Below are 114,223 nucleotides of genomic sequence, written 5' to 3' on the forward strand. Positions count from 1 at the left end.
CTCAGGTTCCGCGCACTGACCGCCCGGCCTCCAGCCCGGACTCCGGATCTGACCTTGACCTTGAGTTTGCGCGGATCCTCACCCAGGAACGGTCCCACGGCGTCGCCGATGTGAAGGAAGTCCAGGAGCAGTTGTCGCGTACGCAGTATGTACTGGCGGAACAGCAGCTACAGCTGAGCCGGGCCAATGTGGAACTGCAGGCAAGGTTGCGGGAGCAGCAAACCCTTGCCGAGCAGCAGGCCCGCACCGCTGAAGAGCTCGCTGCTCTCCGGAAGGAACTCAAGCGCGAGCGCAGGCAGCAGGAACGTATGGCGTTGCTGCTTCTCGAAGGCGCGGAGGCACGTGCGGACCACGGGAAGCACGCAGGCTGACACCACCTACCGATCCCGCCCTTGTTCGATACTCCCGGCGGAGTGCGCGGAGTGTGACGAACAAGGATGGGGCTGAAAGCGCCGGCTGGGAAACCAGCCGGCGTTTTGCTTCCCCCTCAACGGTCTGCCTCAGCGGGAGCACCGGCCGACACGGCAAATACTCCGCTGGGATGATCTTTTCCGTAGGTTGTTTCGCCCGGGCAACGGATTTCGTAGAGTAGGGAGGCTAATACTGTCAGCCCCGGCTGCCACACTTCTCTTACCTCATTCACGCACTCTTTCTAAGGACCCGTGGGCATGCTTGTCACCCTTATACGGCGCTATTCCAAGCCGTATTTGCCGCAGATCGTGGCCGTGCTGTTATTCCAGCTGGCGTCCACCATAGCCACGCTCTACCTCCCCAGCCTCAATGCCAGAATCATTGACGAAGGGGTTTCCCGCGGAGACACCGATTTCATCTGGCAGACCGGTGCGCTCATGCTCGCTGTTGCCCTTGGACAAGTGATCACTGCCATTGTGGCCGTGTACTTCGGCTCCCGTGTTGCCATGGCCATTGGCCGGGACCTGCGCCGCAGCGTTTTCAGGCAGGTCAGCAGTTTCTCCGCTCAGGACGTCAACACATTCGGCGCTCCCACCCTGATCACCCGCGGCACCAATGACGTCCAGCAGGTACAAATGCTGGTGCTCATGGGCCTGAACTTCATGGTTTCCACTCCCATCATGTGTGTGGGCGGCATCATCATGGCACTCCGTGAGGACCTCAGCCTGTCATGGTTGGTATGGGTTTCCGTTCCGGTCCTGGTGGCCGTAGTTGGTTACCTCGTCGTCCGTCTGATGCCCTTGTTCCGGTCCATGCAGACCAAAATCGATGCCATCAACGGTGTGCTGCGCGAGCAAATCATCGGTATCCGCGTGGTCCGGGCCTTTGTGCGCGAGCCTCATGAGGCCCGGCGTTTCGGGAATGCCAATGATGACCTCACTGCGGTCTCGGTCAAGATCGGCAACCTCTTTGTCCTGATGTTCCCTGCCATCGGCATGATCCTTCACCTGTCCACAGCAGCTGTGCTGTGGTTCGGTGGTCAGCGGGTGGACTCCGGTGAGATGCAGGTGGGTGCGCTGACGGCCTTCCTGCAGTACCTGCTGCAGATCCTGATGGCTGTCATGATGGGCACCTTCATGGCAATGATGATTCCCCGTGCGTCCGTGTGTGCTGACCGCATTGGCGAGGTGCTGGACGTGGAGCCTTCCATCCACAACCCCACCTCACCGGTGGTGCCCGCAGAGAAGAAGGGACGCGTGGAGTTCCGCGACGTCACTTTCAAGTACCCAGGAGCCGAGGCTCCCGTGCTGAGCAACATCTCCTTTACTGCTGAGCCGGGCAAGACCCTGGCCATCATCGGCTCCACGGGTGCCGGCAAAACCACCCTGGTCTCGCTGCTTCCACGGCTTTATGACGTCGCCTCAGGTGACGTCCTGCTCGACGGCGTGCCCGTCACCAAGATGGACGCCTCGGAGATCACCAGCAGGGTATCGGCCGTGCCTCAGAAACCGTACTTGTTCTCCGGGACAATCGAGCACAACCTGCGCTTCGGCAAGCCTGACGCCACGGATGAAGAACTGTGGGACGCATTGGAGACCGCGCAGGCCAAGGGCTTCGTTGAAGAGAAGTCATCCGGCTTGAACAGGCGAATTGCCCAGGGCGGTACCAACGTATCTGGTGGTCAACGCCAGAGGCTGTCCATTGCCAGGGCTTTGGTTACCAAACCCAACGTGTACTTGTTTGACGATTCGTTCTCTGCTTTGGACGTCGCCACCGACGCCAGGCTGAGGAAGGCCTTGAAGGCCAAGACCCGGGACGCCACCGTCATCATCGTGGCCCAGCGCGTCTCAACCATCGCGGACGCGGACGAGATCCTTGTGCTGGATAACGGCAGGATTGTTGATCGCGGAACGCACGATGAACTGCTGGAGACCTCACCCACGTACCAGGAAATTGTTGAGTCCCAGCTGAGCGTGGAGGAAGTGGCATGACCGAGCAGAACCAGCAAAAGAAGCGTGGCTGGGCTGCCAAGGCTCAGGCGGCGAAGGATGCCAAAGCAACAGCCGAGGCTGAGATAGCAACCGAAGCGCTCGATGACGATGACTTCGTCGAAGAGGAGTACGTCCCGTCCGAAGCTGACGGCGGCATGTTCGGTGATGTCCCGGCAAAGAAAGCCAAGGAGTTCTGGCCGTCCGCCAAACGGCTCATGGGCCTGTTGAAGCCTGAGGCTGTCGGCGTATACATCGTGATCGGCCTGGTCATCGTCTCGGTGGTCCTGAATGTGATTGCCCCCAAGGTCCTGGGTAATGCCATGGACGTTATTTTTGGCGGCGTCGTGGGCCGGCAGGTTCCTGAGGGTGTTTCCAAGGAACAGTTCGTGGAGCTCATGCGCCAGCAGGGTGAGGGCAACTTCGCGGACATGGTGTCCAAGATGGAGCTCACCAACGGCATTGACTTCCCCAAGCTGACCTTCCTGATCTCCATCGTGTTGCTCATGTACTTTGTGGCCAACATCTTCCTGTGGGCCCAGGGTTGGCTGCTCAACAGGATCGTCATGCGGGTCATCAAGAAGCTCCGCAACGATGTTCAGGCCAAGCTCAACCGGCTGCCGTTGAACTACTTTGACACCCGCCAGCGTGGCGACATCCTGTCCCGCGTGACCAACGACGTCGATAACGTCCAGCAGGGCCTCCAGCAGGCGTTCTCGCAGCTGGTCAGCTCAGTGCTGACCGTCCTGGGCATCACGGTGATGATGTTCATCGTGTCCTGGGAGTTGGCGTTGATTGCCCTGATCGCCCTGCCTCTGTCCGGCATCGTGGCAGGCGTCATTGGTGCCCGCAGCCAAAAGCTGTTCGCGGCGCAGTGGAAGAACACCGGTGCGTTGAACGGCCAGATCGAGGAATCGTTCTCCGGACACGACCTCGTGAAGGTCTTCGGGCGCGATGCTGACATGCTGGACCGTTTCGACGAGAAGAACGAGGAACTGTACAAAGCCTCGTTCGGTGCACAGTTTGTATCCGGGGTGATCTTCCCGGCCATGAACTTCGTGTCCTACCTTTCCTATGTGGGCATTGCCGTGGTGGGCGGCCTCCGCGTTGCCTCGGGTTCCATGAGCCTGGGCGACGCCACCGCGTTCATCCAGTACTCGCGTGAATTCACCCAGCCGCTGGGTCAGATTGCAGGCATGGCCAACATGCTCCAGTCCGGCGTCGCTTCGGCAGAGCGTGTGTTCGAGTTCCTGGATGCCGATGAAGAAGTTGAAGAGACCGGGACCCGTAACCTGCCCTCCAAGACCGATGGCCACGTTGAGTTTGAGCATGTTTCCTTCAGTTATGTGGAGGACAAGCCGCTGATCGAGGACCTGTCCTTTGCGGCCGAGCCTGGTCACACGGTGGCGATTGTTGGGCCCACGGGAGCCGGTAAGACCACCCTGGTGAACCTCGTGATGCGTTTCTACGAGCTCAACGCCGGCCGGATTACCTTGGACGGCGTGGACATCAAGGACCTCAGCCGTGCAGAACTGCGGTCCAAGGTGGGCATGGTGCTGCAGGATGCCTGGCTGTTTGGCGGGACCATCTACGACAACATCAAGTACGGCAACCTGGACGCCACCGAGGAGCAGATCATGGAGGCGGCCAAGGCCACCTACGTGGACCGCTTCGTGCGGGCCCTTCCTGACGGCTACCAGACCATCATCGACGAAGAAGGCAACAACGTCAGTGCCGGTGAAAAGCAGCTGATCACTATTGCCCGTGCCTTCGTCTCCGATCCTTCGCTGCTGATCCTGGATGAGGCCACCAGCTCCGTGGACACCCGAACCGAACTGCTGCTGCAAAAGGCCATGGCTGCCCTCCGCACTGACCGGACCAGCTTTGTGATCGCCCACCGACTGTCCACCATCCGGGACGCCGATACCATCCTGGTGATGGAGAACGGCAAGATCGTGGAGCAGGGCAACCACAACCACCTGCTGGCACTCCAGGGCGCGTACTACCGCTTGTACATGTCCCAGTTCGCCGGTGAAGAAGAGACGGCCGTGGACGATTCGACGGCGGTGCACAGCTGAGCGGGGAAACACTAAGCGAGACACCGAAGGAGTCTGTGGTACCCCGGCGGATGGAGGTGCTTGTGCCCATGCGCTGGGGTGACATGGACGCCTACGGCCACATCAATAACGTCCAGATTGTTCGCATGCTGGAGGAAGCCCGCATTGCAGCCTTCGGGCCGCCGCGCGGGGCCGGTCTTCCGGGCGTAGAGCCACCTGCCGCCCTGTTCAATGACGTTGAAGAGGGCATCATGACCCTGGTTGTGGAGCACAAAGTCCGCTACGTTCGGACCCTGGATTACCGCAACATCCCGGCCGTAGTGGAGATTTGGGTGGGAGCCATCAAGGGTGCCAGCTTTGATCTCCACTACGTCATCAAGGATCCGGTGACGCGGGAAGACTGCGTCAAAGCCACCACTCATTTGGCCTTTGTAGCCGAAGCCACCGGACGGGTCCTGAGGCTCACACCGGAGCAGAAGGAAAAGCTGGGGCACTTCCAACCCTGACGAGTTTTTGTACAGATGATGCCCTTAAGAAGCCTTCTTAGGGGCATTACCTGTACAAAAACTCCGCGTAGAGTTTCACCATGAAACTCGAAATTGCCGTGGTCAGCGCTGCCGGGGCCGGGGTAGCGGCATCCGAGGGAGCTGACCGGATTGAACTGTGCAGCAGCCTCGAACTTGGTGGTGTGACGCCGAGCCAGGGGCTCATGGAAGCGAGCATGGAACACGTCGATGGGCGTTTGGAGATCCATCCGTTGATCCGTTCCAGGCCGGGTGATTTCCAGTACTCCGCGTCGGACGTGGACACCATGGTGCATGAAATCCGGCATCTGCTGGCCCAGGGAGCGCGCGGAGTTGTGGTGGGGGCGCTCACTGCTTCAGGTGACGTGGATGTTCCGGCACTGCGGCGCCTGGTGGCCTCCGCCAAGGATGCCAACCCGGACGCCGAGCTCACCTTCCACAGAGCCATTGACCAGTCACGAGACCCCTTCGCAACCTTGGATGAATTGCTGGATCTGGGCTTCACCAGGGTCCTCACATCGGGGCATCAGGCAACGGCGGGCGCTGGCTTGGAAACGTTGACGGCCATGGTGGAACGGGCCGGGAATTCCCTGCAGATCATGGCCGGCGGCGGACTGACCTTGGACGACATTCCGGTGATGCACAGGGCAGGATTGTCCGCCGTTCATCTCTCGGCCAAGAAGACGGTCTCCACGCTCGGAGAGGGCGCCATCTCCCTGGGTGCCCAGGACGGCAGCGATCCCACGGCGTACACCGTCACCGATCGCGAAGTAGTTCGGGCGGCCAAGGCGCTGGCGAACGCACTTAATCTCGCAATGCCCCATTAGCCCCTGCCGTCCAGCTTATGGACGGGCAAATTCCAGTGATCGCGGATCGTAATGACCCTTTACGATTCCGCGGAACGCCGGGATGATGTAAGGATTCACCAACTCGGTGAAAAGCCCCGGAAGCTACCTTCAGGAGTCCCAGCGATGCCGCTGCCCTCGCCGGTTTCACCGGCCGTCATTTCCCGTCTAACGACAATCGCAAACAGCACCCCAGCCAAGGGCCACCCGGAGCTGGAATGTGGCGTCGGAACATGGGACAAACTGCTCTACGGAAATCACCGGTTCGTCATTGACGTCCAGGCGGACGAAGCAAGAGGCTGGCCCGCGGGAACAACCCAAGCCCACAGGGTAGTCCTTCCCTGGCGCCGGCAGGACACGGAGCCGGCAACCGTGGATGTCATCGTAGTCTCCCGGAGCACCGGAACCAGGGTTCGGAACGTGATCGTTGAAGAGGCCACGAGGGCGTCCGGATCCCTTGTCTTCGAGGCCATCGACGGCCCCGGCACCTACTTCGTCTACTACCTGACGTACGCCATGTTGGGGAAACCCCACTATCCGCAAGCGCAGTACCTCCCGCATCGTCCTGCCGCAGACCCGGCCTGGGCCGCCGTCGTGGTGCGTTCTGCCTGGGCAAGCGGGGCGCAGGCCGAGCTGCCCACCGCAAGAGTCCTCCGTTATGAGGCCGCAAGTGAACGCGACTCCTTCGCTCCAATGAACTTCACTGCCCGCGCGGAGGAGCTGGAACACTTTCGTTCGCTCCACGCAGGCGAGGCGTTCCTGGTGTTCCCCGAGGACCGGCTGAACCCTGTCTCGATGCATTCGGAGCTGCCGGCGCACTGGGTGATCGACGGGCCCTCGAACAGCTTCCACGGGACTGCACTGGCCGGCGAGGACTATGTGGTCCAGCTGGGGCTTTACGCGCAGAAGGAGCTCGAGGGTGTCTCAGTCGATGTGGTCTCCCCTGCCGGTCGCCATTGCGTCAATACTGATGGCGTGGATCGCCTGGGCAAGCCGTGGCGCAGAGCACTGAACGTCCCGGCCGGCACGGTGCGGGCTTTGTTCGTGGTCCTTCCCATTCCCGCGGAAGCTGCCGGAACCGCACACTCTGCGACCATCACGATCTGTGCAGCGGGGGAGTCGCCGCGGAAGATCGAGGTCACCCTGGAGGTGGCGACGGAAACAGATCCGGCAATCCTTGCCGGCGGTTTCGGAGATCCACGATTCCTTCGGCGCCTTGCATGGCTGGATTCTGACGTAGCCCAGGACGCGGAGCTGGTGAAGCCCTACACCGCCGTCTCACTGGATGAATCGAGCGCTACGTTGGGGATCCTGGGCAGGTCACTGCGGCTCGCGGAGTCGGGGCTTCCGGCGCAGGTGACGTCCACCTTCACCGCCGCTGTAACCGCCACTGATGGCCCCGCCGTCGAGCTTCTGGACGTCCCGGTGCGCCTGGACATTGACGGCATCCACTGGCATTACTCGTCGATTGTGTTCACAGTTCAAGGCCCGGCACGCGTCCAGTGGCGTTGTCAGTGGACGGGCACGAAGGACGGGAAAGCGGCGCTGGCCCTGGACCTGGAAGGTGTCCTCGACGCCGATGGAGCAGTGAGCTACCGGCTTCGGCTGAGTCCGGAGCAAAACCTGGACGTGCCCGACGTCGGCCTTCACCTTGGGTTCCGTAAGGCTGCGGTCCCGTTCGCCATGGGTTTGGGGGTTCCGGGTGGGCGGCGGCCGGAAACCGTCGACTGGACCTGGGACGTTGCCACCAAGAACCAGGATGCACTCTGGCTGGGTGGGGTGAACGCCGGGATGCAGCTGTCCTTGCGGGATGAGCGGTACGAGAGGCCACTGAATACAAACTTTTACCGGGAGAAGCCGCTGGTGGAACCGGAATCGTGGGCCAACCGTCAGGAGGACGGCGGCCAGCCCACAGTCCGGGGCGGTGTTGCGCTGCGGACAACGGAGAATAGGGTGACGCTGCATGCCTTCAGCGGTGCCCGTTCCCTCACCGCGGGCCAGCCGCTCGACTTTAATGTCCGTCTCCTGCTGACGCCTTTCAAAGCGATCGAACCCGGCAAGCACCTGTCCAAGCGCTACTTCCATGAGCCGGCCGACCCGGAAAGCATCGCCGCCGCGGGAGCCACCGTGGTCAACGTCCATCACGCAACAGCTCCTGCGCCGTACATCAACGACCCCCTTCTCACGGAAGACTCGTTGAGGGAGTATGTGGCAGGGTGCCATCGAAGCGGACTCAAAGCCAAGATCTACAACACTGTCCGGGAGCTTACTTTTCACAGTCCGGAGCTGCTGCCGCTACTGCAACTGGACCACGAGATTTTCAGTGACGGTCCCGGGGCGGGCCACATATGGTTGCAGGAACATGCCGGGAGCGGCTACGTGTCCGCATGGTTTGCCCCGAACGTCGAGGACATCGCAGTGGTGACCACAGGCGAGTCGCGGTGGGAGAACTTCTACGTCCGGAGCCTCCAGGAGCTGGCCAGAGGTGAGGACGGGATCGATGGCATCTATCTGGATGACATCGCCTATGACCGGCATGCCATGGTGCGGGTCCGCAAGGTCCTTGAGCGGGCTTGCGCGGCTCGCGGAGTGGACGGCCCTGAGATCGACCTTCACTCGGCAAACCAGTTCACTGCCCACGACGGGTACGCGTCATCGGCCAATTTGTACATGGAGCAATTGCCCTATGTGGACAGGCTGTGGTTGGGGGAGTACTTCGACTACGACACCACCGATCCCGACTATTGGTTGGTGGAGTTGTCCGGCATCCCCTTCGGACTGATGGGCGAAATGCTGGAAGGGGGAGGCAACCCATGGCGCGGCATGGTGTTCGGCATGACCGGCAGGGCGCCCGCCGTGGACAACCGCCCGCTCTGGGAATGCTGGGCAGAAACCGGCTTGGAGCACGCGCCGATGCAGGGGTTCTGGGACCCGCAGGCGCCCGTGTGGACCAGCCACCCGGAGGTCCTGGCAACCACGTGGCTCACAGAGTACGGACTGGTTGTAGCGCTGGCGTCATGGGCCGAGCACACTGAGGAAGTGACGCTGATATTCGACGACGCTGCCGTCACCGGCACCCCCAAGGACGCCTCAATAACTGCCCCCGCTATCCGTGGCTTCCAATCAGCTGCGGGCTACGCGCCGGGCGAGGCAATACCCATCGAGCCGCAGCGCGGCCTCCTTCTTGTGATCGGAAACTGACGTGGCAGACACAGCAACCTCCAACCTCACCGTCACCACCATCTCCTTGACCATGGCGGAGCTCGGCTCCTTGAACCCGCTGCCGGTAGTCGCGGCCGAGCTCGACCAGCCCTACACGGTGGGCGAAGGTGTCCCGGAGGAACTCCAGGCATCGGCCCGGTACGGGGTGGTTCCCAATGTGTACCCGTATCTGATGCAGGACGGCTACAGCCGCGAGGCGGCACCCCGGGAATTTCCCGCCGTCGTGCTGGAAAACAACAAACTCAGGGTGACGGTCATCCCGTCGTTGGGTGGGCGACTCTGGGAACTGTTCGACAAAGCGACCGGCAAGCAACTGCTCCACACCCACGATGCCCCGCAACTGGCCAACATTGCCCTGCGCAAGGCGTGGTTCGCGGGCGGGCTGGAGTGGAACATCGGGACCCGCGGGCACTCACCCACCAGCTGCGACCCGCTGCACACGGCAATCGTGCACACGCCGGACGGCAAGCACATCCTGCGTATGTGGGAATTCGAGCGGCTGCGCGAGGTGGTGTTCCAAGTAGACGTGTGGCTTCCTGAGGACTCGCCCGTGGTGTTCGCGGCTGTGCGGATCCGCAACCCGAATGACCACGACGTCCCCATGTACTGGTGGAGCAACGCGGCCATCCCCGAGACTGAGCGGACGCGGGTGATCGCCCCGGCAGAGGAGGCCTTTGGCAGCGACTACACAACGGACATCACCCGTGTCCGGCCCACCAGCCACGAAGGCTATGACGGCACCTGGCCGGTCAACAGCCCGCACGCGGCCGACTTCTTCTTTGACATCGACCCCTCCGAACGGCGCTGGGTTGTGGCAGCGGACGACGACGGCGACGGGCTGGCGATGCTGTCCACGGGACTCCTGCGGGGAAAGAAACTCTTCGTGTGGGGCCAGGGCCAGGGCGGTAAACGTTGGCAGGAATGGCTGAGTCCCGGAGCTGGCCCGTACGCCGAGATCCAGGCAGGCCTCGCCCAAACACAGTTTGAACACCTGGTGATGCCTGCTGGCGCAGAATGGGCGTGGGTTGAGGCCTACGGCAACGGGCACCTGGACCCGGACGCCTCGCACGGGACCGACTGGGATGCTGCTGTAGCCCACGCCGGTGAGCGCCTGGAACAGCTCCTGCCGCACGATGAACTCGAGTCCATGCTGTCCGCAGCCATCACCGATGCCGACGTCCCGCCGTCGAAAATGTTGGTGGACGGCAGCGGCTGGGGCGTTCTTGAGCGTGCCCGGCGGCAGAAAAACGGGAAGGCCTGGGTGGACGAGAGCGGAACCCCGTTTGTGGACGAGAGCGTCACCGCGGAACAGGAACCATGGCTCGCGCTGCTGCAGGGAAAAGCGTTCGACGGCGCGTCCAGCTTCGTAGCGGGGGTGGACTGGGAGGACGTGCTGGCGGGGCAGGAAAGCCCGGAGGCGCACTTCCATCTGGCCACCATGAAGCACGCCCGGCAGGACCTGGAGGGCGCGAAGTCCGGATATCGGCACGTGGTGGCCGATCCGGAAGCCACGCCTGGCATCAAGGCTTTGGCACATCGCGGGCTGGGCCTTGCCTTGCTCGCGGCCGGGCGCGATGCCGATGGCCTCGCGGAACTCCGGAACGGAGTGGAGGCTGACCCGGCCAACGCAGCCTTGCTCATGGAGGCCATCACACTCAGCATCCGGCACGGGGACCCGGCCATGGCGCTGGAACTGAACGGCGCGGCACCCAAGGCGGGGACCGGCGTCGGACGCTTGACGTTCCTTAAGGCGTTGGCGCTCGCAAGGACCGGGAACCCCGCTGCAGCGGCGGCGATCCTGCGCGAGGGCGTGGAAATTCCGGACCTCCGCGAAGGGGAGGACGCGATATCAGCGCTGTGGCAGGAAGTGTGCCCGGATGAGCCGGTTCCCTTCGGTTACCAGTTCGGGATGCACTGAGTTCGGGTGCACTGAGTTGGGGTGCACTAAGTTGGGGGGGTGCACTGGCAGTTGCCCCGGTGTGGCCTCCCGCACATCCAAGCCTAAGTCTGAAAGCGTGTTCTGAAACGAACAGCTGCAACGAACGGAGCACGGAATGACCCCCGAAATACCGGGATTGCCGGCCTTGGAATGGACCTCCTCCGAAGGCCATGTCAGCCATGACCCAGCGGAAGGCACGTTGACGCTGACTGCAGCCCCTGGAGTGGATTGGACCAACGATTCCCTGGGCGGGGAGCCTCAGCACCGCGCCACGGCGTTGGGCTTCCGGGCACCTGCCGCCTTCTCGCTCTCAGCCCGGGTGTTGGTGGCCTCGCCACGGACAACGTTCGACGCCGGTGTGTTGACTCTCTGGGCGGACAGCGAGCACTGGGCCAAGCTCTGTTTCGAATATTCTCCGCAGGGGGAAGCCATGGTGGTCAGCGTGGTGACCAACAACTATTCCGACGATTCCAACGGGCCGGTGGTCACGGCACCGTGGGTCTATTTGCGGGTGAGCCGGGTAGGGCCGGCGTGGGCTTTCCACTGGTCACCGGACGGCCGGGACTGGTCCTTTGTGCGGCTGTTCAGGTTGGATACGGAGAAGCCCGTGCACGTCGGATTCATGTCACAAGCCCCAATGGGTGAGAGCTGCGAAGCCCGTTTTGATGCGATCAACCTGAAGGACGAACCTCCGGCCGATCTCCGCAACGGGAGTTAGCGCGGGCCAAGCACTGCCCAGCGGGGGTGCATCGCAAGCCTGTGGATATCCAGATGCTTGGATAAGCCAAACAAGGTAAGTTGGCATGGTGATTCCCTCCGTAAAAACAGCCATTGACCGCGCCCCCGGAGTCTCCAAGGAGATCGAGGATGCGGCCTGGTATGTGCTGGGTCCGGCGCTCCAAGGCAGACCTTCGGCGTTGGACGGCAGGACGCTGACGTGGACCGCGGAAGCGGCGGGAGAGCTCCTGGAAAGGCTCGAACGTGGGGTGGAGGACTCCAAGGCCCCCATGATGACCAACCTGCGGCAGAACCTCGACGGCGCATCCCGGGAAGCGAAGCTGCTGGCCGTGGAACTGTTGTTCCTCCAATCACTTCCGCTGGCCCATGAGGTCAAATCGCTTCGGGTTAAGCGCGCCCGCGTCGCAGAAGCAGCGTCATGGGTTGAGCCGCCGATCGAGCTGCCTGAAGAGCTGTATGAGGGCATGACGGACCACGGCGTTATCCGCGACCGCACGGCCGAGTTCAACTGGACCATTTGGGACCACCTGAAATGGCTGTGCCGCTTTGTGGCCCACGTGGACAGCCAAAGCACCGCAACCATCAATGAAGCGCTCGCGGATCCGTTGAAGTTCCATGAACTGGCCGCCGCTACGCCCGAGGACCAGCCCGCCCTTCGCCGCAGCATCGAGTACTTGGTGTGGCCGAGCTACTTTGAGCCTGTTGTGGCGGACGTTGAACGCCAGGAAATCCGGGATGCCTTCGCCTCACTGGTAGGAGGAGCCGGGGGCGACACGGACGAGGACATCACCGCGGACATCCACCGCATCCGTCTGCATCTGGACGAGCAGGCCGGACAGCGCATCGACTGGTACGCCCGCCAACTGGTCAGCCAGTGGCGCAAGGTGGGAGATCCGGGGCGCCGTTCCTGGCTCCTTCGTACCCATCATGACAACGCTGATCTCCTGGCGGCCTGGGTTGCCGAAGAGAAAGCAACCCTGGATGTGGAACATCTGCGCACCCTCACGGCAGGGGTCACGGCAGGGGTGGTCCAGCATGCCGTGGATGAGGATTACAAGCATCTGGGCTACGTGGAACGCGAAGATACCAAGACTGCTGTTTTCGCTTTCCTGACAGTCATGAAACCGGGCGATCTTACGCTGTACCAGCACGCTGGCCGGGTCCGCGTTGGTGTGGTCCTGGGCGAACCCGAACATCACGAGGACAACCGGCGGATCCGCCGTAAGGTCCGTTGGTTCGATGACAGTTATGCCATCCCAGAACTGCCGCGCCACGCCCAGAGGCAGCTGTCCACTCCGGGCATCATTGTGGATGTCACCCGGGTAATCCAGGCGCTGCAGGAACTGCTCCCGGTGGAAGCCGAAACCGATGGCGAGGACGAGGCCCCGCCCACCACGGTGGTCGAGGTTGTCCAGCAGGGTTTCCGGCCCCTCACCGAAGAGTTCGCGGCATCACTCCACATGGACCTTGAACCCCTCAAGGAGATCGCTGAACTGCTCGAGGAAAACCGCCAACTTGTTCTTTACGGCCCGCCGGGAACCGGCAAAACGTATTTGGCCAAGCACCTGGCCGCTGAACTGGCCGGAGACCACACAGACGAACGCGTGAAGCTGGTGCAGTTCCACCCCTCGTACGCCTATGAGGATTTCTTTGAGGGCTACCGGCCGGACAAAACCGACGACGGCCAGGTGTCCTTCAAGCTCGTCGCCGGACCGTTGCGCCGCCTGGCAGAGGAAGCTGCGAAGCCGGAGAACGCGCACAAACCGTATTTCCTGATCATCGATGAAATGAACCGCGCCAATCTGGCCAAGGTGTTCGGGGAGCTGTATTTCCTCCTGGAGTACCGTGATGACCGCATTTACCTCCAGTACAGCCCCAATGAGCCCTTCAGCTTGCCGGACAACCTTTACATCATTGGCACCATGAACACAGCGGACCGCTCCATCGCCATGATGGACGCCGCCATCCGCCGCCGGTTCGCCTTCATCGAGTTGCACCCCAAGGAGGAGCCCATCCGGGGCACGCTGCGCCGTTTCCTCGAAGCCCGTGGCCTGGACACGCTCAATGCGGACCTGCTGGATGCGCTCAATGACTCCATTGATGACTGGGACCGGGACCTGATGATCGGGCCGTCGTACTTCATGAAGAATGCAGCCCAGAACCCCACGGGACTGCGCCGTATTTGGAAGTACGAGCTCATGCCGTTGTTGGAGGAGCACTATCACGGGCAGTTGAACCGGGCGCAGCTGGAGGAACGCTTCGGTCTGGAACAGCTGTTGGGACGTCTTGCAGCCCGCTAACGCCATCCCGCCCAGGCCCCGCCGGGCCCCGGCCAGTGCAGGGAAGACGCCCGCCAGCACAGGCGTGCCGGCCAGTGCGGGCGTTCCAGCCAGTGCAGGGAAGACGCCCGCCACGCGGCAGAGCTCCGGCCCCCGCCACATTGTCATGGATGAGCTCTCCCGTGGCGTGGTGGAGAAACTTGACCCCGGTTCGGCTGCGTTCATCAACACCAGTGGCCTGGCCAAGGCATCTCCCATGGGCATGGGGCTGTACCGGATTGAACCCGTGGGCAAAGTGGGCTCGGTGCGGACGGCCACGGTGCAGTTGGAAGTCCGGCCCAAGGACCGCCTGGGGCTTAGCCGGCTCCTCTTCCTGCTCAGCTACGCCGGCGAGCAAGGGTTCCGTGAGCACTCAGTGGAGGCCGTGGAGCATCCGGATTTGTGGAGCGCACTGGCGGAATCCCTGGCCCAGTTGGCGGATAAAGCCCTGAGTCGCGGGGTTTTGCAGGGCTACCTCACAGTGGAAGAGTCCCTGCGGACGGTCAAGGGCCGTATCCGGATTTCGGACCAGATTTCCCGGCGCCCGGGAATGATGGTGCCGCTGGAGGTCTCGTACGACGAATTTACTGAGGACATTGCGGAGAACCGTATCCTCCGCGCGGCCTTGGAGCGGATGGGCAAAGTTCCGGGTGTTCGGGCTGATGTCCTGAGCCGTTTGCGTCAGCTCAAGGGAAAGCTCGACGCCGTTACCCGCCTTCAGTCCGGAGCGCCCCTGCCGCCGTGGCGGGCCAGCAGGATGAACCTCAGGTATCACCCTGTGCTCCGTTTGGCCGAAGTGATCCTCCGGAACGCTTCCGCCGAGGCCGGGGAGGGCAAGCAACAAACCGCGTCCTTTGTTGTGGACATGGGGCAGGTGTTCGAGGAATTTGTGGGCTCCGCCCTGCGCAGTGCCATGAGTGCCCATCCGGGGGAGATGCGTCTCCAGTACGGCGCGCTCCTGAACGAGGCAGTCCGGGATTCGGATCGCATCACCGTTCGACCGGACGCCGTTCATTTCCTGGGCGGGCGGCCCGTGGTGGTTTACGACTCCAAGTATCAGGCAGCGTCCGACGCCGGTGCGTCCCTGAGCGCAGACCATTACCAGCTGCTGGCCTACTGCACGGCGCTGAGGGTTCCAACAGCCTGGCTTGTCTATGCCGGTTCGGGGGAAATGAAGCTGCGCCGGATTCTCAACACGGACATTGACGTTGTGGAGTACCCGCTGGATCTGTCCTTGCCGCCGTCGGAAATTTTGGCGGCAGTGGGTGACCTTGCCGAGCAATCGTGGGGCGAAGTAGTACGCCAGGCTGTGGCGGGTCGTCCGGCGTCGGACTAGCCTGATAACTACATCTTCACCGAAGGAGACATCATGGCCCGCAAGAAATCCTGGCGCGACATGACCAAAGGTCAGCGCATCATGCTGATGGTCAGTGGAGCGGTCAACATGGCTTTATTGGGCGCTGCGCAGCGAAGCATCGGCAAGACCCCGGATGATCACATCAGGGGCAAAAAGGCGATCTGGCGGGCTGTTTCCTTCATCAATTTCTTCGGACCGATCAGCTACTTCCTGTTTGGTCGCCGTCGGGATGCAGCGACGGGCTCGGGGATCGGATCAGGGTCCGCCAAACGCTAAAGCTTATGCGGGCATTTTCACGGTGAACGTGGTGCCCCGGCCCGGTTCGCTTTCCAGCGTGATGGTTCCGCCGTGGGCTTCCACAATGGCTTTGCTGATGGGCAGCCCAAGGCCGACGCCGGGGATGGCGCTTTTGCGCACGCCGCCGGCCCGGAAGAACTTGGTGAAAGCCTCGGCCTGTTCTTCCTCGTTCATTCCCATGCCGGTATCGCTCACCCGGCAGAAGATGAAGTCCTCTTCCTCCCAGGCAGCAACTTCCACATCCCCGCCGTCCGGGGAGTATTTGATGGCGTTGGAGACGAGGTTGTCCAGTACCTGCGCTATCCGGGAAGAGTCCACGCGCGCTTCCAGGGCGTCGGGAAGATCCACGGAGAGCCGGATACCGGCCTTGGCTGCGCGTGGCTCTGCGGAGTTGACGCTGCCCCGCACCAACTCGGCCACGTCAGCTGTATGCGGTTGAATGACGATCTGGCCTGAGCGAACGGCCAGCAGGTCCGAGACCAGCGTCAGGAGCCTCTCGGCGTTGCGCCTGACGATGTCCAGCTGCTGACGAGCCCGGGGATCGAGGGCATCGGGCTCGTCAAGGATCAGCTCCACGTAGCCAAGGATGGATGTGAGCGGAGTGCGGAATTCGTGGGAGACGTTTGCCACGAAGTCGTCCTTTGCGGCAAGCGCGTTCACCAGATCCGTAACATCACTGAAGACCACCACGGAGCCGGCAAACTTCCCGGCGTCATCCACCATGGGCCGGGCGCTCGCGGTGAAGGCGCGTTGATCGCTTCCGGACCCCAACCACACCAGTTGGTCTGTGAACCTTTCGCCCAGGACTGCCCGGCGCACCGGGCGGCGGTCGGCAACCAACGGCGTGGTCCTGTCGACGTCGAAGATCAGCAGCTGTGATTCGTTGGGATCGTCATTGTCCGCCGGGGTTGCCAGGACATGTGTTTGGCGTTGGCGGCGGTTCATGAGGATGTCATGGCCATCGCCGTCAACGGCCACCACGCCCAGGGGAAGGGCTTCCATGACGGTGTTGAGGAGCCGTTCCTGCTTGGTGCTCACGCTCAGGGCTTCCTTGAGTGCCTCGTCCTTCTGCTCCAGGGCACGCTGCTGCCGCACCATGCTGAGGGTCAGTACGCTGACCGAAACTCCGATGCCCAGGATGAGGATAGGGAAGAGGAGGGGCCTGGTGAGGTCCTGTTCGCTAAGTGTTCCCCTGATGAACAGGGGCACCCAGACGATTCCCAAGGGGCCGAGGAAGGACATGGCGATGGCGAGTTTCGGGTACAACCCGGAAGCGCAGAGCCAGATGACCGGCAGCACCACCAGCACGCTGAGGCCGGTAATGGATTCCATCGCACCTTCTCGGGCGAAACCGATGGTGACCATGTCCAGGACGGGGATGATGAGGAATGTGGCGAAGGGCAGCCGGTGCCACGGCACAATGATGCACAGAGCCAGAAGGAGTGCTTGGCCCAGCAGGAAAATGAGGAACAAAGGATTTTCCAGCGTGGAGGGAAAATACAGCCAGACGAGGATGGCTGAAATACAAACGCACACGGACAACGGCAGTTGGCTGAGGACAACGCGCATACGCAGGGTATGTTCGTGGAAAGAGCGCTTGAAAACCAACAGTTTCTTCTTTTCGCCAATATCCCAGGTTGAAGGGTTGGTCATGGCGCATCCACCAGAGATGCGGAAGAAAGTCGGTTCATGAGATCAGCCTAACCATAATGGATATACTTCTGAGGTTATCGAAGGGGCTGAGGGGCAGCGATGAGTGAAGCACGTGTGGGGCTGGTCATTGAAGATGATCAGGATATCCGCGAATTGGTACGCGTAGTTCTATCCCAGGCGGGATTTGATGTTCATGTCGCGTCCACGGGATCCGCAGGTGTGACATCGGCCCGTGAGCTTAATCCGGACGTTATTACGTTGGATCTGGGTCTTCCGGACATTGATGGCTTTGAGGTAGCCCGCCAGATCCGGAAATCCTCGGATGCCTACATCATCATGTTGACTGCCCGCGCCGAAGAGCTGGATACCCTGATGGGTTTGGAAGCCGGCGGCGATGATTACCTCACCAAGCCGTTCCGTCCCCGGGAATTGCGTGCCCGTGTTGAGGCGATGATGCGTCGGCCGCGGGCGTCGTCGGAATCCAAGAGCGTTGCCGCCGAAGAGGTGGACCCGGAGGTGAGCCACAATGGGCTGGCCGTTTCTGCGGGGTCCCGCACCGCTGTGCTGAACGGCACCGAGCTCAAACTCACCCGGACCGAGTTTGACCTCCTGCTCGCCCTGTTGGAGACCGGACGGATTGTGCGGACCAAGGCTGACCTCGCGCGTCGCCTCCGCAATGAACCGTACGACGTCGGCAGTTACGTCAGCGACGCCGATGAGCGCGCCGTCGAGGTTCACATGGGGAATCTGCGCAAGAAGCTGGGCGACAGCATCCAAGCGCCGCGCTGGCTTGAGACCGTGCGCGGCGTGGGCTACCGGTTGGCGCCGGCAAACAACAACTGACCTACTGAACCGAGGTTTCCAGCTCCTGGATTGTGCCGGACATGAAATGGTCGATCTCTTGGACCTGCGCGGCCAGCTCGTGTAAATGGTCTCCGTTGGGCAGTAGCCGAATGCTGATCTCCAGCTCCGTTGCCAAGCGGTTCATGCACTTGGCGCCCACCATGTGGCTCGAGGTTTTCAGGCTCAGGACCGCGTCCATGGCGTCTTCGATGTCCAGCTTTTCCAGTGCACGGTGAAGCCTGTGCACCCGCCACGGCAGGAGCTCCACATAGTTTCGCACGAAGGTGGCGATGATCACGTGGTCGCCACCCAGTTCGGCTTGGAGTCCGGTGAGGACGGTGCGATCCACCAGGGCGTCGGTGCACTCGTCGTACTCAGACACCAGACTCCTCCCGCCTCCAAACAATAGATCCACGATTCAACAGTAGGACCCGTGGAAGTTCCGCAGCGCCAAATATTCAAAGATTGATCCAATCTTGAGCGGACTCAGAGGCACTCTTGATCTCAACCCCACAAAGTATTGAGAAGCAGATCTGGGCGGTTCCAGGCTGAACCAGGGAACGGGGAACAACATGGACAACGGTGCTCGCCCGTCACCGGGCCTCATGCTCCTCATTGTGGTCTGCATGACCGTCCTGCTGGGCATCGGCGGATCGGCTGCCTTCGCTCTGTGGCAGCAAAGCTCCCAGTCCACCGTTACGGATCGTTCGCTCAACTCCGCGCCAACAACCACTACCGCGCCGTAATCACGCTTCCAGGAAAGCCGTGAGCCGGTCCTCCAGCAGCGGGGTGTCTTTCAGCTGGCACTCCCACACAGTGAGCACCTGCCAACCTGCGGCCTGCAACTGTTCCCGCTGCAGCGCATCACGCTCGCGGGTTCGTGTTCGCTTGGCTTCCCAGAACTCCGCATTCGCCGCAGGGGCATGCTGGCCAACTTTGCAGTCATGGAAGTGCCAGAAACAACCATTGACGAAAATAACCTTCCGCCGGCCCGCGAACACCAGATCCGGCCGTCCCGGCAGCTTCGCGGCTCCGGACTGTCCGTGCAGCCGGTAGCGGTAGCCTTTGGCGTGCAGGAGACTGCGGACCAGTAGCTCAGGTTTGGTGTTCTTCCCGCGGATTTTTGACATATTGCGGCTGCGCTGCTCCCGCGTCAGTCGGTCCCGGCTCTCGCCCATACCTTCACCCTACCCAGGGAGTTTTTGTACAGATACCGCCCTTATGAGGCTGGTTTAGGGGCGGTATCTGTACAAAAACCCGTTAAGCCGTGGCGGGAACACTCCGCGGTCCATCCCAAGGGCGTGACCTGGACTTTCATGCGACGGCGGCACTGCGGGCAAAAGCGCGGCGGCTCCATCGCCAGCTGCTGTTGGCAGCGGTGGTGAGCGTCCGACGTCGGACCGTCACCACTTCCGGCACCGTCACCAAGGGCACTCCCGCCGCAGTGGCCGCAATACAGCTGCGGCGCCTCAGCGATCACAGCGACTTCTGGAATTCCTTGATGGGCATGTTCAGCTCCACCAGGAGGTTGAGGTCTGCGTTGGCCGGCCGGCCCAAGGTGGTGAGGTAGTTGCCAACAATGACGGCGTTGATGCCGCCAAGGAGTCCGTCGCGGGTGCCGAGATCGCCCAAGGTCAGTTCACGTCCGCCAGCGTAGCGGAGCACGGTGCGCGGCATCGCCAGCCGGAAGGCGGCGATGGCGCGGAGGGCGTCCTTGCCGTCCATGATGCCCTGATTTTCCAACGGCGTTCCGGGCCGGGGGTTGAGGAAGTTCAGCGGGACTTCGTGTGGTTCAAGCGCGGCGAGCTGGGCTGCGAGCTCGGCCCGTTGCGCCAGCGATTCGCCCATGCCGATCAGCGCACCGCAACACAATTCCATTCCGGCGGCTTTGACCATGGCACAGGTTTCCAGCCGTTCCTCGTAGCTGTGGGTGGTCACTACCTCGGGGAAGTAGCTGCGGGCTGTTTCCAGGTTGTGGTTGTAGCGGTGGACACCCCACCCGGCCAGTTGGTCCACTTGCCGTTGGGTGAGCATGCCCAGTGAGCAGGCAATATTGATGTCCACTTCCTCGTTGATGCGGTCAATGGCGAACTTGATCTGGTTCATGAGTTTGATGTCAGGGCCACGGACGGCGGCCACGATACAGAACTCCGTGGCACCGGTGGCCGCGGTTTCCTCGGCGGCTTTGACCAGCTCGGGGATGTCCAGCCACACGCCGCGAACGGGGGAGTCGAACAGGCCGGACTGGCTGCAGAAGTGGCAATCCTCCGGGCATCCGCCGGTTTTTATGGAGATGATGCCTTCCACTTCCACATCCTCACCGCAGTGCTTCAGGCGCACTTCATGGGCGAGTTGCAGGGCTGCGGGGATGGCGTCGTCCGGGAGCTCGAGGACCTCCTTCAGTTGCGCTTCGTTAAGGCCTTGGCCGCGTTCGAGCACCTGCTCTCTGGCGATGTTCAGGATGGCGTGGGGAGTTGTTTCCCCTGGTTTTTGGGCTGCTTGGACCGTCATGTCCTAGACGGTATCCGCGCAGGTGAAGCGCCATTTTGTGGGGTGCGTACAAACCGGGATGCCGGATTTTGGCTGTGGATGCGCGGGGCGGCTGATGCAGATGTTACAGCTGTGAAACATGGATGTGACTGAATTGACGCGCTGCGTGACTAGCGTCGGGGGCAAAGCACCCTCCCCGGACGAAAGCGAATCCCCGAATGAGTGACGAGAAGAGAAGTACAGCAACGCTGGAGCCGACGACGGCGCCAGGCGCCGGCGTCGTAAGCGCCACCACCAGCACCCCGCAGCAAGGCAACGCCGACGCGATGAGTGCTGCGAAGGAGAGCCTGGAGGATTACACGCTCCGGTTCGCCCCCCGCTCCTACCGCAAGTGGAGCGCCGGAGTAGTGGCCACCAGTGCTTTGGGCGGGATCGCCTACTTGGCCGACTTCTCGATCGGGGCCAACATTGGCATCGCCTACGGAACCGTGAATGCGATTTTCGGCATCATCGTTGCCGCAGTGATCATCTTCGCCACCGGCTTCCCCTTGGCGTATTACGCAGCTCGCTACAACATCGATTTGGACCTGATCACGCGTGGCTCGGGCTTTGGCTACTACGGCTCAGTGGTCACCAACATCATCTTCGCCACCTTCACGTTCATCTTTTTCGCCCTTGAGGGGTCCATCATGGCCCAAGGCCTGCAGTTGGGCCTGGGTATTCCGCAATGGATCGGCTATGCCGTGTCCACCATCATCATCATTCCGCTGGTGATTTACGGAATGAAGACGCTCGCTACTTTGCAGGTGTGGACCACACCCCTGTGGCTGCTGCTCATGGTGGTTCCGGTGGGTTACCTGCTCCTGTCCCACCCGGAGAGCATTGACGCCTTCTTCGCTTTCACCGGCGCGTCCGGCGAAGGCGGGCCAAACCTGGCCTCGGTGATGCTTGCCGCGGGTGTCTGCCTGTCCCTGATGGCGCAGATCGCCGAGCAAATCGACTACCTCCGCTTCATGCCGCCCAAGACCGCCGAGAACAAGGGTGCCTGGTGGCGCGCAGTGATCCTCGCCGGACCGGGCTGGGTCATCTTCGGGGCCATCAAGCAGATCATTGGTTTGTTCATCGCCATCTACCTCATCGCCAAGCTCGACCCCGCGGCGGCGGCTTCCGCGAATGAGCCTGTCCACCAGTTCCTTGGCGTCTACGAAGAAATGATGCCGGCCTGGCTCGCCATGACCCTGGCTGTGGTGCTGGTGGTTATTTCGCAGATCAAGATCAACGTCACCAACGCCTACTCCGGCTCTTTGGCCTGGACCAACTCCTTCACCCGCATCACCAAAACCTACCCGGGCCGCATGGTGTTCGTGGTGGTCAACCTGGTTATCGCGCTGGTTCTCATGGAGTCCAACATGTTCGAGTTCCTGAACACCATCCTGGGTTTCTACGCCAACTGCGCCATGGCCTGGGTTGTCACCGTGGCCTCGGACATCGCCATCAACAAGTACTTGCTGAAGATCTCGCCCAAGGTTCCGGAGTTCCGCCGCGGGATGCTCTACGCCGTGAACCCGGTGGGCTTCGTGTCCATGCTCGTCTCCGCGGGGGTCTCCATCGCGGTGTTCTTCGGCGCGTTCGGTGCAGCCGTCCAGCCGTTCTCACCCATCTTTGCCGTGGGCCTGGCCTTGGTCCTGCCGCCTGTGCTGGCGCTGGCCACCAAGGGCCGGTATTACCTGCGCCGCACCGATGACGGTATTGACCTGCCCATGTTCGACGCCGACGGCAACCCCAGCGACGCCAAGCTGCTCTGCCACGTCACGGGTATTGAGTTCGAGCGTCCGGACATGCTCCGCTCGGCCCAGGACGGGCCCGACGGCGAACCCCAGTACATCTCGTCCCTCGCCTTGTCCACGGATAAGTCGGGCGAGCTGGTGCTCCCGGCGCAAAAGTAGCCCAACACTTACCTGCTGGGGTTCACGCGAACGCCCCGGTTTCCTTTGGGGGGAACCGGGGCGTCGTGCTGTGTGTTTTTAGTTTTATGTTGCCGGGCCTACTTGTCGAAGGCGTCCTTGGCGGTGTCCTTGACGTTCTCGCCGGCCTGCTTGGTCTTGGCGGCTGCTTGGTCAGCTACGCCTTCGGCCTGCAGTTTCTCATTGTTCGTGGCGTCACCCAAGGCTTCCTTTGCCTTGCCGGTGACTTCCTGCGCCTTGTTGCTGATCTTGTCTCCGAGTCCCATGGGCCCTCCTGCGATGTAGTCCAACACTGACAATCGCTAGGCTAACGAGCAATTCTGGGTACTTCCTGAACGTGTCCCCATGAATGGTAAGCATGCTTAGACTTGTGGCATGGCTGAGGAAACCCGCAACGAAAACACGGAGCAAACCGACCTCGACGAGGACATTGCCATGGCACTGGTGAACCACGTTATTGACACCCCGGAGGACTCCGAGGGCGAAGCGGATCCGCGGACCAAGTACCCCTCGGAGGAGTTCGAGCCCCAATCCCAGGACTATCCCGGCTGGACCGAAGCCATGAACCCGCGGCCCGATCACGGCGAGCAAAGCTATGTGGGACACCACCGAATGATGGGCATGCGTGCCCTGATCACAGGCGGTGACAGCGGGATAGGCAGAGCAGTAGCCATTGCGTACGCCCGCGAAGGCGCAGATGTAGCCTTCACCTACCTGCCCGAAGAAGAGCAGGACGCCGAGCAAACAGTCCAGCTGATTGAAGACGCCGGGTGCAGGGCCTTGGCCTTGCCGGGGGACCTGCAGGATGAAGAGTTCTGCCAGGAAGTCATCGCCCAAACGGTTGCCGAGTTCGACGGCCTCAACGTGCTGGTCAACAACGCGGGCTTCCAGATGGCCACGGGCCAAGGCATCGAGGACCTCAGCAGTGAGCAATTCGACCGGACATTCAAAACCAATGTGTACGCACTCTTCTGGCTGACCAAGGCGGCGCTGCCACACCTGCAGCCCGGCGCCGCCATCATCAACACTTCATCCATCCAGGGCTACCACCCAAGTCCCTCGCTGATGGACTATGCAGCCACCAAGGCAGCGATCAACAGCATGACGTTCTCCTTGGCCGAGTCACTGGGTCCCCGTGGAATCAGGGTCAATGCAGTAGCGCCGGGTCCAGTGTGGACACCCCTGCAACCGCCCACGCAGCCTGCAGAAAAGATTCAGAAGTTCGGCCAGGATACCCCGCTTGGCAGGGCGGGGCAGCCAGCCGAACTCGCCGCCACCTACGTACTTCTGGCCACAGAGGAAGGCAGCTACATTTCAGGCTCCGTGATTGGCGTGACCGGCGGAAGGCATCTGGCCTAGTTCACTCAGCCGTGACCTGGTTCAGTCAGCCGTGATCCTGCACTCAGCCGTGATCAGGGTTTGAGCACCACCTTGATGCAGCCGTCCTGCTTTTTCTGGAATTTCTCGTAGAGCGCGGGTGCGTCCTCCAGCCCTCCCGTGTGGGTGACCAGATGCATGACTCCCAGCGGATCGGCGTCGTCCTCTACCAAGGGGAGCAGGTCCTCAGTCCAACTGCGCACATTGCACTGTCCCATGCGGAGCTGAATTTGCTTGTCGAACATGGTCATGAGCGGCATCGGATCGGCCTGGCCACCGTAAACGCCGCTCAGAGAGACAGTCCCTCCGCGGCGGACAAGGTCCACGGCGGTGTGAAGCGCAGCAAGCCTGTCAACGCTCATGGTCTCCATGGCTACCTGAGCAGGCTTGTCCGGGAGCAGGGAGACGGCCTTGTGGAGGAAGGAAGCAACCGGAGACCCGTGTGCCTCCATGCCAACGGCGTCCACCACGGAATCGGGGCCGCGGCCGAGAGTGTCCTCGCGAATCTGTGCGGCGACGGTTGAGCTGTAGTCCATGGTCTCTATGCCGTGAGCCTCCGCCATGGCGCGGCGTTCGGGTACGGGATCCACGCCAATCACCCGGAATGCCTTGTGGACGCCAATCCTTGCTGCGAATTGGCCAACGGGACCAAGTCCGAGCACGGCCAGTGTTCCACCCTGGGGCACATTGGCGTACTCCACTGCCTGCCATGCCGTGGGCAGGATGTCCGAGAGGAACAAATAGCGCTCGTCCGGGGCGTCCGAGTCGATTTTGACGGGACCGTAATCAGCGAACGGAACACGCAGATACTGTGCCTGCCCTCCCGGGACGGAGCCGTAAAGCTCGGAATAGCCAAAGAGGGCCGCTCCTGAGCCCTTTTCTGTTACCTGCGTGGTTTCGCACTGCGACTGAAGGCCCTGATTGCACATATAGCAATGGCCGCAGGAGATGTTGAACGGCACCACCACGCGGTCGCCCTTCTTGAGCCGGTGAACTCCGGAGCCCACTTCTTCCACGATTCCCATGGGCTCGTGGCCAATCACATCACCTTTATGCATGTAGGGGCCAAGCACCTCGTAAAGGTGGAGGTCCGAGCCGCAAATAGCTGTGGAGGTGATGCGGACAATCGCATCCGTCGGTTCCTGGATGGAGGGATCGGGGACGTCTTCGACGCTGACTGATCGCCGGCCTTGCCATGTCACTGCTTTCACGATTGGTACTCCCTGCGTTGCGGCTGGGTGGGTCCCTCGCTTCTGGAGACCTTTCCAGCGAAGCAGAGATGGCACGGACGCACAAGGCCGTTCAGCCTCGACACGTCCGTGGGGCGGGCCTACATTGAGCTATGAGTGAAGAACCGAATCACACTGAAGAGACGCCGTCCAAAGCTTCCGCGCCGGAGGTTCCTGCCGCCGTCGAGCATGACGACGGCGGTGCGGGCACGGGCGACTTCACCACCGAAGTGGACCCCACCTTTATCCCGGATGAAAGCGGGGAGACGCCGGACGGGAAACGGGCGAGGGAGCATCCCGAAGCCACGGGAAGCTGAAAGTAATAAGTATCCTGATTATTAGTGTTAAGATTATTCGAAGGAAGGTGGCCTCCGGGCCACCATCGTTTGGAAATATCCCAAGCAGGGTACATGCCTTATTACCCGAACACAGCGGGGCACCAGCGGCGCCCACACAAGCCGCTCACCAGGGAGGTAGCACACATGGATACAGGAACACTGGTACTGATCATCGTGCTGGCAGTGGTGGTCATCGCGGTCGTGATCGTGGCCGTTGTCATCGGGCGCCGCAAGAAGGCTGAAGTAAATCGCCACCGCGCAGAGGAACTGCGTGAGAAGGCGGCCGAAGAAGCCATCGGGGCACACCAGGCAAAAGCTGAGTCAGCGCAGGCCGAAGCCGCCGCGCTGCAAGCAGAAGTCGAAGCGAACCGGCTCCGCAGGGAAGCCGAACAGCACGCACACAAGGCCGGCGAGGCGCATGAGCGCGTGGAGGAACATCTGCGCCACGCGGACAAGCTGGATCCCAACGCCAACCCGGAGCGGACGCGGAACGCTGACCGGACGACGGATGCTGACCGGACGCCGGACGCGGGCCGGATGAGTGATGCCGATCGCGATCGGTCCAACCTGGCTGAGGGGGAGCGGCTCACGCGCGACCGGAGTGCACGTGACGGCTCAGTCCGTGATGGGTCCGGCCGTGACGGTGATAGGAACCTATAGTTTCAGCGGAGAAACGGAGGTAGGGAAGTGAGTATCGTGGTGAGGCGAACAGGTCAGGCGATGCGCTCCACGGGATCAAAGCCGAACCGGCATGCAGTGGATGTGGTTCTTGGGCACTTGGGCGAGATTGGCCCAGCCGTAGCAGCCCTCCGCCGGGAATCCTCAAGGCTTGCTGAATGGGGCGAAGAGTTGGCCCGCGTCAGGCTCAGGGGCGGCAGCGTGTTCGCCGCCGGCAGCGATGGATCATCCCACGAAGCGCAGAGGTTCACATCGGAACTGAACGCACATGACCCCGTGGATGGGTCCGGATTCAAAGCCATCTCCATCACCAAAGGCGCATCCGGAGCGGATGGCTCCACCGGAAGCATGGGGGCTCAAATATCCAACCAGGTTCGCCGGGGTGACATTGTGGTCCTGCTCGCGGCCAAGGGTATTACCGAGGAACTCCGTGACGCTGCTGCCGCCGCAAAGTCCAAAGGCGCGCGTGTTTGGGCGCTCACGGGCAAGGAATCCAAAGAGCTCGCCCAATCGGTCAACGAGGCCATCTGCATCGACACTGATCCTCCTCATGCTGAAGAGGCCCACCTTGTGGCCGTGTTGGCTCTCTGTGAGTGCTTCGAAGATGCCCTGAAGCACGTCCAGCCCGAGTAGCCGTCCACGCCGCCTGTTCAAGGGCGAAGTGGCGGAGCCCGCCGCGGAACTCCTGTGATGTCCGCCTCTTTCGGAATAGTTGCAGACGCCATGCAGTTGCCCATGGTGAACGTGATTCATTCTGAAAGGAACCGCGCATGCTGTTTTCCCCTCTGGCCCTCGGCGAGCTTGAACTGACCAACCGACTGGTGATGGCACCCTTGACGCGTCTTCGCGCAGGTCAGAACGGTGTGCCGGGCCCGCTGATTGCCGAGCATTACCGGCAAAGGTCCTCCCTTGGGCTGATTGTCAGCGAGGGAACGTACCCAACACCTGCAGGCAAGTCCTACCCCGGGCAGCCTGGGCTTGTCACCGAGGAGCAAATCGCGGGCTGGAAGCAGGTCACTGATGCTGTTCACGCTGAGGACGGCCGCATCTTCGCCCAGATCATGCACGGCGGCCGTGTCTCGCACGCGGACATCACCGGAGGGCACGAGATCGTGGGCCCCAGCGCAGTTGCGATCGAGGGCGAGGTTCGCACACCCAACGGCAAGCAGCCCTACCCGGTGCCGCGTGAACTCCGCACTGATGAACTTCCGGCAGTGATCCAGGAGATTGTTACCGCTTCCAAAAACGCCATTGAGGCAGGTTTCGACGGCGTGGAACTTCACTCCGCCAACGGTTACCTGCTGCACGAGTTCCTTGCACCCAACTCAAACGTGCGCACGGACAGCTACGGCGGCTCCCCGGAGAACCGGGCTCGATTCGTGATCGAAGCCGTCAATGCAGTAGTTGAGGCACTCGGCGCCAACCGGGTTGGCATCCGTATTTCCCCCGAACACAATGTCCAGGGAATTGCCGAGACCGACGCCGCTGACGTCCGCGCAAGTTATGAGGTGCTGGTGGAAACCATCGCTCCGCTGAACCTGGCCTACTTGAGCATCCTCCACCATGACCCCAAGAGCGCCCTGGTGCAGGACCTCCGTGTGCGTTTCAACGGCACGTTCCTGGTGAATACCGGCTTCAGCGAAATCACCACCCGTGACGAAGCTTTCGCGATCATCGAAGACGGACTGGCTGACGCCGTGGTGGTTGGCCGCCCCGCCATCGCCAACCCCGATCTCGCCCGCCGCTGGCGCGAGAGCTTGCCGCTCAACGAGCCGGACGCGTCCACCTTCTATGCCGACGGCGCCGAGGGATACACCGACTACCCGTTCTACGCCAACTAAGCACAGCCCACCGTTTTTCGTACAGATAACGCCCTGAAGAGGCGTCTTTGAGGGCCTTAGCTGTACAAAAACTTTCGACGTCGGCACTCACTTGAGTGCCGACGTCGTGCGTTCCTATAGGATTTGTGGCATGGCTGATCCTTCCCCGTCCGCTGCCCGCGCTGGCTTCCCCGTCAGCCGCCAAGTGCTGGCCGACCACGTCTACGAGGCGCTCCTTGAGTGGCTCATGGATGGTCGTCTGGAACCCGGGGCCGCTGTGAGCATCGACGGGATGGCGCGGGACCTTGATGTTTCGCCCACTCCGGTACGCGAAGCATTGGCGCGTTTGGAGCACACGGGAATGGTGCGGCGCGTGGCGCTGAAGGGGTACCGGGTTGCTCCGGTCTTTACCCGGGAAGACTTCGCCCAGCTCATGGAAGCCCGGCTCTCCATTGAGCCAGTCAACGCCCGGCTTGCTTGTTCACGGATGACCCCCGATGGTTTGGACGCCTTGAAGCAAGCCGTGGAAGACCTGAAGACTGCTCCCAGGGGTGGAACGTTTGCTGAATACCGCAGTTACCTTGAAGCAGATGAGCGCTTCCACCAACTTATAGCCGCCCAGGCCAATAATCAGTTCCTGCTCGCGGCCTACAACACCCTGGGCGGGCAGATCCAGCGATTCCGATTGTTCGGGGGAGTGGGCATCACCGACGCCGAGCAAGCAATCGCTGAGCACCAGGCCGTGCTGGACGCCATGACCAGCGGGGAGCCTGAGAAAGCCGCCGCCATGATGGTGGCTCACGTGGAGAACGTCCGCGGCCGGGCCATGGCCGACGCGCCGGAGGACTAGGCCGCGCGCCTGGACAAAGCTGCACCGCCACAAATATGACCCCCTTCACACCAATATGTATGACATATAGGATCTAGGAAGTTTCCCAAAAGGGTTGACAGCATGAGCCGATTCGTAAATCCTATAGGAAACAGGATTCCACGAAGGAGTGATCATCATGGCGTACACCGCCGAGAATTGGCCCATTACCGCGGCCCTCCTGCAGTTCCCGGGCACCGATGCCGCGGGTCACCACGTCAACGACGCCGATGCTTCCGTTTGGGCCTCTGTCCTCCAGGAAGTGATGGATGCAGGTTTCGCAAACGCAGACCTCACCGACAGCTGGGTCCGCCCGGGTGACCTCAGCAAAGAGCGCCTGGTCGAGTTCAAGCAGACGGCTGACGAAGTGGGCATTGGCGTTCCGGTCATCTCAGCAATTCGCCGCAGCGTCATCCACGCCACGGACTGGGCCGACAACCTGGCTTACAGCCACCGCACCATTGACGCCGCGGCCGAGCTTGGCTGTGAAGTAGTCTCCTTCGGGCTGCACCAGGCAATCACCCCGGAGCAGCAGAAACAGCTGTGGTTCTGGACCGTGGAGGGCTACAAGGATCCCGTGGGGGATAAGGAAGCATGGGGCAACGCGGTCTCGAGGATCCGTGAACTGGGAAAGCACGCAGCTGAAGCCGGCATCCTGATCTCCTTGGAAATGTACGAGGACACCTACCTCGGCACAGCTGATTCCTCGGTGCAACTGGTCCAGGACATCGGCCTGGACAACGTTGGCTTGAACCCGGACCTCGGAAATCTGATCCGGCTGCACCGGCCCATTGAGGACTGGCGCGAGATGGTGGCAAAGACCCTCCCGTACTCCAACTACTGGCACATGAAGAACTACATCCGGGACGAAGACGTGGCCCGCGATAGCTACATCACCATGCCGGCCCCAATGGAGAGCGGGCTCATCAACTACCGTGAGGCCTTCAAGTTCGCCTTGTCGGTAGGCTTCCAGGGCATCCTTTGCACCGAGCACTACGGCGGGGACGGCCTCAGCGTCACGGCGAGCAACCAGGACTACCTCCGCCGGCACGTCCTGCCGAAGACTGACGGCTACCAACTCGGCACGAGCCAGGTAGCCCAGGTACGCCAGGTACCGGCAACCCAGCTCGCAGGAGTCTAGGAAAATGACACAGATTTTCGACAACCCGGCAGACTTTGCCGACGACGCGTTGGACGGTTTCGTCGCCGCCAACCGCGGCTACGTTGCCCGCGTTGACGGTGGAGTGGTCCGCTCCACCGAAGTCCCTGCCGGACAAGTTGCCCTGGTGGTGGGCGGCGGCTCAGGACACTACCCGGCCTTCGCAGGGCTTGTTGGCCCAGGCCTGGCAACCGGCTCCGCCTGCGGCAACATGTTCGCTTCCCCGGCGGCGGGCCAGGTGTACCGCGTAGCGAAGGCAGCCAACGCCGGCGGGGGAGTCCTGCTCAGCTACGGCAACTACGCCGGCGACGTCCTCCACTTCGGCCAAGCACAGCTGCGGCTCAACGCCGAGGGCATCGAAACCCGCACGGTTACCGTCACAGATGACATCGCCAGTGCGCCGATCGAGCAACTCGAGAAGCGTCGGGGCATCGCGGGCGACCTGACAGTTTTCAAGATTGCCGGAGCCGCCGCAGAGGCGGGACTGAACCTTGACGACGTCGAGCGCCTGGCCATCAAGACCAACTACCGGACGCGCTCGCTGGGTGTGGCCTTTGACGGTTGCACGCTCCCTGGCGCCAAAGATCCGCTGTTCCATGTTCCGGCCGGGCAGATGTCGCTCGGGCTCGGGATCCACGGGGAGCCGGGCATCTCCGAGCACCCCATGCCCACCGCCTCCGAGCTTGCGGAGCTGTTGGTCACCAAGCTGCTCAACGACAAGCCGGAGGACGCCGGCAACCGCGCGGTGGTGATCGTCAACGGCCTTGGCACGGTGAAGTACGACGAACTGTTCCTGCTGTTCGGAAAGATCGAGAAGCTGCTCACCGCTGCCGGGATCACCGTTGTTGAGCCCGAATGCGGCGAGCTGGTGACCAGCCTGGACATGTCCGGACTTTCGCTGACGCTGCTGTGGCTGGATGACGAGCTCGAGCAGTATTGGGCTGCGCCGGCTGACACTCCGGCGTTCCGCAAGGGCAGTATGTCGCCCCGCGCGCCCCGCACCGAGGAAGCCGCGGACGACGCCGATACAGCCGACGTCCAAGAGCCCACCGCTGCAGCGGCTGAACTCGGGCGGCAGGCCGTGGCCATCCTCGCCCAGGTGCGTGACGTCGTCGTCGAGCATGAAGAGGAGCTCGGCAAGTTGGACGCGATCGCCGGCGACGGTGACCACGGCATCGGCATGCGGCGCGGTGTGGATGCTGCCGCTGCGGCAGGCGAAGCAGCTGCCGGTTCTTCTGTTGCACACATCCTGACTCAGGCCGGGGAAGCCTGGAGTGAGCGGGCCGGTGGAACGTCAGGAGCGCTGTGGGGATCCGCGGTGATCGCGGCCGGGTTGTCGCTGGGCAACCGCGACGCGTATACCTCGGACGATGCCGCGGAAGCTGTGAAGGCTTTTGTCCGCGCCATCACCGAACTCGGCAAAGCCGATCCCGGGGACAAAACCATGGTGGACGCGCTCCTGCCGTTCCGGGACACGTTCCTCACAGAGCTCGACGGCGGTGCTCCCGTTGACCGGGCCTTGGCAGTTGCCGCTGCGGCAGCAGAGTCCGCTGCCGCGAAGACAGCTGAACTCCGGCCGCTCAAGGGCCGGGCACGTCCCCTCGCGGAAAAGAGTATCGGCCACCCTGATCCCGGCGCCGTGTCCTTTGGCTTGATCGCCGCCAGGATTTCGCACTTTATTGATTCACAACTGGCCTCCGCTTCTTCAGCGGCACCGGCCGGAAACGGAGCCCGAGCATGAGCAACAACCCAGGCTGGCGCATTGTCGTCGGCAATGATGAAGCCGGAGTGGAGTACAAGAACGCGTTGAAAGAGTTGCTGCAGGCAGACCCCCGAGTGGCCTCAGTGACCGACGTCGGCGTTGGCTTCAACGATTCCACCGCCTACCCGCATGTTGCCGTGGACGCGGCCCGCAAAGTCGCTGAAGGTGAAGCAGACCGGGCCCTGTTGATCTGCGGCACTGGACTCGGAGTGGCCATCGCGGCCAACAAGGTCCCCGGAATCCGCGCCGTCACAGCCCACGACAGCTACTCCGTTGAACGGTCCGTCCTCAGCAACAACGCCCAGGTACTCACGCTGGGCCAGCGGGTGATTGGCTTGGAACTGGCCAAAAAGCTCGTAGGGGAGTGGCTCGACCACCGCTTCGATCAAAGCTCATCTTCCGCCGCCAAGGTGGACGCCATCTGCTCCTACGAGCCCGACTACACGAAGGCAGTCTGATCATGACCAATCCTGAAGTTACCCAAAGCGCCCAAGCCCGGAAGATCGCCGTCGTAGGCTCCGGCTACATGGGCGGCGGCATCGCCCAGGTGCTGGCGCTTGGCGGCGCACGTGTTGCCCTTGCCGATGTTTCCGCCGAAGTAGCGCAGAAGAACTTCGACCGTTTGCTGGTGGAATCGGATCAGTTCATCGCGGATGGGCTTTTCCCGGAGGGGTCCACCGAGATCCTCAAGCAAAACCTGTGGGCTGCCAAGGACATTGAGGAAGCTGTAGCGGACGCGGACTTTATTGAGGAATGTGTTCCGGAGGTCCTGGAAATCAAGCACCAGTCCTTGGCGCGGATCAGCGCTGCGGCCCGCACTGATGCTGTGATCGGCTCCAACACGTCCACCATTTCCATCGCCGCCCTCGCCGAAGCCGTCACCCATCCGGAACGCTTCCTGGGTGTGCACTTCTCCAACCCCTCGCCGTTCATTCCCGGTGTGGAGATCATCCCTCACGCCGAGACGTCCGCAGCAACCGTGGCAGCATCGCGCGAGCTGGTGCACGCAGCCGGCAAGCAGTCCGCCGTCGTCAAGGACGTCACCGGTTTCGTACTGAACCGCCTCCAGTACGCGCTGTTCCACGAGGCAGCGCAGCTGGTGGAGCAGGGCATCGCAACAGCGGACGACGTCGACACCCTGGTCCGTACGACGTTCGGCTTCCGCTTGCCGTTCTTCGGCCCCTTTGCCATCGCCGATATGGCCGGCCTGGACGTCTACAACTTCTGCTACAAGTCGCTGCAAACGGGGTTCCCGGAACGATTCGCGACGCCGAAGATCCTCTCGGACCTGGTGGAAGCCGGCAAGCTCGGCACCAAGACCGGCGCGGGCTTCCTTAACGTTCCCGCAGAGCGGACCCCGGAACTGATCGCCTACCGCAACAAGGCCTACGTTGCCATGCAGAAGCTCATTGAAGAGCTTGGCCCGGCCCCCATCAACTAAGACTTCATAGGAGACAATCACATGACTTTCCCCGCAGAACGCACAGCCATTGTGACCGGTGCTGTTTCCGAGCGCGGCATCGGCCGTGCAACCGTCAACTACCTGGCCGCGCAGGGCTGGAACATCGGCATCATTGACCTCGATGATGCTGCGTGCAAGATCGCGGCCAAGGAAATCGCCGCAGAATACGGTGTCCAGGCCCACGGTGTTGGCGCGAACGTTGCCAGCGAAGCCGAGGTTCGTGCAGCTATTGACGAACTTGAGGCCGAACTGCCGCAGATCGTGGCTTTGGCCAACGTTGCCGGCGTCAGCTCACCGGTTGGCTACCTGGAACTGGAACCCGCTGAGTGGGACCGGGTCCTGAACATCAACCTCAACGGTGTGCACTACGCCACCCGCCGTGTTGCCGAATCCATGGTCAAGAACAGGATTGGCCGCATTGTGAATATCTCCTCCGTCTCCGCCCAGCGCGGCGGTGGCACGTTCTCCAAGACCCCTTACTCCGTTGCCAAGGCCGGAGTCATTGGCCTGACGCGTGCTACTGCCCGTGAGCTGGGCGAGTACGACATCACTGTCAACGCCATCTCTCCTGGCCCCATCGACACCGACATCATGGGTGGGACATTGAGCCAGGAACGCAAGGATGAACTCACCAAGGACCTTGTGGTCAACCGTGTGGGCTCCACCCGGGACATTGCAGCTGCCATCGCCTTCCTCATCAGCGAGGACTCCGGATACATTTCCGGGCAAACGCTGAATGTGGATGGCGGACTGTACATGCACTAGGCGCTTGTTCATGAAGACCTGGACAAGAGAACGCAAGATCTACCTTGCCGTGGGCGTCCTTGCCTGCGCCGTGGGCATAGTGCTCATTTTCTTCCCGCGCTGATCGCGCCGCACTAGTCATTTCCTGTCACTCAAAGAGGAGTTTCAATGTCTGTTGCCACCAATTCCACCAAGGAGTTGCTGGATACGCCGGTTCTGAAATCGGCGATCGCCAAGGCGTCGCGCCGGCTCATGCCAATGCTCGTCATCCTGTACGTGGTGGCCTTCCTGGACCGCACCAACGTTGGCTTCGCCGAAGCTGCGCTGGAAGTGGACAGGGGCATCACCGCCGGTGCCTACGCGCTGGGTGCCGGTATCTTCTTCATCGGCTACGCACTGTTTGAAATCCCCAGCAACCTGCTGCTGACCAAATTCGGCGCCAAGGTCTGGCTGGCCCGCATCGCCATCACCTGGGGTATCGTCTCGGCGTGCTTCGCGTTCGTGCAGGGGGAAACTTCCTTCATCATCCTGCGGTTCCTGCTGGGCGTGACCGAGGCCGGCCTGTTCCCGGGCGTCATCATGTTCCTTGCAGCGTGGTTCCCCAACAAGGTCCGCGTGAAGATGTTCGCCATCTTCTACCTGGCCCAGCCGTTCTCCCAAATGATGGGTGCACCGCTTTCCGGCTGGCTCATCAACATCGGTGATCAGGTTCCGGGCGTGGCAGGGTGGCAGGTGATGTTCTTCGTTGAAGGCATGCTCGCCGTCCTGGCCGGTATTGCCGCCTACTTCTTCCTGATCAACAGCCCCCAGGATGCCAAGTTCCTCACCAAGGAAGAGAAGAAGGCGCTCTCTGATGTGATGGCACTCGAGGACACCGTCAAGGAAGAAACCGGACCCCGTGGCGTTTTGGCGTCCATGCGGAACGGCCGTGTCTGGTACTTCACGGTCATCTACTTCTGCCTGCAGGTGGCGGTGTACGGCGTGACGTTCTACTTGCCGCAGCAAGTGGCGCAGCTGACCGGCCAAAAGGTGGGCATCGCCGTCGGACTCCTGGCAGCCATCCCGTGGTTCTTCGGCATCTTCGCTTGCTACTTCATCGGCAAGGCCGCCAACACGGTGGCTCGTCGACGCCGCTGGGGTACGGCACTGTTCATCTCCACGGGCCTGTGCATCTTCGGCTCGGCCTGGGCAGGCGCCAACCAGATGCCGGCAATCGGCATCATCTTCATCACCCTCGCCGTGTGCAGCTTCCTTTCCACCGGACCCATTTGCTGGTCATATCCAACCGCGTTCCTCACCGGAACTGCCGCTGCGGCAGGCATCGGGTTGATCAACTCCCTCGGAAACCTTGGCGGGTTTGTTGCCCCGATCCTTCGCACCTCGGTCAACCAGATCACCGCTTCGGATACCGGCACCATGGGCGTCTACGCACTGGGGGTGTTGCCGTTCGTCGCGGCGCTGCTGATGTTCGGTACCAAGCGTTTCAGCAACAAGGCCGACGAACTGTTGGAGAAGTAAAACAATGCACCTGCCAGTTGCGCAGACACTCTTCATTGGCGTCAGCACCAAGATGTACATGGGGTACGCGCGCAGCCTGACATGGTTGGAAGAGCTGGTAGCTGAAGTGGACGCCCGTCCGGCCCTCGCGGCCGGGCGGGTGGTCCCGTTTGTGATTCCATCTTTTCCGGTTCTGCCCGAGGCAGCGCGTTTGATTGCGGGCACGCCCATGGTCCTGGGCGCCCAAAACTGTGGATGGTCCGACGGCCCGTGGACGGGGGAAGTTGCACCGTCCATGCTCTCTGAGTTGGGTGTGGGTTTGGTGGAGATCGGCCACGCCGAACGTCGGCGGCACTTCGCCGAAGATGAGGCGACGATCGCGCTGAAAGTCGGTGCCGCCGTCGACGTCGGGCTGACGCCACTTCTCTGCGTGGGGGAGTCAGAGCTTATGGCCCCGGACGTGGCAGCAGAGACTGTGTACGGGCAGATCAACGCGGCAGTGTCCGGGGACTGGTCCCTTGCCGGCCAGCTGGTGGTTGCCTACGAGCCTGTGTGGGCGATCGGTGCTCCCGAGCCTGCCTCGGCAGAATACGTATCCCGGGTGGCAGGTCACCTGCGGTCCGGGCTTGCCCGGCATGGCCTGGGAGGGATTCCGATCATTTACGGCGGCTCGGCGAAGCCTGGACTGTTGCCGCAGCTGGAAGCGGTGTCCGGGCTTTTCCTGGGGCGCTTTGCCCACGACGCCGCCAACTTCGGCAAGGTCCTGGACGAAGCCCTAAGTTTTTGTACAGCAGATGCCCTTAAAACGGCTTCTAAAGGGCATTAGCTGTACAAAAACTCCCGCTGGCAGAGGGCGACGAAGCCGCCCAGATTCTCCAGACCTTCAGGGTGGGTGGGCAGGTAGTTGGTCAGCTCGGGCGAACGCACGACGACGGCACGCCACTGACCGCGCGAGACCGCCACATTGATGCGGTTCCGGGACAAGAGGAACTCCATGCCCCGGGGGACTTCACCCGCTGCCGACGCGGCCATGGAAACAATGACCACGGGCGCTTCCTGGCCTTGGAACTTGTCCACCGTGCCTACCCGTACCTTGACCAATCCGGCACTTCGCAGGTGGTGTTTGATCAGCTGGACCTGGGCGTTGTACGCGGCCACCACCAGGATGTCCGTCTCCTCGAGGGGACGGGAACCAGCTGAGGGGGATTCGGCTGATCGCGATGGATCGAGCCACGCCAGGCCCAGGTGGGCACGGACCTGCCGTACCACTTCCTCGGCTTCCTCCGGCGAGGAGGTGGAGTTGGCCGTGTGAGCGACGTAAACGCAGGAGACTCCCGGTGCGGCACCTTCCAGATGGCGTTCCTTCGCTGCGCTCGCAGCCTCGAGCCGGTTATCGTAGGAAAGCTCTGAAACAGCGCTGCAGAGTTCGGGATGCATGCGCCACGATTGTGCAAGAAAATAGCCCAACTCAGGTGGCAAGGTGTTGTAGCCATCGGATAACCAGCCAAGGGCTGATTCATCTACCGGCTCAGGATGCTTGCCTTGGGTGACCTGGGGCAACTGTTGTGGATCGCCGAGCAGCAGAAGGCGTTTGGCTGCGCGGCTCACGGCCATGGTGTTGGCAAGGGAGAACTGCCCCGCTTCGTCAATGACCAGCAAGTCCAGTGATCCCTCCGGAACCGAGCTGCCCACCATGGTCCAGGCTGTGCCGCCAATGAGTGCCCCACCCGGCGTGGCCAACAGTTCTTCAACGTCGCCTTTGGCGCACTGGGTCCATGGAACGGGGTCCTCGTGCTTGACTTCTTTGGCCACCAGCCGAGGATGCACCCCTGCCTTCTCCACTGCAGCGCAGAGCATGTTCTCCACTACGGCGTGGGACTGGGCCACCACACCCACTTTCCACCCGGCAGCGACGAGCCGCGCCAAGACGTGGGCGCCCACATGGGTTTTACCGCTCCCCGGAGGGCCTTGGACAGCCAGATACGAATGGTCCAGGTCAGTGATCGCTGCTGTGATGGCGTCAATGTAGCCATCCCCGGCCGACTCGACGGGCGGGAGGGAATCCAGGGTGCGAAGCTTGGGTGGCCTCCTCCGTACCAAGTCCAGTGCAGGGTCCTGCGGCCACTCCGGCAGCGCATCCATGAGCTGTGTGGCCAGAGCAGCCAGCGCCGCGCGTTGGCCGTTGGTTGCAATGGGCGGATCCGGAGTCAAGGCCATAGGTGTTTGGCCGAACGGTGTGGAATCCTTCCGGAGGGTTTCGGTGATGGTGACTGTTTCGAAGTCCTCCTCTTCAGCCACCGCGGTGACCAAGGTACCGTTCCAGCCTGCTCGGCCCAGCACCATGGACTCCTTGTCCTGCAGCGATTCCGGCAGCGGAGAGCCATACATGCGGAAGTACTTCTTCCCAGGTTCCAGCCCGGCTCCATCCCCGGACCGGCCATAGAGCTTCACTACCCGCGCCGGGTTGCTCCGGGGTGTGGGTTTGGCCCAGTCCTGCAGCAGTTCAGCGTGATCAACAATGAACAGATCGCGCTCGTCAGGCCACTGGGAGGTTGGCTTTTCCAGGCGGTCGAAGTGACCCCACCAGTGTTGTTTGTCCTCGCGGCGGTGATATCCAACTCCTGCGGCCACAATGCCGGTGGCCCGTGCATCTGCGGTGGTTTCTTCCTCTTCGTACAGACTCGCAAGGTAGTTGAACAGTGCACGCTCTTCCGGTGCTGCCTCGTATTTCGGCGCGGCTTCCGCGGAGGTGCGGGGCGGCTCGTCTTCTTCACCACCAGGCAGGATGGAGCGTTCCGCAGCACGGGCCAGCAGCCAGTTGCGAAGTTCCAGCGTCGACAAGCAGTCGTACTCGTTGTAGTCACGGATGCCTTCGAGGATCGCGGCTGCTTCACCCGGATTCCCATTGTCCCGCGCCGTGCAGTAGTCAGCGTAAGCAACAACGGAGGCTCCGGCGTCGGTCACTTCACCTGAGCGCAGGTGCTGTCCCATGTAGAGCGGCTCGAGTTTCTTGATGCTGTAGGAGTTCTCTGAGATCCGGATGCTGTGCCGTACGGTGTCGTACAGGTCCACCAGGACACCCTGGCGCAGGAGGTCATCGACGGCGGTTTCACCCACCACATGCGTCAGCGACAGGTTCCTGAGGGCAGTCTTTTCATAGGCTGCGTAGTGGTAAATGTGCATGCCGGGGTACTGGGCGCGGCGCTGGGCCACGTACTCAAGGAAGTCCTCAAAGGCCTTGCCTTCTTCAGCACGTGAGTGAGCCCAGAATGGTTTGAAGACCGGCCGGGCACCGGGTTCCACCGGGTTCTCCACGACGCCGAACAAGTACTCCAGCCCCCACTTCTCCGTGATGGGATCCTGCCAAAGAGGATCGCCTTCGAAGTCGAAGAAGATATCGCCCGGATCAGGAGCCGGCAGCCTGCCCAAGGTGTTCTCCGGCAGGACGTTGTAGCTGATGGCTTTGGTTTCTCCGGTTTTGTCCGTGTACGTGACCGTGCCGTCCGGTGTGCCTGCGCCGGTCTGTAACCGGGCTTGCTCGCGCAGCCTCAGGAACGTCGGGTCGCCGTTGGCAGGGGACGCCGCCAGATCGTCAATGGTGGTCACCCCGGCCTCGATCAGCTTCTTGCGACGACTGATCCGCATGCCAGCCACCATCAGGAGGTCCCGGTGCAGTTGGACTTGCTCAGCGCAGTAATCACAGCGGCCACACGCGGAATACCGGGAGTCGCCCCACTCCACCGGTCCGGCTCCTGCGGCGTGCCCCTGGGTCATGCCGAGGAAGCGTTCACGGCGTTCCTTGAAGACGGGAAGGATCTGGGCGAGGGGGTGGTGGCTATGAACACGGTTGCCCAGAACCAAGGTGACTGTAGGGTCCGGCGTGATCCCTGCCTTAATGAGCTGATCTCCGTAGGCGGCCAGCTGCAGAAGCGCGGTGACTTTGGCATGCCGGGCAAGCTTGGTATCGAACACGGCGTACTGCCCGCCCGGGCGTTTCACCAGGAAATCGGAGCGTCCATGAAATTGGCCATCAAAGAACGCAGCCTGGAAGACGACATCCGCTCCGGAGCGCAGGGCTTCGATGGATTCGGCATGCTTGGCCGAAAGGGTGGAGCGGTCCATCGCTGAGGCGGGTTCGACGTCGTAAACGCCTTTCCCGGAAGCGGCATCCCACGGTCCGAACTCAGCCACGAAGTCGTTAAGGACACGGTGCTCGTGAACGTCTCCCAGAGCGGCGGTGCGCTCCAGCATGGCATCCGTTGCGAAGTCTGGCTTGAGCGAGCGACCCAGTTTTTCGTCGAGTTTGCGCAGCAGCTGATATTCGCAGGTGGCAGCAATAACGAGGTCGCTGGCGGAGAACACCAGGTCCTGTGGAGCACCCGCGATCTCAGGCTCGAGGAAGAACACCGCAGCCCACCTACCTTTCCAACCCGTCACTAAACCCTTGCAGCCAAGCTATCAGCGGGCCCTGACAAAAAAGAGTCGGCAAAATAGCTTTCGGCCAAACAGCATCCGGCCACTTTAGACTGCACCCATGACTAATACAGCCCCGGAGCCGGACCCTGCTTTCGAAGCCGCCTACCAAGCTGCACAAAAAAGCCTCAGCGAGGGCGGCATCCCCATAGGCGCCGCACTGGCACGCGGTGGGAACGTCATAGCCAGCGGGCACAACGAGCGGGTCCAGCACGGAGACCCCATTGCACACGGTGAAATGTCCGCGCTCAGGGCCGCCGGGCGCCAGAAGACATACCGGGACACCACGCTCTACACCACCTTGGCCCCCTGTGCCATGTGCACGGGAACCATCATCCAATTCAAGATCCCCCGGGTAGTAGTTGGCGAGGCAGAAACCTTCCCCGGCGAATTCGACCTCCTCCGTTCGCGGGGCGTGGAGGTAGTGGTCCTCAACGATCAACGGTGCGTGGACATGATGCGCGCTTTCCAGGAGGAACACCCTGAACTTTGGGCTGAAGACATCGCCGAATAGAAACCAAAAATGACTGCGCGAAGGGGCCAGAACCATCTGGCCACGGCCACCCTCCGAGCGTAGGCTGGCATCATCGGCGTCGGTGCCGAGAGGCCCGCGTCGATGATCCCAATCGATGAAGGAGGACCCATGAGTGCCGTACGTGAATTCATGACAACCAACGCCCAGTGCATCGAAGAGGACAAGACTCTTCAGGAAGCCGCCAGGCTGATGAGGGATATGGACTGCGGTTCACTTCCCATCTGCGGCCACGACGGCAAGCTCACCGGCTTCATCACTGACCGCGACATCGTGGTCAAATGCTTGGCAGAAGGCAAGGACGCCCGCGAAGTACGGGCCAGCGAACTCGCCACCGGAAAACCGTTCTGGGTAGATGCCGATGCCAGCGTTGACGACGCCGTTTCCATGATGGAGGAGCACCAGGTGCGTCGTTTGCCCGTCATCAGCGATCACAAGTTGGTTGGCATCATCAGCCAGGGCGACATTGCGCGCAACCACTACGCGGAACAGCGTCTGGGCGAAATGGTGGAACACATTTCCGCCAAGGAGCGCATGTCACACTAACTGTCCCAACAGCACCTCATCCAGCCGCCGCGAGGCATCCCTGAAGAGGAACGCCTCGCGGCCCGTTTCTGCAACCAGTGCCACTTCGTGCCCCAATACTGGTTCCTGCCTGGTCCAACTACAGCACTAACACAGCCCCCTCGGATAGGCCCTGGCACTACCTGTCTCGGAAACTGTCGGTCAGGTGAGGCAAACTGTCATGGTGACTTCAAATCTCCAACACCAGTCAGCTGACTCCGCCATCCACGCCAAAATCGCCGAAGAACTCGGCGTCAAGACCTGGCAGGTCAAAGCCGCTGTGGAACTGCTCGACGCCGGATCCACCGTTCCCTTCATCGCCCGCTACCGTAAGGAAGCCACCGGGACGCTCGATGACACCCAGCTCCGCGACCTCGAAGAACGCCTCAGATACCTGCGTGAGCTGGAAGAACGGCGCAAGGCAGTCCTGGAGGCCATTGCCGCCCAAGGCAAGCTGACCCCGGAACTTGAAGCCGCCGTCGTCGGGGCTGACACCAAAGCCCGATTGGAGGACATCTACCTCCCCTTCAAGTCCAAGCGCCGCACCAAGGCCCAGATTGCCCGCGAAGCCGGACTCGAGCCGCTGGCTGACGTCCTGCTGGCCAACCCGCAACTGGACCCCGTTACCGAAGCCGCCAAGTACCTGAACGCCGAGCACTCCATCGAGGACGCCGCCACGGCGCTCGCAGGTGCCCGTTCAATTTTGGTGGAGCGCGTGGGGCAGGACCCGGACCTTGCCGAGGACCTCCGCGAACGACTCTGGAAGCAGGGACGCATGGTGTCCCGGGTCAAGAAGGGCATGGAGGCCGAGGGCCAGAAGTTCAAGGACTACTTTGAGTTCACGCAGGTGCCCTCCGGCATGCCGTCGCACCGTGTGCTCGCCTTGCTGCGCGGGGAGAAGGACGGCGTCCTTGAGCTCGATCTCGCCGAGGCTGACCCGGCCGACGACGACGCCCTGGCCGCCGCCCGCGGCCGGTACGAGAACGCTGTGGCCAAGTGCCTTGGGGTCTCCAACCAAGGGCGGCCCGCCGATGCCTGGCTGACGCAAACCGCGCAGCTGGCCTGGCGCGGACGCATCCTGGACCGCCTGACCACGGACCTGCGTGGACGCATGTTCGCCGACGCTGAAGATGAAGCAGTGAGGGTCTTCGCGGCCAACCTGCGTGATGTTCTCCTTGCCGCACCTGCGGGCAACCGGGCCACCCTGGGGCTGGACCCCGGGCTCCGGACGGGCGTGAAGGTGGCTGTGGTGGACGGCACGGGCAAGGTTGTCACCACGGACACCATTTATCCGCACGCACCTGCGAAGAAGTGGGACGAGGCCTTGGCCACCCTGGGACGGCTCGCCAAGCAGTACAACGTGGAGTTGGTGGCGATTGGAAACGGTACCGCCTCCCGTGAGACGGACAAACTGGCCACCGAGCTCATCAAATCCCTCGAAGCCGCAGGGTCAAAGGGGATCCAAAAGCTGGTGGTCTCCGAAGCTGGAGCGTCCGTGTACTCAGCCTCCGCCCTTGCCGCGTCCGAACTTCCGGGCATGGACGTCTCCCTGCGCGGTGCTGTGTCCATTGCCCGCCGGCTTCAGGATCCCCTCGCCGAGTTGGTGAAGATCGAGCCCAAGTCCATCGGCGTTGGTCAGTACCAGCACGACGTCACTGCTGCGAAGCTTGATCGCTCGCTGGATGCCGTGGTGGAGGACTGCGTGAACGCTGTGGGCGTGGACGTGAACACGGCGTCTCCTGCGCTCCTGAGCCGGGTGGCCGGCGTCGGGCCATTGCTGAGCGAGAATATTGTGGCCTACAGGAACGAGAATGGTCCGTTTGCCAAGCGCAGCGACCTCAAGAAAGTTCCCCGGCTCGGCGCCAAGGCGTTCGAGCAATGCGCCGGCTTCCTCCGGATCACCGGGGGAGTGGAGCCACTGGATGCTTCCAGTGTGCACCCGGAAGCGTACTCGGTGGCCCGGAAGATTCTGGTCGCAGCCGGGGGAGGTCCCGCCACGGCGCTGGATCCGCAGGCCTTCGTGGATGGCACGTTCGGCCTGCCGACGGTCAAGGACATCATGTCCGAGCTTGAGAAACCCGGCCGCGACCCCCGTCCTGCGTTCAAGGCGGCATCGTTCTCGGAAGGGATCGAGAAGATCTCCGACCTCAAGCCCGGCATGATCCTGGAAGGCACTGTTACCAACGTTGCCGCTTTTGGCGCGTTCGTTGATGTGGGAGTGCACCAGGATGGCCTGGTTCACGTCTCGGCACTGTCCAACAAGTTCGTCTCGGATCCGCGAGAGATCGTGAAGTCCGGCCAGGTGGTACGGGTCAAAGTGCTGGAGGCCGATCCGGAACGCAAGCGCATCTCCCTGACCTTGAGGCTCGACGACGAACCTGGCACGGCTGGTGGGCGCACCTCGGGCGGGCGCACCTCGGGCGGGCGTGCTTCGGGCAGGCAGGGTGCCGGCGAACGTGCGGGTGGTCCGCAGGGGCAGCAAGGTCAACGGGGCGGTGGAAAGCCGGGTCAGCGTTCAGGCCAACCAGGGCAGGGTCCGCGGCAGGGCGGCACTCGGCAAGGCAAACCGCAGCAGGCTCCGGCCGCTCCAGCCAACACGGCCATGGCCGAAGCACTGCGTCGGGCCGGACTCGGGCAGTAGCGCTGGACTCGGAGGCAGGCCGCAGTCGGTCTGGGCCCATCGATTCAGCCCGTGACCGTACGCTAAGCAGAAACCTCAGCCGGCTGTGAGGAGAACTTTCGTATGAGAGCGGCGGAGACAATGGAGAAGAGGATCAGGGACGCGCCCATAGTGACTTGAGGTGTCAGGAAGCTCATGAGCAACGAAGCCAAGCCAAGTGAAAGAAGACCGGCTACGGCAGTGACTGTACCGCTCAAGGACCCAATGGTGGACATGACTTTAGATGGTATTGCTGATTGCAAAGTAGTGTGCAGGCTTCCCAAATAGATGAACAACGGCAAGGGAAGGATGAGCAACATGACGGCCAGCACAACTCCATCCTCAGCTGTTGTGCTGACGACACCAATGATGAGAAGCAATCCCAAGACCACAAAATTATGCCACTGATGACGATGGAAACGACTGAAAACATAATTTGCCAGGACGTTCACAAGCTGAAAAGCGACAAAGAACAGCCCAAAGGTACTGGCATCAAAGCGTGAATCGAGAAGAATCATTTGCCAAAGATGAAAAAATGGATTTACCGCAAACTCTGTAATAGCCAGAAGCAGTATTGCCAGTACGATGCGTGAATCCTTCATTGCGAATCGAAGCCCACTGACCAGTTCCAGCCGAAAATCACCGGGTTTGTCGCTTTGGTCTTCATCGTGGGAGGCAGGCGAAGTGTCCTTTGGAAGCAAGACGATGCCTACAGCGATACTTAAAGCGAAAAAGACCGCTGAGATGAGGTAGATTCTGTCGCCAAACTCGTCGTAGAGAAATGTGCTGCAGAGCGCGGCCAGAATGCTTGTGGCGAGCATGACGTTCTGGTCCGAAGAGTAGAACCGCTTTAATGCGCTCTCTTCTGATCGGAGTCGCTCAGCAAAATAGTAGTCAAGTGTTGAACTCTGTGCTGCAGATGAAGCGCCGTAGATAACCCATGCCAGACACATGACCCAAAACCCTGCACCGAAAAAGACCACCAGGTACGATGAAAGAGTCAAGGCAATGGAAAGAACATATACAAAAGTCTTCGATGTTCTGTCAGCAAGCACCCCGAAGGGGAACTCAAAGAGTAGAGTGGCGATCGTGAATGCGACTTGAACGAGAATAATCTCGGAAAAATCCAAGCCCTTCCCCACAAGTACAGGCGTCAAGATGGCCTGCGGCAGGACGCGCCCAAAGTTTTGGATAGCGTTGACAGCGAAGTAGCTTCGTATCTGTTTGGTCAGCATGTAAAGGTCCTTGGAATTGAACAGGGTGGAGCTGACCTGATAGTCAGCTCCACCCCGTCTGAGCTACTGCGAACTACTTGGCGAAGTTAGCAGTACGGCCACACCCAGAATGGCAATGTGCGCTTCTTCCAGGTTCTTTTGATAAGTGACTGCTTGCTGGTCATCAATCTCTGGAAGACTTGCAAAGTTTCTTATCTGTCGGTCCCATTTGGTATAAGAGTACTCATCGAGACTGACTTGTCCCCTGCGAAGGTCAGAATAGCCTGTGGTCTTAATAATGTTTTCATCCATGCAGAAGGTCAGGATCTCATGGATATCTGCAGGGTTCCTTCCATTCTGTGAGAGCTCAGAAATGATGCTTTGACAGCTTTTGGAACCATCTGCAAGTTCCAGGCATTCCAGGAAGTTCTGATAGTCACCGGAGAGAGTAATCATGTCCTTGCCGTTGACCGCTACCACCAAGCCTTCAGCGGTTACCGTCACATAAAGTGAATCGTTTGTGGTCACTTCAGAAGTGAAATCAAGGATGGACACGTTCAATTACCCCAATCGTTTTATCTATGAGCATGGATGCTAGCACAAGATTTATGTGCGGTCCTGTCACAGGGTGCGGAAAGCATCCCTAAGAACTAATGAGACTCTTTTTTTGCAACTATCAGCAACATGGAAATGGTGCAAGTCAAGTAGTCCATTTTTCCCATTAATAGAAAGTCCGGGGCACTGTACCAGTTGGGTTTATGTCGCTAGAACAAGAGCCGGACCGTGGGGCACGTGAGCTACAAACCGGCGGTCCTGGCTTCCCACAGCTCTGCGTTGGAGGGCTGCAACGCCATGGGAAGCCAGCGTCCGATGCGTTCGAAGGCTTCTCGCCTGACCGGTTCTGGTGAGAGGAAGATGTCGTGGAAGGCGTTAGGCAAGCGGCTCACGGTGACGGTGTCTGCGAGCGACAGGGAGCGGTGAGCCACGGCGTCCACATTGAGTGCGACGTCAGCCGTGAGCGCGTCGGCCGACCATTTTGGCTGCAAGTAGCTCTTGTCCGAGAGCAACACGAGCACCGGAACATCAATGCCCAAACCGGCCGCAACGGTGGCCTGGCCGCGGAACACTGCATCAAGGAATGCCGGGGTGATGGGGAATCCCCGGTCTGGCCGCCACTGGAGGTTGTAGTCCCATTCGCCGTCAAGGGTGGCTGATACGGCCCGGGTGTAGATGCCCGGGTCAACGGGCGGTAGCGGTGTCAAGGGGTGGAGCCGGGCGTGCAGCCCCACCAAGGGGGCGATCGCCCGCCTGCCGAGCTCGGTAGCTTGAAATTCCAGCCAAGGGCTATTGAGGATCAAGGCCGATGCGATTCCTGGGTGACGGGACGCCCACAGGCTGAGGGTGAGCCCACCGGTGGAGTGGCCCAACAGAATGAGCGGTCGGTCCTGGCCCGGATCCCCGGTACGCCCCATGGCGGACAGGGCTGCTGCGATGTCGGCGTCGTAGTCCGCCAGATGGGTGACGAAGCCGGGCACCATTCCGGGGCTCAGGCTGCGGCCGTAGTTATGCAGGTCCAAGGCGTAGAAGCGTGCACCGGCCCGGTGCCAAAACTTCGCGAGGTGCTTTTGGAAGAAGTAGTCGGACCAGCCATGGACATAAAGAACGTCGGCGTCGATCCCGGAAGCCTCGTCATCGCGGGCCTCCAGCCACTCCGGGGAAGCCCCCAGGTACCGGACCAGGGTGGCGACAGCACCGCCGTCGAGCTCCAGCGTTTGTTGCTCGAAGCCGTCGCCAAGAATGTCCGGGTTCCACGGCTGGGTCATGACTCTTTTTCCTTCTGCCACGGCCAGCGGCCCGTGATTTCCAGCTCGAGGGAGAAGCTGAGAAAGGTGCGGATCAGCACGATGATGGCCAGGACTCCGACGCTTTCAAACGTGGGGGTGACGGCGACGGTGCGGATGATATCGGCGGCTACCAGAAGTTCGAGCCCCAGCAGGATGGACCGGCCCAGCAGTTGCCGGTAGGAGCGGTACGGAGAGAGGGGCGTCAGGCCGCGGGCGCGTTTGGGTTGGAACCCACGCAAAGCCAGAGGAACCGAAACCAGTGCTCCGATCACCATGACTGCCACCCCCGCGAAGTCCATGTACCGGCCGACTTCTTCGATCACGTGCTGGAAATCCATGGCCCTCCCCGGTTAGGTGCGTGCCTCCACCGTCTCACAGAGCAGTAGCTGCGCACAGTAAACAGAGCAGTCGCCGCGCACAGTAAAGGGTGGCGGACCATCGGCCCGCCACCCTTTACGGCATGCCCGCCGCTCTCACCGGCATGTCATTAACCGGGCAGCCCCAGAGCTTCCCAGGCCTTGCTCTTCAGCTCGGCGCGTTCCTTGCGGGCCACAATTGCTTCGTCTTGGCTGACCGCAACGAACGTGGTGGCGGTGCCGGGTGCGGCACGGGCAACCAGGTCCATGTCCGCGCTGATGACAGTTGCCACCATGGCGTAGCCGCCGCCGGAGACCGCATCCCTGTGGAGGATGATGGGTTGGGTGCCGCCGGGAATCTGGATGGAGCCCACGGCGTAGCCTGCATCGACGATGTTGGAGGGGTCCGATCCCGCACCGAATGGCTGCTCGCGTTCCTTCCATCCCACGCCCGGGCCGTAATAGCGAAGGCCCATGCGGTCGGCCACGGGGGTGACTTTCCATTCACCGTTCAGGAGGTTTTCCTTCCCGGCGTCCGTCAGCCGGTGATCGTAAAGCCCCATGACAATCCTGACGGATTGGGCCTTGTCAAAGGAGGGGCGGAAGGATTCGGGTACTTCCAGAGCCGCGGGAAGTTCGCCATGCGCTGTGCCCACCGGCACCAGATCTCCGGCCTCAAGCTTCCGGCCCTTGTAACCGCCGATGCCGCCCAAAGTGTATGTTGACCGGCTGCCCAGGACCACGGGAACGTCAATCCCGCCTTGGACGGCGATGTAGTAGCGCGTACCTCCACGGATCACCCCGAAGCTCAATTCGTCGCCTGCGCTGAGCTGCAGCCGCGTCCACTGGGGCTGGGGTTCACCATTGACTTTGACCTCCACGGGAGCGCCCGTGATGGCCACTACGGCATCGGCGTCAGTCACCAGAACCGGCCCCAGGTAGGTGCATTCGAGGACGGCGTCCGTGGCTGCGTTGCCCACCAGCGCGTTGCCGAGTTCCGCTGAGTACTGGTCCATGGAGCCGCTCTGCGGGATGCCCACGTTGTAGTAGCCCGTGCGGCCCTGGTCCTGAACAGTGGTGGCAAGGCCAGGGTTCTTGATGTCAAATGCCATTGAGGGCCTCCATGAGTTCCTGGTTGTAGGCCTGCGGATCGCTCAGGGCCTTGGACGCGTCAAAGGTGACGGGGACTTGGCGGTAGCGGTAGGTTCCGTCTTCAACCTGCGCCTGGATTGCGTTGTACTCCTCTTCGGTGACGGGTTTGAACTTCACGATGTCACCGGGGCGGAAGAAGACCATGAAGTCCTTGAAGTCGGCCAGCGACTGTGCGGGATCGAAGATGGGCGCCGCTGCTACGCCGAACATCTGGTAACCGCCGGCACCGCGTACGGAGTAGATTGCCGCGAAGCATCCGCCATGGCCCACGGTCAGCTTGGGGGTGTCCGTGCGGGGACTGAGGTACTTGGGGACTTGAAGCTGCTGCTCGCGCTCCACGAGTTGAAACAGGAAGGGCAGCCCGGCAACAAAGCCCACCATGGAAACCAACCACGGCTGTTCATGATGCCGGCGGATGAACTCGGCAGCGTCCTTGAGGCCGTTGACTTTCGCTGCGTAGTCAAGGTCCGTGCCGTCCGGTTCCTGGTGGAACCCTTCACGGAATCGCTGGGCTACCTCTGCGGTGAAGGGGTCGTCGTACCAGACCGGCACTTCAATGATGCGGGTTTCGAGGGTCTGTTGGTTGTGGTTCTGAAGCTCGCGTTCGATTCCGCGAACCGTTGATTCAAGGCTCGACGGCGGCAGGACGTCGGGATCGAACCTCACCAGAAGTGAAGCATTGGCGGGGCAGATATCCACCACGCCGGGCAAACCGGCGTCGCTCAGTTTCCTGGCGATGGACATCACTTTGAAGTTGGCGGCGAGGCTCATGGACTCGTCAACTTCAACGAACAAGAACTCGTCAGCGCCCCACGTGTAGCGGGCTTCCTTCAGGTCCGGGCTTGAAACGGTCATTTCGCCTCCAACAGGTCAGGAGCGGTCTCAATGAATTTGGAGTGGTGGGTGACTGCTGCGAATTCGGGACGGGCCAGCAGCATTTTGTGAACGGGGACGGTGGTTTTGACGCCTTCGATGCGCACGTGGTCCAAGGCCTCCACTGTGGCGGCGATGGCGGAGTCGCGGTCGGCGGCGTGGACGATCAGCTTGGCCAGCATGGAGTCATAGAACGGGCTGACCACAGAGCCTGCGTCCACTCCGGTGTCCACCCGGATTCCGTCTCCTGTGGGCCACTCAATGACATCAAGGCGGCCGGGACTGGGGAAGAAGTTGTTGCCGGGGTCCTCGGCGTTGATCCGGCACTCGATGGCGTGACCGGTGAAAGTGATGTCTTCCTGCTTCAAGGACATGGAACCCGTGCCGGCAATGAGCAGTTGCTCGCGGACCAGGTCCACGCCGGTGATCTGTTCAGTGATGGGGTGCTCCACTTGGATGCGGGTGTTCATTTCGATGAACGCAGCCTCATGGTTTTGCGGATCGTAGAGGAACTCCACCGTGCCAGCTCCCTGGTAGCCGCACTGGCGGGCAAGTTCCACCGAGGACTGCCGGATGGTTTCCCGGACGGATTCGGGGAGGTCCGGGGCCGGTGCTTCTTCAAGGACTTTCTGTGAGCGGCGCTGCATGGAGCAGTCGCGGTCACCGAGGTGGATGAAGTTGGTGCCGTCGCCGAGGATCTGGACTTCAACGTGGCGTGCGTGTTCTACGAAGCGTTCCAGGTAGACGGTTGCGTCACCGAAGACAGAGGCTGCTTCGCCCCGGGCCATCTCGATGGTTTCCAGCAGTTCGTCCGGATTGCTGACGAACCGGATACCGCGGCCACCGCCGCCTGCGGAAGCTTTGACCACCAACGGATAACCGATCCCGGCTGCGATGGCCAGGGCATCCGCCTCCGGGTCCAGGGGGCCGTCGGAGCCGCGGAGGACGGGAACGCCGGCCTTCTCGGCTGAGGCGCGGGCCAGCGATTTGTTGCCCATCATCTCGATTGCGTCAGCATTGGGTCCCACCCAGATCAGTCCTGCGTCCGCTACTTTGCGGGCGAAGGAGGTGTTTTCTGAGAGGAAGCCATAGCCCGGGTGGACGGCGTCGCAGCCGGTGTCCATGGCTGCGGCAATGATGGCGCCCTGGTTCAGGTAACTGGCCGGAGCAGGTGCAGGCCCAACCACCACATATTCGTCAGCGGTGCGTGCAGCCAAGGAGGAAGCGTCCGGCTCGCTGACGACCGCAACGGTTCCGATTCCCATGTCCCGCGCGCTGCGGATGATCCGTACGGCGATTTCGCCGCGGTTGGCGATCAGCAGTTTCTTCATCATGGGTGCCTACGCTTCGCGGACGACGACGATTGGGTCGCCCGGGTTGACCATGTCGCCCTCGGCTACCTCGAAGGTTTCGAGGATGCCGGCAACATCGGACTGGATTTCGGTGAACTGCTTCATGATTTCCACGATTCCCAGGGTTTGGCCTACCTCGATTGTGTCGCCTTCATTGGCGAACGGCGGCTTGCCGGGCCCGGGTTTGCGGTAGAAGATGCCGGGGAGCGGGGAGACGATGGTGCCCATACGGGGGTTCTCGCTTTCAGGGGGTGGGTTTGAAGAAGGGAAAAGTGTCAGCGGGCGTTGAGCACGGAGCGGACCGCAGTGGCCACGTCAACCGAGTTCGGGGCATCCGAATGAACGCAGATGCTGCCAAAGGTGATGTCCAGTTCGGTGCCGTCCACCGCGAGGACGGGACCGCCGTCGAGGGCTTTCCTGACGCGGTCAGCCGCGGCATCCGGGTTGGTTGGTGCCGGCCGGCGCTGGATCAGCAGCTCACCGCCGGGACCATAGTTGAGGTCTACGTACAGTTCGGGGATGAAATCCACGCCCATGCTCTTGCACACGGTCTCGTGCGCAGTTCCGGCGAGGCCAAAGAACGGAACGCCGAACAGCTTGGCCGTGCCGGCTGCGGCCTCCATGAGGTCCTCGTCCCCGGCCAGCATCCCGTACAGCGCACCATGCGGTTTGATGTGGTTCAGTTCAAGGCCATGCTTGCTGAGGAAGGCCGTCAGCGCCCCTGTTTGGTAGAGGATGATGGATTCAACTTCTTCCGGCCGCAGCACCATGCGGCGGCGTCCGAAGCCAACGGGGTCCGGAAGGCCGGGGTGGGCGCCCACAGCTACGCCATGTTCTGCTGCGAGTTCCACGGTCCGGTTCATGACGTCGGGATCGCCGGCATGGTAGCCGCACGCTACGTTGGCGACGTCAATGATGCGCATGAGTTGTTCATCGTTGCCGAATTCGTGAAGGCCCACGCCTTCGCCCATATCTGAGTTCAAGAGCACCGTCTTAGGAGCGCTGGCCGCGGGAGAGCTTGGGACAGCAGCGCTCGGCGCGGGAGTGCCCGGGGTCACATTCGTTTGCATGGGGGCAACGCTATCCAAGCGAGGACCGCATAGTAATTGTGCAGCCTGCTGAATCTCCAAACGCAGTTTATGATGTTTGCACTATGAGGCGGTAAAACGCCCAGAGCTCATGGAGGCCCAATGCGTGTTTCGGACTTGGTGGATGACCCTGACCTGAAGATTTCACTCCGCGTGCCAGGCACTCCGGGCCGCTTGGCCAGGCCCATCACGTGGTGTGCTCCCACCGAACACATGGACCCCACACCGTTCCTGAGCGTCAATGCCCTGGTGCTGACCAACGGCATGGGCTTGAACGTCAAGGACTACAGGATCTGGGAGGCCTACGTTGAACGACTGATGGAGGTGCCTGTCTCGGGGCTGGTGTTCGGCCTGGGTGCAGCCCACCGGGAGCTTCCCTCCGGCTTGGTGGAGGCCTGCGAAGCGCACGGCCTGCCGCTGCTGGAGCTGCCGCCGGAGGTCCCCTTCGTCCTGGTCATGCGCCATGTGGAGCACGTGATTGCCACCGAGCGGTATGAGGAGTTGCGCTCCGGGTGGGAACTGGCGGATGAATGCACACGGCTCGCCGCGGATGGTCGATCACTGGCCACCGTTCTGGAACGGGTAGCCTCCTTCGTCCAAGCGCGGGTGACGGTAGTGGACGACGTCGGCTTTGAACTTATTGGGGCAGGAGACGCCGCCGGAGGTACTGCGCGAACCACCCTGAGGATCCCCAGTGGAGAGTCACAACGGTTCAGGCTCATGATCGAGGGCATCAAGAGCACTGTGGTGCTGCAGCCCATCCTGGGTCCCGTGGCGGCAGTGATCGCCATGCAGCTGAGCTACACGCTGGGCTCACGCTCACCGCTGCACTCGCGTGAGGCGGCACGTTTCATGGAGGCACTGTACGAGGAGCGGGCAATGACGCCGGCTCAACTCAAGCGTCTGGCCGTGGACACCGGGTTCGACCCCGACGAGACCTGGGGTTCTGTGCTGATCGGCGCCTCCAAGGAGATTCCCCGGCTGAAGCTCCGTGCCATCGCATGGCGTGCGAGGGTGGGCCTGGAAACCAACTACGGGATTGTCCGCTTCATGGAAGAGAAGGGCCTCACCACTTTGCTGGTGCAGCAAAAACGGGGGACCGGCGGGTTGCTGGAGATGGTCCGGGACTTCTTCAATGACGCACCCGAACTCGCCGTTGTGGTCACCGAGGCGAGCACCCTGAATGAACTTCCCCTGGCGCTGAGCCTGGCAAGGCGACACGTGGGAAAACCCGGCGTGCGGAGTGCTCCGCTTGCGGATCTCACCGGAATCGTTCAGGGACTGCCGAGCGCCGGGCTGGTGGCGATGTCCCAGCGGCTGCTGGCACCCCTGGCATCCGAAGGTGGCACAGCCTTGCGTGACACCCTCGCCTCGTACCTGCGGCACAGCGGCAGTTCCCGGGAAATCTGCGAGGAGCTGTTCATTCACAGGAACACGCTCACGTACCGGTTACGGAAAATCGAAGACGCCTTGGGCCTGGACCTCTCTGACGGCGAAGTGCGGGCTACTTGCCTGCTCGCCCTGAGTATCGTTGCGGCCCACGCCTGAGGTAAATGTGCAAAGTGCATAAACCGGCGGCCCTGTTTTGGGCGTGCACCCGATATCAGCATGTGCGTTACGTCACTAACCTCAGTTCACGGGCCATGTTGCCAGCCAAGTAGTGGGACCACTCCCCAAGAGTCCCCGTCACGGCTGCAGGAATCCGGGCCCACTTCCGTTCGCCTGAACCCTAGGGGTTACTTTGTCCTACGCAAATTACGTCATGCCCGAAGCACGCCGTGCTCCGCGCTGGTCCCTGACAATGGCCTGGTGGGCCCTGTTCTCGGCCATGTTCTGGATCTATGTTGCCGTGGCATCCGCCAACGCTGTTGGCACGGTCAACACCATCATCGGCATGGTCCTGACAATCGCCAGCTACGGTGCCATCAACCTTGTACTGTCCCGGTACGCAGCCAGGACAGGGCTCACCGTGGAGCTCCTGTCCCGGACCCTCTTCGGGATTGTGGGATCCGCGCTCGCCTCCCTGATCTTTGCTGCCACCGCCATTTACTACGCAGTCTTTGAAGGCTCCATCATCGCAGTGGCGTTCCAGAAGTTCTTCGGCGGCGAAATCACCATGTGGTACGCGATCGTGGTGATTTACGCTTTGCCGCTGGTGGCCGGTGGTGTGCAGAACTGGCTGGACCGGCTGAATGGTTGGCTACTGCCCCTGTACTTCGCAGGGCTGGTGGCTGTGGTGGTTGCTGCCACCGCCATCCGCGGAGTCCCGGTGTCCTTCCCCGTAGGTGTTGCAGATGGTCCCGTCCCGGGCTGGCTGACCTCTTACCTGATCTACATGGGTGTGTGGATCATGATGATGTACACGTTCGACTACGCCCGCATGGCCCGTAAAAAGGACGAGAAGTTCCACGGCCGGATCACCTTCGGCTGGGTTTTCTATGCTTTCACTTTCGGTGTCAATGGCCTGGTAGGCATCTACATCATGAGCGCGTGGGGGCTGGCCGGCACGGAGACCGGAGTGGTGGACGCCTTCATATCTTCCTTGGGCATCTTCGGTGTCCTGGTGATTTTTATCTCCCAAACCCGCATCAACACTGCCAACTACTACCTGGCCTCGTCCAACCTTGACGCCTTTGCCACCAGGGTATTCCGGTTGGCATTGCCCCGTTGGGTGTGGGTGATCGTTGCCGGCGCCATTGCCTATCTCCTGATGCTTACCAACGTGCTGTCCTACCTGCTCAAAGCACTCGCGTGGCAGGGTGTGTTCGTCACCGCGTGGGTGGCAATTGCCTTGGTGTACATCGCGTTGAACCGCAGGAACGTACACCAGGTCCCGGAGATCCGGCGCGAACGGCTCTCCGCATTCAGCGCAGGGACGGTTGCGTGGTTGCTGGCCTCGGGCACGGGCATCTTCCTCACCGAACAGACCATGGTTCCGGTCCTGGCCCAGCTTGCACCACTGATCACGGTGGCCCTTGCAGCAGGCGGCTACTTCGTGGCTTACCGGCTTCAGAAGCCGCCGGCCATGGACATCTCCGAGGACGTTCATGTGGACGAGGAGCAGCTCGTCTAGGCTGCCGCCGTCGAATCCTCGCCTTGTTCGCCTGCCGGACCGTTCAACGGTCTGTCAGGCGAACAAGGGCGGGTTTCAGCTCGTGAGGCGTACTACTGAGCCGGCGCGGGAACCGGGAAGAAGACCCGGGGATCCTGCAGCAACGCCGGGTAGTCAAAGTCGCTGCGCTTGATCACGTTGGTGACCTCAAAGTTGCGTGCGAAGCGGCCATCAACAGTGATGGGACGGCCGTGAATGAGGCCGACGGCGAAGCTCTGACCGTCGTCGAACGGGACAGCGAGTTCGGTCTTGCCCGGCAAGGTGTTGAACGCCTTTTCCTGAGCCTGCCGCTTACGCGTGGGCTTCTTTTCCTGTTGCTTGACCGGCCGTTTTTTGGGTCCGCCTACTTGGCGGCGGGACTTCTCCTCTGCGTACACAAACTGGTACTCCTCAGGATCCGCGGCAACGCCTGCCTTGGCTTTGCCGTGCGGGGGCATGGCAACCGTGGTGAGCTGTTCCGGGCGGAGATCCTCAACGTTGGAGCGCAGGATCCACAAGCTGTCTTCCTCCGGGTCTTCCGGGTGGAACTCGTGCTTGGGTTCGGGCCAGACGTACTCCAGCTTTTCCTCGGTGCCGGGGAAGAGCTGCGCGTAGTGCTTGGGGTCCTTGGCGATCAGCTTGGAACGGTGGCTGAGGTGCAGGTCCTCATGTCCAAGCCATGGCGGCATGATGATCCTGGACGCGTAGTCCGGGTGGGCCGCCTGCGGGGCGAACTCCGTGATGTTGGTGCGGGTGTTGTCCGGGTGTCCGCGCGCAATCCACTCATCGGCCATGGCCAGGCCGTACATGGTGAGCGCCGGCACGTGGCCCATCCACATGCGCACGGCGGGGTGGGACTGCCAACCGTACTCCGGGATCACCAACGCGCGGAGAACCTGGAGGGCTTCGACGCGCTGTTTGCCGAGCCTTGAAGTGTCCAGCGCCGCGGCGCTCTCACGGAAATCGGCGAAAGGGAGGAAAGTCTGCATCCTTTCAGTTTGAGGGTGCAGGGCTTGAGAACCAAGTTGAGTGCTCCGGGACACGTGCAGCCGTTGGGGCCTAGAGTTGCAGGGTGGAAACTTTTGGCGAGAAAACTACTGCCCCGGCGCCTCCGGTTGCCGAACTGCACCTGCACATTGAAGGGACTCTCCAGCCAGAGCTGATCTTTGCCCTGGCCGAACGAAACGGCATGGAACTGCCGTACCAAGACATTGACGAACTCCGGGAAAAGTACGAGTTCACTGATCTTCAGTCCTTCCTGGACCTGTACTACGCCAACATGGCCGTCCTGCAAACCGAGCAGGATTTCACCGATATGACCCGCGCCTACCTGAAGCGGGCAGCCGCCGGGGGAGTGCGTCACGCGGAAATCATGATGGATCCCCAGGCCCACATTTCCCGCGGCGTAGCTCTTGAAACCTGCGTCAATGGTGTGGCCAACGCCCTGGCTACCTCCGAAGAAGACTTCGGCATCTCCACTCTCCTCATTGCTGCCTTCCTGCGTGACATGTCCGAGGATTCGGCGATCGATGTCCTGGACCAGCTCCTGGCCATGCACGCTCCCATCGCCGGTATTGGCCTGGACTCGGCAGAGGTGGGAAATCCGCCGTCGAAATTTGAGCGCCTGTACCAGCGCGCCGGCGAGGCCGGTTTGCGGAGGATCGCCCACGCCGGTGAGGAAGGACCAGCGTCCTACATCACCGAGGCGCTGGACGTCCTTCATGTCGAAAGGATCGATCACGGCATCCGGTGCATGGAGGACACGGACGTTGTGCAGCGGCTCGTTGCCGAACAGGTTCCGCTGACAGTCTGCCCTCTGTCCAACGTCAGGCTCCGCGCCGTGGATAAGCTTGCGGACCACCCCTTGCCCGAAATGCTGGCGATCGGCCTGAACGTTTGCGTGAACTCGGATGACCCCGCCTACTTTGGCGGCTACGTGGACGAGAACTTCGAGCAGCTGGTGAAGATCCTGGAGTTCTCCGTGCCCGAACAAGCCACCTTGGCAGCAAACTCCATCCGTTCTTCCTTCGCCAGCGAGGCCCGCAAAGCGGAGCTGCTGGACGAGGTCACGGAATGGGTCAAGATCTCCATCACGCCGGCCTGAAACGCTGCAGCCGAGACCCGCACCTCACTTGCGGCGCCTCGAAAGTCACACTCAGTCACGACACACGGTGTTTACCTTCCGCAGTCGCGGGAATTAACAATTCATTGGCAAACTTTTATGGAGTATCCACCGTTGAAGGAGAAGCATGGGCGCGAATACCGCCGAGAACACCAACCTTCGTCTGAAGGCTGTACTGGACATCCTCGCTGAGAGCGTATGGTCCGGTGCAACGCTGAACGCCGGCGAGGTGCTGGCCGAAGCGATCGTCCGGGTACCTTTCAATGACCACGAGGCCGAACTTCTCAGTGGCGGCATTCCCCGCGGCCACAAGACCCTCACCTCGGCTTCGGCCAAGCTGGTCAAAGCCGGCTGGCTGGTCAAGGGCCGTTCGGGCTGGACCATCCCGGAGGACGGCCTGCGTGCCACGGTGGCCTTCGGGGATGCGGCGGCTTTTGGGGCAGCGCTCGACGCCGGAACCCCGGTTCCTGCCGACGTCGCCGTACCAACGGCCCCGCCGGTGAAGCCCCAAGCCAAGAAGACAGCGGCCACCAAGCGCGCCGCCGCCAAGAAAGCCACCGAGCCCAAAGTTGCAGCCGCTGAGGTATCTGAGCCCAAGGTTGCTGCCGCCAAGGTCTCCGCGCCCAAAGCCAGGGCCACAACGGCCAAGGCCGCAACAGCCAAAGCCGAACCCGCTCCGAAGAAGTCCACCCGCAAGGCGCCGGCGAAAGCAGCGGCGGCCTCCGGCGTCGAGACCCAGCCTCAGCCGGACGCTGTGGCGATCGCCGGTGACTTCAACAAGATCCTGGGGGCACCTGAGGATTGGGCTCCGCAGTACGACGAAGCCCAGATGGAATTCAATCCGCTGGTGCAGCTGTGGACGCTGACCGCTGAACTGCCTGCCGGTTTCTACACCTACAAGATCGCGCTTAACCGCTCGTGGGATGAGAACTATGGTGCCTTTGGCGTCCGTGACGGCGCCAACCATGAACTGAACCACGACGGCGGCCCCGTCACCATCACGTACAGCCACGCGACGCGGGACATCGTGATCGGCTAGGCTTGCCGGCTCAAAACCCGCCCCTGTTCGCTCTTCTCTCCGTTCACCGGGGAGTGGGACGGGCAGGGGCGGGTTTGGTTAAGGTGGACCCATGACTGACGAAGCCCTTCGCCTCACAGCCCGTGTCACCGGTGTGGTCCAGGGCGTGGGTTTTCGATATTGGACTGCCCGGAAAGCTGACGAGCTGCATTTGAAGGGGACGGTACGCAACAGCGCGGACGGTTCCGTGGAGTTGGTTGCCGAGGGATCGGCGGCTGACGTCGACAGCATCGTGAAGTGGCTTCACTCGTCGCATGCGCCGGGCCGGGTGGAGAACGTTGATTTCCAGGTTTCCGGGGCCACAGGGGAATTCCACGACTTCCGGATTATTGATTAGCGCCTAAGCCGTTTCAGGCCGGCCGTGTGGCTGTGCGCGTCGCTTCGATGTAGTGCTCCAGCGGCTTCAACGCAGGCTGGGAGGAAGAATCCCGCACCGCATCGGCGCCCACGGCGTTTGCTGCGGCCAAAGCGTGCGAATACTCCAGCCCTGTCCTGAGTCCAAGCACCAATGCCGCACAGAAAGCATCCCCGGCGCCGATGGTGTTGGCAATGTTCGTGACCCGGACGGCCGGTGCCTCCGCCACCCTCTCGCCGTCCACGAAGATTGCCGAGCCTTCGCCGCCATAGGTCACGGCCACCAGCGGGGCGTTCCGGAGTGCCGGGATCAGCTCGTATTCCGTCTCATTCACGATCACAAGGTCGCAGCGTTCCAAAAGCTCGGGGAGGAGCGGCGCGGCCGGGGCTGCGTTCAAAGCGAAGAATCCTTTGGCGCTGCGAGCGGCTTCCAGCACCACTTCCTGATCCACTTCCAGCTGGCAGAGCACGGCTTCCTCGGCCCCGAAGGCAACTCCGTCCACGCTCACTGAGCCGTTGGCTCCCGGGCACACCACAATCTGGTTCTCACCCTCGCCATCCACCAGCACCAAAGCGGTTCCGGTGGGCTCGTCCACGCGGGCTATGTCCGTAACGTCGACGCCGGCACTTGCCATCGCGGTGATGAGGTTGCGGCCGGCGTCGTCCTTGCCCACTGCCCCCACCATGCGCGAGCTTCCCGCCAGCCGGGCTGCAGCGACTGCCTGATTGGCGCCTTTGCCGCCTGGTTGCTGGCGGAGAACGCCTCCGCCCACGGTTTCACCCGGTGACGGGAGACGGCTGGCCGTGGCCGTGATGTCCAGGTTGATGCTTCCAACCACGGTGAGGGTGGGGTAGGAATTGGGCGCAGAAGACTGAGGGGTGGTGCTCATGGGAGGTCCTTTTCGGGTGTGCCTTGGGGAAGGTCAGGAGGATTGGATGACGGAGAGGTGCCCGGCCTTGGCAGCCACCAGGCACTTGGCCAGATAGAACGGGGCGCCATTTCGGCGCACGTATTGCGTGAGGACCAGTACGGGATCGGAGGGACGAAGCCCGAGCAATTTCGCACGACTGGGCCCGGCAGTGCTCAGGCTGATCTGGCATTCGCCCGGTCCCAGTGCCGCCCCGGGTAGCCCTCCCAAGACTTCCAGCAGTGTTGACGCGGGCAGCGTGGGAGCCTCGGCAGCTTCGGCCAAAGCTTCGGCCTCGGGGATTCCTTGGGCTACGTTCTCCTGGAGATGCGCCAGGGGCTCGCCGTTCCTGATGAGGACGCTTTCCCAGAACCACACGTCCTCGTCAGGCTGCACGCCAATTCCCGGCGCCACGAATTCGGAGGCCGGTTGCTTGATGGCGGCTACGCGCTTGACCTGGATGTCCTGCTCGGTGCCGCCCAAGAGTTGGTCGAACGGGCGGATGTGTTCAATGCCGATCCGGGGGAGCGAATCGGCAACAAAGCGGCCCACTCCACGTCGCGCCCGGGTGAGGCCGTCTTCTTCGAGCAACATCAGCGCTTCCCGGATCACGGTGCGGCTGACGTCCATCATGGTGCCGAGCTCGGTTTCGGTGGGGAGCAGCGAACCTGGCGGCAGGATCTTGGTCCGGATCGCTTCGGCGATGCGGGAGTAGGCCGCGACGCGCAGGGGCTGCCCTGGTTGGGTAGCGATGGGCCGGGACAGGAACTGGACGGCGTTGTCGGTCAAGGGTGCCTCACTTGAGATGGGTTACCGATACTGTACCGGATGACTGTGATAGGTTGCACAAGCTCGTAATACATGCTTGTATAACAACTCACATCTCGTGGCGTACCCAGCGCCCTCGGACAAAGGAGTTTGATGTGAATATCCCCACCGCCACAGGCGCGCAGGCCGTTGACCCGCAGACTGCAGCTGCAGCGGACCCCCAGGCAGCCACAGACGAAGGCCGCTTCCACGGCAAAGCCGCCGCACTGCTGATCACCACGTTGGTCCTGGCCGTGCTGGCCTTCCAGCTCAACGCCAGCATGATTACCCCTGCGCTCCCACACATCGGCTCCTTCTTCGGGGAAACGCCGGAAGCAGTAGCCCAGGTCCAGTCCATGTTCTTCCTGGCCGGCGCAATCTCCGGTCCCGTCATTGGGCGCTGGAGCGACTTCATTGGCCGGCGCAACGCACTCCTCCTGGTCCTGGCCATCATGGGTGCCGGTACCGTGCTGTGCATCTTCGCGCCCAGCCTGCCTTTGCTGGTGGCAGGCCGCTTCATGCAGGGTGTCTCGAGCGCCATCTTTGCGCTCTCCTACATAGTCCTCAATGAGTACCTGCCTGCCCGACTTTTCGGCACCTCCATCGGCATCATCGCTGCCATCAACGGCGGCGTGGGCGGCGTGGATGGCTACTTCGGTGGACTTATGGCCGAGACCTTGGGCTTCCAGTCGATCTTTGTCGCAGTCCTTGTACTGGCCGCGATCGCCGTCGTATGCGTCATCAAAGTGGTCCCGGGCGGTAAGTCCGCCGTCGCTCCCGGCCGGATGGATTGGTGGGGCGCAGGTTCGCTATCCGTGTTCCTGGTGTTCATCACCTACTTCGTGTCCACGGGTTCCTCTGCCGGCTGGACCTCGCCGGCCGCCTTGGGTCTGCTGGCAGGCAGCATCGCATCCTTCACAGCTTTCTGGCTCATCGAGAAGAAGCGCGAAACCCCGCTCGTCGCAGTGCATCACCTCCGTTCACGCCAAGTGTGGCCGGTCATCGCAACCACCGTGCTGACCCTGGCAGGCATCTTTGCCATCATCAACTTCACTGTGGTGCTGCTGAGCCAGGACAAGGAAAACGGCTTTGGACTGTCCGCTTCAGTGGCTGCTCTCCTGTTCCTCACCCCGGCAGCGCTCATCGGCGTCTTCGCTGCTCCGCTCGCGGGCTGGATCGCCGACCGCCGCGGCTGGATCAAAACCGTGCGCGTAGGTACGGCCACCAGCCTTGCCTGTGCCATCGCTGCTGCACTGTTTGCCCACAACCAGATCGCAGTCCTCATCGCTATCGCGGCACTGGGCATCTTCTACAACGGCTTCTTCCTCACGGCCATCAACGGACTGTCCGTGCTGCTCTCGCCCAAGGAAGCCCCTGCCGCTTTGCCCGGCATCAACGGTGCCTCCTTCGGCATCGGGGCGAGCCTCGGCGTCGTGGTTGTTGCGCCGTTCGCCGGACTGGGCACCGCAGGCGGGTATTCCACGGCCCTCTGGATTTCAGTGTCCATCACCGCCCTGGCCTTCATCGTGAGCCTGTTCATCGCCGCCCCCAAGGGTGAAAAGATCTAGCGCACGACGCCGGCACGTGGCTTGGCGTGCACCTCACCCTTCCTTTTACTTCCCGATACACCTGAAATGAGAGACCATCATGACCCAGCCCGCCCCCTTCTTCCTTGACTGCGATACCGGAATCGACGACGCCCTCGCCCTGGCTTACCTCCTGGCATCCCCACGGGCGGAACTTGTTGGCATCGGTACGGTCAGCGGCAATGTGAGCGCGGCAGGTGGCGCCCGGAACACCTTGGATCTTTTGAATCTGGCCGGCCACCCGGACATCCCCGTAGCTGTGGGGGCGCACGATCCCCAGGTTGGTACCTTCCATGGCGGTGCACCGCACGTCCACGGTGACAACGGGATCGGCGGAGTGGACCTGGTTCCGTCGCTCCGCGAGCCAGTGGAGGCCTCGGCCGCGGAACTACTGGTTCAGCTGGCGCACCAGTACGCGGGGGAGTTGCGCCTGGTGGCAATCGGCCCGTTGACCAACATCGCAGAAGCCCTGCGCCTGGAACCCAAGCTTCCGGAGCTGATTGCTGAAGTCACCATCATGGGCGGTGCCGCGCTCGCGCCGGGAAACATCACAGCTGTTGCCGAAGCCAACATTGCCAACGATCCCGAAGCCGCAGCTGAGGTCCTGGCCGCCGACTGGAGCGTGACCCTGGTGCCGTTGGACGTGACCATGACCAACGTCTTGGAGGAAAACCACCGCCAGGAGCTTCTGGCAACCGAGCACCCGGTCTCGCAGGCGCTGGGGGAGATGCTGGGTTATTACTTCGGGTTCTACGTGGACATCTTCGGACGGGCATGCTCGGCCATGCACGATCCCCTTGCCGCGGCAATTGCCGTCAGGGGCGTGGAGTTGTCGTTGGCACCCACGGTCCGCGTCCAGGTGGACACCACCGGCGGGCCCGGCCGCGGCCAGACGGTCTGCGATCTCCGCGGACAGTACGCCGGGTTCCCGGAACAGCGCGGTGCACGGTGCCGTGTGGTCCTGGAAATCGGTGAAGACTTCGCGCCGCACCTGCTCGGAACCCTGCAGGCAGCCTGGTTGACGGAAGCACAGGCAGCGGCGCCGGTCATCTGACTTACAGCAGCCAAGTGACTGCAGACTCAGGGATTGACGACGACGGCGGCAGCGGCCCGCCGTCGTCGTCTTCCTTGAATCGCGGTTACGCGTACATCAGTGAGCCCGGCGTGGTCAGTGTTTCGCCGGTTTCGAGCCAGGTCTTGAGGCCGGAGAGGATCATGGGCCAGCCACCGTAGAGCTGATCATTGGCGCCTTCGCGGAGCTGATCGTGGGTGACCGTGAGGTGGCAGGAATCTCCTACGGGCTCGATTTCCCAGGTGATCCGCGATGTCCCTTCAGCTTTGACGTCTTCACCCCACAGCGCCCGCATGGTCTGGACGAGCCTGCGCGGGGGATCCACTTCGATGTTCTCGCCCTCGCCGAGCGGAGCATCAGCCTTGACGTTGTGCATTTCAAAACGGCCGCCCGGTGTCCAGTCCGCGGTGAAGGTATTTCCGAACTGGTATTTGCTGCGGATTTCACTGTTGGTGATGGCTTCCCAGAGCCGCTCCGGAGTGGTCTTGATGTAAATCTCGAAGATCTTTTCCATGGGACTTTCCAATCTGGATTTGAGGTCGCTGAGGGCAGCGGCCCATGGTTCTGCGTATTTGCTCACCCAGCGATCATGGATGAGGCGGATAGGAACAGGGTTCAGGAAGTGCAACTTTTCACGACCCCGACGGCGGGTGACCACCAAGCCTGCATCTTCCAGCAGCTTGAGGTGCTTGGCGATGCCGAAACGGGTCATCTCGAACCGGGCTCCCAAGGCGGAGGCAGATTGGCCGTCCTCGCGGAACAGCTCGTCCAGCAGTTCCCTGCGTGTTGGATCTGCCAAGGCCTTGAACACTGCGTCCATGGCTTTAGAATAGGTGACCATTTAGTCACCTGTCAACGGATTTCTTAGCCTTTTACCAGTATCGTCAGTGGCAGCCGCGGCTAGAGGTTAGTGCGCACCACAGCACCCTGGGCGATCACCGTGCTGACCTTCTCCAGGGCCGAGCCGTCGGCCAAGGGATCCGCGTCCACCACCACAACGTCAGCCGCAGAACCCCGGACCAGGCGCCCCACGTTGTCGCCGCGTCCCAGCAACCGGGCGGCGTTCGTGGTTGCGGCCTGCAATGCTTCCAAGGGTGTGAGGCCGGCTTCGGCCAGCAGGCGTGCTTCCGTGCCAATGGGTGTTACATCCGTACCAAAAGAATCGGTGCCGGCAACAATGGTGACTCCGGCGTCCTTGGCCGCCCGCACTGCCGACTGGAGGATGGGTGTGTATTCTGCTCCGCGTGCAGCCAGGATCGGGTTGGAAGAGCGGGCCATGCTGGTGATGGCATCCATGGTGGGTGTGAAGAACGTGCCCCGACGAGCCATCTCCTGAATGGTCTTCTCTGTCATGAAGACGCCGTGCTCGATGCTGCGGACCCCGGCACGGACCGCGCCATCAATTCCCTCAGCGCTGTAGGCGTGGCAGAGGACACCGGCACCCTTGGCGGCCTTAACGATCGCCCCAATCTGGTCCACGTTGTACACCAACTCGCGGGGATCCTGTTCGGGGATGCCCGCCCGCGGGTTAGCGCGGGTCTTGATGACCTCGGCACCGCGCTTGAGGTTAACCCGCGTCAGATACGCGAGGTCCTGCGGCTCCTTGACGCCGCCGCTCAGTGTTGCCAGAGGCGCCAGATCCGGATCAGCCAAGAGCGAGTCTCCCTGATCAGGGGAGATGAACAGGCCGGCAGGGGTCATCCGGGGCGAGAGCCCGGGAGCCCATGACGGGAGGGCGGCCAGGGCAATGTCCTGATAGAAAGTACTCGAACCGCTACGGACGCTGGTGGCTCCACCTTGCAGCAGCGCGCGGGCGTCGGCCAGCGCGTTGGCGTGGACGTGCGCATCCACGAGCCCTGGAAGAACCCACCTGCCGGACGCGTTCAGGACACGCGCACGGCTTCCGACGGCAGCCACGGCCTTGCGCGTTTCGTCTCGCGTGCCCACGGCAGTGACCTTGCCGCCGTCGAGCACTACCACCCCGTCCGCCACGGCGTCGCCGGTTTTCGGGTCCACCACCGTTCCGCCCTCGATGATGAGTGCCTGGGGGGTGAGAGGGCGGCCCGGGTAGTTGGCACCGGACTGGCCATTGTCAGCCAGCGCGGCCGGCGCCGAGGCCAACTGTGCGGCAATGCCTGCGACGGAGATCCCGGCTAGGGCTGCGGCTCCGGCGAGGATTCCGCGACGGGGCAACTCGCCTTGGGGTTTAGGTGCAGAGGTGTGATCGTGAAGGCACATTATTGGACTCCTGGGGAACGAGCTGCTGAGCCGCTACAGGGCTGAAAGAACAGTTGGTATTCCAGAGTGCCTCAGAGTGTGGATGTGATGCAAGTAATATCGCCACATGGCGGTGAGTATGCCCAATCTGGTATGCCATATGGTTTTTCTGCCTGGTCACTACCTGTCGTGGGCCTTAAACTTGATCGCGCCCAAGTTCCCGTGCGCAGCGACGCCGCGATGGGGTCTCTATGTTTTCCGCGGTCTCTATGTTCCCTGCGTTCCCTATGTTCTCTGCGTTCCCTATGTTCTCTGGGGGTGTGTGGTGGTGGTTGCGTCGGGGTTTTTGGTTTGGGTCGATGTGGTGTGGGGGGATGAACCAGGGGACGCCGGTTTTCATGTGGATGCGCCATTGTTCTTTGTGGATGAGGTGGTGGTGGTGGCTGCAGAGGAGTGTGCCGTTGTCGGTGCCGGTGGTGCCGCCGTGGGACCAGTAGGTGGTGTGGTGGGCTTCGCACCAGGGTGCGGGCATGGTGCAGTCGGGGAAGGCGCAGCCACCGTCGCGGGCGGTGATGGCTTTGCGGATGTGGGGTGGGAAGATCCGGGTGGTGCGGCCGATGTCCAGGATTCGGGAGTCGCTGCCGAGCAGGACGGGGATGATGTCGGCGTCGCAGGCGATTTTCCGGATGGTGGTCGGGTGGATCGGGCCCAGAAAAGTCGCCGTCCCTGAGCTGAGGTGGCTACTGGCTGTGGCATTGCGGCCGGGTTGGTCTAGCTGGTGATGGGTGAGTTGTTCGAAGAGGTCGCGGTGGTCGATGGTGACCGTGAGTTGGGGACGGAGTCCGCCGTTGGAAGGCAGTTTCCCGGTGCTCATCGCCACACCGCACGCGCCGACGAGGCCGTCGAGGAGTTTCTGCGCCCGGGAGCGACGGTCCAAGACGGGTCCTGCTTCGGTGTCAGATTCGGTGTTGGTGTTGGTGGCGGCCTCGGATTGGGATGGGTTGGTGAGTCTGGGATTGGTGGCGGTGTTCATGACGGTGGCGAGGGTTTCGTATTGTTCGTCGGTGGCGAAGATCTCGAGGTGGTGGAGTCCGTGGCGACGTCGGCGACGCAGGAATGCGCCTTGGAGCTGGCGGAGTGCTTCTTCGGAGGGCTCGTGGCCGTCTTGATCGATCAGGTCGGTCCAGCGCCGGGCCATCTTGGTCACGAAGTCAGGGTCGGTCTCTATAGCGGTGTTGGTGAGGGCTTTTTCCATCCGGGTGCTGATCTCTTCATCGGCGAGGTGCCGGACTTTGTCCAGGGCGGTGCTGATGATCGTCGCGGACCGTGAGGGCACCAAAGCGGACTCAACAGCGTCGGCGAGGATTTCGCGTCGGGCCGGGACCTCTTGGCCGGTCATTCCCACCCGGGACAGCACCTCGGTTGCGAGAGCGAGCCGGCGCCGGGCCTCCCCGACGCCTATCCGCAACCGTGTCCGAAGGAACTCCGCCGCATTCCGGTACCCATCATCCTGGGCCTGCTGCGCTTCGTGTCGGGTACGTTCCACCGCCTGTGCCGCGACAACCTGCAAGTACTCCAATGACCGGGACATCTCCTCGATCCTGTCGGCAAAGTCGGCGGCCTCCTCGAACCCGAAGAGCGAGACCTCGTCGGCGATGGATTCGCGGAGCGAGTTCAGGGCGTCGGCTGTCTTCTTCATACGAAAACCATGATCCGGGGCCACTGGGTTCGCGTTTGCGGTCGAGCTGAATCCCGACGACCACATCAACGACTCCCGGCCGCGAGGCAGCTCCTTGGATGGGGGGGCGATCCGCGATGGTGACTGCCGCCGTCGTACTTTTGAACTCTGCCAGTCTCTCCGGCACGCCGAGAGAGCTAAGGGGGCCGCGGCGTGGAAGCGCAGGAGCGCGGGACAGCCCCATCCGCTGCGCGATGATCGTCCCGATAGCTCCCATAGAACAAATCTGCCACGGGGCTCTGACATTTTTAGCGGGAAGGGCGTACGCGGCTACGAAGTGATCTGCTCGCGCAGGATATCAGCGTGCCCGCAGTGCTGCGCGAGCTCCCTCAGCATGTGGAGGTAGACCCATCGGAGGGGGAGCGGCCCGCGGCGGTTCCCCAGCAGCAGATCGTCGAGGCCCAACTCAGCAACCGCCCGCCGGGACGCCTCGCTCGCTTCCTGGTGGGCTGCTTGAATGCTGGCGATGGTGTCGTGATCGTCCAGGATGAACGACTCGTCAGGTGACGCCGGGATGCCAATCTCAGCGCGGGGCTTTCGCGTGATGGCTTCGTCAAACCACACCTTCTCCACGAAAGTTGCGTGCTTCACCAAGCCCAGCAGCGTGGTCCGCGACGGGACCAGCCGCCGTCGTGCTTGCTCCTCCGTGAGCCCATCCAGGCTCGCGTTCAGTGCCCTGCGGTGCTCGTCCAGAAAGGTGTCGAACTGCATGCGGGCACTCTGGTTGATGACGTCGTCGGCAACAGGCGGAGGGAGTTCGCTCATCCGAAAACCACCGTGCCGTCGTCGTCGATCTTCCAGCCGGGGTTATGCGCAATCTCCCAGACGATCCCGTTCGGATCCTTAACGTGTCCGTGGAAGATGCCGCCGAACGCACCGGCCTGGGCGGGCTTCAGCACAGTGGCTCCGGCTGCGGCCAGCGCCTCGACGGTGCTGGCGACTTCCTCCGGACTGCCCACGTTATGGGAGAGTGTCACACCGCTGACCCCCGGCGTTGGCTCAGTGGCGCCGAGGTCCTGATCGAACTTTTCGGCGTCGAACAGGCCGAGCATCAGCCCCGGCGCAATCTGGAAGAAGAGAATCTCGCCGGGAACGTCCATGGCCGGATCCCAACCGAGACCGTCCTTATAGAAGGCGCGCGCGGCGTCGAGGTCCGGCGTGGCGAACGTGAGGAAATGTAGTCGCTGGTCCATGGGGGAAGCCTAGCGGGTCCTGTTGAGACCCGGTGGAAGCGTGGGAGGATGGAGCAGTGGAACCCCTCTTCGACTTCCTTGGCAGTTACTGGTGGCTCATTTTCCCTATCGGCGGGATGGCTGGCGGCTGGGCAAGTCAGTGGTCCAAGGCCAGCGCAGAGCGGCACCGGCGCAAGGTGGAGTTGTTGAAGTTGAAGAACCAGCTCGCGGTGCACGAGGAAGCCAACCAGGCCGAGGTAGTCTCGCTGATTGCTGCGCATGATTCCGTGAACCACAGGTGGCTTGAGTACGAGTTGGACGTAGGAAACCTCATCGACTTCCCGCTCATGACGGACGTCCGCGAACCGCTGACTGTCGCGTTCCTGCGGGCCAAGAAAGAAGCAGACGGCTTGCGTCCCGCCAGGCCTGAAGAAATCTCGACGCCGGCCAGGTTGGCTGAGTATCGGGCGGCTGTCCACAGTTACGAACTCGCTTTCGATGTGGCAGAACGCGAGGCCCGGCGCATTAAAGACGGCAATTTCACCGGACCGGAGCGGCAACGGCTGGCCACTGCAAGGAAACTCCTGCGCATTGCAGAGGACACGGCCGCCACTCCCGCTGAGCGCCAAACTGCCTATAAGCGCGCCCGTAAGGAACTCGATGGCCTGATCGTCCTGCCGGAAGCGACCGTCGCCGCACTCGAGAGCAAGATCATCAGCATGCTGGACACCCGCAAGGAACCCGACACAGACGTCCGATCCGCTTGAGGCAGTCGGGCCGTATTTGGAGGCATACCCTCAGCTCAACTCGACGCCCATCACCGTCCGGACCATCGAACCGCCGAGATCGTCCTCGAGGTGCCGCATGCCAAGGCGCTCGGCCACGCGGCGCGAAGCTGCGTTGTCCGGGTGGATGATGGCTACAAGCAAAGCAGCACCAACAACATCCCGGGCGTATTCCAAACACGCCAGGGCCGCTTCAGTTGCGTACCCCCGGCCCTGAAAGTCCCGGCGAACGTGATAGCCGACTTCAAGCTCGGGCCGGCCGTTCACTGACTGCCACGTCAACCCGCAGTCGCCCATGAACCCGCCGTCGAGCGTTTCCACAATCCACAATCCAAATCCGTCGCGTGCATAATTTGCCTGGTTCCAGGCGATCCACTGCTCGGATTCTTCCCGTGACTTCGGCGCGGGGTAGTACGTCATGACGTCGGGGTCACCCAGCATGGAACTCATGTTGTCCAAGTCCGCGAGCGTCATCTCACGGAATCGCAACCGGGCTGTGGGGCGGGGAAGCATTTCCGAAGCCTACCGGCTGCAAGCCAACCGGGGTGCTGTGCGCTCACCACCCACTTTGAGCGTGGCGAGCCACAAAAACAACCAAAAGAGGCTGTATTTGGGCCCGCCATCCATCAAAGAGGGTGGTGAAGACACACGAGCTGAACGAGCTAGCCGCGGCCCATGCTCGTGGAAGGGTCACCGCCGCCCTCGGAAGGGTCCGCGCGCAGGTCATCGGGATCGTCGGTAGGCAGGCCGGCCGGACCTGAGACGTCACCCGAGGTGGCCGAAGCGTCGGCGTCCGTTTGGCTGTCGCGGCGGGCGTCGCCGTCGTCGGTCTCCGTACCTGGGGTGTTGGTGCTGTTGTGATGCGCTGTCCCGCCAGCTGCGTGGCTTGGCCGGTTGTTGTGGGGCGAGAGGTCCTCGTCCATGGCGTTGGAGCCCTCGCTGATGGAGGAGTGAACTTGGATGTCGTCGTCCTTCCGGCCGGGCTCGGGGACGTGGCCGTCGTCAACAGGATCGGAAGTGCCGGCCAGATCTTCCATCGCGTTTTCGGTGGCCTTGCGGATGCTGTCTTCAACGCCCATGAGATGACTCCTTTGCACGAATCGTCCGTATCACGGATCTCGGATTGCATTAGTAAGCCTACTTACTTATGCGAACATACGAAACCCTTCACGGGGTTGACAAATGGCTCTCCGTTCCTCATGTATCCGCAGGTCAAGACCACTCGAGCCGCACTTTGTACCGTTGATCGTTGGGCGATAAGGTATTTGCAGACCGTTTTGCAGAGGGCGGCAATATTCGCTCCTTTGCTGTCTGCTGGGGACGCATTTCAGTCAGTAGGAACGTGCATGGTCAACCCCCGCCCTGAGCAGGAAGCTCTCCAGAATGGATACTTTTTGGATCTCGTCCTGGGCAGCGAAGACGTCGAAGCTTTTCTCGGCGATCTCGCGGCTTTCTCCGCCGAAAGCCTCTCTCACCACCAAACGCCCGTCTTCTGCGGGATCACCGTATTGCGTCGCAAGAAGGCAGCCAGCGCAGCCAGCAGCGACGATCGTGCAAAAGCAATGGACGAGCTCCAAAACGACTTTGATGGTCCTTGCCTCACAGCCATGGACAAGCTCACCCCAGTGATGGTGCCGGACCTCCTTCGCGAGCACCGTTGGCCCGGGTATGTGCAGGCCGCCTCAGACTCCGGCCTCCGATCCATTCTCAGCGTGCCGCTCTTGGTGGAAGGCGATACCCGTGCGGCGTTGAATCTCTACTCCGAGCGGCCGGACGCGTTCAACGATGACGACATCGAGCGGGCCGAAGTCTTCGCGTCCCACGCTTCAAAGTCCTTGCGGCTCGCCCTGAAAATTGCCCAACTTAGTGACGCCCGGAACGATCTTGCGGCAGCCATGCAGTCCCGCACTGTGATTGACCTCGCGGTGGGGGCCATCATGGCGCAGAACCATTGCAGCCAGGACGAGGCTTTCACCATCCTCCGCACGGCGTCCAGCAACCGCAACATCAAGCTGCGACACCTGGCCAAGTCCATCATCTCCGCCGTCTCCTCGGGAAAGATCACCACGCACTTCGAGGAGTAGCCGGATTTACCGCCGCAGCGCGCCCTCCCACACAAGGGTTACCGCGTTGCGCACGCGCTTGCGCGTGGCTTCGAGGTTATTGGCGTCGGTCCCAGGTGCCCGCACCACGAACTGGTAGTAATACAGTCCGTTGATGAGATCGATCATGGCCTCCACATCCACGTCCGGCGAAAGCTCGCCGGAGCTGATGCCGCACCTGATTTCCTCGGCGATGGGTTCGCGGCGCCGGGAAACGTGCCGCTCCCAGGACAGGGCGCGGAGGTGATCGTTCTCCAGGCCCATGGCGATGCGCTTCTTCACCAGCGCGCCCACAGTGCCATCCACATCGGTTGCCGCTTCCTCGTACGAGGCCAGGATGGTCTCAAGGGTGGTGCTCCCACGCTTGAGGCCAATGCTGGAACGGACACTGTCCAAGGCCGCGGCCAGGAGTTCCTCGCGGCTGCTCCAACGCCGGTACAGTGCGGCACGGCTAACGCCAGAACGTTCCGTGATGGCAGAAATTGTCACATCCCGCGTGTCCCGTTCCAGCAATAGCTCCACCGCGGCGGACAGGACCGTGGTTTCCAGTGCGGTGTCGCGTGGCCGGCCGGGCCGCCGCTCAGCAGCAGCAGGAGCCACCGGAGCGGGAGCCACAGAAGCCACGGCATCAGGCATCGTCAACCACCAGTCGTTCGCGAAGCATTGCAATGGTGGCCTCCGACAGACCCGCGTGCCGAATTGGTTCCAGCACACTTCCATGCCGCTCCACGAGGATCCTCTGCATGGCCTCCATCGATTCCGCGTGCGCCCCCATCATGGCGCCCATGCCCTTGATGGCTTCCTCATCCAGGACCCGGTCCGGCATGAGCCCGCCCATGATCGCCCGGAGCCGGGGGAACAACTGGGGCAGGCGGGTGGCCGTCACTGCGTAGTCTGCGGAGATGGTTGCCGGCGTGGCTCCCAAAGCTGAAAGCACGACGGCGGCGAACACTCCCGTACGGTCCTTACCTGCCGCGCAATGGAAGACGGTTGCACCCTCGCCCATGGCTACCAGGGTGACGCCGAGAGCCAATTGCCGGGCTTGGGTTTCCAGCAGGTTCGCGTACCACGCCCCAACGTGCTCAGGTGTGGTGGCTGCGGACATCATTTCGTGGCTGATGTCCTCGGGCGAGGATACCGAGGCGGTCAACGCGAGGTGGTGATAGTTCACCCCGGGTACCGTCAAGGGGCCACGGCCGGTCATAAGTGCTTCTTCAGCCGAGCGAAGGTCGATCACGGAGGTGACGCCGTCGTCGATCATTTGTTGGGCGAAAGCTGCGGGCATCACGGAGACGTCGTCGCTGCGGAGCAGCACGCCGGGGCGGACGGTGCCACCGGAAACGGGCAGGCCGCCGAGGTCGCGCAGGTTGACGGGAGCGAGATCGAGAGTTTCCAAGAGTGTGTTCCTAGCTGAGCTTCGCACGGTTGAACGCGCTGACCCGGTCGATGATGGTGACCAGCACCACGATGCTGATGATGATGGCGCAAAGGTGTCCGTAATCGTACATGCGCATTGCGGTAGTGAGCTCCAAGCCGATGCCGCCTGCGCCCACCAGGCCAAGGATGGTGGCGCCGCGGACGTTGCCTTCGAACAGGAGCAGTGTGTAGCTGACAAGGAGCGGTGCGGCCTGGGGGAGGACGGCGTAGCTGATGATCTGGCGTTTGTTGGCACCCACCGCGGTGAGCGCTTCTACGGGCCCGGGTTGCACGGATTCCATGGCCTCGGCGTAGACCTTGCCGATGGATCCGATGGAGCCAAGCACAATTGCGAGGATGCCGGCGAAGGGTCCCAGGCCCACTGCGGAGACGAACATCAGGGCGAAAATCAGCTCGGGAATGGAGCGTAGTACATTCAGCACGGCGCGGCAGGATGCGTACACCCATCGGGGTGCGATGTTGCTGGCCGCCCCGAAGCTCAGCAGCAGGGACGCCAGCGCGCCAAGGACCGTTCCCACCAAGGCCATCTGCAATGTTTCGACGAGCAGTTTGATGATGATGCCCCACTTGTCGAACGTGGGCGGGAAGAGGCGGCTGAGGAAGTTGCCCATGTTCGGGATGCCGCTGAGGAGCTTTTCGGGATTGAATCCGGCGCCCATTCCAGCCCAGATGAGCACAGCCGCAATGATGACCCAGAGTGCAGCGCCGCGCGGAGTGGGGAGGCCGAAGGGGCGGGAAAGGCGGAGCCGGTCAGCTTCGGGGAGGCTGGTGTGGATGGTCTTTTCAGTGGGTTTTTCCGGGGCAGTCTCAGTTTTCGAGGAGCTCAGTGTCTTTTCCATAAATCTGGTGCACCTCCTTTTCGGTGATGTTGGTGGCGGGACCGGCAAACACGAGCTCGCCGGAGTGAAGCCCCAGGACACGGTGGGCGTAGCGGCGGGCGAGGCCCACCACGTGAAGGCTGACGATGACGGGGATTTGTTCTTCCCGGGCGATGTCGCGCAGAAGGCCAAGGATGTTCCCGGCGAGGCGAGGGTCCAGGGAGGCAACGGGTTCGTCGGCCAGAATCAGGCGCGGTTGTTGCATCAGCGCGCGGGCAATGGCGACGCGTTGCTGCTCACCGCCACTGAGGCTCCGGCAAGGCTGTTTTGCTTTGTGCGCCAGGCCAACCCGGTCCAGCAAGTCAAGGGCCATGGTCCGTTGTGCCCTGCTGAAGGTTCCCAGCACGTTGAGGGGCCCGGCTGTGTGGAGTCCACCTGTGAGGACGTTGGTCAGGGCGGTCAGGCGCGGCACCAGGTTGAAGTGCTGGAAGACATACCCGACGTCGGACCGCAACTCCCGCAGGCCCGTTGCGTTCTGCTCGGCTACTGGACGTCCCGCGACTTCCAGAGTGTCGGCCGTGAAGGGTGCAATGCCCGTGAGGGTTTTCATGAGCGTCGACTTGCCGGAGCCGGAGTGGCCTAACAGGGCGACGACCTCTCCTGGGTACACGTCCAGATCAATCCCGGAGAGCGCAACTTGCTCACCGTACTGGACCCGAAGCTGACGCGCCCGAACGGTGGGCGTGGCGCCCAAGGCGGGTGCCGTCGTCGTGAGTTTAACAGGCATCAACATGCTCATCGGATGTCCTGGAGGTCCACGCCGATGGACTCGGCCACGTCCACCAGGGGAGCGTAGGTGCTGAACTCCGGATCGGCCGTGGGTTCGCCGGTGATGCCGAAGGTCTTGGAGATTTCCTTGTTGCCGGTCATGAGTGCGGGAAGCTTGGCCTTGAGGGCTTCGCGGGCCTCGTTGTCCAGGTCCTTGCGGACAACAATGGAGATGCCCACGGGGATGGGATCGGACTTGGCGATCACGGCGATCTGGTCCTCTTTGATGACACCTTTTTGGATGAACGTGGGGTAGAGCTGGCGGGCGGTGCAGGCAACATCGACGTTCCCGTTCGCCAGGGCCAGCACGGCGGAGTCATGCGAGCCGGCGAAGGTGCTCTTGTAATCGGTGCCATCCGTCAGGCCAGCCTTTGCAAGCAGCGACTTTGGCATGAAGTAACCGGTGGTGGAACCGGGATCGATGAAGGCCACCTGCTTGCCCTTCACATCCGCCGCGGACTGGATGCCGCTGTCCTTCCTGGCCAGGCAGAAGCTGGCGGGTTCGGTGCTGGCAGGCCATACCAGGAGGGGATCCACACTTTCTGTCTTGTACGCGAGGGCTGCGGAGAATTGGCTGAGGACCGCGACGTCCACGGATCCGTTGCGGACAGCTTCCACAACGCCGAGGTAGTCGGCCGGCTGGAGGTTATTCACCGTTCGGCCGGAAGCTTCACCCACCATGGTGGAAAGTTGGCCCATGATGGCTTGTTCGTCGGGATCGTCGGTTCCTGGCGGGGTGGCGAAGACGAGTTCTGTTTTTGTGTTGGAGCCGGCCGCGTTGGCGTCGCCGGAACAGCCGGCGAGGGCGCCGACGGCCAGGAGGCCGAGAATCGAAGTTGCAATGATGCCTGCACGAGCGTGCATGGTGATGCCTTCCGTCATGTGTTGGGGGTGACGGGAATTACGAAACCAGCAGTATCTGAATCGGAATTACGAGACTGCCGTACTTGAAATGGCGGGAAGGTTAACTGTTTGCGCTCGCCGGGCGGTAGCCCACGAAGTCCGCCCAGTGACCCCGTTTGGTAACCCGAGGCAACCATGGAGCAGACTTGGACGGGTGACCGCCAAGAAACCACGCCCCGGCCTCGCGATTGCCGCGCTGAGCCTCGGGACGGCGCTGAATCCGCTGAACTCGTCCATGATCGCCGTGGCCTTGGTGGTCCTGCGCGAACATTTCGAGCTCGACGTCGCCACCGTCACCTGGGTGATCACGTCCTTCTATCTGGCGTCCGCGGCTGGCCAACCGCTCATGGGCAGGCTCGCTGATCGATTCGGCCCACGCCGCCTGTTCATGTTTGGCATGGCCTTGGTGGCGGTGACCTGCGCCATCGCGCCGTTCCTCCCCAACTTCGCGTTGGTCTGCGTAGCCCGCGCGCTCATGGCTGTAGGGACCGCGACGGCGTACCCGTCCGCCGTCGTGATGGTCACCGAGCTGAGCAAGTTGGCCAACCTGCCCTCCACCAGGCCGCTGGGGCGGATCCAGATGGCCAATACGTCCGCCGCCGCCGTTGGGCCTGTGGTGGGTGGGCTCCTGGTGAGCCTTGTGGGCTGGCAGGCGCTGTTCGCGATCAATGTGCCCATCGCCTTGCTGGCTCTGTTGGTTGTGCGCCAGACCGCGCCCGCAGATTCCGGGCGCGAGACCGGCAAACTTGGCCAACTGATCCGCGATTCCGACATCCCCGGCATCCTTGCCTTCGTCACCTCGCTGATGCTGGCTATGATGGCGCTGCTCAACGTGCTGCCCGGCTACCGCTGGTACCTGCTGGGCGCAGCCACCGTGATCGGCGCGCTATTCGCCTGGCGCGAGCTGCGTTTCCAGCCGCCGTTCCTGGACCTCCGCCTGCTGGGCCGGAACCGCCCGTTGCTGCTGGTTTATCTGCTGTTTGTGGTGTTCAGCGGCGTCTACTACTTTGCGTTCTTCGGCCTTCCGCAGTTGCTGCAGGAGGCAGGGAATTACGACGCCGGAGTGGTGGGCCTGCTCATGCTGCCCCTTGCGGCGTTGTCGGTTGTGGTGACGCCGCTGACCGTGCGGTTCATTGAGCGGTTCGGCGTGCGTTCGGTGCTGATCACCGGGGTGCTGATTCTGACGGTTGCGGCGGGAACGCTCGGCTTCCTGACCATGACGTTGTGGGCACCGCTGGTGTTCGTGCTGACCGCCCTCATGGGTGTTCCGTATGGCGTGGTGAGCACGGCATCTAACCAAGGCCTGTACGTTTCCGCCCGCCCCGAGGAACGGGGAGTGGCTGCCGGGATTTTTCAGACCTGCCGCTACCTCGGGGCCATCACCGCTACTGTGCTGATCGGCGTGCTGTACGGTCCGGGCGTGAATCAGGCGAACTGGGGGATCATGGTGCTGGTGATGCTTGGCCTCAGCGCTGTGGTGCTGGTGCTGGCTGTGATGTGGCGGAAGCCCGCGGTTTAGGGGGTGTCGCTCCATTTAGATGGCTCGCTGCGCATTAGATGTTTCCTACCATCGAATGCGCAGCTGAGCATCGAAACGGGACCCCGGGGTGATCCCAAGGTCCCGATTCGTCTCAGATTCTCAGCGGTTGAGGAATGCCTCGTGCTGGCGGTGCGCTTCCTTCACCTGCTCGCGGATGGCGTCCACGTCCTTGGCCTTGTTGCGGTACTTCAGCGGCATCTGGACGATCTGTGCCTCCTCGGCCGTCAGCGCGCGGTAAATGCGCTCACGCTCGTTGGCATCGGCGGTGTAGTCCAGGTCCAGATAATCGACGGCGTGACGCCGGGCGTTGTTGATGGCCGTCTGTGCCTTGCCGGCCGGGCTGATCAGTGAGAGCACCACGGTGACAATCAGGACGCCGATGATGACACTGAGCGAAAGGCCAGTGGTGATTTCGATGACGTTGACGTGCTCGCCGTCGTTGATGAACGGCAGGTTGTTCTCGTGAAGCGCGTGCAGTATCAGCTTGACGCCGATGAACGCCAGGATGGCCGCCAAGCCGTAGGAGAGGTAGATGAGGCGATCCAGCAGGCCGTCTATCAGGAAGTACAGCTGGCGCAGGCCCATCAGTGAGAACGCGGTGGCCGTGAACACAATGAAGACGTTCTGGGTGAGGCCGAAGATTGCCGGGATGGAGTCAAGCGCGAACAGGATGTCTGTGCCGCCGATGGCCACCATCACCAGGAGCATGGGAGTCAGGGCACGCTTGCCGTTGACGGTAGTGAAGAGCTTGTCGCCGTCGTACTTATCCGTAGTGTGGAAGAGCTTCTTGGCGAGCCGGATCATGAAGTTGTTCGCTTGATTGTCCCCGTGGTCGCCGGGCTTGAGCAGATTGCCTGCCGTCAGCAGGAGGATGAGGCCGAAGATGTAGAACACCCACGCGAAAGAGTTGATCAGCGCGGCGCCCAGGAAAATGAATCCGGTGCGGGCGATCAGCGAGAACACGATGCCGAAGAGCAGGACCTTCTGCTGATCCTCACGCGGCACCCGGAAGCTCGCCATGATGATCAGGAACACGAACAAGTTATCTACCGAGAGAGCCTTCTCCGTGATGTAACCCGCGAAATACTCGGACCCCATCTGGCCGCCGCCAAATATCAGCACGAGGATGCCGAACAACACAGCCAATCCCACATAGATGGAAGACCAAATGGCGGCTTCCTTCAGCGACGGAACGTGCGCTTTGCGGATGTGGAAGAAGTAATCAAAGGCCAAGAGCGCCAGAATGACGACGATGGTGATGCCCCAGATGAGGGGAGAGACGGTCATGTGATCCTGCTTTCGTGAGGCGCGCGATTGGTGTTGCTCACCGAGGGTCAAACTCGTGGGTTTAAATTTACCGGGACTGGCGGTGCGGGCGCTAACTCGGCCTAACGGTTTCTTACGTCCCTCATCGCGTACTTCCCTCTGTACGCTGCGGGAGATCGCGGGAGGCCAGGTTACGTCGTCGTAGCACTGTTCGCGTTCGTGCGGCAGTTGGCCGGTCGTCGTACTCTAACTGAAGCACGACGGCGGAGGGCGGCTTTGGGGGCGGGATCAGCTGACGCTGACCAGAACTTGGGGAATGCGGTCGAGGAGGCCTGGCCAACCGCTGCCCATGCCGTCGAGGGCTTGCTGCCCCATGGGCCTATCTTTGGAGGCCACTCGAGCTAGTCTTCAGTCCAGTACTGGGCAGTGGGATTCATTTTCGCGGCTAGTTTCCAAAAAGCGTCGTCCTTCATGTCGAACCAGCCATCTCCATCTTTGTAGAAGATGCCCTGCGTGAAGGCGGCGGCAAGAGTTGCAAGCATGTCCCTGATGGAGTTGTGCTTTAGCTTGTTTTCAACGTTTTCGAAGTTAAAGTCGTATACCGGCTGATGGTCGATCGCCGAGCAGTCTACGAATACGTAGCCCCCAGCGTTGTCTTCGAGAAGTGGAAGCCACGAAGAATTCTCGTGGTACTCGTTGACGAATCGGTCGTAAATTTCCAACGCTTCAGCAAGACTAAGAAGGTAATAGCCGGGCATCAAATACATGTCGTTCAAAAGTACGTCCGGGTCTGAGTTCGTCCCATCGTGCCATCCGTAGAGGGCAATGAGATCTGCGCCGGGCCGAAGGCCACGTGCTGTGAGTTCTTCGGTAACGGTTTGGGCGGGAAGTCCAGGCCTCAGCAGTTTTGATGCACCAAGTTGCAGTTGCGCCAAGGACTCATCGATGGTCGTCATCAACGCGGTCATGTCACGTTTCATGGAGCAAATCTCGCATGGGGTCTTCATTGATTCCAAAGGCTACATATGACTCGGGAACATCGGCGGCGGAGGGTGCCCTTGTGCCAGGCGCTGGCCGACGTTTGGCAGTCGATCAGTGGTGGCCCAAATCCCACGATGCAAGGCCGCCGCCGGGGAAGAGACCAAATCAACATCTTCGGACCGTTGACGGTCCAGGATCCAGAGCCGCAGCTGTTCACTGCTTCGCCGGTCCTGCTCGTATCCACCTCTTGAGCTCCAGGCGGGCCCCATCGACGAAACGAACAATCACCTGCATGGCGTTGGGTTCTTCACCCCACCCATCGTCGTATGCGCCATAGGCGTCATCGAGGTTAACCAACTCCTGGGCAACAGGGTGACCTTGATGGCCGACGACCCTGTGCGCCCAAGATGTGAGATCCCGTATCCGCGGGTTGCCTTCGACGGCCCGGCAGGCGTAGAAGTGGGCCACTATGAGCTTCGCTTCGTCGTCGGTCATCTCAACTGTTGCCAAGCCAAGCTCATTGAGGGCATCGTCGATGAGAGTTCGAAGCTCGAAAACATTAATGTGTGGTGAAGCTCCGGCAAGCTCTCGGAGTCCCTGGCCGTCGTGCCCTTCGAGCAAAGCCTCAGTCGCAGCCGAGATTGCGGCCGTTGCAGCGTCCTGCCTGATAACCCACAAAGCTCTCGCCGAAATCAGGTCAATTGCAGCCGAACTGATTTTCTCCACACCACTGCCTCTCGACGATTTTGGAGTTCCTGGGTCAACTTAAGGTGCCATGACGCATGGGCTTTTCCAGTCAGCTATAGCTTTTGGATATGCGAGGGAGCTACTCGGGCCCACTGGGCCGAGTTTGTCATTGAGCCAGACTATGAATCCGACGGACGGTATTGCGAAGGACGGGGCACCCACAATGCCCTGCCGGTATGGTCGAGCCGAAGTACGGCGGCAGAGCGTACCAGCCGTTTAGCTAACTCTTCGGATGGTGACGAGGTACCTAGGTGCGATGTATGTATGCACTCAATTTTGGGCGTTTCGTCACCTATCTTGGCCGAAGTAGCACCTAGTTCCAGGGTGTTGACCACTTTGATGCGGGTTTGGGGCGCAGGCTGTGAAAGTCAAAGCAAAGTGGTTCTTCACTAGGAGCAATGATGGTCTTGAAGCAGATCAGCGAGACCTTACCTGGATGGCGGAAGGGAAGGTGAATAAGCTTCCTTCCCGCTTATACGTGGCTATGTTCTTCCTGCTGGCAGTCAATTTTGCTCTCTGGCAGCCTTTTGTTTGGTGGTGGGGCGCAGCCGCGGCGCTAATGCTGGGATTCGCGTTCTACGGCCTCTACGTGCTGCGACGAAGCAAGGAGGAAGCTGCGCGTAAGTCGGCACAAGGATCAGATGAAGTAGACGTGGACTGAGGAGTGGGTTGAAGTCCAGCACGGCCACGGGCTAGAAAGTGGGCAGCCCCCAGCTCACTAGCCCGCCGCCAGGTGAGGACACGAGCAGAAAATGCTCAGGTCCGTTCAGAGTTCAAGCCTCGTAGCGGTCGTTTGCAGGGACATCGATTTCGCTCCCGTTCGCGAACTCCACATGCAGCGCACCTGCGTCGTTCGCGAATCCAGCTGTGAGGGTGGTGCGTGCAATCGAAAGCGCAGGACCCAGGAATGCTGGCTCTTTGGCTGGGTCGAGTTCATGTCGTACGCCGTTGGAAGTCTTGAAGCTGAACTCAGATCCAATCCTGAGGAGGAAGCCCCCCGCCGTTTCGATGCTAAATCCATAATCGACCAAGCACCGCACGATGGTGTCGGGAGCGGTAGGCCATGTCCGGAGCGGGGGCCGATCACCTGTTGGTTTGTTCATCCTCGCCCATCCATCCTCGTGTCTGCCGTCCGCACGAGTTCCTCAACTCCGCGCCTACAGCGTTTTTTGTAGCCGGATGCCACCCGTGGTGTGCATTAGCCGGGGCTTTGCATAGAGCCAAGCCATCAGCCCGAGCAACGGCACAGCGAACAACGCCAGTACCCACATGAGCCTTGCAGTTTGGCTGAGACTTCGGTCCCGAAGAACGTCGAAGACTGCCCAGGCGATCGATCCCATGACGAAGACCGCGGATAGGCCCGCCAATGCAGCCAGGGCCCACTGCCAAGGTTCCAAGCCGTCCCCCCTCGGTCCGGTCGCTTCGGTTCAAACTAGCACCATTGACTAATTGGTGGTGTCCTTGCTGGTGTTCGATTGTGTGTCTGAGCTGGCATTGAATTCCATGGCGGGGCCGCCCTCGCCCACGGTCGAGAAAGGAGGGCGTGTCTCTTAGGCGACAGCGGAGATTCAAGAGGATTTTGATATACGAATCCCACGGCCGGAAAAATGCTCCCAGAAGGTCTGAAGATCAACAACTAAGTCCCGCCCCGTTGTCAGGTGATGACTCGAAGGGCGATGGACGTGCACGTTGCCCGAACTGCTTACCCCTATGACAACCGCGAGATGCCCTGAGGCACCGTCCGAGTCGAAGGAATGACCGATCGAGGCAATGAATATGCCATCCTCCTGCACCGACTGAACGAGCTGCTCCTGAGCGCCAAAAGTCTCCGTGCTGGCCGAAAGGCCGTTACGTCGTGCGTGCTCGGCGAGTCCCTTGTGATTCCAGCCGGAGGCTTCACTGTAAGACCCGTCGGCAAGAAGTTCTTCGGTGATCGTCGAAGGCAAAAATCGGCGGTGAGGCACGAGTGCCGCATAGACCATTTGGAGGCATGCCACGCCGCACGACCTACCGTTCCAGAATTTGGCAGCCCTTAGGCTGGGGTACCCAAGATTTTCCCAGTCGTGGCTGAACATGGAGCTGAAGAACGGGATCACAGGGTCCAATTGGCTTTCTTTCATCTCATTCGGACGAGTTGAGGCCGGCAAGTTCATTTCCCACCCGCATTTATAGATAATGCGGAACGGCACTTAAAAACAATAGCAAACACGGAAGTACCCAATCAACCGTAATGGACAGGCATTTGTAGTCCTACGTATAGGCAACTACAAGAAAGATATTAATGTCAAATGCCTGTTGGTCGTGAGGCGGTGATCCTCGATTATTGCTTTATTTCAAGAAATTATAGGTTCTTGGCGTCATGTTTTCATCAGGAGGACCACTTAGTTTTTGGACTCCCATGTCGATTCTGCACTCTGCCGCTGAGTGGTGTTCCTCGTCCCTCTGGCCGGAGTCGACGATGTGGCCGGTGCCGTCGTGGAGTTGTCCCGGCCGCAGGGAGTCGCGGCGCGGGATTGGCCGATCTGGCATTCCTGACGCGGGGTTCCGGAATCTTGCCCCGCAGTCAGACCTGAAGGGAGCGTAGAGCGCGTCCCACAGCTAGCCACGTCTCCGCCGGCCGTGACAGGGCCCCAACTGTCCCTGACGTCCTTCTTCTTCGCCCGTCACCTTTGCCAGGGAAGGAGTTCGTTACGGGACTGATCCATAATTGACCTGTCCAGCTCGCTGGACGGCTTCGCGCAGGTGCGAGGCGGACTGCGGGTGCCATTGGGACCTAAAGGTTAGGCTTCTTGGACAACATCGTAGGGGGCGATTCTGAAAATGATGCGCTCAAGATCCGCGTTCTGAATATCGCGGCAACGGCCCTGCTGCTGATCGTTTCGACTCTGCAGTTCACAAAAGTAGTCGACGGGTTTTGGACTATGACGCTGCTCCTGCTTATCGCGGCCCCGACGACAGTTGCTTGGGTGATTCTTGAGAGACGGCAGGGCGCGGAAAAGATGCGAGGCGGCGGTAGGCGTACAGAATCGCGATGTTGGTTACCTACCCGTGGTGTGTATTAGCCAGGGCTTGGCATACAGCCAACCCATCAGGCCGATCAGCGGCACAGCGAACAACACCAGTTCAACTAGCACTAGTGACTAGTTGGTGGTGTCCTTGCTGGTGTTGGGTTGTGTGTCTCGGTTCTCGTCGCGGCGCCTTCTCCCCGGGCCATCCCCGGCAAACCCGGCAACGAACCCGAAGTCGTACTTTCCGTTCTCCGGGCGGGGCTCGCGCTCCAGTCGCAGGATGGATGTCGGCGTAATGAGTGCTTTCGCGATCCCACTCTCCGTTTCGAACGTAAAGGACCCAAAAACGGTAGGGTCCGTGCGGTCTCTCAGCAGGAGGGTTGTGTCCGGGCCATGTACTTCGGAAGCGACCGGATGATAGCGGTCCATGTGCCGGCCCCAGATGGGAAGGGAAAGGGGGAAGCAGAGCTTGACGGCTTCAGGAAAGGAAAACGGGATGCGGTCAATTGAAAGGCTGAAATCATCGGCGCCATCCGTCTGCATGGTGAGCGTTGTGCGGTCGAAGGTTCGGGTGCTTCCGTCCGGCAGCTCTTTGGCAGACCACATGAAGGCCCTTGGGTGCACCGAGATGGCGAAGCGCACCAGGTAGTTTCCACTCTGGCAGTATGAGGTGCCGTCGTACGAAGTTCCCTCTCCGCCGCCCATGGCCTTTCCGATCGCGATCGCCAGGTTCTCAGGAGAAGTGTCCACGCCTCATCCTTGCACGAGCCCGCTTAGGAGGGTTCGCCGTCGTTGTTTGTCAGCAGGAACTTGCGCAAAAGGTTGGCGAGCTGTGTGCGCTCGGTCTGGGACAGTCCGTCGAGCATCCGTTGCTGATTTTCCACGTGGTGCTCCACCACCTCGTCCACCAAGGTGCGACCCTCGGGGGTGAGGCTGATCAGCAATTGCCGACGGTTCTCGAGGTTGGTCTCCCTGTGAACGAGCCCGCGGGTGACGAGCCTGTCCACGCGGTTGGTCATGGCCGCGGAACCGATCATGGTGAGGCTAGCCAACCGCCCGGGCGTGAGCGGAGCTTCGGCGGCCGATCTGCGGAGCGTTGCCAGGACATCGAACTCCCACGGTTCCAACCCGAACCGCTTCATGAACTTCTGTACATCCAGTGAGGCCAGGCGGCTGGCCCTGTTCAGCCTACCCAGAACGCCCATGGAGCTGACGTCCACATCGGGGCGTTCCTTGTTCCACTGTTCAAGAATCAGGTCTACTGCGTCGCGGTCCATTTCCCTCCCGTGCTTGACCTCAAACAGTACAGCACCTACATTGTCCTACATCAAATAGTTCGACATCGAAATGTATGGAAATGAACAATGACTAAAGCGTCCCCTCGCGACCTCTTCATCACCGCCCTGGCACCGATGGTGTGGGGCTCCACGTACCTGGTGACTACCGAGTTCCTCCCCGCCGACCGACCTCTCCTCGCCGCAACCGTTCGGGCCCTGCCGGCTGGGCTCGTGTTGATGCTGGCCACCCGGACGTGGCCGCGGGGGAGTTGGTGGTTCAAAGCCGCGGCGTTGGGCGCGCTGAACATTGGGCTGTTCTTCTTCCTGTTGTTCTTCACCGCGTACCAGCTACCCGGCGGGCTCGCCGCGTTGGTGATGTCCGTCCAGCCGCTGTTCGTACTCTTCCTGGGCGTGCTGCTTCTGGGGGAGCGGATCCGTCTGATGCACGTCGTTGCCTGCGCGGTGGGAGCAGCCGGTGTTGGCTTGCTCGTCCTGCGATCCGACGCGACGCTTACTTTTGTGGGTGTGCTGGCCGGGATGGCGGCGGCGCTCAGCATGGCGGCGGGCATTGTGCTCACCAAGCGGTGGGGAAAGCCCGACGGCGTGGGGCTGCTTGGGTTTACCGGCCTGCAGTTGGCGATGGGTGGAGTCATGCTCCTGCCGGTCACGTTGATGGTTGAGGGGTTGCCGGGCTCAGTAACTGTTCCTAACCTGGCGGGCTTCGCTTACTTGAGCGTGATCGGAGCTTTGGTCGCTTATGCCGTGTGGTTCCGGGGTATCCAGCGGCTGCCGACGATGGTGGTCTCGTTTCTGGGATTTCTGAGCCCGCTGGTCGCGACGGTGCTGGGGTTCGTATTCCTGGGGGAGTCGTTGTCCGCGTGGCAGGTTGTGGGGGCTGTGTTGGTGCTAGGGGCGGTGGGGTTGGTTCAGGGGGCGGGTAGTATACGGAAGCCCGAGGTAACGCCGGCCTACTCCGTGGTGGATGTCTCTGCCCCGGGAACTAGTGAGGCAAAATGCTCGCGGCCTCTTGGAGCACGTGAAAGTCCTGTGCGTAGGTCGACTGAAGATGAGCTGAACCGCCGAAGGCACTCGGATGTTTGATGAAGCAAACAAGCCTTGAGCGCCCGCCTACGTGCATTTCGAAAATGTTCTGTTTGGGATCGGGCAGACCGTCCGGACCCTGTTTACCGAACTGTGGCCTGTCCACGAAGGCCGACGGATTGGCAGACCGAAGCGCTGTAGCGGCCTTTCCACCAACGACGACGACCAGTCCTGCGGGTGACGCTTCTAATATTCGCCCCATGTGCTTGGCAGAACAAAGCTGCACCGCTTCCTGCACTCCTTGTTCGTTTGCCGATTTACAGTGCACTACCTCGGTCATGACTGAGCGTTCGTACCAGGGGATGTCATTTCCAAGTAGCGCGTTGGTTTGTTTCTCGATCCATCCCCAGTAGCGTTCCTTTGACCCCCACATCGGTCCCCCGGCAACATGCGCTTCGTCTACTTTCCGGTGTCGTCTCTCACTAACCCAAACATGCTCGGGACTGAAGCGATTGATCATGAAGTCCGCTATATCGGTGTCCGACCAATCTGTAGTCGGATACTTTTCCGCGAACCTTTTGGAAGGCAGCTTTGCATCCGGAATTCCAGCGCTGATCGCAGGGTTCGAGGACAAAAAAACAACTTGTGCTTTTCCGAGGTTCCCCGCCCAAGCCTCCGGAACTTGAAAGGCCCCCGCATGGTTGTCCTGGGAACGAACAATCTTGTGGCAAGGATGCTCACGACCCGTTTGCGGATGGTTGGCCGCAGACAGCTCACTGCATCTGGCTACGCTAAGAGCAAGTTCGTCAAGAAAGACGGGCACAATTCCTCCTGTATTCGGTCGGCGGTTTTAGTATTTGCTTCGCGGAGTCCATTTCAAGGCCCCACTTCTAGCAGCACCTTCATGAATACTAAGCGTGTTCCGTCAATCACTCGGTTGACGCACACCTCATGGAGGGCCGGAAGGGCCGGTAAATGGGGCGTGCCGCTTATAGGCTTCCCGATCGGGCTTAGAGACGACTACGTAAAAACGTGTACCGTTCGTCGCTGCGGCCGTTCCACAGCGAACGACACCGACCCGCTCGAGGCCAGTCTGAGAAGACCCACAGACATTGTCATGGGGCAATGCTAATTGAGGGCTTCGCACGCGAGTCTCCTGCCATTGTCACCCCAACCTAATACCCTGGCGCAGTGAACATATTTGATGGGGGACTCGGGGGCACGGCGCTGCCTGAGGGACTATATGAGCTACTGCACACATCGAGCATCGAATCCAGCTTGTCGTTATTGCCGGAACTTGATGCGGTCGTCAGTGATGTCGATCAGGCAGACAGCCCCGAAGTGCTTTCGCGTCATATAGCTGACGTGGTCAAGGGTGCACTTACGGCTGCCAAGCCAGAGGATCGTGTGACCCTGGCTAACCGACTCTTGTCACAGCTCCAGCCCGATAACCGAGTCACATCGGGTCCTCGTCAATTACTCTCTCTGCACAAGCCGGACGCCCTTCAACGACGCCAGCCGAGGCGCCCCACGACGAAGCTCAGCGAGTCAGCGCTGCTCACAAACGGTAAGGACGACCCGAACCTCGCCGCTGAGCTTCGAACCGAGATTGACTCTGCTAACACCGTTGATCTGCTCTGCGCCTTCGTCCGCTGGACGGGTTTGAGGCTCCTGGAGCCCGCCCTGGACCAATTGAACGAGCGAGGTGTGAAGTTTAGAGTCATCACCACCACGTACATGGGCGCCACTGAACGCCGGGCGATCGATGAGCTCGTCCGTCGATACGGCGCCGAAGTGAAGATCAGCTACGAAACCCAAGCCACCCGTCTCCACGCGAAGGCCTGGCTTTTCAGGCGCAACACTCGTTTTGACACGGCCTACGTGGGGAGCTCCAATTTGAGCCAAGCCGCCCTGCTGGACGGGCTGGAATGGAACGTTCGCCTGAGTTCAATCGCGACGCCGGAGCTGCTGAAGAAGTTTGAGGTCACGTTTGACAGCTACTGGGAGCAGAAGGCTTTCCAGCCGTACGATCCAAACCGTGACGGCGACAAGCTGGATGCGGCGCTTGAACGCAACGGCGGGAAGCGAACGTCCGTCCCAAGCGGAGTCACCGGACTCGAAGTTGTGCCGTTCTTGCACCAGGAAGAAATGCTCGAGGACCTCGAAGCTGAACGGTCCAAGGGATACAACAAGAATCTCCTTGTGGCAGCGACCGGAACCGGTAAGACCGTGATAGCTGCGCTCGACTACAAGCGCCTCTGTGGAGCAGCTGGGAGGCCGCTGTCTCTGCTCTTCGTGGCCCACAGGCAAGAGATCCTTAAGCAGTCCATGAGCACCTATCGCAATGTCCTGCAGAACGGTTCCTTCGCCGAACTCTACGTTGGTGAGCATAAGCCGCAGGCCTGGACGCATGTCTTCGCATCTGTGCAGTCGCTGGCTGCGCTCGGGGTCCGGAACTTCGAAGCCGACCAATTCGACGTAGTCGTCATAGACGAGTTCCATCACGCATTAGCTCCTAGTTACCGCCAACTGCTCGACTATCTGGAACCCCAGCAGCTCCTCGGGCTCACTGCAACGCCGGAACGTGGGGACGGCGGGAACGTTGCCAAGGAGTTCTTCGACGGGCGTACGGCCAGCGAGCTCCGACTCTGGGATGCGCTGGACGCTGACCTCCTAGTACCGTTCCACTACTTCGGTGTCTCTGATGATGTAGATCTCAGCCGATTGGAGTGGAAGCGCGGCAATTATGACACCGCCGAACTTGACCGCCTGTATACCGGCAACGATGCTCGTGCTGCCAAGGTGATTCGCGAGCTCCGGGACAAGGTCATCGGCACCGAACACATGCGCGCGATCGGCTTCTGCGTTTCGGTTCAGCACGCGCACTACATGGCCAGAGTTTTTAACGACGCTGGCATCGTCTCGGTTGCGGTGGACGGCGGCACCGAGGAGAGCGCGCGTGCTGCTGCTCTGAATCAGCTGCGGAACCGCGAAATCAACTGCATTTTCGCAGTGGACATCTTCAATGAGGGTCTAGACATCCCCGAAGTAGACACCATCCTCATGCTGAGGCCCACGCAGAGCGCGACGATCTTCCTGCAACAACTGGGTCGGGGTCTGCGCCGCGCCGATGACAAGGCTGTGCTTACGGTCCTGGATTTCATCGGCCAACAGCGTCGTGAATTCCGCTTCGATCTGCGCTACCGAGCACTTACAGGCTACGGACGCAAGCAACTCGAGAAGGCCGTGGAGGACGAATTCCCGTTTCTTCCGTCCGGGTCACAAATCATGCTGGACCGCGTGGCCCAGAAGGTTGTGCTGGACAACATCAAAGCCCAGCTGCGCTACAGCCGGAATCAACTGACCAGGGACATCGCTTCGTATGGAAAGACCGAGCTCGCCGAGTACTTGCAGGAATCGGGCAACGACGTAAAGACCATCTACCGCTCGACCAAAGACTCTTGGACCGGCTACCTTCGCCAAGCTCAACTGATTGATGGCTTCTCGGGCTTGGAATCGGTGCTAAAGAACCTGCATCACGATCATTCCGACGCCGAGGAGAAAAAGCTATTGGGGCGGATGGCTGCTCTGATTCACGTTGATGATCCGGAACGCGCTGACGCCTATTCCATGCTGGTTTCAGCTGACGCGCCCCGCTACGCCGAACTGGGTGCGCGAGAGCAGACCTTCGCAAGAATGCTCTTCTACACACTTTGGGACGACGGCGGTGGCTTCAAGACCTACGACGACGGACTGGACCACCTTCGCGCGTATGGGTTTGTATGCAGTGAGATCCGCCAAGTCGTGCAGCTAGGCGTTGCAGCCTCGAAGCACGCCGGCAACAGTCTCGGGGCTGGGCTCCAGCACATTCCCCTGTTGTCGCACGCGACGTACCGGCGTGAAGAAGTTCTCGCTGCCCTTCAATATGGCTCCCTGGAACTCGGAAAAAATGTAAAGCACCGGGAGGGGGTTGCTTGGTGCCCGGGGACGGCAACGGATGCCTTCTTTGTTACCTTGCACAAAGACGACCGAAAGCATTCGGCGACGACTATGTACAAGGACTATGCGATCAGTCTCGAGCTATTTCATTGGGAGTCGCAGAATGCCACCTCGCCGACGAGCCCAACCGGCAAGCGTTATCTGGATCGGCGCGCTCATGGTTCGCAGATCGTCCTATTTACACGTGACACGGCAGATGATGAGACCGGCCTTACGGTTCCTTATACTTGTCTCGGGCAAGTTGACATCGTCCAGCACTCAGGGACTAAGCCGATTGCGATCACGTGGAAGCTGCAGCGTCCGATGCCAGCAAATGTCTTCGCTACTGCACGGTCCGCGGCCCAATAGGTCTGGGGCAATGTGATGTGCATATTTCGCTCAATCGTGTGCCGTTGACTACGGAGTTCAGCCAGCCAAACATCGAGCTTAGGGTTCAATTGTTGACCCATGTGTTTGAGTACAGCGAAAACGCTGGTCAGTCGTAACTGGGTTGCCACGAACTCACGCCCCTTTGGGCTTTCGACGCGATGCATGAAGAAGTGCATATGGCATGACCGCCAGGCCCTATCGCCCGGATTCCGTGGAGGGACACCGCGTTCTCATGGCTTACTGACACAAGGCGTTAGGCTACTTGGACGACATCGTAGGGGGACGATTTTGAAAATGACTACTACACGTAAGATCCGCGTTTTGAATATCGCAGCAACGATCCTGCTGCTGACAATTTTGACTCTGCAATTCGCAAAAGTAATCGACGGGTTCTGGACCATGACGCTCCTAGTGCTTATCGGGGCCCCTACGATCGTTGCCTGGGTGATTCTTGAAAGACGGCAGGGCGCGGAAGAGACGCGAGGCAGCGCGTAGGCTGCTCAAGGGAACGCGAGTTGCGTCCTTTAGAGGCTTCGTCGTTCACCCACCGGAATCGCTTGGCCAGTTCCTACATACGAAGCTCGCCGTCGCTCAAGGCGCGATATTAGCCAAGGGCTGGGGATTCGGGCGCCCTTACGCCGATTGCAGTGGCTGCAGGCCGCGACGAAATTCTGTAGCGAAGTCGCTCCACCCTTGGACCAGGGATAGAAGTGATCTCCGTGTTCTGCAGCCCGGGAGCAACGCCGCCCGAAGCCCGACTCCAGCTCGCAACGCCCGGATGCTCGCATCATTCCCTCATGTCGTTGGTACCGCGTGAACCGTCGCTGCGGATCACGACGACGAACGTCTTTTGCCCGCAACACAACAGCCACAACTAACAACGTCACAATCGCTGCGGTGGGCGGGCTTATAGCAAGCCAGAGGCCGCCAAACACTTCCTGTGAAACGCTTGAGACTGAGTCAGTATCGGAAGCGCTGATGACTCGCTGCTTTGCAAAGAACAGGTAGATTGCCGCAAACATCCATAACGCAGACACAGCGACTAACAGGCGAAGGGATTGGCGCGTCCAATAGATACGCTGCAATTCATTCTGAAATGACCGGCCCATTGTCATGCCGTGAGGCTAGCAGCATTACATGGCTTTTATGGGCGAGTTCGTGAAATATCAGTCCCCAGCAACTCGTCCCGCCACGTACTCCGCATCAAGCCCCACACCGCCAACGATCGCCGAGTAGTGCCGGGTCAGCCAGGGCAGCCCAACCACGTACAGCCCAGCTTGCTCCATCACGCCGCCGGAATGCTTCGGGTAGCCCCACTCGTCCACCACCGGCAGGTCGATAAGGCTGAAGTCGAGCTTGTACCCGGTGGCCCACAGGACGGTTGTAATGCCGGCGTCGGCCAAGTTCAACTGAGCGGGCCCAGTTGGCAGCCAGTCATCCGCCTCCACGGGCGGCTGCGACGGCGCATCAATCCCAGCCGCCGCGATGTAAGCGTCAATGGCTCTGCCCGAACGCTGTCCAAACAAGGACTCAACTGCCGCGAGACGTTCGGGGAGGTCGTCGCTGAAGGTGATGTCGCCGTCGTCGATTGATTCAACGTGGCCGTGCACGTGCATACCGCGACGTCCCAGCTCGCGGAGGTGAATGCTGTGGCCGCCGTCGATGCCGGAGAGCAGCGGGTTGGGGGCGAAGCGCAGCGCGGGGGAGGGGAGCGCCTGGGTGGTGAGGCCGTTGACTCCGTAGTCGGGGCCGTGCTTGCCGGTCTCAAGCATCCAGTAGATAAGGTCCTGGCCCCTATACCTGCGCGGCGCTTCAGGAACCATGGAGACGGAAAGATGGACGTCGCGGCCGGTGGCGTGAAGCTCCTCGGCGATCTGCCCGCCCGACTGCCCCGCGCCCACAATCAGCACCGCACCTTCCGGCAACTGTTGCGGATTGCGGTAATCGTGGGTGTGCAGTTGAGTCACACCGGCTGGGAGCTAGGCAGCGATGGCAGGGATCTTGGGGACCTGATATGCGCCAGTTGCGAAGACCACCTTTCGAGCTCGCAGGCTGCCCAAAGTCGTTTCAAGCTCGAAGTCGCCGCCGGAGGCGATGGACGCCTTGGTCACGTCGACGCCGGTGTGAACGGGTGCCGCTATCAGTTCGGCATAGCGCCTGAAGAGGTTCATCGCAGCGGTCCGGGGGATGAACGCCTGGCGATCGTCGCCGTCGTACGGCATGCCGGGGAGGTCCAGCGCGAGGTTGGGCGTGTTCATGTAGAAGCTGTCCCAGCGGTCCTGAAAAGCGCCGCCCAATGATTCCCGCCGCTCGAGGAGTTGATGTTCCACGCCGAAGTGAGTCAGCCAGTAACTCGTGGCGAGTCCTGCCTGGCCTGCACCAATGATGACCGTATCCGGGGCGGCTCCCATGGGGTGGAGTTTACGCTCGGGAGGAACTCCAAGATATAGCTCCGCGTAACGGCAAAGCCAAGGATTAGACCTTCTTCTTGGGCGCCTTCGCTTTAGGCTCCTTCGCGGGGAGCGATGCCACGTGCGCGAAGGCCTTCGCCACCCACGGCTCGGCCTCGGCGGGATGGTCATTCCATCCTTCCGGGAGCCCGACGTAGCCGCCCATGGGACGTTCCTCCGGCCCGAAAGGTTGGGTTTGCTGAGACGACTCAAGATCGGCCTTGTCAGTCTCTGAAAGCTTGACGCCGATGGTTGGACCGAAGAGTCCGGCAAACATGTTCCCGTTAACGAATGCACCCAGATTGCCGAACATGGGTTTGACCACCACGTCCGGGTGGTCGGGTACCACTGAGCGGAAGCGTTCCTTGTCCGCCTCGGACGGCTTTGGCATCTGCATGATTTCCTCGGATTTTGGCGCGCGGTTGACTCTGACTGCAGCATACGACGGCGGTGCGGAGCCAGCTAGGTCCGCTGATGGCGGTAGCCGCTTGGGGCGGCTTTGGCGTACCTCAAATGGATAAATTTCAGAAGAAGTGGGCTTACCGCTTCCCATCTCCCCAAATCTCTGTAGACTAGACGGTGTTGTTGTGTTTGGCATTTGGTAGTTCAGGCAGTCCCCATGATCCTTCCGGATCGTGACCTTCTGAAGTAACGGTGGAGAACACCCCACACCCGGAGACCCGAAAGTCGGGACAACTCTCCACCTTCAGTAAGGACTGAAAAAATGGCTACAGGTACCGTGAAATGGTTCAACTCCGAAAAGGGCTTCGGCTTCATCTCTCCTGAAGATGGCAGCCAGGACGTTTTCGCTCACTACTCTGCGATCAACTCCTCGGGCTACCGCTCCCTCGAAGAGAACCAGAAGGTTTCCTTCGACGTCGAGCAGGGCCCCAAGGGTCCCCAGGCAGTAAACATCCAGGCTATCTAGTCTTCGGATAACTCGAAGAGCAGGGCCGGTCACTGACCGGCCCTGCTTTTTTGTCTGCCCTCTTATAGAAGATATCTTCTAGCCATTGAAATGCGTTTAGAATACATATCCACATAGTGAATTACACCCATGTAATTCGTTCCCGTCTCTACGTAGCGTTGGGGGTAAATCAACCCGCAGAGCTGAGGGAGCACCCGTGGATCATCCCGCTACCGAACATCCCCACCACCTAGACGAGTCTCCAGAGCACCTACTTTTGCCCGGATCACCACCTAGTAGGACCCAAAAACGCCTGTGCAAGGCCGATTTGCCACCTAGTCCCGTTTTCAAGATCTAGCCTGCGAAGTGAGCCGCATGTCGGGCATCCACAAAAACAGAAGGCTAGGTCGCGTGTTCGATTCAGAGGTTCAACGAATCCTGGACTTCGTCGCACGCGGCATCGGAGTGAGGGTTGTTGGAGCACCCGGTAGCGGTAAGACCACGGTGTTGCGCAGCGTCATGAGCAACTTGGAGAAAGCCGGAGTGTCTGTGCACTTCATTAGCGGTCTCCGCACGCACCGCTCCATCCCATATGCGGCCATCAAAGGACTCGGACTGGATGTTAGGCCGGGCCGCAGCGGAGTGCTGGACATCGCCGACGTGTTCTCCAGCCAGCTAGCCAAGGCGGGCAAGCACTTGCTGGTAGTTGACGATCTTCACCTGGTGGACAGCGAATCCCTTGCCGTACTGGAAGCTGTGAGGCGGAGATCGGACTGCCCTATGGTGGCCACGGCACCGGAAACTTGGGTCTTCTCCCGAGGTCAGTTGGCCGTTCTCAACAATGGCCGGGAGGCGCATCTGCAACTGGATCCCCTCCACTATGAGCAGGTCCACTTCCTTATTGCACAAGTGCTTGGGGCCCCGGCTGACGCAAACACAACCGCCCGCATCCTCACCAAATCGGCCGGCAACCCGCGCCTTATAGTGCGGATTGCAGAGACTGCCTCACTGAGCAATCTGTTGGTCTTGAAGGACCAGCAATGGACTATGTCCGCGGACAGCCTATGGAACGAGCACTTACGCGGCACGCTTGAGGCACTCCTGGCTGAACTAACTCCGGATGAGTTCACCGCGCTGCACATCATGGCGATTCTCGGTACGGCAAGGGTGGATGTACTCCACAAGGTCATTCACGCGGACGCTTTGGAAGGGTTGGAACGCAGAGGGTTCCTGTCCGTTCTGGCTGATAACCACAACGGTTCCATAGCTGCCATCAGCCCACCAGTGATAGCTGACTACTTCCGCGGGAGCAAGAAGCTACGTGACCGCAAACTGCTCCGAAGCAAAGTGGCAGGCCTTCTTGAAGCAGCTCCACACGGCGTCCCGGAACAATACCCGAGTTCGGACAGCCTCTCGCGCGTGCTTGCCTCACTCCGCCTCGAACGGGGTGATGACGACGCCATTACTTCCCGGCAAATCCAAGAGCACAACGCTGAGAGGGAACGTATCCGCTTTGAGCGCTGGCAGGACAACAAAACGGCGGCCAATGCAGCAGCATTCCTCCGCATCTATTGGGGCGCACCCGTGGATCTGGAACGTGCCAGCCGCGTCTGTGCTGAAACAACTGACGCCGACGCCGATCCCCGGGACCTGCTGTTTGTCACCATCACCGAGGCTATGCTCGCGATCCATACTGGGCGAGGCCCGAGGGCCGCCGTCGACATCCTCCAAAAGTTCGCAGTGAACAACCCGCACTTGCAGGCGGAGGCGGAAGACGCGATCCTGTTCCTCAGTTCGTCACACGGCAGGGTTCCGCTGGACGTAGCCAAGGTGGCAAGAACTGTTGAAAACCCGGAGGCGGGCATGGGCGGCTTAGTCCAAGGGCTGCTGGAGCTCTACCGCTTCAAGCCGGCAGCGGCCCTGCAAGCAGTGGACGGAGCGGGCGACGACGACGCGTTCTTGCATCTGCGCCCGTTCGTCCGCAGTTTCGCGCTTTTCGCTGCTGGTCGTGTAGAGGAGTCCTTGGTGCTGGCCTTGGACTGGCGAGCAGAAGCGCGAAGGAACTTGGACCTGTTCGGCGTAGTCACCAGCAGTTACGTGGCCGCGCACGGCCTGCTCTACCGTGGACACTTCGAGGAGGCTGAGTACCTCATGAGCAGCGTCTTCGCGATGGGACGCCCAGGCCTTGTGGTGGACTCGCTCTACGACGCCATGCTCAGGCTCGCAGGGCTCCGACACGTCACAACTGCCATAGTTCCGGCGCTCTCCATAGCCGCGCAGGCGCGAACGGAAGTGGCAGATGTGGGACCGCTTCCGGGCATCGGCAAGGGGGCATACGAGCTGGTAGCCAAATACAACACTCAACCTTCCTCGTTTGACCGGGCATCCGCGAAACTCATTCGACGGCAGCTGAAGAGCGGCTACGCTTTCGAAGCCATGATGACGGCGCTGCTTTGTACCTGCCTTTGCCCTGGCAAGCCCGCCCTGGACCTGCTGCAGAAGATCATGCGCAACAGTGGGCTTGCCATTCACGATCAGCTCATAGCCATCGCGTCCGCGGTGGTTGAAGGTGACCACAAGCTTCTGGGGCTTCTCCTCAAACACTATGAACCAGACGCAGATACTTACCAGATTGGGATGCTGCTGCGAGGGGCTCTAAAACGGCATGTGATCGAGGGGGACGCGAGGGCAGCTGACGCCATGGCACAAGCTTCCTCTATCTTCGCTGTCCGGTTCCCGTCAGCCAATGAGCAGCTCTCTTTCAACGCTTTCAGGAGCACACCGCTAACTGAAAGAGAGATCGAGGTAGCCATTCTGGCCGGACACCGTACCAACGTGGAGATCGCGGAACAACTGGGGATCAGCGCCAGGACAGTGGAGAACCACATCTCCAACGCACTGAGAAAGTCCGGGGCAACGTCCCGTAATAGCCTTTTCATGCTCGTGGGGAATTCACTTCCTCCACGTTGAGCCGGGATAGGCTGAGTTTCTGTGAATAACTCCCCGGTGTTGGCCCGCCGACTAGGCACCTTTGACGCTTCACTGATCGGTTTAGGGTCCATGATTGGTGCCGGCGTTTTCGCTGCCTTCACCCCAGCCGCCGCAGCCGCAGGATCAGGGCTGCTCATCGGGCTGGTGGTGGCCGCCTTCGTCGCCTTCTGCAACGCCACATCCTCGGCCCAACTGGCCGCAGCCTACCCAACATCCGGTGGCACCTATATCTACGGACGCGAACGGCTCGGCCCTTGGCCCGGGTTCCTGGCGGGATGGGGCTTCGTCATCGGCAAGACGGCGAGTGCTGCTGCCATGGCCATGACCTTTGCCGCCTATGCCGCACCGCAAGGTTGGGAACGCCCGGTGGCGATTGCCGCCGTCGTGGTTCTGACGGCGGTGAACTATCACGGGGTGACCCGGACAGCAGGCCTGACACGGGTGCTGGTGATTGCGGTGCTTGCCGCTCTGGCCATTGCCGTCGCGGCGGTGTGGGGCGGCACCGGCCCCGACTTTAGCGATTTTGTGGGGGAGGGGCTGCTTGCCCACGGCTGGTACGGCATCCTGCAATCGGCCGGGCTGTTGTTCTTCGCGTTTGCCGGGTACGCAAGGATCGCAACAATGGGTGAGGAAGTACGCGAGCCCAAACGCACCATACCCCGGGCCATCAGCATCGCTTTAGGGATCACCATCATCATCTACGCCGGTATTGCCGTGACGTTGCTGGCGGCTCTTGGCCCGGACGGCGTAGCCGCCACGCCGACTCCGTTGGCCGATGCGGTAAATGCTGGGGCCTTGGGATGGCTTGCGCCAGTGGTCCGTGTTGGTGCCGCGGTAGCCTCACTTGGCGCACTGTTGGCGCTCATTGCAGGGCTTGGGAGGACGAGCCTGGCGATGGCTCGGGAACACGACTTGCCGCACTGGCTCTCCGCAGTACATCCGCGGTACAAAGTCCCGCATCGTGCCGAGATCACGCTTGCCGTGGTGATCTGCCTGATCATCGCGGTAGCGGACCTTCGAGGGGCAATCGGCTTTTCATCATTCGGAGTTCTGCTCTACTACTTGGTAGCCAATATCGCCGCCTACACCCAGCCTTCCCAGGACCGCCGGTACCCGAAGTTCCTGCAGGTGGCCGGGGCGGTGGCTTGCGTGGTTCTCGTTGCAACCCTTCCGCCGGTGTCCGCCGGCCTGGGCGTTCTGATGTTCGCCATTGGTGCTGTGTACCGCTTAGTCCGGTTGCGATTAAGCCGCCCAACCCGATGACGCTTTACTAGGCTTTAGTAGGCACGGTCCCACCAGGGGGTGAAGGTGGAACCGTGCCGCAGTGCCCCCGACGTCAGGGCAGATGGGACTCCCGCCGGACACCGGGATAGCCGCCCCGGAGGCACAAGAAGAGACTATGGGCAGTTTTTGGGCTCTAGGTGTCCGGAACCGGCGACTAGGTGCCGATACAGCTCGAATTAGGGGTAGTGGGGAAGCAAATTAGGTGCTGGAGCGGAGCGCCTAGGTGGTGGCGCGCCGTCGAGCGTTTCGTCGTTCCACCGACTCCATGTACGTGACGATGCTGGCAATCGTCAGGGCTGCAGAGCAGATAGCAGCCACCGCCGTGAACGTCTCCTGAAGCGGCACCACAATGAGGGGACTGAGCATCAGGGCGTTACCGAAGCCCGCCGCCGTGAATAGTCCGATCTTGAGAAGCAGGTACTTGAGCGGCTCGGCGATCAAAGCCGCCACTGGAACCACAACTCCCAGAACCACCAGGAGAAACACGGCTCCCAGCTGCACATATGCGGGCTCAAGAACTGGAAATTCCTGCGGAGGCGGTGCCGTCCACAGCAGGGTGGCTGACACCGCTGAGCAAACTGCAATAACGCAGGTGATGATGCGAAGAGCTACTGGGTAGAAATGTGTGATCACTGGCAAGTCCTAGTCTTTGTCGGTCAACCCGTCCAAAGAGGTAGTAGCCGGAACCAGTGACATGTGACGCGGAACCTGCCTGGCGCTGGCAGAAGCGTGGGCCGCCGTTGTTACTTGGCGTCTACATGCGCCCGGACGGCCGCAGCCTTTCGAGCTGCGGCCGTCCCAGCCTTTAGTTACCTTTCGCAGCCGATTCCATCATTGTCGTTGCCGTCAAGCTGATAGATATCTGTACCAATCACCGTGACAGGTCCCCTGACATATGCTGGGCCGTTGCCGCTGCCACCCGCGCAGTCCACGTCCGAGGCGATTGGCACGCATCCGGAGTAGTTCGGGTCGCAAGCGTTTTGAGCGGGCGGAGCAGCCGGAACCACTTTCGCCTGTGCTTGTGCTGCGGCATCTGCCGCTGCTTTATCTGCGGCCGCCTTGGCCGCAGCTGCGGCATCCGCTGCCGCCTTGTCGGCCGCTGCCTGCGCTGCGGCTGCCTGGTCGGCTGCCGCTTTATCCGCTGCGGCCTTATCTGCTGCAGCCTTGTCGGCTGCCGCCTTTTCCGCGGCAGCCTTTGCCGCCGCCTCCGCGGACCGCTGGTCCAACAGTTTCTTGGCGCTGGCTGAGTCCAGCCACGTCATCTTGCCAGCCTGATCAATGACGCAAACAAATGTCTGACCGGCAGAAGTCTGAGTCGCCTTCTCCGTTGTACAGACCGTGCCGGCTACTTTGCTTGGCGTCGGAGATGGAGTTGCGGAAGGCGATGCCTTTGTACTGTTTACAGAGCTGGCACTAATTGATGCCCCCTGAGCGCACGCTGTGGCTGTAATGAGCAGCGAGGTGACGGCCACGAGCCCCAATGTTTTTCGGCTAGGCGTCCACGAAGACTTGCTTCCGAAATGCCTATTTTTGGCCGTGCGAATAGAACCCTTTTTCAATGTATTGCCCCCTTGTAGATGCGCCGATGCGATGGCGCGTGCAGTGACCATAACACCTTGCACAACAGCAGAGGGAGGAGAAGCCTTCTATTACTTAGCGCGCCGCGTGCTTCTTCTTGGTGCCGCTCTCCTCGACACCTTCCGCGTCAATAATGGAGGCACCCGTTCCCAACCCGCGCACCGTCCACCCGGCACAGCGCCAAGCCTCAGCGTCCAGTACGTTGCGAGCGTCCAGCACCATCCGGCGTCGTACGAGTGCCCCGGCAACAACCGGCGAGAGCTGGACGTATTCGTCCCATTCGGTGAGCAGCAGCACCAGCTCGGCGCCTTCGAGAGCGCGTTTAGTGGAGGCCTCGAAGCGGATCTGCGGGTAGCGGATCCAGGCGTTGTTGATGGCTTTGGGGTCGGTGACGGTCACGTGCGTGCCGGCGTCCGCGAGTTGCTGTGCGACGTCCAGTGCGGGGGAGTCGCGGATGTCGTCGGTGTCGGGTTTGAACGCCGCGCCAAGGATGGTCACGGTGCGGCCGGACAGGAAACCGCGGCACATTTCGCGGGCAACCTCCACGGCGCGGGAGCGCTGGTCCAGGTTCACCGAGTCAACCAGGGCCATCCATTCATCCACCGACGGCACCGAGAGCTCGCGTGCCTGAGCGCGGAAAGACCTGATGTCCTTCGGCAGACATCCGCCACCAAAGCCGAGACCCGCGTGCAGGTACCGGTTTCCGATCCGCGGATCCAGACCCATCGCCTCGCTCAGCTCGCTTACATCGGCGCCCGACGCGTCGCACAGCTCGGCCATCGCGTTGATGAAACTGACCTTCGTGGCGAGGAACGCGTTCGACGCCGACTTGATGAGCTCCGCGGTTGCGAAGTTACACACCAGCCGCGGGATGCCGGCACTGATGAGGGGCTCGTACACGGCATCCAGAACGGCGGTGATCGGCGCGCCCGCTGCAGCACCCTTGCCGCCCGGAACGCCGTAAACAAGACGGTCTGGGACCAGCGAATCCTTCACGGCCGTGCCCTGACGCAGGAACTCGGGGTTCCAGCCAAGCAGCACGTCCGAGCGTCGGGCCAGGACAGCGCGGAGCGTCTCCACCGTGCCTACCGGCACTGTTGATTTACCGACGACGGCGGCCCCCTTAGCCAGGTGGGGAAGGAGGCTCCTTGTGGCGCCCATCAGGTAGGAGAGGTCGGCGGTGTCAGAGGTTTTGGACTGCGGGGTGCCCACGCACAGGAAATGGACCTGCGCATCCGCAGCAGCAGCGAAGTCCGTGGTGAACACGAGCCGGCCGGTGGTCCGGCCGTCCCTAAGGAGCTCGTCCAGGCCCGGTTCATGGAACGGTGCCAACGCCTTGTTGAGCTGCTCAACTTTGGAGGAATCGACGTCGATACCCACCACGGCGTGGCCCATCGAAGCGAGCGTTGCGGCGTGGACTGCGCCGAGGTAGCCGCAACCGATCACGGAAATCTTCATGAGGAGGTTCCTTTGCTTGAGGTGAACTCGCTGGGCCCGGATGTTCCGATGGGCACACCGGCGATGACTTCGTTGTAATGGCGCACCAGGTCCGCGCTGAGCACGGGCCACGTGCGGCCCTGCACCGACGCGGTTGCTGCCGTGGCGAACGCGCGGCGCTTGGCGTCGTCGCCGATCAAGTCCTGTACGTAACCGCGCAGCTGAGCCAGATTTCCGGGCTCATAAAGCCAACCCGTGCGCGAGTTCTCGACGAGATCCAAGGGCCCGCCACGGCCGGTCGCCACCACGGGAACACCGGATGCCATGGCCTCCTGGATGGTTTGGCAGAAAGTCTCGAACTCGCCCGGATGGACGAAAAGATCAAATCCTGCGACGGCCTCCGCTAAAGCATCTCCGCCAAGGAAACCGGCAAAGTGGGCGTTCGGCAGTGCCGTCTGGAGGGCCTCACGCTGCGGACCATCGCCAACGATGACCAGCTTCGTGTTCGGCAAATCGGCTAGCACCGCGAGATCTTCAACCTGCTTCTCGACGGCGAGCCGGCCGACGTAGCCGATGATGCGGTGACCATCGCGCGCTACCGAGCTGCGCCACGCCGTCGAACGTTTCGCAGGGTTGAAGCGCGCGGTATCCACACCGCGGCGCCACATGTCCACGCGCAAGATGCCGCGTCCGCGCAACTGGTTCAGCGCGAACGTTGACGGCACAAGGGTTCGGGTGGCTAGGAGGTGGATGTTGTCCACGCGGTTCCAGGCCCAGTTCTCCAGGAACGGCACGCCGTATCGGGCGGCATAGCTGGGAACCTCGGTTTGGTAAATGGCCACAGTGGGGATGCCCAGCTGATGGGCGGCCTGCACGGCGCGCCAGCCGAGGACGAACGGGGAAGCGAGGTGAACCACGTCGGGGGAGAAATCGGCAAGGATTCGCTTGACCCGATTCACACCACCCAACGCAACCCGCACATTCGTGTAGCCGGCCAGCGGCACCGAAGGAAGCCGGTGCACATACGCACCCTTCTCGACGCTCGAAACATCAGTGTCCGAGGTCGACGGCGCGATCACCATCACCTCATCCCCGCGCTCCTGCAGATGCTCCAGCACCCGCAGTATGGAATGGGTTACCCCATTCATCAATGGCAGGAATGATTCGGCGACGATTGCGATCCTCACGCCTTCAACGGTGGTGGCGGCGGTTGGCTTGCTGGGTGCGCGGGGGTGGCTTGCGGGGGAAGAGTTGGTTAACAGGTGGGTTGGGTGGCTTCCTTGCTTCGTCGCTAGGGAATCGCCCAAAAAACGTCGTCGGACGGAGGTTCGGCTCTCATCTGTATGCGCTCTTGGTTCTGGCCTAGTCCAAGTAGAACGGACTGCATGTCGGCAATGACCCCCCTCGCCTTGGCGTAGTATCCGTGGCCAAAAGTCGAGAGGTCGAATGACCTAACCTGAACTGTATCGATGTCCGGCAAGACCGTGACGGGAGGTGAAAAACCAGCTCGATCAGAAGTTTGAAGAGCCTTGGCTAGGGCCAGGGCTCCATCCCACTTTGAAACGTACATGGTGGTTCTGTCGGATATTGCGGGATACGCCGTGGCGAGGCGCCTGAAAAGCGGAACATCCACATCTGGTGCAGCTAAAATGATGGCACCGAACCGGACTTTATCGTTAACGGTTGAGCGAGCCAGTTCCTGAATCGATCGGCCGAGAAGTCTATTGCCCATGGAATGTACTACGAGGTTTACCTTGGTGGCGCCAGTATCCTTACAAAGCAAGCGCAAGAAGTCTGCGAATGCCTCTTCGCTATCATCGGCACTATTCTGGTCACCAACATATGCTAGTGGTTTGGCAAAGGAGGGCCAGCTGTAAAGTGCAGTGATTCCTTCTACGTCCAGATCAAATCCGATTTGAGCCGCCCGTATTGCGGCTTGTTTGAAAGAAGTATTGTACCCATGGACGTACACTAAGGCCGTGCGCTCCTGGGTGGGGTAACTGTCAAGTTCAGCCGATAGCGCAGCAGCAAATTGTTCACCACATTCGAAGGTCTGTATGCCTAAGAGGGTCATGGGTCCGTCGTAGGAGCTTGGTTTGAGCAGTCGCCGCCAGCGGGAACCCCTCAAGGAACCTGGCCGATGTTCCCGCGGTATAGAGACGAGGGCTCGTCCGTAGTGGTTTTCTGAATTGTGTCCTCGACCATTTTGGAAAGTAATCGAGGAACCTTCGCCCTTTTCTCGAATGCGGTTTGTAGCGAACCAGACAGGATATTGACCAGAGGTTGCCGGGTCTATCCGGGAGGACTGCAGGTGGGAGGGGTCGAAATCTTCATCACTGAGGTTCCGCGCGTGCTGGCTTGGCCCCAAGATGACGCCTACAGGTTCCTTGGCGCTGCCCGCCATTTGGCTTCGGCGGGCTGTGCCTGAATCGTCAACGACGTCAAGGTCCTCGATAATCCTAGTGGTATTGAGGGATGAGGGAATGAGACCAAGGGTTGACGGCGGAAGCGGGCCGACAGAGGTAAGGTTTTCCAGAGCGATCCAGGGCTTGGTTGCTTGGCTGGCATCGCGCAACGCTGAAAACTCTGTGATTCGAAGGATGGTATTCGCCAAGCCCGAGAGTGATTCACCGCGTTTGCCGAGGTTCGAGTTCACGCGAACCAGCAGCCCTGAAACGTATGCCATGGAATACGTTCGCTGATTAGCCTCACTAGCGGTGCTGAATTCGCGTGTGAAGACGTCTAGGGATACCAGAGCTGGCTCTATACACGCGGCCAGGGTTGTGCTTTCGGACATGTCGCGCCAGAGAACGCGCATCGCATTACCGAATTTTATTCGACTGCTATTCTCTCCGGACCTCGCTGAGGCATTGATACCGTAGCCAGCAATAATGGTACCAGCTCGAAGCAGTTCAAATATTGCGACTGATAGACCTGGCTCGTCCTCGTTGTCTACAAATTGCAGGGTCTGCAGACACTCAAGGCGTGATGCTCTGTTGTAAAGTTTGGCCTCAAGGTGCCGCAAGGAGGTCACAGGTACTCCAGATCTTAGTTTTCGTATCCGTTATCGGACCTGCGTTATCCTAACCGGCCAACTCGCGGCTGAACGTCAGCTTCGGCTAGCAATGCCGCGGCAATTTCGGGCGCAGTGAACTGCCTCAGGCCCCACCCCGCGCCCGCTTCAAATCCTTCCGCAACCCACGGTTATCTTCCCGTAGCCCGCGGTTGTCGTCAGCCAGCCCCTTGTTGTCCTCCGTCAATCCCCGGTTTTCCGCCTCGAGTTCCAGCACCAGCTTCACGCCGGCCAGGTTCAGCCCCTCATCAAGGAGCGCCCCGATCCTGCGCAGCGTCGCGAGGTCGTTTTCGCTGTATCGGCGAGTGCCGCCGTCGGTCCTGCCAGGGGTGAGCAGGCCCTTGCGTTCGTATTGGCGGATGTTCTGCTGCCCGGTGCCAACGAGCTCGGCAGCCACCGAAATCGCGTAGACGCCGCGCGTGCCCGGCCCCGCACCAGAGGTGCCGTCCGCGCCGGAAGCCGCCAGTCCGCCGTCGTACTCCTCAGCAGGAGTTCCGCCGTCCGATGCCGCCATCAAGAACCTCCAAAAATCTTCCGGAAAACTACTTGCATCAACTCTCTCACCGGTGCTATAAAAAATCTATACCAGCCACCACAGATAAGGCTGGCACAACAGAGTCAGCATCAAGACCAAAGGAGTGAGAACCACATGCTGATGCGCACTGACCCGTTCCGCGAATTCGACAGGCTCGCACAACAGGTTTTTGGCACAACAGCACGCCCGGCCGGAATGCCGATGGATGCATGGCAGGAGGACGGACAATTCGTTGTTGCCTTCGATCTGCCAGGGGTGGATCCGCAAACGGTTGACCTGGACGTCGAGCGCAATGTCCTCACCGTAAAGGCAGAACGTAAGTCGCCCGCTGGCGAGAACACCGAGATGATCGCCGCCGAACGCCCCCAAGGCGTCTTCAGCCGCCAACTCATCCTCGGTGACACCTTGGATACCGATGGCGTCCAGGCAAGCTACGACGCCGGCGTGCTCACACTCCGCATCCCCGTTGCCGAGAAGGCCAAGCCGCGGCGCATCGAAATCCAGTCCAGCGGGCAGAGGCAGGAAATTAACGCCTAAGCCCGTCCGCCCTGCCGGAAGGCTCACCCGGGGGTGGCTGACCGGCGGGGCGCCGAGCGGGAACAACGGAGGCGGCCGCATCGGAATAGTTGGGCGCAGGCTTCGCGCCACGTCACAGCGTTTTTTAGCGCACATGAAAGCGACCCCCGCCCGTCGTCTCCCGAGTTGATGGCCCCCGGTCCACGCCGGGGGCCATCTCCCAGTCCGCAGCAGGAACCAGTCCGCAGCAGGAACCGGAGCAGCAGGTGAGCACCCAACCTGACCACTACGCCACTCTTCACGTGTCGCCGGACGCGACGGCCCGTGAAATCACCCGCGCCTACCGCTCGCTGCTACGGACGCATCACCCGGACACACGCCAGAGGGCCGACGACGGCGGCACCACCTCCGCGGCCGACCTCCAGGAACTGCACGCCATCATGCAGGCGTACGTCGTTTTGTCGGACCCAGGAAAGCGGGCGGCATACGATCGTGCGCGCAGAACACCCGGTAGTACTGGCGGGACGCCGGTGAAAGTGCGCTTCCACCGCTCCGGGTCCACGGCTCCCCAACGCGAGCAGTCCCCATTGTCGTTTGGACCGTCCCGTTGGGATCCTTCACCCCGCAATCTGAGATCACCGAGGAGTAATCCATGAGCGCTTGGCGTCCCTATGACGGCCACATCATTCCCGCGTTCTATGAGCGGTTCGAGAAACGTTGGGGGAGAGGGACGGCACCTTTCCTGGACCCCGAAGTCCACGAACAACCCATGCCCCGCGCTCAATGGATCAACCCGGACACCGGCGCTGCCGTGGCCGTGGTTCCCATCTGGACCGACGATCCCGAGCACCGCTCTTTCGGCGTTTTCTACCTCCCGCCGGCCGGGGATATCTGGATGCTTCGCCCAGGACCAACGACGTTCCTGGAGCCCAGCGGGGGAGCCAGCCGCGAGCAGGTCACTCTCCGCAACGATGCCTTCAAGAAGGCCGTCAACCACGCCAAGGAGTTCATTTACGGGCCGCAGCTTTAGGGGGCGTGCTTTCCTCAACCAGGGGTGAGCTCTCGGCTCTAAGTGGGCACCAAAGTGCCGAGAAGTCGCCCCTCGGCGAGGGGCGTGAAGCGCAAAAGAAGGCTGGTGCAGCCTGCGGAACGAATCCCAGGCGGCTGCACCAGCGGCTAGTACGACTTTCTGTTATTAGTTGTGACACCGATTCATTGGCCGCTCCTAGTTCCCGGCTTCGATTGTTTCCGGGTCTTGCAAAGTCTGCACAGGGCGGGGAAGAGCAGAAGTGGCGGTTGAGGGCTCCATCCCCGGGAGAACACCTCCCATTTTACGGCGGCCCTTGGGAAAAAGCGCTGGAATTCGCGGTATTTCAGGGGAGCCTCCCGGGCGGGCGGGGCGCCCCGTGGCACGATAGATCACGATGAAACTGCGCGCTGATCAGACCGGAAACCGTGGCCTCCCCATGCCCCTTTGGCTGCAGGGTGGTTTGGAAGCGGCTCAGGCAGCGTTCATTTCCGCCATTGTTGTGATCCTCCCGCTGGTGGGAGTGTGGGCAACGGACGGGTTCCAGGACCGGAACGTGGACTCCTTGGCACGGCTGGGCGGCCAGGCTTGGCTGCTGATCCACGGTGTCCCCCTGGAGCTGGCACAGGTCAACATCGGCACCGCGGCCCAACCAGGTTCCGGTTTGTTGTCCCTCTTTCCCCTTGGCCTGACGCTCATCCCGTTCCTGCTCTCATGGCGCGCAGGCCGCAGGCTCGCCCGGGCGTCCTACACGGACCAGCTGTGGCAGGCCTTCTTTGGTGCGTTTGTGGTGTACGCGGCGTTCGGGACTGCCACCGGATTCATTTGCCGGACACCGGAAGTCGGCATCAATCTTTGGTTTGCCATGACCATTCCGCTGATCTCCTTTGGCCTGGGCATGATTGTTGGTGCCCGGCGTGAGGCAGGCTCGTGGAGCCGGCTGATCGGCGTCGACGCCGTGGCGTGGCTTGCTAAGACCAGCCAGCATTCCCGCTGGGCCGGCTCCTACGTGGGCTCGGCTCTGAAGGCCGGCTTCGTGGCCACCATGGCTTCGGTCTGCCTGGCAGCATTGCTCCTGGCCGTCACCATCGTGTGGCACTGGACGGACATTATTGCCGTCTACGAGGGACTGAAAGCCGGCGCCATGGGCGGTGCCGTGCTCACCATCGCACAGCTCGGCTACCTGCCCAACCTCGTCATTTTCGCCCTGTCGTGGTCCACAGGGGCCGGCTTCTCGCTGGGTGTCGGCTCAACAGCGGGTCCGCTGGGCACCGCCGTCGGACCTCTTCCTGCCCTTCCCGTCCTTGGTGCCCTTCCCGCGGGACAGCTCGAATTCGGGGTCATGGCCCTTGCACTGCCGGTTGTCGCGGGGATCCTGGCGGGTTGGTGGTTCCTGCGCGAAGGCGAGAACCATTTTGACGAGTGGCTCTCCATCAAGATCAAAGCCCGTTGGTTCACGGCCGCCGTTTCCACCCTGTTCCTGGGCGCACTCATCGGCTCCGTTGCCGGGCTGCTCGGCGGTGCCCTTGCATGGATCGCCCGCGGTTCAGCGGGCGTTGGGCGGCTCACGGAAATCGGACCCCACCCGTTGTGGATGGCAGTATGGCTGGCCGCCGAAGTGGGCATCGGCGTCGTGATTGGCTACGCAGTGGGGCCGTGGCTGGAACGCAGCCAGAAGCAGCGCGAGGCGAACCTCGACGAAGCAGCGTACGACGACGAACACGCCTGAGTGGGTCCGCTCGGCTAACGCCGGGGCGAGCCTACCGCAACGGCCCCGGCATGGAGTTCTCCAGCTGCGTGAGGCACTGCGTCTTGGCAGATTCCGTGAGCGCGCTGCGTGAGCAGTCCTGGTACGTGCTGACCTGATTGAAGAAAAGCGTCGACGTCAGGATCAGCAGGCACATCACAGCCGTGACAACCAGGCCCGAAATTGTCCCGAACAGCATCAGCCTGGGGTGCTTGTGCTTCAGCGTCCGGACCAACACCACAATGCCCAGCACCAACGCGGCAAGCGTCAGGATGGCGCTCAACCACACGTAGTTCACATTCAGCGAGAAAACGAAGAACGCGCCCAAAGCCGCCAAAAGGAAGGCGCGGAAGAGGTTCTGGCTCACGCCAAGGGCAGACTTCTCTGCCTCGGAGCGGGGTTGTTGGTTCGGCTTGGAACCGACGTCGGGATTCATGTTTTCCAGCCTACGCGAGCCGCCCATAAGCTAGTGCAATGCGCATTGTTGTCCTCGTCTCCGGTACCGGTTCAAATCTTCAGGCAGTCATCGACGCCGTGAAGTCGGGTGAACTGGATGTCGAGATCGCCGCTGTGGGCGCCGACCGGCCCGATACCTACGGTGTTGAGCGCTCCGACGAAGCCGGGATTGAGACGTTCGTGGTCAACTTCAACTCGTTCGATACCCGTGCCGAGTGGGATACCGCCCTGCGCGACAAAGTCCTGTCCTACCAGCCGGACGTGGTGGTTTCCTCAGGCTTCATGAGGATCGTCAGTGCCGACTTCATCGACGCTTTCGGCGGCAAATACGTCAACACGCACCCAGCCCTGCTGCCGTCGTTCCCGGGCGCCCACGGAGTGCGCGACGCAATCGCCTACGGCGTGAAGGTCACTGGGTGCACCGTTCACTGGGCCGACGCCGGCGTGGACACGGGCCCCATCATCGCCCAGGAAGCGGTGACAGTTCTCCCTGAGGACTCGGAAGAATCCCTGCACGAGCGCATCAAGGTAGTGGAGCGCCGCCTCCTGGTTCAAACGCTCGCTGACCTGGCTGCCGGCCCCGCCTAGGGGCCGGATCAGGAGAGGACGCGCTGCTTCGTCTCCGGGGCGAAGAACGCCATCCACAGCACGGACAGCAGCACCAGCCCGCCAGCCATGGCGAACGACTGCGCCAAGCCGAACTCCGGCCAGAAGAACGAGGCGAACACCAAGGGGCCGAAGCCTGCGCCGATGCGGGAGAACGTAGAGGCCCAGCCGAAGCCGGAGCCACGAAGTTCCGTTGGGTACAGCTCGGACACATACGCATACAGAACCGGAATGGCCACCTGGACCACAAAGCCGAACACCAGCAGCCAGAACACGGCAGCCGACGGCACATCCACCACGAACGCCACAATCACCAGCGTCAGCGCGGACAACGGACCGGTGATGGCCAGGATCCACTTACGCCCAACACGCTCCACCAGCAGGGCGGCAACAACGACGCCCAAAAGTCCGACCGCGGCCATGCTCGCCGTGGTGACAAACGCCTTGTACTCCTCGAACCCGGCGCCGATGAGAATGCGGGGCATCCAAGTGAGCGACAAGTAATAGACCAGCAGGATGCTGAAGAACAACGCCCAGGCCGCTGTGGTGATCTTCCAGTTGAACTGCCAGATCCCACGCAACTGCGCCCAGGCACTGCCGGGGGAGAGACGCGGCGCGGCCTGGGGTTCAGGCAAGCTATACGCCCGCGCCTCGGCGCCGGTTGCCTTCACCAAACCATCAATCACGGCAGCCGCCTCAGTGCGACGACCCGCACGAATCAGGAACAGCGGAGACTCCGGAACGGAACGCCGCACCCAAAACACCAGCAACGCCGGCAGCACCATGATCAGCATGGTGAGCCGCCAATCGCCAAAGGCCGCCACAAGCCCGGCGGAGACAAAGCCGCAGAGCGCGGCACCAATGGGCCACCACCCATCCATGGCCGTGAGCACCTTGCCCCGTTGCTTCCGGGGCGTGAACTCACCCACCAGCGCGTAATCCACGGGGATGCAGCCGCCCAAGCCAAAGCCGGCCATGAAGCGGAAAAGGCAGAACCACACAATGTCCGGGGCGAAGGCACCCAGAACCGTGAAGATGCTGAAAATCAGGAGGGTGGCTGTGAATGCCTTTTTGCGGCCGATGGTGTCCGCAATGGTGCCCCACGCAAACGCGCCCACGGCCATGCCAATAAGGTTGGCCGTGCCGATCCATGCAGCGTCAGCCGGCTGCAAAGACCAGTGCTTGGACAGTAGCGGTATCAGGATGCCGTTGAGTGTCACATCCCAGGCGTCGAACATGAACCCGAGCCCGCCGATCAGGAAAATCCGCCCCTGGACCTTCCACCGCCATGGCAGTTCCTGCACCACTTGTTCGCCGCTGGGCACGGCTGTGTATGTATTCATTTGCCCTCCTGCATGCAACTTTATGCGCTGGGGCCCACGCTGCAGGACGCGTTACTTCCGGTTCTCGATTGCCCTTCGCAGGAAACCGCCGGCTTCTTCCAAAGCACCCTTGGCCTGACCTGCCTCGATGCCCGTCAGGAGTACCAAAATGGCCGCTTTCACCGAACCGCCAACAGAGTCCAGAGCCGCCGCAGCCTCCTGGGCCGAAACCCCGGTGGCGTGCTGAACCGTGCGCTGCGAGCGGGCCAGCAATTTCTCGTTGGTGGCACGCAGATCCACCATGAGGTTTCCGTACGTCTTGCCGAGCTTCACCATCACCAAAGTGCTGATCATGTTCAGGACAAGTTTCTGCGCCGTGCCCGAGTTCAGCCGGGTGGAGCCCGCAATGAACTCCGGACCCACAACAACCTCAATGGCGGCAACGGCCAGATGGCTCACGGCCGAACCCTTGTTGCACGCCAGCGACGCCGTAAAAGCTCCCCGCTTGCGGGCTTCCTCCAGGGCACCGATCACGTACGGCGTCCTGCCCGAGGCCGTAATGCCCACGACGGCGTCGGCTTCGGTCACGTTCACGTCGTGCAGGTCCCGCGCGCCGGCAGTTGCATTGTCCTCGGCATACTCCACCGGCTGCTGGATCGCTTTGGTGCCGCCCGCGATCAGCCCGACGACGAGTCCCGGCGGGGTACCGAACGTCGGCGGGCACTCGCTCGCATCCAGCACACCGAGCCGCCCGGCCGTTCCCGCTCCCACATACAAAAGGCGGCCACCGCGCTGGAGTCGCTCCGCAACGGCGTCGACCGTTTGAACAATCGCCGGACTGGCGGCCGCAACGGCGGCGTGTACTCCTGCACTGTGGGCGAGCATCGCTGCGACGAGTTCTTCAGTGCCAAGGATGTCCAGGTTTTCCAGGCCCTCGGCTGTGGCCTCGGTCTGCAGTCCGGCCAGTTCCGTGCGCAGGCCCGCTAGGTTGTCGGCGTTAGTCGGGCCAGTTTGTTCCGTCACGATGGATGTACCTTTCCTGGATGAGCCCGCGGCGCGTCGCAGCGAGGGCAGCACCATCCAAGCCATCGCCCAGCGGCGCCACCACCTCAATCCCAGCCGAAGCGAGGGACTTCCGCAAGAGCGACGCGAAGAAGTCCGAGCCCACCACACCGCCCAGAAGCGCCACGCGAGGGCTGCTGCCGTTGTCCCCGCCCGACGCGAGCTTCACCGTATGGGTCAGAATGCGGCACGCCTCGCTGACGATGTCATGTGCGACGGCGTCACCCGCCTCCGCGGCGTGCAGAACCAGCGGCGCGAACCGGGCCATTGCCCGGTAGGGGTTCTCGTTTGCCGCGAGCCAACCCGGAAGCATTTCGGGCGACTCAACCAGAGCGCCAGCAGCAGCGGAGAGGGACGTGGCCGGGCCGCCGTCGTGCGCTTCAAGAACTGCCTGAAGACCCTGCTGGCCAATCCACCGCCCGCTGCCGCGATCGCCCAAATAGGGACCCCAACCGTCGGCGCGGTGCAGATTGCCCGCTTCGTCAAAGCGGAACGCCACGGCGCCTGTGCCAACAATGAGGGCGGTTCCGGGGGCGCCCTGAAGTGCTCCAAGCTGGGCGGCCGTGGCATCAGAGAGGACGGCTGCGGGCACGCTGAATCTTTGGGACAACATGGTGGCCAGCTCCTGCGACTTTTCCGCGGACGCCTCAACCCCTGCCACAGCCGCGCCAACGCCGGTGATCCCGCTCATCGGAAGGCCGGGCGGAAGGAGGCTCACAGTTTCGAGGAGGAGTTCGAACGCGAGGGTGGGCCCGTTGTCCACGTGCACCCCGGGGAAACCGTGCTGGTCCGCGGCGCCCAGCAACTCCGTACCGCTGCGCAGCTCCACGCGGCAACGGCTCTTCCCAACATCGGCAACAAGAACAACCTCGGTGGCTTCCATGGATCAACCCTATGTTGCGGGGCCCGTTCTGCGTGGTTGGTTGGTGGTTTAGCGCGCAGAGCGGGCCCCGCAACGGATCCGGCAATGCGTTGTGGGGCCTGATGTGCGCCTTTTGAGCCAGGAATGGCGCGCAGAGCGGGCCCCGCAAGTCTTGTGGAGGAGTAGTCAGGTGGGCCTCCGGGGGCCGATTCTGTGGATAACCGAATGCGAGCCATCGTTTCCCGCAAGCATGGACCCATGCGGAAGATCACCCCTTTGCCAATGGACATCAACCCACAAGGCTTCCTTGTAACCGACGCGTACGCTTCCGGCGTTCCACGGTGGCGGCTCCAAACCAAAGAACTCGTGACGCCGAGTCGGGGCATTCGTATCGCCGCGACGAACGAACGCGACCTCGAACTGCTCGCGCGGCTGCACACGGCAGTCACTCCGCGCTGCGCAATCAGTCACGTCACGGCAGCACTGTTATGGTCCATGCCGCTGCCCATTTACCTCCAGGACGAGGGCAAGAGCGGGCCAATCCATGTAACCCGACGGCAAGAGATCGGCAGGGTGAAGCGTCGCGGAGTGATAGGACATCGGGCTCCGCTGCTTGCCCGGGACGTTCGCGTGGTGAACGGGGTTCGACTGACATCGCCGGAATGGACATGGGTGGATCTGGCCAGACACATGGGAAGGTCGTCCCTCGTGGCAGCTGGCGATTCTTTGCTGTCCAGGGAAAATCCCTTGTCCTCGATCGAAGCCATCCATGAAGTTATTGATCGGCGTCCCAAGGTCAAGGGAATCAGAATGGCCCGGGAAGTTCTGACGTTGCTGAGGACGGGCGTCGATTCCCCTCAAGAGTCAAGGCTGCGTCTGAAAATCGTCGACGCCGGACTGCCGGAGCCAGAAATTACCGCACCGATCTTCGACGAGCACGGGAGTTACATATCCACCCCTGATCTCCAGTACAAGGAGTACAAAATTGCCATGGAGTATGAGGGTGATCATCACCGCTCGGACCCGGTGCAATGGGGCAAGGACATCGAACGCGACGATCGGCTTCGCGCCTTGGGGTGGATCGTTCTGAAATTTTCCGATGTCCAGATGAAAGGCGGGTGGGCCAACGCGGAACGGAAGGTGCGCGATGCGTTGGTGTCGCGCAGGTGGCGAGGGCCGTCGTCGTAGTTTCTCGTCTGCCGAGTTGTGGGGCCTGGTGTGCGGCCTTCGTGCCGGGAGTGGGACGCAGAGTGGGCCTCGCAACGCAGGAGCCACCAACTTGTGGGGCCGGGTGTGCGGCCTTGGCGCCGGGGAAGGCACGCAGAGTGGGCCCCGCAACGGAGGGGGGCAACGTGTGGGGCCGGGTGTGCGGCCTTGGCGCCCGGAATGGCGCGCAGAGTGGGCCCCGCAACGGAGGAGCAGCCAAAAGACGCAAAACGGGGCCAACCACGAAACGCGATAAACTCTCCGTATCCCACCACCCGCGATACCACCCCGCGACATCTACGCGAACTAAGACGGAGACTTTTGTGAGCTTGACGCAGCTTGACCGTGTTCCCATCCGCCGTGCACTGATCTCGGTTTACGACAAGACGGGACTGGAGGAGCTCGCGAAGGGCCTGCACGCAGCCGGCGTCGCCATCGTTTCCACCGGCTCCACCGCCAAGAAGATCGCCGCCGCAGGCATCCCGGTGAAGGAAGTCGAAGAAGTCACTGGCTCCCCGGAAATGCTGGACGGCCGCGTCAAGACCCTGCACCCGCGCGTGCACGGCGGCATCCTGGCTGACCGTCGCGTCCCGGCGCACATGGACACGCTCGCCGGCATGGAGATTGAAACTTTCGATCTTGTTGTGGTGAACCTCTACCCGTTCGTGGAGACTGTAAAGTCCGGCGCAGCGCAGGATGACGTTGTTGAGCAGATCGACATCGGAGGCCCCGCCATGGTGCGTTCGGCCGCGAAGAACCACGCCGCCGTCGCCATCGTCACGGACCCCAACTTCTACGGCGCAGTAGTGGACGCCGCAGCACATGGCGGTTTCGACCTCAACACCCGCAGGCGCCTGGCTGCCAAGGCGTTCGCGCACACGGCCAGCTACGACAATGCTGTTGCTACTTGGACTGCCAGCCAGTTCCTGGACGAAGACGGCGACGGCATCATTGACTGGCCCGCCTACGCCGGCCTGTCCCTGGAACGCTCCGAGGTCCTCCGCTATGGCGAAAACCCGCACCAGCAGGCCGCGCTTTATGTGGACAAGGCTGCTCCGGCGGGAATCGCCCAGGCTGACCAGCTGCACGGCAAGGCCATGAGCTACAACAATTTCGTGGATGCCGATGCAGCCCTCCGCGCTGCGTTCGACTTTGCCGAGCCCGCCGTTGCGATCATCAAGCACGCTAACCCGTGTGGTGTCGCGGTCGGTTCCGCTGACGCTGCCGATCCGATCGCGGATGCCCACGCCAAGGCCCACGCCTGCGATCCCGTCTCCGCTTTCGGTGGCGTGATTGCTGCCAACCGCACTGTCACCGCCGGCATGGCCCGCACGGTTGCGGACATCTTCACCGAGGTTGTCATCGCCCCGGACTTCGAGCCTGAAGCGGTGGAGATCCTCTCCAAGAAGAAGAACATCCGCCTCCTCGCCCTGCCTGAGGGCTACGGCCGCTACCCCTCCGAGATGCGCCAGGTATCAGGCGGCGTCCTGGTTCAGATGAGCGACAAGGTGGACGCCGACGGCGACAACCCCGCCAACTGGACCCTCGCAGCCGGTGAAGCCGCTGACGAAGCAACCCTCGCGGACCTCGCCTTCGCCTGGACCGCCTGCCGTGCGGCCAAGTCCAACGCCATCCTGCTGGCCAACCATGGTGCAGCCGTGGGCATCGGCATGGGCCAGGTCAACCGCCTGGACTCCTGCCGCCTGGCCGTGGAGCGGGCCAACACGCTGGGCGTGACGGTGGAGTCCGACGTCGAAGGTGCTGGCGGCGCGTCCAACACCAGCGGTGGCGACGCACCTGAGCGAGCACGCGGTGCCGTTGCAGCCTCGGATGCGTTCTTCCCGTTTGCTGATGGTCTGGAGATCCTGATCAACGCCGGTGTCCGCGCCGTGGTCCAGCCTGGCGGTTCGGTCCGCGACGAGGAAGTCATCGCCGCAGCCAACGCTGCAGGCATCACGATGTACTTCACCGGCGCACGCCACTTCTTCCACTAGTCCCCACCGCCGCCCTAACCTCGCTGCGCTTCGGCCAGGGAACCCGGGCGGCGTGGGCCCACAACGAAAACGGCGGCCGCCCCCGCGAAGGGGACGGCCGCCGTCGTGCTTTATTAGTCGTGCTTTATTAACAGGGACGTGCCTACAAAAGAGTGTCCGCTACGAAGCCGCTGCAGCAGTGTTGTAGGTGGACTGGATGACGGTGCCCCAGTAAGGGCCGTACATGGTGGTGGAGTT

107 protein-coding genes and 1 pseudogene (2 of these 108 only partly in view) are annotated in these 114,223 nt (G+C 61.6%); 55 read left to right on the plus strand and 53 right to left on the minus strand.

Annotated features, from left to right (window positions below; translation table 11 throughout):
• The 11 genes from ABI796_RS05160 to ABI796_RS05210 form a co-directional block, all read left to right on the plus strand.
• Positions 1-371, plus strand: the 3' portion of a protein-coding gene (locus tag ABI796_RS05160) for an MFS transporter (RefSeq protein WP_141285354.1). Its footprint begins 1,702 nt before the window's first position; the window shows 371 of its 2,073 coding nt (coding positions 1,703-2,073); its start codon lies beyond the left edge, outside the window; it ends in the stop codon at positions 369-371.
• 297 nt (positions 372-668) lie between these two features.
• On the plus strand, positions 669-2,402 hold the full coding sequence (locus ABI796_RS05165) for an ABC transporter ATP-binding protein (RefSeq protein ID WP_141285356.1): 1,734 nt from the start codon (positions 669-671) through the stop codon (positions 2,400-2,402).
• Positions 2,399-4,477, plus strand: a complete 2,079-nt coding sequence (locus ABI796_RS05170; RefSeq protein ID WP_141285358.1) for an ABC transporter ATP-binding protein — start codon at positions 2,399-2,401, stop codon at positions 4,475-4,477. The genes ABI796_RS05165 and ABI796_RS05170 overlap by 4 nt, the downstream gene beginning before the upstream one ends.
• Positions 4,478-4,545: 68 nt before the next feature.
• A complete protein-coding gene (locus ABI796_RS05175) occupies positions 4,546-4,962 on the plus strand; it encodes a thioesterase family protein (RefSeq protein WP_141285459.1) in 417 nt (138 codons plus the stop codon).
• An 80-nt stretch (positions 4,963-5,042) separates the two neighbouring features.
• Positions 5,043-5,807, plus strand: a complete 765-nt coding sequence (locus ABI796_RS05180) for a copper homeostasis protein CutC (RefSeq protein ID WP_141285360.1) — start codon at positions 5,043-5,045, stop codon at positions 5,805-5,807.
• 144 nt (positions 5,808-5,951) lie between these two features.
• Positions 5,952-9,026 carry a glycoside hydrolase domain-containing protein gene (locus ABI796_RS05185; RefSeq protein ID WP_141285362.1) on the plus strand — a complete coding sequence of 1,025 codons (3,075 nt, stop codon included), beginning with the start codon at positions 5,952-5,954 and terminating at the stop codon, positions 9,024-9,026.
• 1 nt (position 9,027) lies between these two features.
• Positions 9,028-10,965: a DUF5107 domain-containing protein gene (locus ABI796_RS05190; RefSeq protein WP_246095864.1), complete on the plus strand. Its 1,938-nt coding sequence runs from the start codon at positions 9,028-9,030 to the stop codon at positions 10,963-10,965.
• A 136-nt stretch (positions 10,966-11,101) separates the two neighbouring features.
• Entirely contained in the window at positions 11,102-11,704 is a 603-nt protein-coding gene (locus ABI796_RS05195; protein ID WP_141285364.1) for a DUF1349 domain-containing protein, read from the plus strand.
• An 85-nt stretch (positions 11,705-11,789) separates the two neighbouring features.
• Complete coding sequence (locus tag ABI796_RS05200; protein ID WP_141285366.1) at positions 11,790-14,024, plus strand: McrB family protein; 2,235 nt, start codon at positions 11,790-11,792, stop codon at positions 14,022-14,024.
• 145 nt (positions 14,025-14,169) lie between these two features.
• Positions 14,170-15,378 carry a 5-methylcytosine restriction system specificity protein McrC gene (locus ABI796_RS05205; protein ID WP_141285463.1) on the plus strand — a complete coding sequence of 403 codons (1,209 nt, stop codon included), beginning with the start codon at positions 14,170-14,172 and terminating at the stop codon, positions 15,376-15,378.
• Positions 15,379-15,411: 33 nt separating this feature from the next.
• Complete coding sequence (locus ABI796_RS05210) at positions 15,412-15,675, plus strand: PLD nuclease N-terminal domain-containing protein (RefSeq protein ID WP_141285368.1); 264 nt, start codon at positions 15,412-15,414, stop codon at positions 15,673-15,675.
• Between the two features lie 3 nt (positions 15,676-15,678).
• On the opposite strand, the gene ABI796_RS05215 is transcribed toward ABI796_RS05210, so the two are convergent.
• Positions 15,679-17,349 (minus strand): cell wall metabolism sensor histidine kinase WalK, encoded by a 1,671-nt coding sequence (locus ABI796_RS05215; RefSeq protein ID WP_141285370.1) that lies wholly within the window; start codon positions 17,347-17,349, stop codon positions 15,679-15,681.
• Positions 17,350-17,448: 99 nt separating this feature from the next.
• Here ABI796_RS05215 and ABI796_RS05220 point away from each other — a divergent pair, with 99 nt between their 5' ends.
• On the plus strand, positions 17,449-18,192 hold the full coding sequence (locus tag ABI796_RS05220; RefSeq protein WP_141285372.1) for a response regulator transcription factor: 744 nt from the start codon (positions 17,449-17,451) through the stop codon (positions 18,190-18,192).
• Position 18,193: 1 nt separating this feature from the next.
• Here the strand turns inward: ABI796_RS05220 and ABI796_RS05225 are convergent, their stop codons facing one another.
• Complete coding sequence (locus ABI796_RS05225; protein ID WP_141285374.1) at positions 18,194-18,574, minus strand: Hpt domain-containing protein; 381 nt, start codon at positions 18,572-18,574, stop codon at positions 18,194-18,196.
• A 190-nt stretch (positions 18,575-18,764) separates the two neighbouring features.
• Between ABI796_RS05225 and ABI796_RS05230 the strand changes: the two genes are divergently transcribed.
• The gene (locus tag ABI796_RS05230) at positions 18,765-18,938 is read left to right on the plus strand and encodes a hypothetical protein (protein ID WP_170224969.1); all 174 of its coding nucleotides are present in this window, start codon (positions 18,765-18,767) and stop codon (positions 18,936-18,938) included.
• Here the strand turns inward: ABI796_RS05230 and ABI796_RS05235 are convergent, their stop codons facing one another.
• Together ABI796_RS05235 and bioB are read right to left on the minus strand one after the other, a co-directional pair.
• On the minus strand, positions 18,939-19,370 hold the full coding sequence (locus ABI796_RS05235) for a very short patch repair endonuclease (RefSeq protein WP_141285376.1): 432 nt from the start codon (positions 19,368-19,370) through the stop codon (positions 18,939-18,941).
• Positions 19,371-19,668: 298 nt separating this feature from the next.
• The gene (bioB, locus tag ABI796_RS05240) at positions 19,669-20,703 is read right to left on the minus strand and encodes a biotin synthase BioB (protein ID WP_141285380.1); all 1,035 of its coding nucleotides are present in this window, start codon (positions 20,701-20,703) and stop codon (positions 19,669-19,671) included.
• Between the two features lie 197 nt (positions 20,704-20,900).
• On the opposite strand from bioB, the gene ABI796_RS05245 reads away from it, so the two are divergent.
• A complete protein-coding gene (locus ABI796_RS05245) occupies positions 20,901-22,628 on the plus strand; it encodes a cytosine permease (RefSeq protein WP_141285382.1) in 1,728 nt (575 codons plus the stop codon).
• 98 nt (positions 22,629-22,726) lie between these two features.
• Here the strand turns inward: ABI796_RS05245 and ABI796_RS05250 are convergent, their stop codons facing one another.
• Positions 22,727-22,912: a CsbD family protein gene (locus ABI796_RS05250; RefSeq protein ID WP_026005342.1), complete on the minus strand. Its 186-nt coding sequence runs from the start codon at positions 22,910-22,912 to the stop codon at positions 22,727-22,729.
• 109 nt (positions 22,913-23,021) lie between these two features.
• Between ABI796_RS05250 and ABI796_RS05255 the strand changes: the two genes are divergently transcribed.
• Entirely contained in the window at positions 23,022-24,005 is a 984-nt protein-coding gene (locus ABI796_RS05255) for an SDR family oxidoreductase (RefSeq protein WP_281283989.1), read from the plus strand.
• Between the two features lie 53 nt (positions 24,006-24,058).
• Here the strand turns inward: ABI796_RS05255 and ABI796_RS05260 are convergent, their stop codons facing one another.
• Positions 24,059-25,234: a zinc-dependent alcohol dehydrogenase gene (locus ABI796_RS05260; RefSeq protein ID WP_141285384.1), complete on the minus strand. Its 1,176-nt coding sequence runs from the start codon at positions 25,232-25,234 to the stop codon at positions 24,059-24,061.
• Positions 25,235-25,365: 131 nt separating this feature from the next.
• Between ABI796_RS05260 and ABI796_RS05265 the strand changes: the two genes are divergently transcribed.
• From ABI796_RS05265 to ABI796_RS05320, 12 genes are all read left to right on the plus strand, one after another.
• Positions 25,366-25,569 carry a hypothetical protein gene (locus tag ABI796_RS05265; RefSeq protein ID WP_141285386.1) on the plus strand — a complete coding sequence of 68 codons (204 nt, stop codon included), beginning with the start codon at positions 25,366-25,368 and terminating at the stop codon, positions 25,567-25,569.
• A 165-nt stretch (positions 25,570-25,734) separates the two neighbouring features.
• Positions 25,735-26,250 carry a hypothetical protein gene (locus ABI796_RS05270; RefSeq protein ID WP_141285388.1) on the plus strand — a complete coding sequence of 172 codons (516 nt, stop codon included), beginning with the start codon at positions 25,735-25,737 and terminating at the stop codon, positions 26,248-26,250.
• A 27-nt stretch (positions 26,251-26,277) separates the two neighbouring features.
• On the plus strand, positions 26,278-26,901 hold the full coding sequence (locus tag ABI796_RS05275; RefSeq protein WP_246095866.1) for an SIS domain-containing protein: 624 nt from the start codon (positions 26,278-26,280) through the stop codon (positions 26,899-26,901).
• Positions 26,902-27,038: 137 nt separating this feature from the next.
• Positions 27,039-28,109, plus strand: coding sequence for an alkene reductase (locus ABI796_RS05280; RefSeq protein WP_141285390.1), 1,071 nt, complete (start codon positions 27,039-27,041; stop codon positions 28,107-28,109).
• Between the two features lie 130 nt (positions 28,110-28,239).
• Positions 28,240-28,938 carry a GntR family transcriptional regulator gene (locus ABI796_RS05285; RefSeq protein ID WP_141285392.1) on the plus strand — a complete coding sequence of 233 codons (699 nt, stop codon included), beginning with the start codon at positions 28,240-28,242 and terminating at the stop codon, positions 28,936-28,938.
• A gap of 157 nt (positions 28,939-29,095) precedes the next feature.
• Positions 29,096-30,097, plus strand: a complete 1,002-nt coding sequence (locus tag ABI796_RS05290; RefSeq protein WP_141285395.1) for a sugar phosphate isomerase/epimerase — start codon at positions 29,096-29,098, stop codon at positions 30,095-30,097.
• A 4-nt stretch (positions 30,098-30,101) separates the two neighbouring features.
• The gene (gene dhaL, locus ABI796_RS05295; protein ID WP_141285397.1) at positions 30,102-31,856 is read left to right on the plus strand and encodes a dihydroxyacetone kinase subunit DhaL; all 1,755 of its coding nucleotides are present in this window, start codon (positions 30,102-30,104) and stop codon (positions 31,854-31,856) included.
• Positions 31,853-32,335, plus strand: a complete 483-nt coding sequence (locus tag ABI796_RS05300; protein WP_141285399.1) for a ribose-5-phosphate isomerase — start codon at positions 31,853-31,855, stop codon at positions 32,333-32,335. Before dhaL ends, ABI796_RS05300 begins: the two co-directional genes overlap by 4 nt.
• 2 nt (positions 32,336-32,337) lie before the next feature.
• Entirely contained in the window at positions 32,338-33,318 is a 981-nt protein-coding gene (locus ABI796_RS05305) for a 3-hydroxyacyl-CoA dehydrogenase family protein (protein ID WP_141285401.1), read from the plus strand.
• Positions 33,319-33,339: 21 nt separating this feature from the next.
• Positions 33,340-34,104 carry an SDR family NAD(P)-dependent oxidoreductase gene (locus tag ABI796_RS05310; protein ID WP_017197721.1) on the plus strand — a complete coding sequence of 255 codons (765 nt, stop codon included), beginning with the start codon at positions 33,340-33,342 and terminating at the stop codon, positions 34,102-34,104.
• 147 nt (positions 34,105-34,251) lie between these two features.
• On the plus strand, positions 34,252-35,601 hold the full coding sequence (locus ABI796_RS05315; protein ID WP_141285403.1) for an MFS transporter: 1,350 nt from the start codon (positions 34,252-34,254) through the stop codon (positions 35,599-35,601).
• 4 nt (positions 35,602-35,605) lie between these two features.
• Positions 35,606-36,406 carry a triose-phosphate isomerase family protein gene (locus ABI796_RS05320; protein WP_141285405.1) on the plus strand — a complete coding sequence of 267 codons (801 nt, stop codon included), beginning with the start codon at positions 35,606-35,608 and terminating at the stop codon, positions 36,404-36,406.
• On the opposite strand, the gene ABI796_RS05325 is transcribed toward ABI796_RS05320, so the two are convergent.
• Positions 36,403-39,987, minus strand: coding sequence for a TM0106 family RecB-like putative nuclease (locus ABI796_RS05325; protein ID WP_141285407.1), 3,585 nt, complete (start codon positions 39,985-39,987; stop codon positions 36,403-36,405). The genes ABI796_RS05320 and ABI796_RS05325 overlap by 4 nt on opposite strands.
• A 127-nt stretch (positions 39,988-40,114) precedes the next feature.
• Here ABI796_RS05325 and ABI796_RS05330 point away from each other — a divergent pair, with 127 nt between their 5' ends.
• The 3 genes from ABI796_RS05330 (at position 40,115) to ABI796_RS05340 (ending at position 43,790) form a co-directional block, all read left to right on the plus strand.
• The gene (locus tag ABI796_RS05330; RefSeq protein WP_141285409.1) at positions 40,115-40,567 is read left to right on the plus strand and encodes a nucleoside deaminase; all 453 of its coding nucleotides are present in this window, start codon (positions 40,115-40,117) and stop codon (positions 40,565-40,567) included.
• Between the two features lie 129 nt (positions 40,568-40,696).
• The gene (locus tag ABI796_RS05335) at positions 40,697-41,131 is read left to right on the plus strand and encodes a CBS domain-containing protein (protein ID WP_141285411.1); all 435 of its coding nucleotides are present in this window, start codon (positions 40,697-40,699) and stop codon (positions 41,129-41,131) included.
• Positions 41,132-41,330: 199 nt separating this feature from the next.
• The gene (locus ABI796_RS05340) at positions 41,331-43,790 is read left to right on the plus strand and encodes a Tex family protein (protein WP_141285413.1); all 2,460 of its coding nucleotides are present in this window, start codon (positions 41,331-41,333) and stop codon (positions 43,788-43,790) included.
• 62 nt (positions 43,791-43,852) lie between these two features.
• On the opposite strand, the gene ABI796_RS05345 is transcribed toward ABI796_RS05340, so the two are convergent.
• From ABI796_RS05345 to pxpA, 9 genes are all read right to left on the minus strand, one after another.
• Complete coding sequence (locus ABI796_RS05345) at positions 43,853-45,043, minus strand: MFS transporter (RefSeq protein ID WP_141285415.1); 1,191 nt, start codon at positions 45,041-45,043, stop codon at positions 43,853-43,855.
• Positions 45,044-45,106: 63 nt separating this feature from the next.
• The gene (locus ABI796_RS05350) at positions 45,107-45,550 is read right to left on the minus strand and encodes a hypothetical protein (RefSeq protein ID WP_141285417.1); all 444 of its coding nucleotides are present in this window, start codon (positions 45,548-45,550) and stop codon (positions 45,107-45,109) included.
• Between the two features lie 269 nt (positions 45,551-45,819).
• Positions 45,820-46,845: an alpha/beta hydrolase gene (locus ABI796_RS05355; RefSeq protein WP_141285419.1), complete on the minus strand. Its 1,026-nt coding sequence runs from the start codon at positions 46,843-46,845 to the stop codon at positions 45,820-45,822.
• The gene (locus ABI796_RS05360) at positions 46,842-47,204 is read right to left on the minus strand and encodes a DUF1622 domain-containing protein (RefSeq protein ID WP_141285421.1); all 363 of its coding nucleotides are present in this window, start codon (positions 47,202-47,204) and stop codon (positions 46,842-46,844) included. The genes ABI796_RS05355 and ABI796_RS05360 overlap by 4 nt, the downstream gene beginning before the upstream one ends.
• Before the next feature lie 149 nt (positions 47,205-47,353).
• On the minus strand, positions 47,354-48,334 hold the full coding sequence (locus ABI796_RS05365) for a biotin-dependent carboxyltransferase family protein (RefSeq protein WP_141285423.1): 981 nt from the start codon (positions 48,332-48,334) through the stop codon (positions 47,354-47,356).
• Positions 48,324-49,229 (minus strand): allophanate hydrolase subunit 1, encoded by a 906-nt coding sequence (locus tag ABI796_RS05370; RefSeq protein WP_141285425.1) that lies wholly within the window; start codon positions 49,227-49,229, stop codon positions 48,324-48,326. The genes ABI796_RS05365 and ABI796_RS05370 overlap by 11 nt, the downstream gene beginning before the upstream one ends.
• Entirely contained in the window at positions 49,226-50,581 is a 1,356-nt protein-coding gene (locus ABI796_RS05375) for an acetyl/propionyl/methylcrotonyl-CoA carboxylase subunit alpha (protein WP_307723103.1), read from the minus strand. The genes ABI796_RS05370 and ABI796_RS05375 overlap by 4 nt, the downstream gene beginning before the upstream one ends.
• 6 nt (positions 50,582-50,587) lie before the next feature.
• Positions 50,588-50,827: an acetyl-CoA carboxylase gene (locus tag ABI796_RS05380; protein ID WP_141285427.1), complete on the minus strand. Its 240-nt coding sequence runs from the start codon at positions 50,825-50,827 to the stop codon at positions 50,588-50,590.
• A 47-nt stretch (positions 50,828-50,874) separates the two neighbouring features.
• On the minus strand, positions 50,875-51,669 hold the full coding sequence (gene pxpA, locus ABI796_RS05385; protein ID WP_141285429.1) for a 5-oxoprolinase subunit PxpA: 795 nt from the start codon (positions 51,667-51,669) through the stop codon (positions 50,875-50,877).
• A gap of 120 nt (positions 51,670-51,789) precedes the next feature.
• Here pxpA and ABI796_RS05390 point away from each other — a divergent pair, with 120 nt between their 5' ends.
• Together ABI796_RS05390 and ABI796_RS05395 are read left to right on the plus strand one after the other, a co-directional pair.
• Positions 51,790-53,235, plus strand: coding sequence for a PucR family transcriptional regulator (locus tag ABI796_RS05390; protein WP_141285431.1), 1,446 nt, complete (start codon positions 51,790-51,792; stop codon positions 53,233-53,235).
• A gap of 193 nt (positions 53,236-53,428) precedes the next feature.
• Positions 53,429-54,760, plus strand: a complete 1,332-nt coding sequence (locus tag ABI796_RS05395; RefSeq protein ID WP_246095867.1) for a cytosine permease — start codon at positions 53,429-53,431, stop codon at positions 54,758-54,760.
• Between the two features lie 92 nt (positions 54,761-54,852).
• Here ABI796_RS05395 and ABI796_RS05400 read toward each other — a convergent pair whose 3' ends face one another.
• Positions 54,853-55,767, minus strand: a complete 915-nt coding sequence (locus ABI796_RS05400) for an MSMEG_6728 family protein (RefSeq protein ID WP_141285433.1) — start codon at positions 55,765-55,767, stop codon at positions 54,853-54,855.
• Positions 55,768-55,850: 83 nt separating this feature from the next.
• Between ABI796_RS05400 and ABI796_RS05405 the strand changes: the two genes are divergently transcribed.
• The 3 genes from ABI796_RS05405 (at position 55,851) to ABI796_RS05415 (ending at position 58,315) form a co-directional block, all read left to right on the plus strand.
• A complete protein-coding gene (locus ABI796_RS05405; protein WP_141285435.1) occupies positions 55,851-56,882 on the plus strand; it encodes an adenosine deaminase in 1,032 nt (343 codons plus the stop codon).
• A gap of 145 nt (positions 56,883-57,027) precedes the next feature.
• Positions 57,028-57,939, plus strand: a complete 912-nt coding sequence (locus tag ABI796_RS05410) for a glycosidase (protein WP_141285437.1) — start codon at positions 57,028-57,030, stop codon at positions 57,937-57,939.
• A gap of 91 nt (positions 57,940-58,030) precedes the next feature.
• The gene (locus tag ABI796_RS05415) at positions 58,031-58,315 is read left to right on the plus strand and encodes an acylphosphatase (RefSeq protein ID WP_141285439.1); all 285 of its coding nucleotides are present in this window, start codon (positions 58,031-58,033) and stop codon (positions 58,313-58,315) included.
• Between the two features lie 13 nt (positions 58,316-58,328).
• Here ABI796_RS05415 and ABI796_RS05420 read toward each other — a convergent pair whose 3' ends face one another.
• Together ABI796_RS05420 and ABI796_RS05425 are read right to left on the minus strand one after the other, a co-directional pair.
• Entirely contained in the window at positions 58,329-59,222 is an 894-nt protein-coding gene (locus tag ABI796_RS05420) for a PfkB family carbohydrate kinase (RefSeq protein WP_141285441.1), read from the minus strand.
• A gap of 33 nt (positions 59,223-59,255) precedes the next feature.
• Positions 59,256-60,029 carry a GntR family transcriptional regulator gene (locus ABI796_RS05425; protein WP_141285443.1) on the minus strand — a complete coding sequence of 258 codons (774 nt, stop codon included), beginning with the start codon at positions 60,027-60,029 and terminating at the stop codon, positions 59,256-59,258.
• Positions 60,030-60,163: 134 nt separating this feature from the next.
• Here ABI796_RS05425 and ABI796_RS05430 point away from each other — a divergent pair, with 134 nt between their 5' ends.
• Complete coding sequence (locus ABI796_RS05430) at positions 60,164-61,615, plus strand: MFS transporter (RefSeq protein ID WP_141285445.1); 1,452 nt, start codon at positions 60,164-60,166, stop codon at positions 61,613-61,615.
• Between the two features lie 79 nt (positions 61,616-61,694).
• Complete coding sequence (locus ABI796_RS05435) at positions 61,695-62,687, plus strand: nucleoside hydrolase (RefSeq protein ID WP_141285447.1); 993 nt, start codon at positions 61,695-61,697, stop codon at positions 62,685-62,687.
• Between the two features lie 85 nt (positions 62,688-62,772).
• On the opposite strand, the gene ABI796_RS05440 is transcribed toward ABI796_RS05435, so the two are convergent.
• The 5 genes from ABI796_RS05440 to ABI796_RS05460 all read right to left on the minus strand — a co-directional run bounded on the left by ABI796_RS05440 (position 62,773) and on the right by ABI796_RS05460 (position 67,853).
• Positions 62,773-63,525 (minus strand): metalloregulator ArsR/SmtB family transcription factor, encoded by a 753-nt coding sequence (locus ABI796_RS05440; RefSeq protein ID WP_141285473.1) that lies wholly within the window; start codon positions 63,523-63,525, stop codon positions 62,773-62,775.
• An 80-nt stretch (positions 63,526-63,605) separates the two neighbouring features.
• On the minus strand, positions 63,606-64,943 hold the full coding sequence (locus tag ABI796_RS05445; protein ID WP_141285449.1) for an amidohydrolase family protein: 1,338 nt from the start codon (positions 64,941-64,943) through the stop codon (positions 63,606-63,608).
• 175 nt (positions 64,944-65,118) lie between these two features.
• Positions 65,119-66,621 carry an HNH endonuclease signature motif containing protein gene (locus tag ABI796_RS05450; RefSeq protein ID WP_344762507.1) on the minus strand — a complete coding sequence of 501 codons (1,503 nt, stop codon included), beginning with the start codon at positions 66,619-66,621 and terminating at the stop codon, positions 65,119-65,121.
• A 309-nt stretch (positions 66,622-66,930) separates the two neighbouring features.
• Positions 66,931-67,425: a DinB family protein gene (locus ABI796_RS05455; protein WP_141283153.1), complete on the minus strand. Its 495-nt coding sequence runs from the start codon at positions 67,423-67,425 to the stop codon at positions 66,931-66,933.
• On the minus strand, positions 67,422-67,853 hold the full coding sequence (locus ABI796_RS05460; protein WP_141283152.1) for a VOC family protein: 432 nt from the start codon (positions 67,851-67,853) through the stop codon (positions 67,422-67,424). The genes ABI796_RS05455 and ABI796_RS05460 overlap by 4 nt, the downstream gene beginning before the upstream one ends.
• Positions 67,854-67,909: 56 nt before the next feature.
• Between ABI796_RS05460 and ABI796_RS05465 the strand changes: the two genes are divergently transcribed.
• Positions 67,910-68,599 carry a hypothetical protein gene (locus ABI796_RS05465; RefSeq protein WP_141283151.1) on the plus strand — a complete coding sequence of 230 codons (690 nt, stop codon included), beginning with the start codon at positions 67,910-67,912 and terminating at the stop codon, positions 68,597-68,599.
• 30 nt (positions 68,600-68,629) lie between these two features.
• Here the strand turns inward: ABI796_RS05465 and ABI796_RS05470 are convergent, their stop codons facing one another.
• Complete coding sequence (locus tag ABI796_RS05470; protein ID WP_141283150.1) at positions 68,630-69,130, minus strand: GNAT family N-acetyltransferase; 501 nt, start codon at positions 69,128-69,130, stop codon at positions 68,630-68,632.
• A 149-nt stretch (positions 69,131-69,279) separates the two neighbouring features.
• Positions 69,280-69,696, minus strand: coding sequence for a hypothetical protein (locus ABI796_RS05475; protein WP_246095750.1), 417 nt, complete (start codon positions 69,694-69,696; stop codon positions 69,280-69,282).
• A 267-nt stretch (positions 69,697-69,963) separates the two neighbouring features.
• Between ABI796_RS05475 and ABI796_RS05480 the strand changes: the two genes are divergently transcribed.
• Positions 69,964-70,701 (plus strand): GAF and ANTAR domain-containing protein, encoded by a 738-nt coding sequence (locus tag ABI796_RS05480; protein ID WP_141283149.1) that lies wholly within the window; start codon positions 69,964-69,966, stop codon positions 70,699-70,701.
• Positions 70,702-70,707: 6 nt separating this feature from the next.
• Here ABI796_RS05480 and ABI796_RS05485 read toward each other — a convergent pair whose 3' ends face one another.
• From ABI796_RS05485 to phnD, 5 genes are read right to left on the minus strand one after another with little or no spacing between them, the layout of a single operon-like run.
• Complete coding sequence (locus tag ABI796_RS05485; protein WP_170224895.1) at positions 70,708-71,355, minus strand: TetR/AcrR family transcriptional regulator; 648 nt, start codon at positions 71,353-71,355, stop codon at positions 70,708-70,710.
• On the minus strand, positions 71,348-72,115 hold the full coding sequence (locus tag ABI796_RS05490) for a tyrosine-protein phosphatase (RefSeq protein WP_170224894.1): 768 nt from the start codon (positions 72,113-72,115) through the stop codon (positions 71,348-71,350). The genes ABI796_RS05485 and ABI796_RS05490 overlap by 8 nt, the downstream gene beginning before the upstream one ends.
• A 10-nt stretch (positions 72,116-72,125) precedes the next feature.
• A complete protein-coding gene (phnE, locus tag ABI796_RS05495; protein WP_141283146.1) occupies positions 72,126-72,995 on the minus strand; it encodes a phosphonate ABC transporter, permease protein PhnE in 870 nt (289 codons plus the stop codon).
• Positions 72,964-73,761 carry a phosphonate ABC transporter ATP-binding protein gene (phnC, locus tag ABI796_RS05500; RefSeq protein WP_246095749.1) on the minus strand — a complete coding sequence of 266 codons (798 nt, stop codon included), beginning with the start codon at positions 73,759-73,761 and terminating at the stop codon, positions 72,964-72,966. Before phnC ends, phnE begins: the two co-directional genes overlap by 32 nt.
• An 8-nt stretch (positions 73,762-73,769) precedes the next feature.
• Complete coding sequence (gene phnD / locus ABI796_RS05505; protein ID WP_170224893.1) at positions 73,770-74,666, minus strand: phosphate/phosphite/phosphonate ABC transporter substrate-binding protein; 897 nt, start codon at positions 74,664-74,666, stop codon at positions 73,770-73,772.
• Between the two features lie 193 nt (positions 74,667-74,859).
• Here phnD and ABI796_RS05510 point away from each other — a divergent pair, with 193 nt between their 5' ends.
• The gene (locus ABI796_RS05510; protein ID WP_141283143.1) at positions 74,860-76,224 is read left to right on the plus strand and encodes an MFS transporter; all 1,365 of its coding nucleotides are present in this window, start codon (positions 74,860-74,862) and stop codon (positions 76,222-76,224) included.
• 120 nt (positions 76,225-76,344) lie between these two features.
• Here the strand turns inward: ABI796_RS05510 and ABI796_RS05515 are convergent, their stop codons facing one another.
• The 3 genes from ABI796_RS05515 to ABI796_RS05525 form a co-directional block, all read right to left on the minus strand.
• Entirely contained in the window at positions 76,345-77,532 is a 1,188-nt protein-coding gene (locus ABI796_RS05515; RefSeq protein WP_141283142.1) for a TerC family protein, read from the minus strand.
• A gap of 380 nt (positions 77,533-77,912) precedes the next feature.
• Complete coding sequence (locus ABI796_RS05520) at positions 77,913-78,491, minus strand: SMI1/KNR4 family protein (RefSeq protein ID WP_141283141.1); 579 nt, start codon at positions 78,489-78,491, stop codon at positions 77,913-77,915.
• Positions 78,492-78,705: 214 nt separating this feature from the next.
• Complete coding sequence (locus ABI796_RS05525; protein WP_141283140.1) at positions 78,706-79,218, minus strand: hypothetical protein; 513 nt, start codon at positions 79,216-79,218, stop codon at positions 78,706-78,708.
• A 382-nt stretch (positions 79,219-79,600) separates the two neighbouring features.
• On the opposite strand from ABI796_RS05525, the gene ABI796_RS05530 reads away from it, so the two are divergent.
• Positions 79,601-79,900: a DUF4175 domain-containing protein gene (locus tag ABI796_RS05530; RefSeq protein WP_141283139.1), complete on the plus strand. Its 300-nt coding sequence runs from the start codon at positions 79,601-79,603 to the stop codon at positions 79,898-79,900.
• A 112-nt stretch (positions 79,901-80,012) separates the two neighbouring features.
• On the opposite strand, the gene ABI796_RS05535 is transcribed toward ABI796_RS05530, so the two are convergent.
• The 3 genes from ABI796_RS05535 to ABI796_RS05545 form a co-directional block, all read right to left on the minus strand.
• Positions 80,013-80,342, minus strand: coding sequence for a DUF6188 family protein (locus tag ABI796_RS05535; protein ID WP_367998312.1), 330 nt, complete (start codon positions 80,340-80,342; stop codon positions 80,013-80,015).
• A 54-nt stretch (positions 80,343-80,396) separates the two neighbouring features.
• Positions 80,397-80,636 carry a PLD nuclease N-terminal domain-containing protein gene (locus ABI796_RS05540; protein ID WP_141283138.1) on the minus strand — a complete coding sequence of 80 codons (240 nt, stop codon included), beginning with the start codon at positions 80,634-80,636 and terminating at the stop codon, positions 80,397-80,399.
• Positions 80,637-80,807: 171 nt separating this feature from the next.
• On the minus strand, positions 80,808-81,428 hold the full coding sequence (locus ABI796_RS05545) for a papain-like cysteine protease family protein (protein ID WP_246095748.1): 621 nt from the start codon (positions 81,426-81,428) through the stop codon (positions 80,808-80,810).
• Positions 81,429-82,028: 600 nt separating this feature from the next.
• Here ABI796_RS05545 and ABI796_RS05550 point away from each other — a divergent pair.
• Positions 82,029-82,301 carry a hypothetical protein gene (locus tag ABI796_RS05550; RefSeq protein WP_141283137.1) on the plus strand — a complete coding sequence of 91 codons (273 nt, stop codon included), beginning with the start codon at positions 82,029-82,031 and terminating at the stop codon, positions 82,299-82,301.
• 78 nt (positions 82,302-82,379) lie between these two features.
• Here the strand turns inward: ABI796_RS05550 and ABI796_RS05555 are convergent, their stop codons facing one another.
• Both ABI796_RS05555 and ABI796_RS05560 read right to left on the minus strand, forming a co-directional pair.
• Positions 82,380-82,997: a hypothetical protein gene (locus tag ABI796_RS05555; protein ID WP_141283136.1), complete on the minus strand. Its 618-nt coding sequence runs from the start codon at positions 82,995-82,997 to the stop codon at positions 82,380-82,382.
• Positions 82,998-83,020: 23 nt separating this feature from the next.
• Positions 83,021-83,524, minus strand: coding sequence for a MarR family winged helix-turn-helix transcriptional regulator (locus ABI796_RS05560; protein ID WP_141283135.1), 504 nt, complete (start codon positions 83,522-83,524; stop codon positions 83,021-83,023).
• 87 nt (positions 83,525-83,611) lie between these two features.
• Here ABI796_RS05560 and ABI796_RS05565 point away from each other — a divergent pair, with 87 nt between their 5' ends.
• From ABI796_RS05565 to ABI796_RS05575, 3 genes are all read left to right on the plus strand, one after another.
• Positions 83,612-84,625 carry an EamA family transporter gene (locus ABI796_RS05565; protein ID WP_246095747.1) on the plus strand — a complete coding sequence of 338 codons (1,014 nt, stop codon included), beginning with the start codon at positions 83,612-83,614 and terminating at the stop codon, positions 84,623-84,625.
• 1,167 nt (positions 84,626-85,792) lie between these two features.
• Positions 85,793-88,912, plus strand: coding sequence for a DUF3427 domain-containing protein (locus ABI796_RS05570; protein ID WP_373092934.1), 3,120 nt, complete (start codon positions 85,793-85,795; stop codon positions 88,910-88,912).
• Between the two features lie 315 nt (positions 88,913-89,227).
• The gene (locus ABI796_RS05575; protein ID WP_303542419.1) at positions 89,228-89,428 is read left to right on the plus strand and encodes a hypothetical protein; all 201 of its coding nucleotides are present in this window, start codon (positions 89,228-89,230) and stop codon (positions 89,426-89,428) included.
• A 29-nt stretch (positions 89,429-89,457) separates the two neighbouring features.
• Here the strand turns inward: ABI796_RS05575 and ABI796_RS05580 are convergent, their stop codons facing one another.
• From ABI796_RS05580 to ABI796_RS05590, 3 genes and pseudogenes are all read right to left on the minus strand, one after another.
• Positions 89,458-90,048 carry an HNH endonuclease signature motif containing protein gene (locus ABI796_RS05580; RefSeq protein ID WP_336623244.1) on the minus strand — a complete coding sequence of 197 codons (591 nt, stop codon included), beginning with the start codon at positions 90,046-90,048 and terminating at the stop codon, positions 89,458-89,460.
• A gap of 51 nt (positions 90,049-90,099) precedes the next feature.
• Positions 90,100-91,344: pseudogene (locus ABI796_RS05585) on the minus strand (flavin-containing monooxygenase).
• A gap of 64 nt (positions 91,345-91,408) precedes the next feature.
• Positions 91,409-91,780 carry a TfoX/Sxy family protein gene (locus ABI796_RS05590; protein WP_141283134.1) on the minus strand — a complete coding sequence of 124 codons (372 nt, stop codon included), beginning with the start codon at positions 91,778-91,780 and terminating at the stop codon, positions 91,409-91,411.
• A 327-nt stretch (positions 91,781-92,107) separates the two neighbouring features.
• Here ABI796_RS05590 and ABI796_RS05595 point away from each other — a divergent pair, with 327 nt between their 5' ends.
• The 3 genes from ABI796_RS05595 to ABI796_RS05605 all read left to right on the plus strand — a co-directional run bounded on the left by ABI796_RS05595 (position 92,108) and on the right by ABI796_RS05605 (position 96,544).
• Positions 92,108-92,311, plus strand: a complete 204-nt coding sequence (locus ABI796_RS05595) for a cold-shock protein (RefSeq protein ID WP_011773907.1) — start codon at positions 92,108-92,110, stop codon at positions 92,309-92,311.
• A 390-nt stretch (positions 92,312-92,701) separates the two neighbouring features.
• Complete coding sequence (locus tag ABI796_RS05600; RefSeq protein ID WP_281283975.1) at positions 92,702-95,260, plus strand: LuxR C-terminal-related transcriptional regulator; 2,559 nt, start codon at positions 92,702-92,704, stop codon at positions 95,258-95,260.
• A 21-nt stretch (positions 95,261-95,281) separates the two neighbouring features.
• On the plus strand, positions 95,282-96,544 hold the full coding sequence (locus ABI796_RS05605) for an APC family permease (protein ID WP_141283133.1): 1,263 nt from the start codon (positions 95,282-95,284) through the stop codon (positions 96,542-96,544).
• A gap of 240 nt (positions 96,545-96,784) precedes the next feature.
• On the opposite strand, the gene ABI796_RS05610 is transcribed toward ABI796_RS05605, so the two are convergent.
• The 6 genes from ABI796_RS05610 to ABI796_RS05635 all read right to left on the minus strand — a co-directional run bounded on the left by ABI796_RS05610 (position 96,785) and on the right by ABI796_RS05635 (position 103,167).
• Positions 96,785-97,198: a hypothetical protein gene (locus ABI796_RS05610; RefSeq protein WP_141283132.1), complete on the minus strand. Its 414-nt coding sequence runs from the start codon at positions 97,196-97,198 to the stop codon at positions 96,785-96,787.
• A 176-nt stretch (positions 97,199-97,374) separates the two neighbouring features.
• Entirely contained in the window at positions 97,375-97,827 is a 453-nt protein-coding gene (locus ABI796_RS05615; RefSeq protein ID WP_246095746.1) for a hypothetical protein, read from the minus strand.
• 391 nt (positions 97,828-98,218) lie between these two features.
• Entirely contained in the window at positions 98,219-99,601 is a 1,383-nt protein-coding gene (locus tag ABI796_RS05620; protein WP_141283131.1) for a UDP-glucose/GDP-mannose dehydrogenase family protein, read from the minus strand.
• Entirely contained in the window at positions 99,598-100,767 is a 1,170-nt protein-coding gene (locus ABI796_RS05625; protein WP_141283130.1) for a glycosyltransferase family 1 protein, read from the minus strand. Before ABI796_RS05625 ends, ABI796_RS05620 begins: the two co-directional genes overlap by 4 nt.
• A 104-nt stretch (positions 100,768-100,871) precedes the next feature.
• Complete coding sequence (locus tag ABI796_RS05630; protein ID WP_170224892.1) at positions 100,872-102,377, minus strand: alpha/beta hydrolase; 1,506 nt, start codon at positions 102,375-102,377, stop codon at positions 100,872-100,874.
• 361 nt (positions 102,378-102,738) lie between these two features.
• Positions 102,739-103,167 (minus strand): MerR family transcriptional regulator, encoded by a 429-nt coding sequence (locus tag ABI796_RS05635; protein WP_141283128.1) that lies wholly within the window; start codon positions 103,165-103,167, stop codon positions 102,739-102,741.
• 135 nt (positions 103,168-103,302) lie between these two features.
• On the opposite strand from ABI796_RS05635, the gene ABI796_RS05640 reads away from it, so the two are divergent.
• The 4 genes from ABI796_RS05640 to ABI796_RS05655 all read left to right on the plus strand — a co-directional run bounded on the left by ABI796_RS05640 (position 103,303) and on the right by ABI796_RS05655 (position 106,460).
• Positions 103,303-103,725 (plus strand): Hsp20/alpha crystallin family protein, encoded by a 423-nt coding sequence (locus ABI796_RS05640; RefSeq protein ID WP_026005349.1) that lies wholly within the window; start codon positions 103,303-103,305, stop codon positions 103,723-103,725.
• Between the two features lie 281 nt (positions 103,726-104,006).
• Positions 104,007-104,360 (plus strand): J domain-containing protein, encoded by a 354-nt coding sequence (locus tag ABI796_RS05645; protein WP_246095753.1) that lies wholly within the window; start codon positions 104,007-104,009, stop codon positions 104,358-104,360.
• Positions 104,357-104,734 carry a hypothetical protein gene (locus ABI796_RS05650; RefSeq protein WP_141283126.1) on the plus strand — a complete coding sequence of 126 codons (378 nt, stop codon included), beginning with the start codon at positions 104,357-104,359 and terminating at the stop codon, positions 104,732-104,734. The genes ABI796_RS05645 and ABI796_RS05650 overlap by 4 nt, the downstream gene beginning before the upstream one ends.
• Positions 104,735-105,128: 394 nt before the next feature.
• Positions 105,129-106,460 carry a DUF6350 family protein gene (locus tag ABI796_RS05655; RefSeq protein ID WP_141283125.1) on the plus strand — a complete coding sequence of 444 codons (1,332 nt, stop codon included), beginning with the start codon at positions 105,129-105,131 and terminating at the stop codon, positions 106,458-106,460.
• A 31-nt stretch (positions 106,461-106,491) separates the two neighbouring features.
• Here the strand turns inward: ABI796_RS05655 and ABI796_RS05660 are convergent, their stop codons facing one another.
• A complete protein-coding gene (locus ABI796_RS05660) occupies positions 106,492-106,941 on the minus strand; it encodes an iron ABC transporter permease (RefSeq protein ID WP_141283124.1) in 450 nt (149 codons plus the stop codon).
• 11 nt (positions 106,942-106,952) lie between these two features.
• Here ABI796_RS05660 and purN point away from each other — a divergent pair, with 11 nt between their 5' ends.
• Positions 106,953-107,522, plus strand: a complete 570-nt coding sequence (gene purN / locus ABI796_RS05665) for a phosphoribosylglycinamide formyltransferase (RefSeq protein ID WP_141283123.1) — start codon at positions 106,953-106,955, stop codon at positions 107,520-107,522.
• Positions 107,523-107,530: 8 nt separating this feature from the next.
• On the opposite strand, the gene ABI796_RS05670 is transcribed toward purN, so the two are convergent.
• Genes ABI796_RS05670 through ABI796_RS05680 form a run of 3 tightly spaced genes read right to left on the minus strand, consistent with a single transcriptional unit; the run spans position 107,531 to position 110,807 of the window.
• Positions 107,531-108,883 carry an MFS transporter gene (locus ABI796_RS05670; protein WP_141283122.1) on the minus strand — a complete coding sequence of 451 codons (1,353 nt, stop codon included), beginning with the start codon at positions 108,881-108,883 and terminating at the stop codon, positions 107,531-107,533.
• A 51-nt stretch (positions 108,884-108,934) separates the two neighbouring features.
• Entirely contained in the window at positions 108,935-109,885 is a 951-nt protein-coding gene (gene murQ, locus ABI796_RS05675; protein ID WP_141283121.1) for an N-acetylmuramic acid 6-phosphate etherase, read from the minus strand.
• A complete protein-coding gene (locus ABI796_RS05680; RefSeq protein ID WP_141283120.1) occupies positions 109,860-110,807 on the minus strand; it encodes an N-acetylglucosamine kinase in 948 nt (315 codons plus the stop codon). Before ABI796_RS05680 ends, murQ begins: the two co-directional genes overlap by 26 nt.
• Before the next feature lie 237 nt (positions 110,808-111,044).
• On the opposite strand from ABI796_RS05680, the gene ABI796_RS05685 reads away from it, so the two are divergent.
• Together ABI796_RS05685 and purH are read left to right on the plus strand one after the other, a co-directional pair.
• Complete coding sequence (locus ABI796_RS05685) at positions 111,045-111,974, plus strand: endonuclease domain-containing protein (protein ID WP_174754504.1); 930 nt, start codon at positions 111,045-111,047, stop codon at positions 111,972-111,974.
• Positions 111,975-112,315: 341 nt separating this feature from the next.
• Positions 112,316-113,986, plus strand: a complete 1,671-nt coding sequence (gene purH / locus ABI796_RS05690; RefSeq protein ID WP_141283118.1) for a bifunctional phosphoribosylaminoimidazolecarboxamide formyltransferase/IMP cyclohydrolase — start codon at positions 112,316-112,318, stop codon at positions 113,984-113,986.
• 159 nt (positions 113,987-114,145) lie between these two features.
• Here purH and ABI796_RS05695 read toward each other — a convergent pair whose 3' ends face one another.
• On the minus strand, positions 114,146-114,223 hold the end of the coding sequence (locus ABI796_RS05695) for a serine protease (RefSeq protein ID WP_373092448.1). Its footprint extends 1,032 nt past the window's final position; the window shows 78 of its 1,110 coding nt (coding positions 1,033-1,110); the start codon falls outside the window, past its right edge — the gene reads right to left on this strand; its stop codon occupies positions 114,146-114,148.

The sequence above is a fragment of the Paenarthrobacter aurescens genome (assembly GCF_041549525.1).
Lineage (GTDB): Bacteria > Actinomycetota > Actinomycetes > Actinomycetales > Micrococcaceae > Arthrobacter > Arthrobacter aurescens.

Coding starts and splice junctions, on each gene's coding strand:
- ABI796_RS05440 (WP_141285473.1), bottom strand. CDS start 63,525: ATGGACGCAGTGTTCAAGGCCTTGGCAGATCCAACACGCAGGGAACTG.
- ABI796_RS05485 (WP_170224895.1), bottom strand. CDS start 71,355: ATGCCTGATGCCGTGGCTTCTGTGGCTCCCGCTCCGGTGGCTCCTGCT.
- ABI796_RS05340 (WP_141285413.1), top strand. CDS start 41,331: ATGGTGACTTCAAATCTCCAACACCAGTCAGCTGACTCCGCCATCCAC.
- ABI796_RS05620 (WP_141283131.1), bottom strand. CDS start 99,601: ATGAAGATTTCCGTGATCGGTTGCGGCTACCTCGGCGCAGTCCACGCC.
- phnE (WP_141283146.1), bottom strand. CDS start 72,995: ATGGAAAAGACACTGAGCTCCTCGAAAACTGAGACTGCCCCGGAAAAA.
- ABI796_RS05580 (WP_336623244.1), bottom strand. CDS start 90,048: ATGACAATGGGCCGGTCATTTCAGAATGAATTGCAGCGTATCTATTGG.
- ABI796_RS05670 (WP_141283122.1), bottom strand. CDS start 108,883: ATGAATACATACACAGCCGTGCCCAGCGGCGAACAAGTGGTGCAGGAA.
- ABI796_RS05410 (WP_141285437.1), top strand. CDS start 57,028: ATGGGCGCGAATACCGCCGAGAACACCAACCTTCGTCTGAAGGCTGTA.
- ABI796_RS05640 (WP_026005349.1), top strand. CDS start 103,303: ATGCTGATGCGCACTGACCCGTTCCGCGAATTCGACAGGCTCGCACAA.
- ABI796_RS05230 (WP_170224969.1), top strand. CDS start 18,765: ATGGACAACGGTGCTCGCCCGTCACCGGGCCTCATGCTCCTCATTGTG.
- ABI796_RS05615 (WP_246095746.1), bottom strand. CDS start 97,827: ATGACGTGGCTGGACTCAGCCAGCGCCAAGAAACTGTTGGACCAGCGG.
- ABI796_RS05590 (WP_141283134.1), bottom strand. CDS start 91,780: ATGCAGATGCCAAAGCCGTCCGAGGCGGACAAGGAACGCTTCCGCTCA.
- ABI796_RS05300 (WP_141285399.1), top strand. CDS start 31,853: ATGAGCAACAACCCAGGCTGGCGCATTGTCGTCGGCAATGATGAAGCC.
- ABI796_RS05170 (WP_141285358.1), top strand. CDS start 2,399: ATGACCGAGCAGAACCAGCAAAAGAAGCGTGGCTGGGCTGCCAAGGCT.
- ABI796_RS05535 (WP_367998312.1), bottom strand. CDS start 80,342: ATGAACAAACCAACAGGTGATCGGCCCCCGCTCCGGACATGGCCTACC.
- ABI796_RS05475 (WP_246095750.1), bottom strand. CDS start 69,696: ATGGGCGTTGAAGACAGCATCCGCAAGGCCACCGAAAACGCGATGGAA.
- ABI796_RS05250 (WP_026005342.1), bottom strand. CDS start 22,912: ATGGGACTCGGAGACAAGATCAGCAACAAGGCGCAGGAAGTCACCGGC.
- ABI796_RS05680 (WP_141283120.1), bottom strand. CDS start 110,807: ATGGAAGCCACCGAGGTTGTTCTTGTTGCCGATGTTGGGAAGAGCCGT.
- ABI796_RS05165 (WP_141285356.1), top strand. CDS start 669: ATGCTTGTCACCCTTATACGGCGCTATTCCAAGCCGTATTTGCCGCAG.
- ABI796_RS05560 (WP_141283135.1), bottom strand. CDS start 83,524: ATGGACCGCGACGCAGTAGACCTGATTCTTGAACAGTGGAACAAGGAA.
- ABI796_RS05635 (WP_141283128.1), bottom strand. CDS start 103,167: ATGGCGGCATCGGACGGCGGAACTCCTGCTGAGGAGTACGACGGCGGA.
- ABI796_RS05320 (WP_141285405.1), top strand. CDS start 35,606: ATGCACCTGCCAGTTGCGCAGACACTCTTCATTGGCGTCAGCACCAAG.
- ABI796_RS05245 (WP_141285382.1), top strand. CDS start 20,901: ATGAGTGACGAGAAGAGAAGTACAGCAACGCTGGAGCCGACGACGGCG.
- ABI796_RS05450 (WP_344762507.1), bottom strand. CDS start 66,621: ATGAAGAAGACAGCCGACGCCCTGAACTCGCTCCGCGAATCCATCGCC.
- phnC (WP_246095749.1), bottom strand. CDS start 73,761: ATGCCTGTTAAACTCACGACGACGGCACCCGCCTTGGGCGCCACGCCC.
- ABI796_RS05380 (WP_141285427.1), bottom strand. CDS start 50,827: ATGGGCACCATCGTCTCCCCGCTCCCCGGCATCTTCTACCGCAAACCC.
- ABI796_RS05415 (WP_141285439.1), top strand. CDS start 58,031: ATGACTGACGAAGCCCTTCGCCTCACAGCCCGTGTCACCGGTGTGGTC.
- ABI796_RS05205 (WP_141285463.1), top strand. CDS start 14,170: ATGGATGAGCTCTCCCGTGGCGTGGTGGAGAAACTTGACCCCGGTTCG.
- ABI796_RS05330 (WP_141285409.1), top strand. CDS start 40,115: ATGACTAATACAGCCCCGGAGCCGGACCCTGCTTTCGAAGCCGCCTAC.
- ABI796_RS05195 (WP_141285364.1), top strand. CDS start 11,102: ATGACCCCCGAAATACCGGGATTGCCGGCCTTGGAATGGACCTCCTCC.
- ABI796_RS05480 (WP_141283149.1), top strand. CDS start 69,964: ATGGTCAACCCCCGCCCTGAGCAGGAAGCTCTCCAGAATGGATACTTT.
- ABI796_RS05210 (WP_141285368.1), top strand. CDS start 15,412: ATGGCCCGCAAGAAATCCTGGCGCGACATGACCAAAGGTCAGCGCATC.
- ABI796_RS05175 (WP_141285459.1), top strand. CDS start 4,546: ATGCGCTGGGGTGACATGGACGCCTACGGCCACATCAATAACGTCCAG.
- ABI796_RS05215 (WP_141285370.1), bottom strand. CDS start 17,349: ATGACCAACCCTTCAACCTGGGATATTGGCGAAAAGAAGAAACTGTTG.
- ABI796_RS05200 (WP_141285366.1), top strand. CDS start 11,790: ATGGTGATTCCCTCCGTAAAAACAGCCATTGACCGCGCCCCCGGAGTC.
- ABI796_RS05650 (WP_141283126.1), top strand. CDS start 104,357: ATGAGCGCTTGGCGTCCCTATGACGGCCACATCATTCCCGCGTTCTAT.
- ABI796_RS05285 (WP_141285392.1), top strand. CDS start 28,240: ATGGCTGATCCTTCCCCGTCCGCTGCCCGCGCTGGCTTCCCCGTCAGC.
- ABI796_RS05630 (WP_170224892.1), bottom strand. CDS start 102,377: ATGTCCGAAAGCACAACCCTGGCCGCGTGTATAGAGCCAGCTCTGGTA.
- ABI796_RS05565 (WP_246095747.1), top strand. CDS start 83,612: ATGACTAAAGCGTCCCCTCGCGACCTCTTCATCACCGCCCTGGCACCG.
- ABI796_RS05435 (WP_141285447.1), top strand. CDS start 61,695: ATGACCCAGCCCGCCCCCTTCTTCCTTGACTGCGATACCGGAATCGAC.
- ABI796_RS05180 (WP_141285360.1), top strand. CDS start 5,043: ATGAAACTCGAAATTGCCGTGGTCAGCGCTGCCGGGGCCGGGGTAGCG.
- ABI796_RS05515 (WP_141283142.1), bottom strand. CDS start 77,532: ATGACCGTCTCTCCCCTCATCTGGGGCATCACCATCGTCGTCATTCTG.
- ABI796_RS05370 (WP_141285425.1), bottom strand. CDS start 49,229: ATGACCGTTTCAAGCCCGGACCTGAAGGAAGCCCGCTACACGTGGGGC.
- ABI796_RS05455 (WP_141283153.1), bottom strand. CDS start 67,425: ATGAGCGAACTCCCTCCGCCTGTTGCCGACGACGTCATCAACCAGAGT.
- ABI796_RS05575 (WP_303542419.1), top strand. CDS start 89,228: ATGACTACTACACGTAAGATCCGCGTTTTGAATATCGCAGCAACGATC.
- pxpA (WP_141285429.1), bottom strand. CDS start 51,669: ATGCAAACGAATGTGACCCCGGGCACTCCCGCGCCGAGCGCTGCTGTC.
- bioB (WP_141285380.1), bottom strand. CDS start 20,703: ATGACGGTCCAAGCAGCCCAAAAACCAGGGGAAACAACTCCCCACGCC.
- ABI796_RS05280 (WP_141285390.1), top strand. CDS start 27,039: ATGCTGTTTTCCCCTCTGGCCCTCGGCGAGCTTGAACTGACCAACCGA.
- ABI796_RS05355 (WP_141285419.1), bottom strand. CDS start 46,845: ATGACCCAGCCGTGGAACCCGGACATTCTTGGCGACGGCTTCGAGCAA.
- ABI796_RS05375 (WP_307723103.1), bottom strand. CDS start 50,581: ATGATGAAGAAACTGCTGATCGCCAACCGCGGCGAAATCGCCGTACGG.
- ABI796_RS05420 (WP_141285441.1), bottom strand. CDS start 59,222: ATGAGCACCACCCCTCAGTCTTCTGCGCCCAATTCCTACCCCACCCTC.
- ABI796_RS05445 (WP_141285449.1), bottom strand. CDS start 64,943: ATGTGCCTTCACGATCACACCTCTGCACCTAAACCCCAAGGCGAGTTG.
- ABI796_RS05290 (WP_141285395.1), top strand. CDS start 29,096: ATGGCGTACACCGCCGAGAATTGGCCCATTACCGCGGCCCTCCTGCAG.
- ABI796_RS05310 (WP_017197721.1), top strand. CDS start 33,340: ATGACTTTCCCCGCAGAACGCACAGCCATTGTGACCGGTGCTGTTTCC.
- ABI796_RS05335 (WP_141285411.1), top strand. CDS start 40,697: ATGAGTGCCGTACGTGAATTCATGACAACCAACGCCCAGTGCATCGAA.
- ABI796_RS05345 (WP_141285415.1), bottom strand. CDS start 45,043: ATGCTGACCAAACAGATACGAAGCTACTTCGCTGTCAACGCTATCCAA.
- ABI796_RS05390 (WP_141285431.1), top strand. CDS start 51,790: ATGCGTGTTTCGGACTTGGTGGATGACCCTGACCTGAAGATTTCACTC.
- ABI796_RS05255 (WP_281283989.1), top strand. CDS start 23,022: ATGGCTGAGGAAACCCGCAACGAAAACACGGAGCAAACCGACCTCGAC.
- ABI796_RS05185 (WP_141285362.1), top strand. CDS start 5,952: ATGCCGCTGCCCTCGCCGGTTTCACCGGCCGTCATTTCCCGTCTAACG.
- ABI796_RS05460 (WP_141283152.1), bottom strand. CDS start 67,853: ATGGACCAGCGACTACATTTCCTCACGTTCGCCACGCCGGACCTCGAC.
- ABI796_RS05235 (WP_141285376.1), bottom strand. CDS start 19,370: ATGGGCGAGAGCCGGGACCGACTGACGCGGGAGCAGCGCAGCCGCAAT.
- ABI796_RS05220 (WP_141285372.1), top strand. CDS start 17,449: ATGAGTGAAGCACGTGTGGGGCTGGTCATTGAAGATGATCAGGATATC.
- ABI796_RS05660 (WP_141283124.1), bottom strand. CDS start 106,941: ATGGGCGGCTCGCGTAGGCTGGAAAACATGAATCCCGACGTCGGTTCC.
- ABI796_RS05520 (WP_141283141.1), bottom strand. CDS start 78,491: ATGAAACGTGACATGACCGCGTTGATGACGACCATCGATGAGTCCTTG.
- purN (WP_141283123.1), top strand. CDS start 106,953: ATGCGCATTGTTGTCCTCGTCTCCGGTACCGGTTCAAATCTTCAGGCA.
- ABI796_RS05305 (WP_141285401.1), top strand. CDS start 32,338: ATGACCAATCCTGAAGTTACCCAAAGCGCCCAAGCCCGGAAGATCGCC.
- dhaL (WP_141285397.1), top strand. CDS start 30,102: ATGACACAGATTTTCGACAACCCGGCAGACTTTGCCGACGACGCGTTG.
- ABI796_RS05470 (WP_141283150.1), bottom strand. CDS start 69,130: ATGCTTCCCCGCCCCACAGCCCGGTTGCGATTCCGTGAGATGACGCTC.
- ABI796_RS05595 (WP_011773907.1), top strand. CDS start 92,108: ATGGCTACAGGTACCGTGAAATGGTTCAACTCCGAAAAGGGCTTCGGC.
- phnD (WP_170224893.1), bottom strand. CDS start 74,666: ATGCACGCTCGTGCAGGCATCATTGCAACTTCGATTCTCGGCCTCCTG.
- ABI796_RS05685 (WP_174754504.1), top strand. CDS start 111,045: ATGCGGAAGATCACCCCTTTGCCAATGGACATCAACCCACAAGGCTTC.
- ABI796_RS05400 (WP_141285433.1), bottom strand. CDS start 55,767: ATGCAGACTTTCCTCCCTTTCGCCGATTTCCGTGAGAGCGCCGCGGCG.
- ABI796_RS05270 (WP_141285388.1), top strand. CDS start 25,735: ATGGATACAGGAACACTGGTACTGATCATCGTGCTGGCAGTGGTGGTC.
- ABI796_RS05360 (WP_141285421.1), bottom strand. CDS start 47,204: ATGGATTTCCAGCACGTGATCGAAGAAGTCGGCCGGTACATGGACTTC.
- ABI796_RS05265 (WP_141285386.1), top strand. CDS start 25,366: ATGAGTGAAGAACCGAATCACACTGAAGAGACGCCGTCCAAAGCTTCC.
- ABI796_RS05365 (WP_141285423.1), bottom strand. CDS start 48,334: ATGGCATTTGACATCAAGAACCCTGGCCTTGCCACCACTGTTCAGGAC.
- ABI796_RS05655 (WP_141283125.1), top strand. CDS start 105,129: ATGAAACTGCGCGCTGATCAGACCGGAAACCGTGGCCTCCCCATGCCC.
- ABI796_RS05315 (WP_141285403.1), top strand. CDS start 34,252: ATGTCTGTTGCCACCAATTCCACCAAGGAGTTGCTGGATACGCCGGTT.